Here is a 115343-nt window from a genome sequence, read left to right on the forward strand (position 1 = left end):
TTTTCTTTTAATTTATTATTGAAAATTTCAAGCATTTCATCCTGATTTTCCACGTGCTCGAAAACGTGCCAAAGGGTAATTGCATCTAAACTTTTGTCTTCAATAGTATTAATATTATCTAAAATAGTAGCTTTTGAAATCTTATTTTTCGCAGCTTTTCTGGCATCTGAATCTGGCTCAAACCCGAAAGTTTCAAAATCATTTTCTATATATTTTACAAATTCTCCAGCACCACATCCATAATCCAATACTCTTGAACCTTTCTGAATTCTATCTAAAAGTATTGTTTTTTTGTATTGTAAATTGAATGATTGCAAAAATTTATAAAGCTTTTCTTTTAAGCTTCCTGAATCCTGATGGTGGGAAATGTAATCTTCACTTTCATAATATTTGGAAATATTGGATGGGATAGGGGAGGTTTTAAATACTCCATTTGTTTCCGTTTCTTTAATTTCAAATATTTCTTGTGAAAGAAAATGATCTTTTATTTTCATTGAATTTGTTACTTTAAATAATAAAAATTAAGATATTCAGAGTTTAAAACAAGCTCATAAATACCTTAATTTTCGTTTTTATTTTATCTATGTTTCACGTGAAACATTTTGTATTTAACGTCCTAAATAGACCAGTAAAACGTTTATATCGGCAGGTGAAACACCACTGATTCTTCCTGCTTGTGCGATTGTTTTTGGTCTTACATTTGACATTTTTTGCTTCGCTTCTGCAGATAAACTTGAGATTTTTGTATAATCAAAATCTTCAGGAATCTTGATGTTTTCTAAACGATTTAGTTTAGCTACGTTCTCTTTTTCCTTTTCGATATAGCCTCTATATTTAATATTTACTTCAGCCTGTTCTCTTACTTCATCGTCAAATTGAGAAGAAAATTCTTTTATAACCTCAATATTCTCCAGTTTTTCCAGAGTAATATTAGGTCTTGTAAGAAACTGAGCAGCTCTGTAAGCCTGATCAACAGGGTTACTTTCAATACTTTCAAGAATAGGGTTTATAACTCCTGGCTTTAAAGAAGTTTCTCGAAGAAAGTTCTCAAGTTCTTCACTTTTAGTTACTTTTTCGTTGACTCTTTTTAATCTGTCTTCTTTCGCAAGACCTAAATCAAAAGCCTTTTGAGTAAGTCTGATATCTGCATTATCCTGTCTTAAAAGAAGTCTGTATTCAGCTCTTGAAGTGAACATTCTGTAAGGTTCTTCAGTACCTTTTGTGATCAAATCATCAATTAAAACTCCAATATAAGCTTCATCTCTATTCAGGATGAATTCATCTTTTTCTTTTACTTTATTGTGAGCATTAATACCAGCAATCAGACCTTGTCCGGCTGCTTCTTCATAACCTGTTGTACCATTAATTTGCCCTGCAAAGTATAAATTATCGATCAGTTTTGTCTCTAAAGTATGCTTCAATTGGGTAGGAGGGAAGTAATCATATTCAATAGCATAGCCTGGACGGAATACTTTTACGTTTTCAAATCCCGGAATATGTTTCATTGCCTTGATTTGAACATCCTCAGGTAATGAAGAACTGAATCCATTTACATAGATTTCTACTGTTTTCCAGCCTTCCGGCTCAACGAATAATTGGTGTCTGTTTCTCTCTGCAAAACGGTTGATTTTATCTTCAATACTTGGACAATATCTTGGTCCTAAACTCTGAATTGTACCATTGAACATTGGACTTCTATCGAATCCTTCACGTAAAATATCATGTACAATTTCGTTTGTATAAACGATATGACAACTTAATTGTTTGGTTAACTTAGGAGTATCTAAATAGCTGAATTTTTGAGGATTTTCATCTCCTTTTTGTTCTTCCATTTTAGAATAATCCAAGCTTCTCCCGTCTACTCTCGGGGGAGTACCCGTTTTCATTCTTCCGGCTTCAAAACCTAAAGAAACAAGTTGTTCAGTGATGCCAAAAGCTCTTGGTTCACCCATTCTTCCGCCTCCTAATTGTTTATCTCCAACATGGATCAGACCATTTAAGAAAGTACCGTTTGTAAGTACTACAGAACGTCCTTTTATCTCAATTCCTAATGAAGTAACAACTCCTACTACCTTGTTATTCTCTATGATAAGCTGTTTTACCATATCCTGAAAGAAATCAAGATTTGGAGTGTTTTCTAATGCTAATCGCCATTCTTCTGCGAAAAGCATTCTGTCGTTCTGTGTTCTTGGAGACCACATTGCAGGACCTTTGGAAAGGTTTAGCATTTTGAACTGGATAGCAGATTTGTCCGCTACAATTCCTGAATACCCTCCCATTGCATCGATTTCCCTTACAATTTGTCCTTTTGCGATTCCACCCATCGCAGGGTTACAGCTCATCTGTCCGATAGTCTGCATATTCATCGTAATAAGCAGAGTTTTCGAACCCAGATTAGCTGCTGCAGCTGCTGCTTCACATCCTGCGTGACCAGCACCAACTACGATTACATCATATATTTCTGAAATCATCTTTTTATTGCTTGTTTTAAGCCTTAAATTTTAATCTTTTCTACAAATGTTTCACGTGAAACATTGTTTAAAAATACGTGCTAAAATAGCTTGTATTGCGGTTTATTTAGCTTCTTATTTAATTATATTTTGCTAAATAATGATCTTCTTTTCCTCGCATTCCTTTTTCTTCTTCCTCGGTTTTATCCTTGTATCCGCACAAGTGAAGAATACCATGAGCTAAAACTCTTCTTAGTTCTTCTTCATAATCTTTGGATAGGGTAGAAGCGTTATCTGAAATGCGCTGCAAAGATACGAAAATCTCTCCGCTTATTGTTTTTCCTTTCACATAGTCGAAAGTGATGATGTCTGTATAGTAATCATGCTGCAAATAATCCTGATTTACTTTCAATAAGTATTCGTCGTCGCAGAAGATATAATTGATCTCGCCAAGTTTTTTTCCTTCTGAAAGAATAATGTCTTTCAGCCAAGCTGTGTAGTCTGTATTTACAGATTCGGGTAAGTTTTCGTAAAAGAATTGTATCATTGTTTTAAAACCAGTGCCCTAAAATAACACTGAATATGCCTTTTTGATTATTTTTAAGTGAGTGACTGAAATTGAGTTTTATTTGTCCGAAAGGGGATTTATAGCCTGCTGTAATTCCCAGCGAACTATAATTTAACTTTACTGCATCTTCAAAACTAATATCATCGGATAGGTTTGCAAAAGAGAAATTTCCGCTGACGAAATAGTTTTTATTAAACTTAAATTGAACATCGTTGGAAATCAGAATTACATTATTGGTATTCAGCTGAGCGAAATTAAATCCTGCAAAGCTTTTAAAGTTTACTACATTTTGTTCGAATATTCCTCCTAATCTGTATTGATAGAACTGAGGAAGGGTTTCACCAATCGTAATTCCACCATATAAGCTAAGACGATAACTAAAGTATTTTGTCAACGGAATATTAATTCTGATATCTGCTTTTACCTGAACCTGTCTTTTTTCAACTTCAGATTTTAATAGATCTATAACTTTTCCTTCGGCATTGATGTAAATTCCTCGGGTTGGAAAATCTTTATCGTTTTGAGTGTCGCTTTTTAAGAAGATATACGGATTCAGGAAACGATTGATTCTTTTATTCAAACCATTGGATTCTGCTTCAAAATAATCATGACTTAATCCTCCGCCAATTGCAAATTTATCTTTCCAGATGGATTGGATGTAAATTTCATTTCTAAGCCATTCCCATTTGTCTATGTCGTAGTTATTAATATCTCTTAGAGTGAAGCTCATTCCTGAGGAATAGATTCCTAATCCCGGAATATAGCCATTATCGATAAAATAATTGAGATAATATCTTGGCTGGTCGCCTACAACAACATCTAAGGACAGATTGGTGTTTTTAAACAAAAGGCGTTTTGCAGAATAATTTAAGAGCAATCCTGTTTTGAAAATTTCGTCATAATGTAATCCGAATTTCAAAAAATGACGGGTTTCATCTTCCGTTACATATAACTTGAGATAATTGGCGTCATTCTCAGGAACAATATCGTAGTTTATAAATCGATAATTATTAGTGGCAATTAATTTGTCAATTTTTTTATTGATGCTTCCATAGGTTTGAAGAGAGGGGAGGCGGAGTCCCATTTTACCCAGAACATAGTTTTTACCGTAAATTTTTCCTCCAATTACCGAAATACTGTCAATCTTATAGACGTTGGAATAAATAGGGTTTATTTGCTGTCTTAGACGGTCAAACGGACGCTTGGGTAATTGATCCAGAATATCGACATATTTTAAACCTTCCACAAATCCGCTATCAAGAATTTTTTTCTTATCATCATAGCTTGTTGCGGTCATCCCTTTTAGGTTGGGCTTAATATTGATGTCGGTGTATTTATACTGTCTTCGGGTATCTTTTTTAATGCCAAAATCAATAACCTGATTTAAAATCGCTATAATATTGTTTAGATCCTCTCTTTTTGACAAATCCTGGTTAAGATCCACACCAATCACAATATCGATTCCTTTGTCCTTTAATGGCTTTGAAGGGTAGTTAACCGTCATTGCTCCGTCAATGTAAATACTGTCACCAATTTTCACAGGATCCATTAAAGAAGGAAATGCTGAACTTGCCATAATAGATTGCACAAGATCTCCTTTTTCAAAAATCTCCATATTTCCGCTTTCAAGATTGGTGGCAACGCACATAAAAGGAATAGGAAGCTTTGAGAAATCATCAATATTTGAAACGTTTTTAAAGAGTTCTTTTAGCAAGTAAACATTTTTCTGTCCTGTGCTAATGGAAGAGGGGAGCGTAATTTTTCCGTTTTTTAAAGGAATAGATAAAAGGTATTTATCAACGGATTTATTATAGAAACTGGTTTCTTGGCGTTTTGCTTTAGGATCCATGATTAATGAATAAAAATCTGTATCCATTACAATCTTTTCAATCTCCTTTCCGGAATATCCTGAAGCGTATAATCCTCCTACAATGGCTCCCATACTGGTTCCGGCGATATAATCTACTTTTACTCCCAAGGAATCCAATACTTTAAGTACTCCTACATGAGAAAATCCTTTAGCTCCACCACCGGCAAGAGAAAGTCCTATTCTGGGATTCTTTGGAATTACCAAATCTTTCTTTACCTGAGACTGAATCAATAGCAGCTGAAATACAAATAAAATGATCAGGAGTTTTCTCATAGGCTTAATCTTTTATATAGATTCGTTTCACTCGGGGTGAAATTGAGGTTAATACTTCATAGGTTATTGTTTTGCAGTAAGCTGCGAATTCTTTAAGACTTGGATAAGCATTAAAAACAGTTACTGTATCGCCTTCTTTTACATTAGGAATGTGATTTATATTGATCATCATCATATCCATGCAAATACTTCCAACAATGGGTGCTAAAGTTTTATTTATGCCGACATTTCCTACCTGATTCCCAATTAACCTTGGAATTCCATCTGCATATCCTACAGGAATAGTAGCGATTTTTGTTCTTTGATCGGTTTTAAATCTTCTGCTATAACCCACAGATTCGCCACTTTCTACAGTAGATATTTGAGAAATAACTGTTTTAAAACTTACAACAGAGCGTAATTGTTTCTGTATTTCACTATTTGGTGATTCTCCTAGCATTCCAATCCCAATTCTTACCATATCATATTGATGATCGGTATAACTTGTTATTCCTGATGAATTTAAGATATGTCGAATAGGAGTGTAGCCCAATTTTTCAATTAAATGCCCTGAATTTTTTTCAAATGTTTCCAGCTGATGCAAAGTAAATTCTTTCTCATCCGGTATATCTGAAGACGAAAGATGGCTGAAAATACTTTGAACTTTTAAATTTTTATGATTTAAAGTTTCGCTTAGCTGATCTAACTCATTGTCTTTAAAACCAAGGCGATGCATTCCTGTTTCCAGTTTGATATGGATAGGATATTTTTTATCATAACCTGATTTCTGAACCGCTTCGTAAAATAATTCCAAAACCCTGAAACTATAGATTTCGGGTTCTAAATTATATTCTATTACTGTCTCATAGCTGTGTTGTTCAGGATTCATTACAACGATTGGAACGGTGATCCCTTTTTTACGAAGTTCTACCCCTTCATCTACGAAAGCAACTCCTAAGTAATCAATATGATGATGTTGCAAGAATTCTGAAATTTCATAACTTCCTAAACCATAGGAATTTGCTTTCACCATGGCCATCATTTTGGTTGTCGGCTTCAGCAGAGATTTATGATAATTGATGTTGTGTAAAATTGCATTCAGATTGATCTCTAAAACCGTATCATGCTTTCTCAGTTCAAGAACATCCTTAAGCTTTTCGATTTCAAATTTTCTGGCTCCTTTTAATAAGATAATCTGGTTTTCAATTTCTGTAAGATGTTTGCTTTCAATTAATTCTTTAGTATTGATGAAAGTAAAAGTTCTAGCTTTAAATAATTCACTGAAGTTTGATATTTCGTTACCTATTAAGAAAACGGAATCAAATTGTTGTTCATTCACCAGCTCCGAAACTTCCTCGTACAATTCTTTTGAATTTGAATTTACACCGACAATATCCGTTAATACCAAAGACTTCTTTGGCTTATTGTATTCGTTTAAAAATTGCAGGGCAGTTTTCAAAGAATCCAAATCGAGGTTAAAAGAATCATTAATGATAATATTGCTCTTAATTCCTTCAATGGCTTCAAGTCTCATTTCAACGGCTTTTAAAGCGTTGATTTTTTCAACGATCTTTTGATTTTCGACTCCTAACTCCTTCAATACGGTTACAAGCGCTAAAGCATTGGTTAACGTCGCTTCGTCTCTTTGGTGTACAGGAAAAGAAATTTCTTCATCGAAATATTGTACAACAACATGATCTTCTTTTGAAATATTATTTTTAAAGTAGATCTGATTATTGTCTTTAAAACCGTAAGAAATTAATTTTTTACTTGAATTTAAATCCTTTATTTTTTTGTCAACCAATGAATTATCACCATTGTAAATGATAACTTCAGAATGTCTGAAAAGTTTGATTTTTTCATCAATTAACTCCTCTTCCGATTTGAAATTGGCAAGGTGAGCAGTTCCGATATGAGTCAGTAAACCAATCTTTGGATGGAAAATGTTTTCAAGTTTATCCATTTCATCCGGTTTGGAAATTCCGACTTCAAAAATTCCCAGTTCATGAGAAGTATTGATTTGAAGCAAAGAGAGGGGAAGTCCGATCTGAGAATTGAAACTTTTCGGGCTTTTTACTGTAGGAAATTCGTTCCAAAGACATTGATACAACCATTCTTTTAAAATGGTTTTTCCGTTGCTTCCCGTAATTCCTATAGATTTTAAATGAGCATTTTCAAAATGAAATTTGGCTAATTTTTGAAGAAAGTCCACAGAATTTTCAACGATAATCCATGTTATCCCTTCAAACTGAGGATGCTGATGTTCGGAAATAATAATCGTAATTCCTTTATCAATGGCAGATTCAATGAATTTTTCACCCGAATTTTTATGGGTATTAATAGCAATAAATGCAGAGTTTCTGGCAGAATAAATAATTCTGCTGTCAAAAGCTATGTTTTTGATAATTAATTCTTTGTCTCCAATAACTTTAGCATTGGTGATTTCTGCAATTTGATTTACTGTATAGTTCATTGGTGCCCTTTCTGCTGCTATTTTGTGTGTGTTGTTTGTATTTGTCGATCACAGAGGCGCAAAGAATTTTACTTAAAAAAGTTTAATTGTAATTTAATTTGCGTCATTGTGTTTTATCCAATATTTCTTAATTAGATTTAAATTAATAATCTAATTTACTTATTTTTCTTCTTCAAAAGTACTTCATCAATAAAAACACGACGGCTTACTGCTTCGTAACTTTCTGTTTCGCCTAATTCAACTAAATTATCGCCCTGAGAAGTTCTCATGGAATAATTGGCCAGGTTACCCGTTCTCTTGCAAATAGCATGCACTTTTGTAACATATTCTGCGGTTGCCATTAGATTGGGCATTGGTCCGAAAGGACGTCCTAAAAAATCCATGTCTAAGCCAGCTATTACCACTCTTATTCCACTATTTGCGAGCTGATTGGCTACATCTACAATACCTTGATCGAAAAACTGTGCTTCATCGATTCCAATCACATCACAATTAGAAGCCAACAAAAGAATTTCGTTGGGATTTTCTACTGGTGTACTTCGAATTTTATTCTGATTGTGAGAAATGACATCTTCTTCAGAATAACGAGTGTCCAGTTTTGGTTTAAAAATTTCCACATTTTGCCCCGCCATTTCTGCTCTTCTAAGCCTTCTGATCAACTCTTCGGTTTTTCCGGAAAACATTGAGCCACAAATAACTTCCATCCAACCGCTTTGTTTGGAGTGATTAATTGTATTTTCTAAAAACATTTGTTAAATTAGCCGTATATTTTTAAGATCAAAAGTAAGCAATTTTAATAAGATTCTTAATATGCAGAACATCCAAGATTTAAAGGAAAAAATTTTTTTTGAATCCAAGAATATCATTGATATTTTGGATAAAATAAATAATGTAGATGAACTACTTTCTAAGCAGGATCTTGTGGATGAGCTTGCTAATAGAATTTCTTTTTTAAGATTGCTTGAAAAAAATATGGAGTATTTCATTACTGAAAATACCTCGCCTGTTTCAGAAAATAATGAGTTTAGCAACAGCGGAACGACTGAAGAAGAGGCAATTTTCAATAATGAACTGAATGAAATTGAGGAAAAAGAAGAAGATTTCATGGTAACTGCTGATGAAGAAGAAGTCATTTTTAATAATCAGCTTAATGAGATTACTGAAAACGATTATCACGAAAACATCGTAAGTTTTATAGATGGAAATCTTGAAAATAACTATTCTGATAATGAGTCATCTAATTCGGAGTACGATCAGAAAACATCGGAAGAAATTGTTTTTAATGAACAGTTGAAGGAAATAGAAGAAAACAGTGTCTCCGAATATCATGAGAGTACATTGGATTTCGTGGATGAAGAACGAATTCTTGCAGATGCGGTACCTGATAATAGCGAAGATATTTCAGAAGAAATGTTTGACCAGAACGTTACCGAAGAAGAAGCTATTTTTAATAATCAGCTGAATGAAATTGATGAATCTGATGATAAGGTAGAAGAGGAAAAAGCGGATCTGAATGAGGGAGAAAATACTATGAAAAATGAATCTTTCGAGATTACAGAGACCATTCCTAGTATTTTTGATACGGAAATCTTTGAAGAAGAAGGTATTTTGATCGAAGAGGATGAAGATCAGTATTTGGTTTCAAATATAGCAATGGAGCAGGGTGAAATGGCAACAGATACTTCCAATGTAGAAAATATCTTGGCTGAGATAAAGCATGATGATTCAAGATTGGAAGAACAAGAAGAATTGATCTTTGAAGAAGAGGAAAGAAGAGGAAAAATAGTGGATTTTGAAACTCCGGTTTCCCAAACAGAAAAAGAAAAACCGGCTTCTGATGAAAGTTTTGAAAATCTGGAAAAATATCATCAGGATAAGAAAATCAGACTGGCAAATATCAGAGGATTAAAAGCCGTTCAGACACTTTTTGATGATGACCACTTAGAAGTAGAAAATCTTCAGGAAAAACCTAAAGAGATACAGAAAGAAGATACAGGAAGTCTGTTGAAAACAAATATTTCAACAGATTATATGGAGAAAGAAAAAGAGAAGGCAAAGCCCGAATTTAAGTTGGATTTAAATGACAGAATTGCGTTTTCAAAAATGCTGTTCGGAGGAAGTCAGTCTGAGCTTAATGAGGTGATTGCAGATTTGAACAGCTTTAAAAACTTAGAGCAGGCAAAAGAATATCTGAGTGATCTGTATTACGATAAAAAATGGAGTAATGTCGATGAATATGCTCAGAGACTATGGATATTGGTAGAAAATAAATTTTTATAATTTTGAGCGGGATTCTTTATTTTGTTCCGACACCGGTCGGAAATTTAGAAGATATGACTTTCAGAGCAGTAAATGTACTGAAAGAAGTTGATTATATTTTATGTGAAGACACTAGAACTTCCGGAATTTTGTTAAAACATTTCGAAATTTCTAAGCCTTTAAAATCTTATCATTTGCATAATGAGCATCAGGCAACCGAAAAGGTGATTACAGACCTTAAAAACGGTCAGAATATCGCTATTATTACAGATGCAGGAACTCCCGGAATTTCAGATCCGGGATATTTATTGGCAAAAGCAGGATCAGATCATGATATTGAAATGATATGTCTTCCAGGAGCAACGGCTTTTGTACCGGCTTTAGTGGTTTCAGGACTTCCGAATAATGAATTTTTATTTGCAGGTTTTTTACCCCAAAAAAAAGGAAGACAGACTAAGCTTAAACAGCTTGCAGAAGAAAAAAAGACTATCGTTTTATATGAAAGTCCACATAAGATAAATACTACTTTGGAACAAATTAAAGAGTTTTTTGGTGAAGAGACCAAAGTAAGTTTAAGTCGTGAAATTTCGAAAAAATTCGAAGAAACTAAAAGAGGAACAATCAATGAGTTAATTGAATTCTCCAAAACAAAAACTTTAAAAGGAGAAATTGTTCTTATTGTAAATAATGCTATTTAATTTTAATTGAAAACACTAGTTTTTGTATTGCTATCTTCTATTTGTACAGCACAACAAACGGATCAATACACTCAGATACTTTTATCTAAAAAGCTTGGCAAAGAGGTAAAATTTTACTCAAACGGATATGGCGTTATCATCAACGCGGAATCAGCGGAATATGGTATTGTAGATTCCACGGGAGCGGTGACCTATACTGCGTCGGCTAAAAACGAAATATCACATCTTTATAAAAACCGGTTTATTGTAAAAATAAAAGACGGAGACCCGAAAGGTAAAATGGGATTAATTGACGAAAAAGGAAATCAGCTGATTCCTTTTGAGAGTCAAAAAATAAGTCCGTCGTGGAGTATCAACAAAAGACTTATCTCAACCAAAGAAGGAAAAGAAGGAATATACAGCTATGATGGTAAAGAGATCATTCCTTATTCTGATAAAATAAAATTTGCAGGAGAAAACAGGTTTTTTGTAAAAAAAGATAACAGTTGGCAGATTTATGATGCTGACGGAAAATTAAAAAGCAGCAGAGAATTTAAAGAAAACCTTCATTTTTATAAAAACAAGGTTTATTTTCCTACCGGAGAAAAACAGGGAGAAATAATAGATAATGATGGGGTAACTCTTAATACTATATCCAACAGTAATGTAGATAACATCGGAGGATATCCCTTTTTAGTAACCAAAGATCCTGTTACGAAGAAATACGGAATCATAGATACCCAGGAAAATCGTCTTGCTGATGAAATCTATGATGAAGTATTTTTAGGAACACGATATATTTATTTTATTAAAAATGAAAAAATAAACATCTTTTCAAAGGAGGCAAAAAAGGTGTATTCTACAGACTTCGATTATGTAAAATCCTTATTTAACGATTTATTCAGTACTCAAAAAAGTCTTAAAAACCCAAAAATGGCGGTGATCCGTATTAATGGAGAAATTGTAGTTCCAAAGGAATATGATAATATTGAAGGGGTAAAAATTGAAGGAAATGACTTTATATATCTGATAAAAGGAAATGAGCAGAGACTTTTAGATAAAGATTTAAAAGATGTTATAGAGCCTGGATATCAAATTGAAAAGATATTTCCTAATAGCCTGATATTGAAGAAAGAAGGAGTGTTTTATAAATTCTCGGCAAAGGATAAAAAATACGAAGAACTAAAAAATGTTGCCTCCCTAAAAGAAAACGGCGTTTTTTATTATCCGCAAAATATGTTTCCGGCGGTAGTTTGTAAAAATAAAGACAACTTCTACGGAATCATAGATGAAAACGGAAAAGAGATTGTTCCATTCATCTACGATGATATCAGTTCTTTCCTTCCGGATAATGAAATCATTGTCCAGAAAGAGAAAAAATACGGAGTTACCAATTACCAGAATGAGCCTTTGAAAGGGGTAGAATATGATAAGTTTTCGGTAGATAAGGATGGGATAAAACTTACGAAAGATAAAGGGACAGAATATGTGTACTTTACTGATTCCAGAAGTGATAATAAACTATAATAAAGCAGATATATCATAAAAAGACTTAAAATTTCTATAATTTGACGAGATAAAATGTATAGAATAACAAATTATAATATCTTTGCGGACGTTAAATTTTAATTTTATCTCTATAAAATAATTATAGATTAGTTTATATTCGAAAAAACTAATCAGTTATAAAAAGAAATAATTGTCAGAAAATATGAAACTATTAGAAGGAAAAGTAGCGCTAATTACAGGAGCTACACGAGGAATCGGAAGAGGAATCGCTGAAATGTTTGCTCAGCAGGGAGCAAAAGTTGCATTCACTTATGCCGGTTCTGTAGATAAAGCTAAAGAATTAGAAGAAACTTTAAGTTCTGTAACTCAAATTAAAGGATATCAGTCAGATGCATCAGATTTTGATGCTGCTCAGACATTAGTAGATGAAGTAATGGCTGAGTTCGGACAAATTGATATTCTGATCAACAATGCAGGTATCACAAGAGACAACTTATTATTGAGAATGTCTAAAGACGATTGGGATATCATTATGAAAGTAAACTTAGATTCTGTTTTCAATCTTACAAAAGCGGTTATCAAGCCAATGATGAAGGCAAAATCAGGATCTATCATTAATATGACTTCTGTTGTAGGAATCAGCGGAAATGCAGGACAGGCAAACTATGCGGCATCTAAAGCAGGAGTGATAGGATTTACAAAATCAGTTGCATTAGAATTAGGTTCAAGAAATATCCGTTGCAATGCGATTGCTCCTGGATTTATTGCTACAGAAATGACGGCAGCTTTAGATGAAAAAGCAACTCAGAAGTGGAATGAAGCTATTCCTATGAAAAAACTAGGAAAACCGGAAGATATTGCAAATGCTTGTGTTTTCTTGGGAAGTGAAATGTCTTCTTACATTACAGGACAAACATTAAATGTTGACGGCGGATTGTTGACATAAAGGAAAAATAACAAAAAAGACAAGTTTAATACCCTTTTTTACAAAAAAATACCTCATTTGAGGTATTTTTTTTATGCTTATTATAACGTTAACTTTGCTGTAAACTAAAACTGAAAAACCAAGGGCATGAGAATTTTTTTCTTTTATTATTGCGTGCTTCATGAGAGGACCCAATAAATAACTCTAATTTTTAAAATAGGAGTTAATATTGAAGAACTAACATCCATGAATTGACTATAAGTCAAAATCTCTAATGGCTTAATATTTTGTTTAAAAAAATATATTCCACTAGATTTTGATGAAAAATTATATAATTACTAAAGTGTTTGGTGTGAGTAATAGTATCCCTTTCAATGTGGATACTATTTTTATTCATAGAGGTTTGATAATAATCTTGTTGGTATAACTCTGAAAAAACCTTCCAAAGATGAAAAAATACTTATTGATTTTAATAATTCTTTCACAGACTACTATTTTGTTTGCACAAGATTGGGGTCCATGGAATAATGTATCATGTTTTAAAGGTATTCAATATAGTGTTAAGAATTTTGGATATGATAAAAATACCAAAAGTTATTGGTGGAGTATTAAATGGAAGAATAATTATAATGAGCCTGTAAGCTTTGATGGAGCGCTTATAATTGACGGAGAGAAGAGTATTAATGGAAGATTTGGAACAATTAAATCTGGAGGAACTGATGGATTACCTTCATTACCTTATAAATCTGGTTCGATACAATTTACTATAGAAATTGGGAGCGTTTGCTTTAGTAAAAGTTGGGGAGGTTGTAGCTCAACATTAGAAGGTTGGCCTAATTATGCAGATTGCGATAATGGGATCCCCAATTATAAAATCAATGAAAAAAGAATAAACAGTACATCTACAAATAATACTGTATCTAATAATCAAACTACAAATTCTTCCGTTATTCAATCTACTAATGATTTGTCAGGCGAGAATCGCGGGAAGATTGATCCTGAAAGACAAATAAAACAAAATCAACAAATTGATAATAGAAATGCGGAAGCACAACAGCAACAACTATTAAAGCAACAAAAAGAGTTACAACGGAAACAGGAACTTCAACAGGATATCAATCAGCTGACAATGGCAACAGTAGATTTGATCACTTATTTTAGCAATCGAAAAAATGCTTTACGAAACTCATTAAGCAAAGAAGATGGGGAAGCTTTATTAGCTATTGCAAACTCAGAAAATCCAACAGATTACACCCAAAATATAATAGATATTTTTTCAGATTTAGGGTATACTCTTAGAGAAACAGAACGAAAAGATAATTATGTAATTATTACATTAAACAATGATGTAAATAATATAAATGATTTTATGCTTATTCATATTTGGCCTGCCAGCTACGATCATTACAACCGAATAACCTTTAGCTACCATAGAAAGAAAAAATTACAGGAGCAACTAGCTATTTTAGGCGATAAGCTTAAAGATTTAACGATTGTTGGTATATCTCCAAATAACCAACAAAAAAAGATAAAACAAGACGAAGATAAGCTTAATGAAAAAACGAAAAGAGCTAAATCATTCATTGAAGTGTTTGAAAAAAATAATTATTGGAATAGTACAAAATCAATAGCTTTTACTTTAGCCAAAGACATAGCAGAAGCATATGAAGATACAGAAGCACTAAACAATAAGGAGGAAGCTATTCGATATTATAAGAAGGCAGGTTTAATTACTCTTGATGAATTATCTTCACAATGGAAAGGAGATAAGAATATGAGAGCATATCAGGAGAAACTGTTAGCTGAAGTATATTTTAAAATAGGATATTTAACCGATGCGAAAGACGGAAAAGAGGCTATCGAATGGTATCATAAAAGCGCAGGCATATTTAAAATTAATCCGTTTAAAAATATTGCGAGAATTTATCAGTTAGGTCTTGGTGGAGTAGAGAAAAACTGGAAATTAGCTGTAGAGAATTATGAGAAAGCTGCTAATGAAGGTGATGCAGCATCAATGAATATCATTGGAAAATTATACGCAAGTGGTGGATATAATCTTGAAAAAGATGAATCTAAATCAGAAAAATGGCTGACAAAAGCCTGTAAAAAAGATATAAACTATTGCAAATAAAAAACAATTATCAAATAACCAATGTTTTGTTGTTTTCAAAGAATAAAACAATGATTAGCCAATATAGAATTACTTTAATTACAATAGTTTATTTAAACTTGACGAATTTAAATCAATTAAAAACCTGATTTTCCTGTTCCTGAACCCGGATGAAAGTCGTTCTTTTTGATAATTCTTTTAAAGTTGAAGCTCCTACATACGTACAGGTAGAACGAACTCCTCCCAAAATATCTTTCACTGTTTCTGAAACAGGACCTTTATAAGCTACTTTTACCGTTTTACCTTCCGAAGCTCTGTATTCTGCTACACCACCTGAATGTTTATCCATAGCAGTTTTTGAGCTCATTCCGTAAAATAATCTGAATTTTTTACCGTTTTCTTCTACAATTTCACCGCCGCTTTCATCATGACCAGCAAACATTCCACCAAGCATTACAAAATCTGCTCCGCCGCCAAAGGCTTTGGCAACATCGCCGGGAACTTTACAGCCGCCGTCTGCAATGATATGACCTTTCAAACCATGCGCTGCATCTGCACACTCTATAATGGCAGAAAGCTGAGGATAACCGACTCCTGTTTTTACACGGGTAGTACACACAGAGCCGGGACCGATTCCAACTTTGATGATATCTGCACCTGCCAATAACAGCTCTTCAACCATTTCTCCGGTTACAACGTTTCCTGCCATAATAATCTTCTCAGGAAAATTGGCTCTTGCTTTCTTCACAAATTGAACGAAATGCTCAGAATAACCATTGGCTACATCTATGCAGAGAAACTCGATTTTTGGGTGCTTTTCGAGGATCGTTTTTATTTTTTCTTCATCTGCTTTTCCGGTTCCTGTGCTGAGCGCGATATATTGATAAATTTCTTCAGGCTGGTTATCCAAGAACTGAGTCCATTCTTCGGGAGTATAGTGTTTGTGAACGGCAGTAATGATTTTATCTTTTGCCAGTTCAACGGCCATTTCAAAAGTTCCTACCGTATCCATATTGGCGGCAATAACAGGAGTGCCTTTCCATTTCTTTTGGGTATGTCTGAAGGTAAATTCTCTTTCTAAATTAACCTCTGACCGGGATTTTAATGTAGAACGTTTCGGGCGGAACATTACGTCTTTAAAACCCAGTTTTATATCATATTCTATTCTCATAATTTGGAAAATTATTTTACTTAAAATTAGGAAAAAGATTGCTTGTAAATTTTAAAATAAAGGATTTTATCAATTATTTTTCACAATTGTTTTTTGAGAAATTTTTGAGCAGATATTTCTTTGGTAAACTTTTTAAACGCAAAAAATCATATTTTTGAATTCATGGATTTTCCTGTTACATTTCACATTTTCGGTAAAACGATTCTTGCACATCCTGTGTTTGAAACATTGGGTATTTTCATCGGAATGCGGTTTTATTTCTATTTAAAAAGAAAATCTAAAGAAAAGGTATCATTTAATATTTCTGCTGCGGTGCTTATTGGGGCAACAGCAGGAGCTTTATTCGGTTCAAAACTGATAGGAAACCTTGAAAATCCGTATAAACTTTTCGAACATTTTGATTTTAAAACATTCTGGACCAACAATACGATTGTAGGAGGGCTTGCTTTTGGTTTAATCGGAGTAGAGCTGGCTAAAAAGGTTGTCGGGCATAAAGAAAGTACAGGAGATTTAAATGTTTTTCCTTTGATGTTAGCTATGATTATCGGAAGAATTGGTTGTTTTCTGACAGGAGTTCATGAAGAAACTTATGGGTTACCCACAGATTCCGTTTTCGGAATGCATCTTGGTGATTCTTATCTGAGACATCCTGTTGCATTGTATGAAATTGCTTTTTTAGTTGTTCTCTGGATCGTTTTAAAAATAATTCAGAACAAAGGAAAATATCCTTCAGGTTTTATTTTTCAACTGTTTATGCTGAGTTATTTCACGTTCAGGTTGTTGCTGGATTTTATTAAACCGAGGTTAGAACTTATCGGAAATTTAGGAACTATTCAGCTGGTTTGCATTGGAGTAATTATTTATTATATTTATAAAATCAGAAAAACAAAAACCGTAATTTCACATTAAAATTTACAATATGAAAACTTTAACACTATTGGAAGTAGGAAGTTTGGCAGGAGTAGTCATTATGATTATTGGGGTCATAATTCTTGTTGCGCTTTTCATTTCGTTTATAATAACAATTTTTGTGAAGCTGATTTATGAATCAAAAGACGACAGAAAGTTTTCGAAAAAACAATTTTGGCAAACAATGCTGATTTGTTTACTTCTGTGTGGCTTGGTGAGTGGTGCAATTTGCGGTGGTGGACTTTAATTCAATATTATGCCTGTAAGAAACTATACATATTACGATTATACAATCAGTCTTTGTCCTGAATGCCTGAAAAGAGTCGGCGCAAAGATTATCATTGAAGATGAAGCAGTTTTCATGACAAAAAGATGTCCTGATCATGGGTTTTTCAAGACTAAAATTGCTTCGGATGTTCATTACTATAAAAACATTAGAAACTATAATAAAGCCTCTGAAATGCCGGTACATTTTGGAACGGATGTAGAATACGGATGTCCTTATGATTGCGGTTTGTGTGTCGATCACGAACAGCACAGCTGTCTTTCTATTGTGGAAGTTACGGATCGATGTAATCTCACCTGTCCGACCTGCTATGCAATGTCTTCTCCGCATTATGGAAGCCATAGAAGTTTGGAAGAGATTGAAGCGATGTTTGATATTATTGTGAAAAATGAAGGCGAACCGGATGTAGTACAGATCAGTGGTGGAGAACCGACAATTCACCCTGAGTTTTTCAAAATAATGGATATTGCCAAGTCGAAACCGATTAAACATCTAATGTTGAATACCAACGGAGTAAGAATTGCCAATGATCCTGGTTTTGCAGAAAAATTGGCTACGTATGCTCCTGAATTTGAAATTTATCTTCAGTTTGATTCATTTAAACCTGAAGTATTGCAGGATTTTAGAGGAAAGGATTTGACAGATGTGAGGATGAAAGCCTTAGAAAAATTAAATGCTTTAAATCTTTCCACAACACTTGTTATTGTTCTTCAAAAAGATAAGAATATTAACGAAATCGGAAAAATCATTGAATTTGCGTTAAAACAAAAATGCGTTCGTGGAATTACTTTTCAACCTGTAGAAATTGCGGGAAGAAACAGAGAAGATTCCGCTCACGAAAAAATTACGTTGACAGAAGTAAGACAGGAAATCCTGAACCAATTTCCATTGCTGAATTCAGATGATATTATTCCGGTTCCTTGTAATCCGGATGCTTTGGCGATGGGATATATTTTAAAGCTGGGAGATGAAACCATTCCTTTAACACGATATATTAATCCGGCTGATTTGCTGAATAATGAAACCCGAAATACAATTGTCTACGAACAAGATACCGGATTGCAAATGCAGCTTTTAGACATTTTCAGTACCGGAATTTCCGTAGATAAAGTCCAGCCTAAAGTAAATCAGTTATTGTGCTGTCTTCCTGAAGTTTCCGCTCCGAATCTGGATTATGACAATCTGTTTAGGATCATTATTATGAATTTTATGGATGCTCATGATTTTGATGTTCGTGCAGTGAAAAAATCATGCGTTCACATTGTAAATAAAGATTTGAAACTCATTCCTTTTGAAACCATGAATCTTTTTTATCGTGATGATAAAATTAAATATTTGGAGGAATTGAGAAAAGAGGATAAAGTATTGTTTTAAAATAAAAAGGGCATAAAATTACTTTTTTATGCCCCATAAGTTTATTTTTCCTCTGAGTTTGAAGCCCAGTTTTTCATAAAGTTGTTTAGCTCCGAAATTATTTTCGGCAACATGAAGAAAGGGAGTTTTATTGTCCTCAAAAATGTTACCAGAAACAAAAGCGACCAATTGTTTAGCATAGCCTTTGCCAAGATAATCCGTATCTGTGATTACAGCACTTATTTCAGTCATATCGTTCATCTGCATTCTTTCCCCGGTAACAGCAACGAGCTTACCTTCTTTAAAAATTCCAAAATAACGACCTAATTCGGATGTTCTTTTCTTGAAATAATAGGGATAAAACTTTTGAATAAATAAGAATAGTTCTTCCTTATGTTCTTCCTGAAGCTGAATAATTTCTTCGTTAAAATCCAACTCAATTTTATCTTCCAAAATATACTGATCACAGACAAGCCGGGATAATTCTGTTTTGGAATTACCTAGATCAGGTTTAGTTCCGAAAATCAGAAAATCATCACATATTTTTGCATATTCTGCGATTTCATTTTCTTTTGAAATGGTAGCAGAACCTCCAAAAGCAGCTACTTCTGGATTATAAAATTTGGTGTCTCCGAAGTCTAAGCAAAACTTTTGATGAAATTTATTAAGTGAATGATAAACAGGATTATCTAGTTTATCGTACATTAATCAAAATTCATTACTTCGCTCAACGTATTCATATACTCGTAAGCCGTTAAATCAAATTTTACAGGAACAATAGAAATATATCCGTTGGCTAAAGCCGTTTCATCAGCATCCGGAGATTCATCCATATTGTTGAAATATCCTGTTAACCAGTAATATTTTTTTCCGTGAGGATTTACTCTTTCGTCAAAGCTTTCTTCCCATTTTGCATGAGCCTGCTTGCAGACTTTTATCCCTTTAATTTCGTCTTTTAAAAGTTTCGGGATGTTTACATTTAAAACAATTCCTTTTGGCATTGGTCTTTCCAATGTTTTTCTGACGATATTTTGAATGTATTCTTTTGCCTGTGTAAAATCAGCTTCCCAACTGAAATCCAGTAAAGAGAATCCTATGGCAGGAAGGTTTTCAACACCGGCTTCAACTGCTGCAGACATCGTTCCTGAATAAATGACGTTAATTGAAGAATTGGCGCCATGATTAATTCCTGAAACGACAATATCCGGTCTTCTTGGTAAGATTTTATCAAGAGCCATTTTTACACAGTCTACAGGAGTTCCGCTGCAAGAAAAATCTCTTTGAGGACCGTCCAAATGTACTTCTTCGTAACTTAGGGTAGAATTGATGGTAATGGCATGACCTTTACCGCTTTGGGGAGAATTGGGAGCTACAACAACAACTTCTCCGATTTCGTTCATAAAGCTTACAAGATTTCTGATACCAGGAGCTGTAATTCCATCATCATTAGTAACCAGAATAAGTGGTTTTTCCATAAAAAATTTAAATTTTAACAAATATACGGTCTAATATACGTAATTCATGATAATTTTTAACGAGATCTTGAGAGGATTAATTTAAAAATAATTTTTTGTGAAGGATTTGAAAAGAGAAAAATATTTTACCTGTTTGAACGTTTAGTGTTGCAGTAATACTCGGTGAATCTGTATTTTGGGGCATTGTCTGATGAGAGAATATTCTCGGAGTATTGAATTATTCATGTAACAATCGTCACAAATTAAAAACTAATCAAAAAACGAGTACAAATATATACTCATTAAAAATAAACTAATGCAAATATCCTTTTTAAAGGCGGCTACTTCGGCGGCGGCAATTTGTTTTTGTACGGTTGCCTTTGCTCAGCAGCAGTATTCTGTAAGCGGAACGATAAAAGATAAGAAAAACGGAGAACTGCTTATTGGAGTGACCGTAAAAGTAGCGGAAGATCCCAGTATTGCTGTTGTTGCCAACGAATATGGTTTTTATTCTCTTTCTCTTCCCAAAGGCAGTTACCATTTAATTATTTCAAATCCCGGTTTTAAAGATTTTCAACAAAGTATTTCTGTAGAAGATAATATGAAACAGAATATTGAACTGATTTCCGGAGATGAAGAAAGAACAAAAACGATTGATGAAGTCGTTATTTCCGGAATTAAAAAAGATAAAAATCTGACTTCTGCTCAGATGGGAACTGAAACCTTAAGTATTAAAAATATTGAAAAGCTTCCGGTTTTATTTGGGGAAAAAGATGTGATGAAAACAATACAGCTTTTACCTGGTATTAAAAGTAATGGGGAAGGAAGTAGTGGATTCAGTGTGAGAGGCGGTGCTACCGACCAGAATCTTATTTTACTGGATGAAGCTGCAGTTTATAATGCTTCCCATTTACTAGGATTTTTCAGTACCTTCAACAGTGATGCACTGAAAGATGTGAGTATTATTAAAGGAAACAGCCCTGCTCAGTATGGAGGAAGATTGTCATCCGTTTTGGATGTCAAAATGAAAGACGGAAATAATAAAGATTACAATGTAAATGGAGGAATTGGACTGATTAGTAGCAGACTAAGCGTTGAAGGACCTATTCAAAAGGAAAAATCCTCTTTTATCGTTTCAGGACGAAGAACGTATGCCGATATATTTTTAAAAGCAACAGACGATTTCAAAGACAGTAAGCTCTATTTTTATGATTTGAACCTAAAAGCCAATTATCAGATCAATGAAAATAACAGATTGTATTTGTCGGGATATTTTGGAAGAGATGTGCTTGGTTTAGGCGATACTTTTTCTACAGACTGGGGAAATACAACGGCTACTTTGCGATGGAACAGCATTATCAGCAGTAAATTATTCTCTAATACTTCCTTGATTTACAGCAACTACAACTATAATGTAAGTCTAAGCAGCAACAATAATACATTTGGGCTGGATTCCCAAATCGAAGACTGGAACCTGAAACAGGATTTTTCATGGTTTGCCGGAAATAAACATTCAGTAAAGTTTGGTTTACAGTCTATTTATCATACCATTACTCCAAGCAGTGCTTCTGGAACAAGTGTGAGCAGCTTTCCGAGAAATCCAAGATATACCTGGGAAAATGCACTGTATATCAATGATGACTTTAAAGCAACAGAAAAACTAACCATCAATTATGGAGCCAGGCTATCAATGTTCAGTGTTTTAGGTGGCGATACTTTTAATACTTATGAAAATGGAGTTCTTACGGATTCTGAATTTTTGGAAAAAGGAAAGTTTGGAAAAACATACGTGAATCTTGAACCCAGAATTACTGCCAATTACAGAATTAACGAAGTCAGCAGTGTGAAAGGAGGATACTCCCGAAATACTCAAAACCTTCACTTACTAAGTAACAGCGGAAGCGGAAACCCTACCGATCAATGGATTGGAAGCAGCTATACCGTAAAACCGGAAATTGCAGATCAGGTCAGTGTAGGCTACAGCCGAAACTTCAACAATAATAATTATGAGGTGAATGCTGAGGTGTATTACAAATCAATGCAGAACCAAATCGACTATAAAAACGGAGCCCAAATTTCTTTTGATACGGCGGCAGATGTAGAAAGTGAGTTGCTATTTGGAAAAGGAAGAGCTTACGGACTAGAATTGATTGCTAAAAAGAAAAACGGAAAATTAACAGGTTGGATTTCCTATACTTTGTCTAAAACAGAAAGAAAAATTGACGGAATTAATGACAACCAATGGTACAACGCAAGAATGGATAAAACCCATGATCTTTCGGTGGTGGCGACCTATCAATTGAATCCGAAATGGTCTTTCTCTGGATTATTCCTTTACAGCACAGGAAATGCGGTAACTTTCCCGACCGGAAAATATGAACTGAACGGTCAAACCATCTTTCAATACAGCAGCAGAAACGCAGACCGAATGCCTGCTTATCACAGAATGGATCTAAGTGCAACGTATGAACCAAGTGTAGGATCTAACAAACGTTTCAAAGGTTCTTGGTCATTTGGAATTTATAATGTGTACGGTCGCGAAAATGCTTACACCATTAATTTTGAAGACAATCCGGATAAACCGGGAACAACTCGTGCTATGCAGACTTCATTGTTCCGATGGGTACCAAACATCACCTATAATTTCAAATTTTAATCTATGAAAAATATATTTTTAATCATATTATCCCTCTTTTTAGTAACCTCTTGTGAAAAAGAAATCGACCTTGATTTGGAGGATCAAAGCGGGCAAATCGTGATCGAAGGAAATGTAACCGATCAGGCAGGTCCATATTTCGTAAAAATTACAAAGTCTGTGATTTTCACAGAAGCGAATCAATATCCTGCTGTTGAAAATGCACAGGTTGTTTTAAGCGACAATACCGGACAAACCGAAATCTTGCAGTATGCAGGAAATGGAACCTATAAAACCTCTGCTTTTGTAGGACAGTCTGGAAGAACTTATACTTTAAAAATAAATGCTGAAGGACAGCAATATACTGCACAAAGTACAATGCCTGATACAGTTCCATTCGATGGTTTGGATCAAGATTCTTTTATGGTGGGAGGGGAAACGAGTTACACTCTGCTGCCGGTTTTTAACGATCCGTCACCGTTAGGAAATCGTTACCTTTTCGTTTATACGGTGAACAATAATCCTAAGAAATTCTTTTCGGAATTTTCTGATAATGTAAACAACGGGATGCCGAATCAGAGACCTCTTATTCTTCCCAATGATGAAGGTAATGCAGATGATATAAAAGTGGTTGTAGGAGATACCATTCATGTTGAAATGCAGTGTATCGATGATAAGGTATATACTTTTTATTCTGCACTTCTTCAGCTTTCGGGTGGTGGACCTGGAGGAGGAGTGACACCGGCTAACCCTCCAAGCAATATTACAAACGGTGCGCTAGGTTATTTTTCAGCGCATACAGTGAAAGTAAAAAGTATTGTGATTCAATAAAAATAACGAATATCTACCTTTATTATTTAATAGCACCGCTTCTAAAGGGGTGCTATTTCGTTGGTTTTATTGAAGAATAAGGCGTAAAGGGATAAGATAGCAAGTATTTTAACAAAAAATCGAAAAACTATTTATTATTTGTAAATAAGGTGTTAAATTTGATAGTTTGTAACAGAAATTTAATTGTTACTACTAATCGTTATATTATTTAAAAAAATTAATAAAAACAGACAGTTTATGTGGAAAAATTTTAAGCTGAATAAATTTTTACTCCTAATTCCATTAACAAGTCTAATGTTTTGCTTCAATTCGCCTAAAAATGATGATGAAAAAATGCAGACGATAATGGTGAGTGTAAAAAACACCCTTTCTTATTTACATTATAGCCCAAAACCTATTAATGATGCTTATTCTAAAGATGTTTACAAGCATTATTTTGAGACCATTGATCCTGCAAAAAGATATTTTCTGCAGTCGGATATGGACGAATTCAGTAAGCACGAAACAAAGCTAGATGATTATCTGAATGTCGGAGATTTAACGTTCTATAAGCTTACGATTGACAGATTGTACCAAAGAGTGGATGAGATCGATAAGATTACTCAGGATATTTTCAGCAAGCCCATTAATCTTGAAGAAGATGAAACGCTTACCCTAGAGCCAAAACTAAAAAAAGTACCTTCTAATAAGCAGGAACAGTATAATGAATGGAAAAAATTCATCAAATACAATATCCTTCAGGAAGTTGAGTCGATGAACAGCAAAGAAGAAGCTCAAAAAGAGAAGAAAGATTCTGTTCAGAAGTACAATTTAAAAGACACCATCAATTACAAGCCGATTTCTCCTGATCAGAAAATTAAAAAGGCGACTGATGAGGTGAAAGATCTTGTAAAAGAAACGTTTACGAGATTTAAAAAGAGAAAAAAGATGGACTGGTTCTCTGTATACATGAATGCATACACAGAAGTTTTCGATCCGCATACCAACTATTATTCTCCGAAAGATAAAGAAGATTTTGATACGAATTTCACCGGAAAAGTAATTGGTATTGGAGCGATTATTCAGGAGAAAAAAGGAAACCTTTACTTGGGTGCTCTTACGATCGGAGCTCCGGCTTGGAAATCGAAACAGCTGTCAGAGGGAGATAAAATCCTTAAAGTAAAATCGAAACCGAAAGAAGATGCGGTAAATGTAGTAGGAATGCTTTCTGATGAGGCAGTAAGATTAATCAGAGGTGAAAAAGGAACTCCGGTTACTTTAACGGTTCAGAAAAAAGACGGAACGACAAAAGATGTAACGATGATTCGTGAAGAAGTGGCTATAGAAGATACTTTTGCAAGAAGTATTGTAGTAAATTCTCCGAACGGCAAAAAGTATGGGTTCATTAACTTGCCAAGCTTTAATGCTGATTTTGAAAATGATAAAGGAAGAAATGCTTCTGATGATATTAAAAATGAAATTATCAAGCTTAAAGAGCAAAATATCGAAGGAATTGTTTTAGACTTAAGAAATAACGGAGGAGGATCTTTAACAGAAGTAGGAGATATTATGGGACTGTTCATGAATGCAGGTCCGTATGTTCAGGTAAAAGACGGAAACGGAAAGATTCAGACCCTAAAAAATAAAAATGAAACTCCGATTTGGACAGGATCTTTGGTGATTATGCAAAACGAACTTTCTGCTTCAGCTTCGGAAATTCTTGCAGGAGTAATGCAGGATAACGGAAGAGCTGTAGTAATAGGTTCTCCGCAATCATTTGGAAAAGGAACGGTTCAGACTTTTGTAGACTTAAACAGATTCTTAAATACAGAAGACGATTTTGGATCTTTAAAACTGACGATTCAGAAGTTTTATAGAATTACAGGTGAGTCTACGCAGAGAAAAGGAATTGTTTCTGATATTCAGATGAAAGATTTCTTTACCTATGCAGAAATAGGAGAGAGATATGATGATTATGCTTTAGCTTGGGATAAAATTCCTGCTACAAAGTTTGAAAAATTGAATTATTTCAACATTCAGGCATTAGAAAAAGCAAGTGCGGCAAGAATGGCGAAAAATTCAAACTATCAATTACTGATTGAATCTGCACAATGGAGAGAGCAGCTGGATAAAGAAGAAACCATTACTCTTAATATCAATAAGTTTAATGAATTGATGAAGCAGAGAAAATCTCAGATCGAGAAATTTAAAGTACTTACTAAATTCGACAACGGACTTAAATTTACAATGTTCCCTGGTGAAATTGAAAGAGAGAAAAAAGACGAAGCATTCAAGAAGAAATCTGAACTATGGGTGAAGAACCTTAGAAAAGATACTTACCTTCAGGAAGCGATGAACATTCTCGCAGACATGAATGTAAAACAATAAAAAAATAACCGCTAAGAAATTAGCGGTTATTTTTTTTATCATTGAATGTTATTTAATCTCTACACATCCCACTCTTCCTCCTGCATTTCCTGTAGGCTGAGTATGGAAATCATCGGCTGAAGCATGTATAATAAGACCTTTACCGATGATATTCTTAGACTCATCAGTACATCCTAAACACCATTTATCAGTTTTGAAAGTAAGGGTAGCTACACCGTCCTTACTAGCCGTCAAATTTCCGATATCTCCCATATGGAAATGTTCTGCTCCCCATTTACCGTGATCATTCTTTGAAGGGTTCCAATGTCCTCCTGTGGATGTTCCGTCAGCTGCAGAGCAGTCTCCTTTTTCATGAATATGTACAGCATGAATTCCCGGAGTAAGGTTTTTCACATCCAGTTTCATCGTCACTTCATCTTTTTTCTGAGTAAACTTTGCAGTTCCTTCCGTTTGTGTTCCACTTTTAGGGTTTATAGTGTACGTTTTTGTAGTACAGCACGACGCTGCCAAAAATGCACTCCCTATCAATAATGACATTGTTTGTATTTTCATTGTAAATGATTTTGTGATAAAATTAAAAAAGATTTCCCGAAACACTTTATGACTTCCATTCTTTTTTTACAACTAGCAATAAATGACAAATAATTTTCGCCTGATCTTGGTACCTTTGCCGGAAACGCTTTTGAAGTGGAAGAATACAAAAAAAGAATCGTAAAAACCATTCAATACATTGATAATAATCTTGATATGGAACTTTCCTTAGAAAAAGTTTCAGAGATTGCCGCTTATTCGCCGTTTCATTTTCACAGAATTTTCCGGCTGATCACAGACGAAACAGTTCAGAACTATATTACCCGGAAAAGAATTGAAAAAAGCGCCTTTTATTTGGCTTTAAGAAAGAATTTGAGTGTAAAAGATATTTATTATCAGTTCGGTTTTTCCAATCATTCGGCTTTTAATAAAACCTTCAAAAAATATTACGGAAAATCACCCTCGGAATTTCGTAAATCGGCACCGGAAAATTTTCATAAGGTCCAGAGTAAACAAAGCAAGAACGGACAAATTGATACGGTTTTCGACCAATACATTTGCAATATCGAAAACCTATTAAACTGGAGAAATATGAATTTAAAAATTAAAGTGACGGAACTTCAAGAAATGAATTTAGCAGCTGTAATGAGCCTCGGAATTGCCAATGTTGAGCCTTCTTACAATATTCTGATTGATTGGGCAAAGACAAAAAAACTATTTCCAAAAGAGAATGTAAAAATGCTCTCCGTTTACCACGATAGCTTTAAAGTGACACCGCCGGATAAAGTAAGAATTTATGCTTGCATGCTGTTGGATGAAGCTTTAAGGAAGCAAGAAGGGGAAGTCTTTCTGGAAACTATCGAAGCCGGAAAATTCATCATCGGAAGTGGTGAAGTTACTTTAAACGACTTCGAACAATGCTGGGTTTCTCTCTTTTTATGGATGAAAGAAAACAATTATACCGTTCGAAAAGCCTTTCCTTTCGAAATTTATCACAGCAATTTCAAAGAACATCCCGAAGGAAAAATGCTCGTAGATTTTTGTATTCCTATTCATTAAAAAATGAGTAAAACAGATAGTTGTAAAATTCCCCTCCTTTGGAGGGGTGTCGAAAATTCGAAAGTATTTTTGACGGGGTGGTTAAAAGTTAAGACATTAGATTTATCAAAACCAAAAATTACAACTCAGAATCAAAAACCAACCATTCAGCAACAAAAATTGATCGGCTTCAAAAATTCATCTTACTTTTGAATCGAAATAAACAACTATGAAAACAAAATTATCATTTCTCGTCATTTTTTTATCTTTTGCTTTAAGTTTTGCCCAGACTAGAATTTCAGGAAAAGTAAGCTTTAAAAATAAAGGAATCAATGAGGTGAATGTTACTTTAAAAGACACGTATGACGGTGCAACCACTGATAGTGAAGGTAATTTCTCTTTCGAAACTACAGAAAAAGGCAGTCATACTTTGAATTTTACTCACCCTAAATATATTGAAGTCAACAAAAACATTACAATCGGAGACCAGAATGTGGTGATGAATGCGGAATTAAAAGAACAGATCAACGAAATAGATGCTGTTGTTGTTTCTGCAGGATCAATCGAAGCGAGTGATAAAAAAAGAGCAACGGCGCTTTTAACGCCTATTGATATTTACACGACTGCAGGAGCAGACGGACAGATTTCTTCTGCCTTAAATTATCTTCCCGGAGTTCAGAAAGTTGGAGAAACAGAAGGACTGTTTATTCGTGGCGGAACAGGAACGGAGTCAAAAATTTTCATGGATGGAAGCTTGATCAATAATTATTTTTCCAATTCAGTTCCGGGAATTGCAGGAAGAGATAGATTCAATACATCCCTTTTTAAAGGAAACGTATTTTCAAGTGGAGGATATTCTGCATTATACGGACAGGCGCTTTCCGGAGCGTTACTATTGGAAAGTGTGGATCTTCCGGACCAAAGTTCTTATGACTTTGGAATTTCGCCGATCTTCTTAAGCGCAGGTTTTCAAAAATTAGACGATAAAAAAACATATTCATATGGAGCAAGTGCAAGTTATTCTTTATTAAGTCTGATGCAGAAGGTTTTTGATTTTAATACCGATTTTATAGATGCACCACAAGGTTTTAATGGAGATGCCAATTTCAGAATTAAAACAAAATCCGGAGGTTTTTTCAAATATTACGGAATGTACAGTACCGATAAAATGGGTGTGAAAACGGAAAGCCTTGAACCAACTTATGATTTTGCTCTGGTTCGTCTAAAGGGAAAAAACACCTATCATAATTTATCTTTTAAACAGAAATTTGGAAAATATCTTTTGAATGTTGGAACTTCCTATTCATTTAACCGATCAGACCTTAATTTCTCTACAGAAACGAACAATACAGAATCTGAAAAAACTCAACTTTTAAATGATGGAAATTATATCAACCTTAAAGCTGTTTTAGAAAGAAAAATTAATAAAATCAGTGCATTAAGAGGAGGTTTTGAACTGAATAACACCAGCGAACAATTAAATTTTCAGGATATTCAAAAAAATTACAAAGACCTGATCTCAGCGGCTTTTGTAGAAACAGATTTAGGATTTAGCAATCAACTTTCTGCAAAAATCGGAGTGAGAGGAGAGTATTCTTCTTTCCTAGGGAAATCCAATATTGCGCCTCGTTTTGCGATAGCTTATCGTTTAGCAAAAGATTGGACTACTTCTTTGGCCTATGGATTATTTTATCAGAATCCGGAAAGCAAATACATCAATTCCCCTTCGAATCTCGATTTTCAGCAATCCCAACATTATATTTTCCAGCTTCAGAGAACATCAGAAGGAAGAAGTCTGAGATTAGAAGCTTTTTATAAAAAATATGATGAACTGGTTAAAGTACAGAATATTGCTAATGGAAATGGAATGTCTCAACCTGTACAAACTGCTGTAAACAACAATGGATATGGTTTTGCAAAAGGACTTGAACTTTTCTGGAGAGATAAAAAAACGTTCAAAAATATAGATTATTGGGTAAGCTATTCTTATTTAGATTCAAAAAGAGATTTTATGAATTATCCGATGAGTTTAAAACCCAATTTTGCATCAGAACATACAATTTCTGTGGTGGCAAAAAGATTTTTCCCCGAGCTGAAATTCGGAACCAATCTTTCTTACAGCTACTCAAAAGGAAGACCGTATTACGATATTGCTACAAAAACAGTCAATAATGAAGAGGTTAATTTTATCCGAAATGAAGGAAGGCTGAAAGATTATAGTGCTTTAAATTTCAGCTTTAATTATCTTCCGAATCTGGGTAAAAAAGATGCAAAGTCTTTTGTGGTGCTGGTATTAAGTATTTCTAATGTTTTAGGAACGAAAAACATCTACGGATATAATTTTTCAGCATCAGATGATGGTGCAAGAAGATCTGCGGTAGTTCCTCCTGTGAATACATTTGTTTTTGTTGGGGCGTTTATTAGCTTTGGAGTAGACAGAACACAAGATGCTATTAACAATAATCTTTAAAAAAGAATTACATTTAAATATAAAAAACAATCTTTAAAATTCAGAAACTATGAAAAAATACATTTTAAGTGCTGCTTTAAGCTGTGTTAGTGTAATCACTTTTGCTCAGGCAGGTTATGAAAAAATTATGACTGAGAAAATTGCTAAAATAGAAACCTGTAAAACGGTTGACGATTTTCAAACATTGGCAAATGATTTTCAAAGAATCGGAGATAAGGAAAAAGGGAAGTGGCTTCCGAATTACTATGCTGCATTTTCTTACATTCAAAAAGGGAGAGTGTTAATGAGAGAGGGAAAAATGGAAAGCCTGGATGAAACGGCAGATCAGGCACAAAAATTTGTTGATGCGGCGGGAAGTATAGAAAAAGACAATTCTGAAATTCATTTGCTGCAAAAAATGATCTTCTCTCTGAAAATGATGGTGAATCCTCAACAAAGATATATGACGTACGGAATGCAGGCTGCTGAAGAATTGACAAAATCGGAGAGCTTTGATTCATCAAATCCGAGAGTCGCTTTAATAAAAGCAGAAGATGTATATTTTACTCCGGAACAATACGGCGGAAGCAAAACCAAAGGGCTTGAACTTTTTAAACTGGCTTTAGAAAAATTCAATGCTTATAAACCAAAAACGACGTTAGATCCTAATTGGGGGAAATCTGAAGCAGAATATTTTCTAAGCATGGGAGATAAAAAATAATACCCTGGTCTTCCTTTTTGGAAGGCCATTTTTAAAGGTTTTATTTTGAACCGAATATCTGCAGCTTGCAATTACATAAAACTGATTTAGACTCAGGAAAACTCTTATTATGAGACGTAAAAACTTTATAACATTATTTTGGATATCCTTGGCAACGTCGATGTTCTTCTTCTTTGTATTTACCGATGAGAAAAATATTGAAAACTTTGTGCTTACCATTCTTATTTCCTTTATGTATTCCTTTGTTTTGGGAGTGGGAAATGGGGTTATTAACGATTTTCTTAATAAAAAGTTTCCTTGGTCTGAAGCGACTACGAAAAGAGCGATTATAAGTATTATTTCGATTTTGATTGCCAATATCATTTTGGTGTATTTCTGTAATTATGTAAACTTTGTAATCATTCAGAAGGCGGCAACAGTAGAAGAATATTTTTCGGGAAAATATAATTTTATCAATTGGTTTACCATCAATGTTGCTCTTTTAATCTCGGCTTTTCTTCATGCGAAAAGTTTCATGGAAGAGCTGAAAAAAACGTCCAAAAAAGAAGTTGTAGAACAAAAACTGATTGCCAAATCTGCCAATGCCCAGTTTGAAAGCCTTAAAAATCAGTTAGACCCTCATTTTTTATTCAATTCTCTGAATGTTTTAAGCTCTTTAATAGATGAAAATCCGAAACAGGCACAGAAATTTACGGCTTCAATGTCAAAAATTTACAGATATGTTTTGGAGCAGAAAGACAAAGAATTAGTAACGGTAGAAGATGAAATTGAGTTTGCGAAAACCTATTGTCAACTTTTAAAAACAAGATTTGAGGACAGTGTAGACTTTGAATTTGATGTTAAAAATGAAGATTTGAAACGATTTGTGGTTCCACTTTCCTTACAGCTGCTTTTGGAAAACTGCATCAAACACAATTTTGCGACTTCCTCAAAACCGTTAATTATAAAAGTATTTTCAGAAAATGATACACTTTGCATTGAAAACAATTTGCAGATAAGAGAGCAAATGAAAGAAAGTGCAGGAATTGGATTGGCAAATATTGTTCAGCGGTATTCTTTACTTACAAAACGAAATGTTTTTATAGAAAAATCCGAAGATTATTTTAAAGTAAAACTTCCGATGTTATTGGATAAACCCAATACTATCAGTATTAAAAATGATTCTGAAAATAAAGCATACGAAAAAGCCCAAAAAAGGGTAAAAGAAATTAAAAGCTTTTACGCAAACCTCTTTTCGTATGCTATAATAATTACATTTTTAATGATTCTTAACCTCATTACTTCTCCAAAACATTTATGGTTTTACTGGCCGATGTTAGGTTGGGGAATTGGTGTTGCTGCACACGGAATAAGTGTTTTCTCCATCGGCAGAACCTGGGAAGAGAAAAAAATCCGGGAAATATTAGAAAAACAAGATCAACACAAAAACAGATAAAGATGATTAATATAGATGAAAGCGACATCCGCTACAAAGAAGCAGAGAAAAGGGTGAAAAAAATCAAAGGATTTTATATTCATTTGATGGTGTATATATTTACGAATATTCTTGTCATTGCCCTTCAGTTCTTCGATACCGACAATAAGGAACAATGGAGCTGGAAAATGTTTCAGTTGCCTTTGTTTTGGGGGATTGGTCTTGTCGCTCACGGATTAAGCGTTTTTTTACCACCTGTAATCCTTGGAAAACGTTGGGAGGAAAGAAAAATTAAAGAGCTCATGGATAAAGAAAAAAATTAACATGAAAGAGCTTACGATTGTATTTTATATTTCGATGGGAATTTGGTTTTTAAGTGAAATTTTATACAAAAAAATGCTTAAATCAGCTCAAAACGCCCAGAAAAAAGATAAATCAACTTTAAATATTTTATGGGTCGTTATTGTTCCGTCAATATTTTTTGCTGTTTTTATTTCGAATAGGCTCTATTTTCCGATCAGTAAAGAACAATGGATCTTTTTTCTGGGTGAAAGCTGCATAGTTATTGGAATTCTTTTCAGATGGATTATTATTCGATCTTTAGGCAAGTATTTTACAGTCGATGTGAGCATCAGAGAAGATCATAAAATTAAAAAAGAAGGTTTTTACAAATATTTGAGACACCCTTCATACGCTTTTGCAATGCTTACTTTTGTAGGATTAGGTTTATTTTTGAATAACTGGATTTCATTTGCCATCGCTTTTCTTCCTCCATTTCTGGCATTCAATTACAGAATTAAAGTAGAAGAAGAAGCCCTGATTGAGCAGTTTGGAGATGAATATATTCAATACAGAAAAGAAACAAAAAAGCTTATTCCCTTTATTTATTGAGATAAAATAACCGATAAACCGATAAAAATTAAAATCCCGATTCTCCATTGAGTCGGGATTTTTACAATTCGGGAATCATTTTCTACGGTTCAGTAATATAAAGTTGATGAGAGGCTATTTGCAGACCTACATTTGTGTCAACAAAAACAAACAATTCAACATCTTAAAAATTATAATTATGGAAAATTTATCTTACCAAAAAGAAGTTTTAGCTTATGAAAAAGCATCAAAAAGAGTAAAAGACCTTAAAGGTTTCTACGGTAATCTTACTTCTTACTGTCTTGTGATTCCTTTCTTATTTATTTTAAACCTGATCACTTCTCCTGATCATTTATGGTTTTACTGGCCTATGCTAGGTTGGGGAATCGGACTTTTAGCTCACGCCGTGAACACTTTTGGCATCGGAAAGGATTGGGAAGAAAGAAAAATTAAGCAATTAATGGAAGAAGAAAAAAGCAGAACAAAAACACTTTAATTAAAAAATAATAACCACTTAAAAATTAATACGATGAACTACAATCAAGCACAACAAAGAGTAAACGATCTGAAAAAATTCTACAAACACCTTTTATGGTTTGGAATTGTGGCAGCAATCATCTTTTTTAATGATATTTTTGAAAGCGAGAGGTTAGACTTTACTTTATTCAAAGGATCTGTGATTTTGACGATCTGGGGTATATTTTTAACGATAAAAGCGGTAAAGTTATTTCTTTTCAATGCTGATTGGGAAAGAGAAATAATGGAAAAAGAAATGAGAAAGTCAAAAGAACCGATTAAGTTTTAAAAACTAGTAAATTTTAATTAATTTTATTTCGAAATTGTAAACTAAAATCTGGAACTCGATGATCAAAACAGTCATTATCGAAGACGAAAAACCGGCTTCAAGGAAATTAGAAAGAATGCTTAATGAATTTCCTGAAATTGAAGTAGTTGGCAAAATAGAATCGGTAGAAGAAGGCGTGCAATGGTTTTCAGAAAATGAGCATCCTCAGCTGATATTTTCGGATATTGTTTTAGGAGACGGTTTATCATTCGATATTTTTGAAAAAGTTCCTACAAAAGGGTTTATCATCTACACCACAGCTTTTGATCAATATACCTTAAAGGCGTTTAAATTAAACAGTATTGACTACCTTTTGAAACCCATTCTGGATGAAGATTTAGCTGGAGCTATTGAAAAATATAAATCATTTATTCCTTCAGATAACTCTGTCAATTCACAAGAAATTAAGCAGTTAATAAAAAAAGAAAAAACAACGCTTTCCAGGATTTTAGTAAAAATCGGGTACAATCTGAAAATTGTACAAACCCATGAAATAAGCTGTTTTTTTAGTGAGAATAAAATTGTGTATCTGCAGACTCAGGAGAGAGCTTTTCCATCGGATTTTACATTGGATGAACTGGAAGATGTTCTTGACGAAAAAAAATTCTTTCGAACGAACCGACAGTTTATCATTAACTCTGATTACATAAAAAACATTCATACTTCGCCTAATTACAAAGTAGAATTAGAATATCAACCACAGGAAGAAATTACGGTCAGCCGGGATCGCGTAAAAGATTTTAAAGACTGGTTGGTAAGTTAACCAACTACTTATAATCTATACGGTTAGATTCAGTATCTTCAAGTTGTTTTACAATAGATTTCGGAATCTCATCACTGTCAATCGGAAAGCTTATGGAATCAGAAATAAAACTTCTTCTGTCGGCTTTCTGAAATATTTCGAACAGAGCAATAGGCTCTTGATTAAAACTAATACAGGTACTTATAAAATGCAACTCATGGAGCTTATATTCTGGATTCTTCAGCTTTTCATTGATGTCTTTTATCCTTGAAATAAAATGTCTTTGCCGGATAAAGGTGTTGCTGTTCATAATGATGAAAACATAATCTGAATAAGCAGTTACTTTTCCGAAATATTTATGACGGTCACCGCCGCTTCTTTCAATAAAATATTCACCGGAAGTTTCTGATTTGTAGATTTCTGTTGCAGAACGCCAGATTCGGTCTTCTTTAGCCTGTAATGGATTTTCCGGAAGATTTCTGTTATACGAATACCAACAACCGACAAGCCTGTCAAGCAACTCTGTATTTTGCTTTACATTATCCATATCGATTTTGAGATCATTAAAGTTAAATGATTCGGTATTCGAATTAATGAATTCAATATAATTTGAATAGCCTAAAACTTTGACAATCAGACTTAATTTTGCCAGATTGGGCTTGCTTAAAATAGCATTTTCATTCTGATGATATTTTTTTAATTTATTGATAATCAAATGTTCATATAAATAGTTAGAGCCTAATAATTCAGGTTCTTTTTTTATGCCTTTTTCAATATTGCTGTTGACCAGAAGGTCATTAAGTTCAGCAACGATATACGACCATTCGGTTTTTGAAACATCTTCCCAGTGATTTTTCTTTAAAAAATGAAGGCTTAAGAAATTCATTAATTTCTCCAGATGCAGAATATCTTCTTTTTTCATAAGACTAATTTAAGATTATTTTAAAACCAAAAAAGATTTTTGCAAGACTTTTATATTTTGAAATCGAAAGATATTTGAATAGAAACTAAAAGTTAAAACAATGGAAACAAAAATCTTATTAGAAAATGATCCGTTTTGGAACAGACTTCAGGGTTTTTCATTAGACAGTCCGAATATAGACTTTCCTTTTTCAAAAAAGTTGGCGAAAGAAGAAAACTGGACAATAGATTTCACAAAAAAAGCAATTGATGAGTATAAAAAGTTCGTTTACTTATGCTGTATTCTACCTAATGGAGCTTCTCCAAGCGAAATTGTAGATAAAGTTTGGCATATGCATCTCATCTACACTCAAAACTACTGGGAAGAGTTTTGTCCTACTATTTTACAGCAAAAACTGCATCATCATCCCTCAAAAGGTGGTTCAGATGAAAAGGAAAAACACGAAAACTGGTTTCAGTATACTTTGAAAAAGTATGAAGAAATTTTCCACGAAAAAGCACCGGAAGAAATTTGGATAAACAAAAAAGAAGCACCAAAACGAAGAAAACTCTGGCTGAATAGTTTCAAATTTCTTTCTGTTCTTTCAATGTTCTTTATGGTAAGTTCTTGTTCAGATAGTATAAGTAATTTGCTATCAGTTCTTTTTATATTAATTCCTGGCGGTTTTCTATTGATTTCTTTCCTGTCATGGGTTTTTAGTAAAAATAACGACCCTAAAAACCCGAACAAAAACAATGGGGGAGACTGTGGATCTGGCGGAAGCTGTGGTGGCTCTTCGAGTTGTAGCAGCTCTTGTGGAAGCAGCTGTGGCGGTGGTTGCGGAGGATGTGGTGGCAGTTAAAAAAGAAGAAACAATGAAAACAAATACCATTCATACCATTCCGATTCTGATAAGTCTTATATGGCTTGCCATAATCAACCACACCCTCAATCCGATTTCTTTGAAAGGACCTCATTTTCTCAAATTCTATTTAATCCTGGTCTTAGGATTTTATGTTTCAATTTTTGCTTTAAAATTATATAAAGAAGCTATTTCGGATGCTACATTCTACTTTATGATTTCCATTTTCTTTCTGGGAGTTGTTAAATTAACCAAAGGAATTCTGTTAGGCAAACCAGTGGGATTTTTAATTATGATATTGATTATGGAATGTATTGTAGGAATAGTGTTTATGAATCATTATTTCAAGAATAAAATGAATTGAATAAAAAATCCGAAACAAAATAGTTTCGGATCAATATTATAGAGAGGTTGAATTAAATATTTTTTTGTTTTTCTTCTTCGGTTTTGAGGCCGTATTTTCTTACAGTAGCAGCAGTAATTGCTACCAAAACTGCACAAAGAAAGAGGTCCGATTTTTCAGGATGATAGATTTCTTGATAAATATTATACCCTAAAAGCATTGAAACTAAAAAAATTAAAACACTGTTAGCAGCTACATATTGTTTTTTTGAGAATGGAGTTTTCATAATATTATTTTTAATGTTATTTACTCAGTAAGTAGGGAAACTCGAAATACGTTACAGAAAATTTTTCAAAAAAATAAAAAAGCCCGGAAATGAAATTTCCGGGCTTTTAAAATATATGATTTAGAATGTTTTATGAGATCACTCCACTTCCTAAAAGTTCTTCTCCAATATACCAAGACGCAAATTGTCCTTCAGCAATTGCAGACTGAGCTTCCTCAAATTCAATATAAAAAGCATCTTCAAACTGATATAAAGTAGCTTTCTGCAAAGACTGTCTATATCTGAATCTGGCCATGACTTCCATCGATTCTCCGTTTTTTAATCTTAGATCTTCACGTACCCAGTGCAGTTCGGCATTATCAACCTTCAAAGCCTTTTTGTATAATCCCGGAAAATGACTTCCTTCACCTACAAAAATGATATTGTTTTCCATATCTCTTGATACAATAAAACAGCTTTCTTTATGTCCGCCGATTCCTAATCCTCTGCTTTGTCCGATCGTGAAAAATTGGGCACCTTGATGCTTTCCGATTGCTTTGCCGTCAGATTTTTTATAGTTGATTTTTCGACTTAAAAATTCAAGTTCTTCCTGTTTTGAAGAAAATTCAGGTGTTTGTTGAGCAAAAAGCGGAGAATCTTTGAAAATCTCTACGATTTCACCTTCTTTAGGCACCAATTGCTGTTGCAAAAACTGAGGCAAACTCACCTTTCCGATAAAACACAATCCCTGAGAATCTTTTTTATCTGCTGTTACCAGTCCGATTTCCTTCGCAATTTCCCTTACTTGCGGCTTTGTAAGCTCTCCAATTGGAAACAACGCTTTAGATAATTGATCCTGGCTCAACTGACATAAGAAGTAGGATTGATCTTTATTGTTGTCTTTTCCTGCTAAAAGATGGAAAATTTCCTTACCGTTTTCATCAATCGTTGAATCTACTCTTGCATAATGTCCTGTTGCCACTTTATCTGCACCCAAAGACATCGCCGTTTTCAGAAAAACATCAAATTTTACTTCTCTGTTGCATAAAACATCAGGATTCGGAGTTCTTCCTTTCTGATATTCATCGAACATGTAATCAACGATTCTTTCCTTGTAAAGTTCACTCATATCGATCACCTGAAACGGAATTCCAAGCTTTTGAGCTACCATTAATGCGTCATTACTATCTTCGATCCACGGACATTCGTCTTCCAATGTTACCGAAGCATCATTCCAGTTTCTCATAAACAAAGCCACAACTTCATGACCTTGCTGTTGAAGCAAATATGCTGTTACACTGGAATCTACACCTCCTGAGAGGCCTACTACTACTTTCATGTTATTTCAATTTTACGAAACTCTTAACGGGAGTTCTTAGTTTGACCCGGCAAAAATACAACTAAAAAAATTCGTAAAAAAACCATAATTTTAAACATCGAAAAAAACAATTAATATGAAAAAACTTATTATTCCTTTATTTCTGATGATTTCAGGCTCAATGTTTTCGCAGGTTGCAATTGGTGCTTCACCAGAAAATAGTAATCGTTGGACTTTCGGTGGGGGAATCGGATTTGGTTTCGGAAGCAATAGTTATTTTAATCTTTCAGCATCTCCAAGGGTCGGATACAGGCTCACTGATGATCTCGAAGGCGGGCTTTTGGGGAGTGTTTCGTGGCAGAAATCAAATGCTTACAGTTCAACAATGCTTGGAGTCGGTCCTTTTCTGAATTATTATATTGCAAGAACATTTTTTATAAGTGCTAATTATCAGCATTATTTCATCAATTATAAAGATAAAATTTATGATTTTAAGGACAATGCAAATGAAGATGCATTGTATCTTGGAGGAGGGTATATGCAGAGAATAGGCACCAATTCTTATATGCAAATCGGGGCAATGTATAATGTACTTTGGAAAGAAAATGAAAGTGTTTTTTCGAGTGGATTTGTCCCGAGTGTTGGTTTTGTGGTAGGACTTTAGAATACAAAGGCAAATAAATTTGCTTCACAGAGCTTGAAAACAAAGCTTCATCAAATCAACTTGTTGATTCAATCTTTGCTCCTTAAATAATATCTAAATTTCAATAAACCTTTGCGTTAAAAACGTAAAGATTATACATTTAAAATAAAAAAGCATCGGAAATTTTCCCGATGCTTTTTCGTTATGATTAAATTATTTATTTACGATTGTGAAGACTTCTCAGCCGATTTTTTCGATTTTGATGTTTTCCCGATTAAACCGTCTTTTGCTTCGTTAACATCCAAAACAATAGTTTCTCCTTCGTTTAATTGTTTGTTTACCAGCATTTCTGCCAATAAATCTTCAATATACTTTTGGATAGCTCGTTTCAATGGTCTTGCACCGAAGTCTTTATCCCATCCTTTTTCAGATATAAAGTCTTTCGCTTCATCAGTTAACTCAACTTTATAACCTAATTTTTCTAATCTGCTATACAATTTACCAAGTTCAAGATCAATAATTTTCTTGATATCAGTCTGCTCAAGAGAGTTGAAGATCACAATGTCATCAATTCTGTTAAGGAATTCAGGAGCAAATGCTTTTTTAAGGGCATTTTCGATCGTGCTTCTTGCTCTTGTATCAGAACTTGTTTTTTTAGCAGAAGTTCCGAATCCTACACCGTCTCCGAAATCTTTAAGATCTCTTGTTCCGATGTTTGAAGTAAGGATGATGATGGTATTTCTAAAATCAATTTTTCTACCTAAACTATCTGTAACGTGACCTTCGTCTAAGATTTGTAACAAGATATTGAATACATCAGGGTGAGCTTTTTCAATCTCATCCAAAAGAACCACAGCATAAGGTTTTCTTCTTACGGCTTCCGTTAATTGTCCGCCTTCTTCGTATCCAACGTATCCCGGAGGAGCTCCAACCAATCTAGAAACTGCGAATTTTTCCATGTATTCACTCATATCGATTCTGATTAAAGATTCATCAGATTCGAAAAGTTCTCTTGCCATTACCTTAGCCAGTTCCGTTTTACCAACTCCGGTTGTTCCTAAGAAAATGAATGTACCGATTGGACGGTTCGGATCTTTAAGACCGGCTCTGTTTCTTTGAATTGCTTTCACAACTTTTTTCACAGCGTCTTCCTGACCGATTACTTTTCCGTTCAGTTTTTCATCCATATGAGCCAGCTTATCAAGCTCATTTTTGCCCACTTTCGTTACCGGAACACCACTCATCATAGAAACCACTTCCGCTACATTTTCTTCAGTTACGGTTTCTTTCTTTTCCTTAACGTCTTTGTCCCATTTGTCCTGGGCAGCATTCAGTTCCATCTGAAGTCTTTCTTCTTCATCTTTCAACTTTCTTGCCTCAAGATAATCCTGAGCTTTTACCGCTTTTTGTTTTAATTCCTTGATATCTTCGATTTTCTTTTCAAAATCAATAATCTCGGTAGGAACTTTCATGTTTTTGATATAAACACGAGATCCGGCTTCGTCCATCGCATCGATTGCTTTGTCCGGTAAGAAACGGTCTGTAATATATCTTGATGTCAAATTGACACACGCTAAAATCGCTTCCGGAGTATAAATTACATTGTGGTGTTCTTCATACTTATCTTTAATCTGATTCAAGATCTGAACGGTTTCATCAATAGAAGTCGGTTCCACCATTACTTTCTGGAATCTTCTTTCTAAAGCACCATCTTTTTCAATATATTGACGGTATTCATCTAAAGTGGTTGCTCCGATGCATTGAATTTCACCTCTAGCCAAAGCAGGTTTAAACATATTGGATGCATCTAAGCTTCCTGTTGAGCTTCCTGCACCAACAATAGTATGAAGCTCATCAATGAATAAGATGACATCTCTGTTTTTTTCCAGCTCGGTCATAATGGCCTTCATTCTTTCTTCAAACTGACCACGGTATTTGGTTCCGGCAACTAAACTTGCCAAATCCAAAGTAATCACACGTTTTCCGTAAAGAACTCTCGACACTTTTTTCTGTTGAATTCTTAAAGCCAGACCTTCCGCAATCGCAGATTTACCAACTCCCGGCTCTCCAATAAGAAGCGGATTGTTTTTCTTTCTACGGGATAAGATTTGAGAAACTCTCTCAATTTCTTTCTCACGACCAATTACAGGATCCAATTTTCCGTCTCTTGCCAAAGAAGTTAAGTCTCTACCAAAGTTATCCAACGTAGGAGTTTTACTTTTAGCAGAACCTAAATTTCCTGTAGGCTTTCTCATTTGCTCAAATTCCTCTCTTTCATCATCATCGTCATAAGCACTCATTTGTGGTGCCTGTCCTGAGTTTTTAAGCATTGTTTGATATTCTCTTGAAACGCCTTCATAGTCGATATCGTAAGCGCCTAAAATATTTGAAGTAGGATCTTCATATTTATAAAGAATGCCTAAAAGCAAATGAACGGTATTAATCTCATTGCTTTTGTATTGTCTGCATTCTAACTCCGCACGTTTAATAGCGTGATCCGCCATTTTGGTGAAAGAAATATTGGTAACCTCTTCAGAAATAGGATTAAGACTTGCTGTATTTAGAGTTTCAATTTTTCTTCTGATTTGTGTTAAATCCGCATTAAGGTTTTGAAGGATTTCTTTTGCAGAGTTTTCCGTTTTTATAATACCTAAAAGTAGATGTTCTGTATTAAGAAATTCACTTTTCAGCCTTTTAGCTTCGCTTTTGCTTTGTTTGAACACCTGGCTCAAACCTTGTGAAAACTTATAATCCATAATATATCTCATTAGAATAATGGCAGCGTTGCCAATTATTCATTATCTAAATTACAAATATTTTACCAAAAATCAATAAATGACTTTATGGCAGAAAAAATTTTATTATCTTATTGAAAATGATTAAGTTTATCTTCTTAAAAATTTTCTCATGATTCCCGAAATTGCTACTTATATCGGATATTCCGCTTCACTTTTTATCGTACTGAGTTTCATATTGAAAGATATAAGAAAAATCAGGATTGTGAATATGATTGGCTGTATCTGTTTTGTCATTTATGGGATCTTCAGCGGAATGCTTTGGCCGGTAATTATCCCCAACGGACTTATTTGTTTTATACAAATTTACCATCTTTTGACGGATAAAAAGAAGTGATGGGCAGAAAGAAAATAATTACTTCTGCATTTAGTAATTTATATACGGATCAGCGTATAGAAAAGGTTTGTAGAACGTTATATGAAAACAGTTATGATCTTGAATTGATCGGAAATGACTGGAATGGGGCTGAAAAAATGCAGCGACCATATCCTTTTTCGAGAATTAAATTACTTTCTAAGAGTTTAAAAACCGCTTATTTCGAATTCAACTGGAAATTATATCAGGAATTAAAACAAAAAGCAGATAAAAATACCATTCTTCATGCGAATGATCTGGATGCTTTGCTTCCGAATTATTTAATCGCAAAAAAACTGAATATTCCTTTGGTTTTTGACAGTCATGAAATTTTTTCAGAAATGCCGGCAATTCAGGGCAAAATGTCACAAAAATTGTGGCGTTATCTTGAAAAATCTGTCGTTCCGAACATAAAATTTATGATTACGGCGAGTTCCGGCTATGCCGATTGGTTTAAAACCCGATACGGAATTGAGGCTATTGTTGTTCAAAATGCACCTAGAAAAGTAGATTTCAATTTTCAAATCCCTGAAAATAACCCGAAAATTATTTTGTATCAAGGGGCAATTAATCCTTTTCGTGGAATTGATAAGGCAATTTTAGCCATGCATCATTTAAACCATGTTATTTTTAAAATTGCTGGAGACGGACCGAGAAAAGCTGAATATGAAGAATTGGTAATTAAACAAGGTCTTCAGCATAAAGTTCAGTTTTTAGGGAAATTACATCCTGATGATTTACGAAAAATTACTTTGACTGCAGATTGCGGAATGAGTATCGAAGAGAATGGGGGAGAAAGCTATTATTATTCCCTTCCGAATAAAGTTTTGGATTGTATTCAGGCTAGAGTTCCTTTAATTTTGTCGGGGCTCCCGGAAATGCAAAAAATTAAAAGCCAATTTGATATTGGAGAAATGATAAAAGATCATCAACCTGAAAATATTGCCAAAGCAATTCAGACGATTTTAAATAAAGGCAGAGAGAATTATCAACCGGAACTTGAAAGAGCAGCCGATATTCTTTGTTGGGAAAATGAGGAAGTAAAATTGCTAGATGTTTTTAAAAAGGCCTCTCAAAGTTTTTGACTTCATTAGAAAAAGGCTGAATTTACGCTCTTCTAAATTTAACATAAAATTAAAAAAAACTAAAATTTAGTATCTTTGCATAAAGAAAGTATAGAAATGACCATTAAGGAAAAACAGCAGGAAATTATCGACGAATTTGCGTTTCTTGACGATTGGGAGCAAAAATATGAGTACATCATCGATCTTGGGAAAGAGCTTAAGGGGCTTTCGGAAGGCAAGAAAGTTGATGAAAATCTGATCAAAGGTTGCCAAAGTAAAGTCTGGATCGATGCCGAATTTAAAGATGGAAAATTATTTTTTAATGCTGATTCCGACGGTATTTTACCAAAAGGAATTGTTTCTCTTTTGGTAAGCATTTACAGCGGTCATTCTACACAGGAAATTTTAGATTCTGATTTTGAATTTATTTCTGAAATCGGATTACAGGAGTTTCTATCTCCTTCCAGAGCTAACGGATTGATGGCTATGACAAAGCAGATTAAATTTTACGCGGTTGCCTATCAGTTGAAATCATAGTTGTGACAAGAATTTTAGCATATCGTTTTTCTGCTTTTGGTGATGTTGCGATGACAGCACCGGTTTTTCGTGAGTTTTTAGAACAGAATCCGGACGTGGAGATTGTGATGGTTTCGCGAAAGAATTTTGAAAGTTTATTTGCCGATATTCCGAATATTATATTCAAAGGAATTAATCTGGATGATTATAAAGGTTTTTTTGGGTTAAATAGACTGGCGAATGAATTAATTGAAGAATTTAAGCCGGATTTGGTGGCCAATCTTCATGATGTTATCAGAACGAAAATTCTGGATAAAATATACAGAAGAAAAGGCTTAAAAGTCTTTAAAATTGATAAAGGAAAAGAAGAAAAAGAACGTCTGACAGACATCTGGAACCTGAATAAAGTTCAGTTAAAAAAGACAGTCGAACGTTATGCCGATGTTTTCCGTGAAATGGGTTTTAAGGTAACCCTATCTCATCAGTTAAGACCCGGTTCAAACAATAAATCAGGTATTGGTTTTGCTCCTTTTGCTCAACATCAGGGTAAAATGCTTCCGCTGGAAAAATCTTACGAACTGGTAAGGATTTTAGCTCAAAAAAAGAAAGTTTACTTTTTTGGCGGAGGAAAAAAAGAAACCGAAACTTTAGAAAAATGGGAGCGGGAAATTCCAAATACCTATAGTTTATCAGGAAAGTTGAGCCTTGCAGAGGAATTAAATAAGATTTCTGAGCTGGAATTGATGATTTCTATGGACTCTGCGAATATGCATTTGGCAAGTTTAATGGGGACGCGATGTGTTTCTATTTGGGGAGCAACGCATCCTTATGCAGGATTTTTAGGATTTGGGCAGAGCGAAGATGATGTTGTTCAGATAGAGGATTTAACTTGCAGACCTTGTTCCGTTTTTGGAGATAAAGAATGCTATCGGGGAGATTGGGCGTGTCTGGAAGAGCTTGATGTTCAAAAAATCGTCGAAAAAATTTAATCTGATGAAGCTTTCTATCTGTATTCCTGTTTATAATTTTGATGTAAGAGAGCTTGTTTTTGATTTAAAGAACGAAATTGAAAAGAATAGGATAGAGGCAGAAATTATTCTTATTGATGACGCTTCAGATGAAAGTTTTAAAATCATGAATGCTGGGCTTCAAGATGAGGTACAAAAATTCGTTTTTCTTGAAAACAATATAGGCAGAACAAGGATCAGGAACTTGTTTTTAGATTTTGCTGAAGGTGATTATCTTCTGTTTTTGGATTGTGACGGGAAAGTGATTTCAAATACTTTTCTGCTAAAATATATTCAGTTTATAACGAATAATCCAAAGATAGGTGTGGTTTATGGAGGACGGAAAGTTGCTGATTCTTCACCAGATGATTCTCATTACCTTCGATGGAAATTTGCCGTAGAAAGAGAAAACCTAAATGTTAATCAACGACAGGAAAAGCCTTATTTATGTTTTCAAACCAATAATTTTATCATAAAAAGAAAAGTTCTTCAGGAGGTTCCTTTTAATTCTGAATTTCAAAAATATGGCTATGAAGATCTTCTTTTTGCAATGGAATTAAAGGAGAAAGGTATAATGGTTGATCATATTGATAATGCAATTTTCAATAATGATCTGGAGGAAAATTCAATATATGTAGGAAAAGTAGAGGAGTCAGTGGAAAGTCTGGCAAAGATGCTTAAAAACACGAAATTAAGATCAAAACTTGAAGAAGTAAAATTAGTAAGGGTATTTAACCAAATTGAAAAAACTCCCCTTAAAACAGTTTTTATGAAACTTTTTCAAATAAAAGAAGCAGGTCTTAAAAAAACGCTCTTAAAAGGCAATGTAAGCCTGAGGTATCTGGACCTCTATAAATTAGGGTTGTTATTAAAAAAAATGGGTTAACTCTAGCTAATTTATTCCTAAAAATTATTCGATTATCATTGATATCCAATTTAAAAAGTGAATTGGCATAATTTTTTTATATTTTAATTAAAAATAAAATAATGAAAACACTAAAAAAAATAGGAGTGATGGTTTTGTTGGCGTTGTTTTTTACCTCTTGTGTAGCAGTAAAATCTAATGGAAATCACGGTCTTCCTCCTGGACAGGTAAAAAAAGTAACAGGTTCTAAATCTGCTAAGCCTTATGCGCCTGGACAGAACAAATAATTGCTTTTTTCTTCTAAGGGAATAGAGAAGGTGTAATGTCTTATAAGATACTTCAAAATAAGCTTCCGTAATTGATTGAGATGAATTTTCTAGCTTTGAAGAAGTCTAAATAAAGAAAAATGTATGTAAAATAAAAAAATCTCCCAGAAATCTGAGAGATTTTTGTGGGTCCTGAGGGATTCGAACCCCCGACCCTCTGGGTGTAAACCAGATGCTCTGAACCAACTGAGCTAAGAACCCGAATTTTTTTGAAAGGTTTCGTTTCCTTTTCTGTGGGTCCTGAGGGATTCGAACCCCCGACCCTCTGGGTGTAAACCAGATGCTCTGAACCAACTGAGCTAAGAACCCTCTGTACTTGTTTCCTCGTTTAGAGTGGTGCAAATATACGACTTATTTAGAAATCTCCAAATTTTTTTCTAAAAATTCTCCCACTACAAAGTTACTTCCGCCGATAAAAATCATTTCTTCGTTTGTACATCGTTCTTTTGCAGAAAGATACGCTTCCTGTACAGAATTAAAAATTTTATAAGAAATTTTTGCCTCGATCAACAAATCTTCATAATCTTCGGGGTGTCTTCCTCGATGAATGGATGGTTTGGCAAAATAAAACTCAGAATTTTCCGGTAAAATTTTCATGACTTCATCAATTTTTTTGTCATTGACGAACCCCAAAACAATATGTTTATGCTTATCAATAGAATTTAACTGAGCAAAAACATACTCCAAACCGGCCTGATTGTGTCCTGTATCACAAATTGTCAGTGGTTTTTTTGAAAACTCAAACCAACGACCGATGAAACCTGTATTCTGATGAACACTTAGAAGTCCTTTTTCGATGTTTTCATCAGAAATGGTGAAATTTAATTTTCTTAATTCTTCAATTAAACCGATGACCACTTTAATGTTTTTTTCCTGATAACTTCCTTTTAAGTCAGATTTTAAATCTGTTTTTAATAGAGTGGCATCAATAAAAGGGGCATTTTCTTTCTCTGCTTTGCTTTTAATGATGTTTTTAACTGAGTCATTTTCGTCTCCGGAAATAATCGGAATATGAGTTTTTATAATTCCGGCTTTTTCACCCGCAATTTCTTCAATGGTATCTCCTAAAATATTTTGATGATCCAACTGAACATTGGTGATCGCAGAAACCAAAGGTTGAATAATATTTGTTGAATCCAGTCTTCCTCCCAAGCCCACTTCAATAATTGCAAAATCTACCTCCTGCTGAAAAAAATATTCAAAAGCCATGATGGTTGTAAACTCAAAAAACGAAGGACGGATATCTTCCGGAAGATTTTTTAATTTTTGAATAAATTGAAAGACAAATTCTTTGTTACAATTTTCACCATTTACCTTTATTCTTTCTGTAAAATCGATAAGATGTGGAGAGTTGTATAAACCCACTTTATAGCCTGATTCTTGTAAAACTGATGCCAACATATTGCTTGAAGATCCTTTTCCGTTCGTTCCACCAATATGAATGCATTTTATTTTTTCCTGAGGATTTCCAAAAAATTCGCAAAGTCTTATGATATTGTCCAGTCCGGGCTTGTATGCTTTTTGCCCATCGATCTGATAATTGGGAGCTTGTACGAAAAGCCACTCTACAGCCTCTTGGTATTGTTCATTTGTCATGATACAAAATTCTCAAAAGTTTTTTAAAAAGGGACATTAATTTTTTTTAATTGTAACTTTTTTTACATCTTCGCGTCTAATGTGAAAAAAAGCTGAATTATGAAAAAAGTTTTGGTAATTATCTTAGGATTGAGTTGTCTGGGACTAAAGTCTCAGAAAAGATGGTCATTGAGGGAGTGTGTAGATTATGCTGTAAAAAATAATCTGCAGGTAATACAAAATGAATACTCGAAACAAACTCAGGAAGCCAACCTAAAAATTGCCAAAAAAAATTATCTTCCTTCTGTTTCCGGAAGTATAGGAAATACGGTTAGTTTTGGACAGACTTCTTTCGGAACGGGAAGTTTAAGAAATGATGTCTTTCGAAACAGTGCAAACCTAGGAGCTGAGGTTTTGGTATACAACAACGGAAGGCTTGATAAAACAGTCAGAAAAAACCAGTATGATCTGGAAGCAAGCTTATATGATGTAGAAACCATTAAGAACGACATTTCATTACAAATTGCACAGCAGTATTTAACGACATTGCTAAATAAGGAAATTGTAAAAATATCTGAAAGCACAGTTGCGAATGCTAAAAAGCAATATGAGAAGGCGAAAATAACGACATCGGTAGGGACAACTGCGCAAACTGTTTTAGCGGAAGCTGAAGCAGCATTGGCAAGAGAAAAACAAAACCTTAAAACAGCTGAAATTAATGTAGGAAGAAGTCAATTCGCTTTGGCTCAGCTTTTACAATTGCCGGATTATAAAAACTTTGATGTTGAGGATGTAAGTGTTCCCGGTCAATTGACTCCGGAATTAAAATCAGTAAATGAGGTTTTGGCAACGGCTTATGAATCTCAGCCTCAGATAAAAGCAGCAGAAAGCAGAATAAAGTCTGCAGAGGCTCAGACTGAAGTTTCAAAAACGGCTTTCTGGCCTACAGTAACGGCAAGTGCAGGAATCGGATCTTTCTATAACAACCTTCTTAATACGGATATCACAGGAATAGATGAGTCAAGAAACATTGTTTACGAACGAGATTTTTTTGGCCAGTATAAAGACAACTTTGGCCAGCAAGCTAGTATTTCTGTTAATATTCCGATTTTTAATAAAGGGATTACAAAACTTCAGGTAGAGCAGTCAAAAATTAACGAAAGTGTTGCCAAGAACTCATTTGAGCAACAAAAACAAGCGGTAAGACAAAATGTTCAGAAAGCACAGTTTGATGCTGATGCGAATTACGAAGTTTATTTATCGGCGGTGGAAGCAGAGAAAAGCTCAAAACTTTCTATGGACTTTGCTGAAAAAAGCTATACTGCGGGAAGAACGACTATTTTTGAACTGAATGTTGCCAGAAATAATTATGCAAACGCACAAGGTTCTGTAGCACAGGCAAAATATAATTATCTTTTCAGCTTAAAATTATTGAATTTCTATGCGGGAATTCCATTAAGTTTGTAGAATGTCAATTCAGTCATTAGAAAAATATTTACCTCAAAATACACGTGCTTATTTGAAGAAATGGTTCTCGGATTATTATATTCATATAAAAATTACCAGAGAACGGAGTTCCAAGTTGGGAGACTACCGGAGATTACCGGATAGCTCCCATGAAATAACAATAAATTCAACATTATCTCCGCAGCTTTTTTTCTTTGTGCTTACTCATGAGTTGGCGCATCTTATTGCTTTTGAAAAGTTCGGAAGAAGGATTTCTCCTCATGGAAATGAATGGAAGGCTACTTTCAGAGAAATGCTTCTGGAAAGTATTGAGGTGTATGAAGATGAACTAAAACCTATTATTACTAAGTTTTCAAGGTCTCCAAAGGCTAATTTTATGGCGAGTCCGGATTTGGTGAAATTTTTTCATGCAGGAAATACGGAGGATAATGTTTGCTATATCGAAGAAATAGAAAAAGGAGATTTTTTTGTTTATCAAAATCAAAAATACCTTCAGGAAGGACTGATTAAAAAAAACTATCTTTGTAAGAATCTGGTTACCGGAAGGAAGTATTCTTTCAAACCTTTGGCCAGGGTAGAAAAATGTATGTAAACATGTTACAGTCAGATAAATACTGTGTGATAATGGCAGGAGGAATAGGAAGCAGATTCTGGCCATTGAGCACACAAAAATTCCCGAAGCAGTTTCAGGATATTTTAGGAACGGGAAGAACAATGATTCAGCAGACCTATGACAGAATCAGTAAGATGATTCCTGCAGAGAATATATTTGTAATCACTAATAAAGAATATGTAGGACTATCTCATCAGCAATTGCCTGAGATTCCGGAAGAAAATATTGTGGGAGAACCGTTAATGAAAAATACGGCGGCCTGTAATCTTTATATGGCCAATAAAATCTCTGAGAAAAATCCTGATGCCACAATGGTGGTTTTGCCTGCCGATCACTTAATTCTTAAAGAAGATGTTTTTTTACAGAAATTAGAATTAGCTTTTAATTTGGCGTCTGAAAATGAGTATTTGGTAACATTAGGAATTACCCCTACAAGACCAGATACCGGATACGGATATATTCAGTTTGTAGAAAAGAAAAATGCAGAGTATTTCAAGGTAAAAACATTTACGGAAAAACCTATTTTGGAAATTGCACAAAGCTTTTTGGAGAGTGGAGATTTCCTTTGGAATGCTGGGATTTTCATCTGGAATGTAAAAAGCATTCAGCATGCTTTCGAAATGTACCTTCCGGATATGACACAGCAGTTTATGGCGTGTGATTACAATGCAGGGAATGAGCAAAGTTGTATAGAGCTTATTTATCCAAAGGTTCAGAAAATATCTATTGATAACGGGATTTTGGAGAAAGCAAAGAATGTATATGTTATTCCGGCAGATCTGGGCTGGAGTGATTTAGGAACATGGACTTCGGTATATGAAAACACAGAGAAAGACAAAAATCAAAACTCTGTCAATCAAAAACATCTTTTAACGTATAATGCAGAAGGAAATATCATTCATGCTAAAAATAACAAGGTGGTGGTGATAGACGGATTAAAGGATTATATTGTTGTTGATACGGATAAAGTACTTCTTATTTGTCCCAGAGATCATGATCAGCTGATCAAAGATTACGTTTTAGATCTTAAAAATTTCAAAAAAGGAGAGCGGTTTATGTAACCAGAATGGCATAATTTGTGCCGGCTTATTTAGCTATGATAAAATTAATTTTAAAACTTGGAATAGTATCTTTTTTGTTTTTGGGGATAAGTATTTATTCTCAGGAGAAAAAGCATTTTACAGGCTATTCTAATATTTTACAAAGTATTATTCCCAATCAGCGAACAGATTTCTGGATTTTAGCGCATATTAATTATGGTAAAAATCAGGAGATCAGAATAGTAGGAGCGAAAAAAGATTATGTTCCACAGTCTTCAGGATTTAATTTATTTCCCGACGAAAACGGATTCTTTTATATTGTTTCTTCTTTGGGAGGGAAAATAGAATACATAACAGATCTTCCCGGTCTTAAAAAATTTATAGGCAAAATAGATAATGCCGAAGAAGCCGCAATTATGCTCACTGCCGAAGAATACTTTGTAGATGAAGAGTTTAATGATTTGGCGGGGAATTATGCAGAAGATGCTAAAAACTATTATCTGGAAGTGGGAAAACTTACCTCAAAAGAATGTCCTTACCAGAAAAAGCATTTTAATATAACGGTGAACAAAGCTACGGGTGAAGTTACCAACATAAAAGATGATGGAACTTATATAGAACTTTATAATAAAAAATGTAAAAATAATCCAAGGCTTTTAAAAATAGAAAAAAAAGAACCTCCAAAAGATGAGCCTAAAAAATCAAATTCATCCACAAAACGAAGATAATTTCTACGAAACAGAACGTTTACTTATTCGTCCAATGTCTTTGGAGGACGGAGAATTCATTTTTGACCTTTACAACAGACCCAAGTTCATTCAATTCATCGGAGATCGTCATATAAAAACGGTTGCTGATGCAGAAAACTATATCAAAGAGAAGTTTCTTCCACAGTTTGAAAGACTGGGTTATGGAAATTATTTAGTACTGACAAAAGAAGGAAATCACAAAATTGGGGGAGTAGGAGTTTTCGAAAGAGAAGGTTTGGATGTTGTAGATATTGGATTTTCTCTATTAGATGAATTTGAAGGGAAAGGGTACGCTTATGAAGCAGCTTTAAAAGTAAAATCCATAGCAATGGATGATTTTGGGCTAAAAAAGATCTCTGCAATTACGTCAAAAGACAATTTTTCTTCCCAAAAATTAATCGAAAAACTGGGTTTAACGTTCCGGAAACATGTAGTTCTTCCGGGGGAAGATGAGGAGTTGAGGTATTATGAGACAGAATAAAGAGCTTAACTTACTTCAATAATTCCTGCAAGGAATCATAATCCGCAAAATTCATTAATAATTCAGATTCGCTTTCTGATGTAAGGATTTGATTTGAATAACAGGATGTACAAATTTTAATTATTTTTAAGATTTTACCATTCTGATTTTTGTAAATTAAAATATCCCGGTAAGTTTGTAAACAAGCGGTTTCGTAGTTGTTTCTACCTTCTTTCAAAGAAGTGATTTTTTCAAAAATTTGTTGCTTTTTTTGATTATCAACTCTTATATAACCGAATTTTATTAAGTCTTTTTCAAAATTATTGTGGAGAATTTCGGATTTTGAATGACCATGAATCGTTTGATACTTTAGACTTTTCGTTTTCTTTAAATTTTTCTCAAATTTCAATTTGTAAACAAAAATCTCATCATTAAACTCTTGCGAACTTAAATAGCTGCAAAAGAAGATTGATAAAAAAATGATAAGATTTTTGATTAGCATACATAAAATTTTATTTAAACTATCCCTCTAAAATCTGATCAGCCGCAGTTTTTGAGGTCACTTTCTCAATGACTCTCGTACAAACACCCTGTTCATCAAAAATAAAGGTCGTTCTTACAATTCCCATATACGTTTTTCCAAAGGTTTTTTTCTCCTGCCAAACCCCGAATTTTTCAATGATATTGCGGTTTTCATCAGCAATAAGGTCATATGGGAAGGCAAATTTATTGTGAAAATTTTTCTGTTTTTTTACAGAATCTCCGCTTATACCTAATAATTGAAATCCGGCTTTTTCCAATTGTGAGTAATTATCACTCAAATTACAGGCTTCTACGGTACAGGTTGGAGTATTTGCCTGAGGATAAAAGAAAATAACTAATTTTTTTCCAATTAGTTTTTCCGATTGTACCGTTTCTCCGTCTTGATTTGTTCCTTCAAATTGTGGTAATTTATCTCCAACTTTCAGCATAATGATTTAATTTTGTTCAAATTTAATAGTTAAATGACAAAAAAGCAAAGAGCAGAGCTTGTTCAGCTAGAATTAGAAAAACTATATCCACAAGTTCCTATTCCGTTGGATCATACCGATGCTTATACACTGATGGTTGCGGTGGCATTGTCTGCACAAACGACCGATAAAAAAGTAAATCAGGTAACTCCTGATCTTTTTGCAGTGGCAGGAACCCCTCAAAGAATGGCAAAACTAGAAGTATTTGAAATTAAAGAACTGATCAAAGAAATCGGATTGGCCAATACAAAAGCCAAAAACCTGAAAAGAATGGCAGAACTTCTATTGGAAAGACATAATGGAGTAGTACCCCAAACTTACGAGGAATTAGAAGCTCTTCCGGGAGTTGGTCATAAAACAGCTTCGGTAGTGATGAGTCAGGGCTTCGGTTTTCCTGCTTTTCCTGTCGATACGCACATTCATAGATTGATGACACAATGGAAGCTCACATCCGGAAAAAACGTAGTAGAAACGGAAAAAGACGCTAAAAATATCTGGAAAGAAGAGGTTTGGAATAAATTGCACCTTCAGATCATTTTTTACGGAAGAGAATATTCTCCGGCAAGAGGAAAGGGAGATAAAGACTTTATTACCAAAATGATGTTTGAAGAAAAAGAAAAATAATTTGAACGCCGCAACATTCCCCTCCTCTGGAGGGGTGGCGAAAATTCAAAGAATTTTTGACGGGGTGGTTAATTCAGTATTAATTTAAAAACTATTCCACATCCAATAATCTTCTATGGTAATTGATCTGTCCCAGATGATAGCTCAAATGACCGAATAAATGAATCAGAAAATATTCCGTTGTCATTTTGTATCCCAATGCTTCAAGAGGATATTCCTTTTCCATATCTTCAGCGGATAGTTTATCAAGTGTTGAAGTCACCATCGCTAATGTTCCTTCAACTTTTTCAATAAGTTTAGCTCTTGGAACATCTTTTAATGAAAATTCAAGGTCGCGATTTCTGATGTATCCTGAATTCCCCAATTGTGCGCCAACAAAATGGTTAAGATTTCCAATCAAATGAAGGCATAAGTTTCCTGCTGAGTTCAAAATGTTTTTATCTGTTTTCCAAATCGAGTCTTCATTTTGATAAGATTCAATTTCCTGTTTTAACTTATTTAAATCTCTTGTGTAAAGTGATTGTAGACTTTTTGTGATCATTTTCTATTTATTAAATCTTTAAAATATCCTTTGAATTAATTTGTTTTCAGTTTTATAAATCTAACAAAAAAGCCACAAAAATTAATTTGTGACTTTCCTATTTTATTTCTGCTTTTTCGCCCAAAGCTCCATTTTTCTGTTCAGAACATCCAAAGGAAGACATCCTTGGCTTAGTACTTCATCGTGGAAGCTTGCCAAGTTGAATTTCGTACCCAGTTCTTTTTGGTATTTTTCTCTTAGTTCACGGATTCTTAAAGAACCGATTTTATATCCTAAAGCTTGTCCAGGCATTGCCATATATCTTTCTACTTCGGCTGTTGCGCCTGCTTCATCATAAGAGATGTTGCTAAGGAAATATTTAATCGCTTCCTCTCTTGTCATTTTCCCTGTATGTAAACCAGTGTCTACTACTAGTCTTACCGCTCTTAGCATCTGATCACTTAAATAGCCCATTTTTTGATAAGGATCTGTATACAACCCAAATTCAGGACCTAACGTTTCGCAATAATGAGCCCATCCTTCTCCATAAGCTCCAAACCATCCGAATCTCATGAATTTTGGAAGTTTTGTGTTTTCCTGTTGAAGAGAAACCTGATAATGGTGTCCCGGAATTGCTTCGTGTAAGAAAAGAGATTCCATTCCTGAAGTCACATTGAATTTCGAAGGATCAGGAAGCGGAACATAAAAAATACCCGGTCTTTTTCCATCCGGAGTTCCCTGAATGTATTCCGCACTTGCGCTTGCTTCTCTGAATTTTTCGGTCTGTCTGATCTCAAATCCTGTTTTAGGTGTTACGGAGAACATGGTTTTCAGTTTCGGGGTAATTTTTGACAGGATTCCGTTGAATGCTCCTAAAACTTCTTTTGAGGTTTTGTAAGGCATTGCTTTAGGATCTGTTTTTACGAAGTTGATAAACTCTTCCAACGTTCCGGTGAAGCCAACCTGTTGTTTTACTTTTTCCATTTCTGCACGAAGCATAGCCACCTGCTGAAGTCCTATTTTGTTGATCTCTTCAGGAGATTTATTGGTGGTTGTCCAGCTTTTTGCATAATACTGATAAATTTCTTTTCCGTTTGGAAGGCTGTTGTAGCCGTCTGTTTCCCTGGCTTTCGGCAAGTATTCTTTTTCTAAGAAATCACCCATTTTTGTATAGGCAGGAATAATTTTCTTTACAATAGTTTCCTTGTAAAGAACAGAAAATTTATCTTTTTGTTCTTTGGTAAAGTTTTTCGGGAAGTTTTTAATCGGTCCGTAGAAAATATTTTTCTCCAAGTCTGTTGTAATGATTTCTTCTGCTCTCATTTGAGGAATCATTTTAACAACCAATTTTTTAGGAAGTACCATTTTATTGTTGATTCCTTCTCGGAAATTGTCTGTAGCAGCACTCATCCAATCCGGGAATTTCTCCATTCTTTTTAACCAGTCGCTGTAATCTTTTTCTGTTTTGAAAGGTTGGCTTCCCTGTCCGCTTCCATACAAAGGAAAACTTAACGGCAATCCGCCAAACTGGGTAAACGGAATATACTCAGGATGATATGCATAGCCTTCAATTCTATCTTTCAGCATGAAATCCAGCACATCATATACTACTTTATCTTCATCAGAAAGACCTTTATAGTCAACATTTTCCAATTGTTTCTGGATCGAATTATAAAAAGAAATCTCGCCGGAAATAAAATCTTTATCTATGTTTATAGGTAACTGGTCATTATATCTGAGATCTCCCTGAGAAGTAGCTTCAAGAGGGTAAAGTTTAAGATATTGCTCATAATAATTCGACGTAATAGAGTCTAAATTACTCGGTGTTACTTTAGTTAAAGGAGAGTCCGACTTCTTACAAGAAGCAACACTCATCATTAATCCTAAACCGACGATGCCTTTTAATAGAATGTTTTTCATTTTCAGAATCTTTGAAGAACAAAAGTAATTAATAATAACAAAAACGGGTGTTTTGAAGAAGGATTTTACAAAAATATTTTTCAAAATATTTTTCACATTCAATCTATTTTTTATCTTTGCTGAAAACGTTTAACAATCATACTATTACAGTTCTTTTTTTAAGAAATAATGAAAGGGATTTTAAAAATTTACCATCCGGACGAAACGCTAAAATACAATATCAGAAACACTTATTGCAAAGCGGTCTATAGCAACCAGCAACATTTTTTAGAGGTTGAAATTATTACGGATGACAGTTTGGATCATGTTGATGATGATTCTTTACAGTACAATTTTCCACAACTTTCGCTTGAAGTCTTTGATTTCCCTATCGAATCTGGGGAAATAGAAGGAAAAACGATTCAAATTAATGATTCTGATGAAGACAACTACACAGAAGTAGATCTTTTTGACGATGAAGAAGCGTTTATTTACGATAATGAGCTTCAGTTTGAAAAAAATGAAGAGGGAGAGCTTCAGGTGATTTGGAAAGGAACAATTGACGATTTTTATACAGGTTCAGATGCTCCGATACCTTTCAGGCTTAAATGCGAATTTAAACAGGATGATATTGAGGTAGACGAAGACTAGTCTATTTTATTCAATACTTTTTAATAAAATTAATTCTTTTCAATTTTTTTGGAGAGAATTTTGCTGTTTGTAAAAAGCAACTTAATTTTAAGTTGTTTTTTAAGCATTTTTTAAGACATCAATTAATAATATTCTATTATTTTTGTCGTTTAAAACCATTATAAAACTACATATTAATGCTGTTAACGGAACTTACTCAGATTTTATTTGCACAAATTGCTACACCGGCAGTGAATACAGAAGACTTAGAATTTTCATTTTGGAAGATCATGTTTCATGGAGGTGCTTTCGCTAAAATAGTGATGGTAACCGTATTAGCACTTGGTGTGTTTTCGGTATATCTTTTTTTTGAACGTTTTTTCTTTATTAAAAGGCTGATTTCAAAAACGGATTCCAATTTTATGGATAATATTGAAGACTTCATTAAAGAAGGTAAAATAGAATCTGCTTCGGATTATTGTAAAAGACAGAATTCTCCGGAAGGAAGAATTTTAGAAAAAGGAATTTCAAGATTAGGACGTCCTGTTTCGGATATTGTAAGCGCAATGGAATCCCAGGCTCAGGTTGAGGTCGCGAATATGGAAAAAAACCTGAACCTTTTGGCGGTGGTTCCAAGTATTGCTCCTATGTTGGGACTTTTAGGAACGGTAATCGGGATGATTATCGCTTTCTTTAATCTTTCGCACGCAACAGGTTCTTTCTCGCCAAAAACACTTTCTGAAGGTATCTATACTGCTTTGGGACAAACTGCGGTAGGTCTTGCAGTGGCAATTCCGGCTAACTTTTTCTACAATATATTATTAACAAGAATCGATAAGTTTGTATTGAAAGCTCAGAATATGTCAGGAGAATTTTTAGATCTTATCAATAAACCTTTATAAATCTTTCCAGATGAAAATTCAGAGAAGAAATAAAGCGAATCCCGAATTCAGTTTGGCGGCAATGACAGATGTTATTTTGCTGATGCTGATCTTTTTTATGATCACCTCTTCTGCAGCCAATCAGAGTGCTATTGATGTTAAATTGCCGAAAGCGGGAGCGGTAGATGACAATATACCCAATCCTTTAACGGTAAGTATAAAACCTGACGGATCTTATTTTGTGGATGACAATCCTGCAAACAAAGATCAGTTGGAGCAAATCATTGTTGATAAACTGGCAAATCAAACCAATAAGTCTTTCACGATAAGAGCAGACGAAAATACAATGCATAAAGATGTGGTTTTTGTGATGGAAATTGCAGAAAAGAATAAATTTAATATTGCTATTGCAACAGTAAAGGATAAATAATCAGCAATTATCCGGAAAAAGATTATTTCAAACATGAAAAGCTACGTTATAAATAAACAAGAAGAAAACAGAGATAAAATAAAAAGCGCATTGCTTTCTGTTCTTATTTGGTCTGCGATTTTGCTGTTTGTTTTTTTATATAAATTAAAACCCACGTTGGATCCCGAACCGGAGGTTATTACAACAATGTTGGTTAATTTTGGGGATAACAGAAATGGAAATGGCGTAGAAGAACCCGCAGATCAGCCGGGAAGTTTGGCCGCTGCAACAGAAGAAGTTACCCCGGAACCTGTAGAAACAGCAGTTCCAGAAACTAAAACGATTATAAAACCGGAGCCACAACCTGAAACTAAAAAATCAGAAGCTAAGGAAAAGATCATTACAGGAAATAATTCTAAAGTGGCCGTTCCTAAAAAAGAAGAATCAAAAGCAGATAATAAAAAAGCAGCTACAAGTACAAGTGCTTCTAAAAACACTAAAAAATCGGGTGCAGTTACCGCCAATTCAAAGACCGGAAATGGAGACGGAAAAGGAACGGCAGCTATCGGAAATTTGATTAAAGGAAGAGGAACAAAAGCAGGAAGCCAGGGAGACGGAACAGGAATTGGAAATGCGGGGGATCCTTTAGGAGGCGACGGAAATGGTGACAGTAGAGTAGGAATCGACAGAAAATTGGTAGGCTATATTCCCGGAACCATGGGAAGAGGTGGTGCACAACCCTCTCATAATTGTACAGCAAGTGGCTCTATTACGATTGCTTATACCGTAGATAAAGCAGGAAATGTAGTTTCAGCCAGAAGATCAGGAGGGGTTTCAGACCCTTGTGTTGCTTCAACTTCAGTTGAATGGGTAAAAAGATATGTAAAAGCTGAAAAAGCGAATGTTTCTTCTACAGGAAGTTATAAGATCACATTCTAAGAAATAAATAATTTAATTTTCATAACCGTGTTAAAGTGTAACGACTTTAACACGGTTTTTATTTGAAAACAATTGATCGAGTAATCATTATTAAAAATGAATCACACAAAAGATTTATAAAAGAAAAACCTTTTATAAAAAATAAAAAAGCTGTCTAAAAAAGACAGCTCAAAACAAAAATATTCCCTCAACATTAATTTCCAATTCCAATCATCATATGAATTTATTTATTAATCTCTATTTTTCAATAAAATCCAGCCGGTGTATTTGATGGCTGCATTTTGCAGATTAGATTCCTTCCATGATATTTCGTACCAATACGTTCCTGTAAGCACTTTTTTGTTGCTGAATCTTCCATCCCAAGTATAGTTGTTGAAAGCAGTGCCTTTAAAAATATTGTTTCCGTATCGGTCATACACAGAGAAAGACAGATCCTTCTTGTATTTAAGCTCTGCATAAGAAATGGTATCATTAATGTCGTCTCCGTTTGGAGTAATGGCATTGATGATATTGATGACTGTCAATTCTACCTGCACAGGTTCACAGTTGTAAGCATCTTTTACATAAAATGTATTCTGTCCGTTCGGTAGATTATTAAATACATTAGAACTTTGCCAATTGATATTGTTCGTGGAATACAGATAAGGAGGTTTTCCTCCGGTTACGGTAAGAGTAGCTTTTTTATTCTCAATATCAATATTTTTGATCACCGGCTTTGGAGCTACTTTTACAGAAACTTCTTGTCTGTTGAAACATCCGTTATAGCCTAGAATCACCCAATAATTTCCGGGACCAACATTTGATATAGACTGTGTAGTTGCTCCCGTGCTCCATTCATAAGACTGATAGCCGGTTCCTGCATCTAAAGTTGTAGTGGCATCAATGCAAATCTCCTGAGCAGAAAGCAAAGAGGGAGGGATCGGAGGCATTACCACCTCAAAAACAGGAGTTGTTGCAGGAGGGCAGCTTCCTCCAACAGAAACGGTTACGGTATAATTACCCGCCTTTGTTGGAGAATACATATTTGTTGTAGCTCCCGGAATAGGATTTCCATTAAAGTTCCACTGATAAGAAGCGTAGCTGTCATCTACTTCCAGAATCATACCCGGAATACAGTTTCCGTTCTTTTTAGCAATTACAGGAATGGAAGAGAATCCGGCAAAATAGCCGCCATAGCCAACAACTCCTTCTCCTGCTGCTATCCCTGCAGTAACGGCTTTGGTTGAGGTTACTGTAATATTACCGGTTACATTTTCCAAGGAATACGTTTGCCAGTTCGGGTTTCCTGTTACAGGATACGGGCCTTGAATTCCTGATAAAGTGGTTCCATTTACAGACACGCTGGCTCCTGTTTCTGTAATGATATTCAACTTTACAAAAGGAGTAATTGTTGTATGATAAGGCAAAATATTAATCATGCCTATTTCATCTATTTTTTTTGGGAGAAAACAATTGAGTGGAGGAATATAATTAGCACCTACTGTAAGATCACTTTGGTTTGTAGTTCCTGCCATTAATTGATAAACATAGATTTTTTTGGTGGAGCTAATTCTCATATTAGAGTGTCCACTAAAGCCATAGGTCTTATAATAATTAGAATCTATTTTGTAAAATTGCCCTTCATTTAGCGTTACTACAGGGCTGTTGTTATCATTTAAATAAATCTGAGTGTTGTTTTCCGTAGCTACTATGAGGGCTCCTTCAATGTTTTCGGAAATAAGGCCCATACCTTTTACAAGGACAAAATCATTTCCCAGGCGTTCCACAGGTATAGACTGATCCATTAAAATATCACCTCCGTTAATTAATAAATTGTCTAATTGTCCGCGAAAATTACCATTCGTAATAGTTATAGGCTTGTTAGCTTCTATTTTTGCTCCAATAAAACCTGTCCGATTGGGGGCTAAGCTTCCGCTACCTTCTATAATGTAAGACTGCCCTTTATTTAAAATAAAAGTCATTGTGGGATTAGTGGTGCCTGATGTATTGTTAGAAAACTGCACAGAAGGGTCGTAATTAGATACCGTTACTGTTGTATTATCTTCCGTAGCTAAAACCCCACAGGTAAAATTATACTCGTTTAATGTAACACCAATAGGAGCATGAGCAACATAAAATTTATTTCCGGTGCCTGCTTTTCCTTTGGAGGTTAATATTTCTCCGTGTTTATTTGTGGAGAATCTGAAGGTGCAAAAAAATGGTTTTTCTCCTTTTACATAAAGACCGCGTCCGGTAACTTTAAAAGCTTCTGATGGAGTTCCGGAAATCATCATATCCAGAGGAATGTCAAAAGATTGTGGATTCCCTTTACTGATTGTTACTGTCCCGATAATGGTATTATCATTATAAATTGTAACGGAAAAAGGAACAGTGGAATCTGTTGATAAAAATAAAGCCTGTTTGTTAAGGCTGTTAAGTCTCGACATCATGGGTGCAAACCAGTGTTCGGTATCTCTTTGTGCTAATAAGTTACTTCCTTTTAAGATTAATATTAAAAGAATAAGTACATATTTTTTCATAATAAATTATAAAGATTCATTAAGATTAACAAAAAAGGGCTGCCCTGTCCTAAAAGACAGCCCAAAACAAAAATATTCCCTCAACATTAATCCCTAATCCTAATCATCATCACATACATTTATTTAATTTCTATTTTTTACTAATATCCAGTCGGTATAAGTCACCATTTTATTGGTGTCCGGATCGGTCCATTTTATTTCGTACCAATAAGTACCACTGCTTACAGGAGTTCCATTAATAGAACCATCCCAGTGGAAGTTATTATTTCTGTCAGAAGAATAAAGGAGTTGTCCGTATCTGTTATAGATAGAGATTTTTAAATCCTTCAGATAAGAGAGTTCAGAATAATCTAAAGTATCATTTCTGCCATCTCCATTAGGAGTAATTGCATTGACGAGATTAGCTATCGTTACCTGAATCTGAACCGGAGCACAATTGTTAGAGTCTTTTACATAAAAACTATTCTTACCACGAGGCAGATAGGTAAACAGATTAGAATCTTGCCATATTTGTCCGTCTCTGGAATACTGATAAGGAGGAACTCCGCCTTCTGCAAGTACAGTTGCAGTATTGTTTTTCACATTTACATTCTTAATTTTTGGAATTTCAAAAGGATGAACCTTCACAACTTGTTTCGTTTTACAACCGTCCGAAGAAAGTAGAACCCAATAATCTCCTACCGGAACATTTTGTATAGATTGTGTAGTTGCTCCTGTACTCCACAAGTAAGAAGTGTAGCCAGGACCAGCGTCTAAAGTAGTACGACCTTCCGGACATATTGTTTGATCTTTCAACATTGCAGATGGTTTCGGAGGAATAACTTTCAGGGTTATTTTAGCAAAATCGAAACATCCGTCGTTGGAAATTACCTTTACATAAACAATAGAATTCGCTGAAATGTAGTTTGCAGGCGATGTAATTTCATTGGTTCCGTTGGTAGCGTCGTTAAGTGTTGGATAGTATTTTTTTGTCACAGGATTGGTCGTTGTAACGGCAGCTGTGGTTAAATTAAATGTTCCGGTGCTAGGATCATTTTCATTGAAACATTCGGTTAAAGCAGCATCCTGTACGTTTACTCTCGGATAAAATTGCAACGTGATTTTAGCATTGGCAGTACAACCATCTACTGTGGTTACTTTTACATAAACACTAGCAGGAACTGTTGACGGATATGCATTGGCAGGTATAATTTCATTCGTATTTGCATTTAAATCTGCTAATGTTCGATAATATTTTTTAGTTGCAGAAGCAGGAGCTCCCACATTGGCTGTCGTTAAATCAAAAATACCGTTTCCTCCGACATTACAAGTGCTTACTGTAGTATCTGTTAGAACCAGAGGAACTACGGTAATATTTACTTTTACCTGTTCGCAATCAGTAAAATTAGGATCGTTTCCACAGAACTTATAGGTAAAGGTATCCGTTGTCGTTCCTGCATTAGCGGTATACGTCAAAATTCCTGTAGCAGGATTTAACGTTAATGTACCGTTTGCAGGGGGAGTAATGATTTGTACTGTACTGGGAACCGGGGTTTGAGTAGAGCTCGTAAAAGTAGGAGTAATGGTAACCGGAGTTCCCGTACTACAAATATTTAATGGTTTTACAGTATTTACCAGACAAGAATACACCTTGTAAGCATAAGTTGTATAGGAACAGTTCTCCTTAGTAATCGTCACGGTATAGTTTCCTCCTTGGGTAGGAGAATAGGTGTTGGAGGTAGCGCCAGGAATAGGATTTCCATTAAGATTCCATTGATAGCTACTAAAACCGCTTTCAACCTGTAAAACGATACCCGGAGCACACTCTCCTGTGGTTTTGCTGATAACAGGAATAGAGCTGAACCCGGCAAAATATCCTCCGTAACCCAAATTTCCACTACCTCCTGCAATCCCTGCAGTGACTGCTTTTGTTGAATTTACGGTAATATTACCAGCTATATTAGGAACGGTATAAGATACCCAATTCGTTGTTCCGGTAATGGGGAAAGGGCCATAAGCTGCAGCCAGAGGTATGTTGTTTACCATTACAGTAGCTCCTGCCTGTGTAAGGATATTTAATTTTACAAAAAGAGGCGGGCTAAAAGTAGTAGCATAAGGCATTTCGTCTATTTTCCCAATTTCATCAATAGTTTTGGGAAGCAAACAATTTAAGGGGGGCATGTAGTTAAATCCTTCTGTAGCATCGTTATCTGCAGTACCTGATAAAAGCTGGTAGGTATAGACATTCTTACTGGTTCTAATATACATATTAAAATGAGAAGGTCCATTCAATATATAATTAGTAGCTTTTACACGATAATAATCACCCTCATTTAATGTGGCAACAGGAGTAGGGTTATTATTCAGCCATACTTTAGTGTCATTTTCAGTGGCTACGATAATCGCGCCTTCAATTTCAGGAAGAAGGTTTCCCATTCCTTTGATGAGGGCAAATTCATTTCCTAAACGATCAACAGGAACCGACTGATCCATGATGATATCTTCACCGTTATATGGCGGGTTAAGACCGAATTGACCACGAAAATTTCCATTGGTTACAGATACCGGCTTGGTTGCTTCTATTTTAGCTCCTATAAATCCGTCCCTATTTCCTGGTTTGTTTGCTGCTCCTGTAAATATGTAAGACTGCCCTTTGTTTAGAGTAATGGTAATCGAAGGGTGGGTAAGACCATTGAAATTATTAATAAACCAGGTGGTCATATCATATCCTGAAACTTTAACTTGTGTATTGTCTTCTGTTGCCAAAATACCGCAAGTGAAATTTTGAACGCCGCCGACGGGAACACCACTAGCTGGTAAGGGACCATAAACAGCATAGAATTTTGTGCCGATTCCTGCTTTTCCTTTAGAGGTTAAAATCTCACCATGATTGATTTCCGAAAATCGATACGTTGCAAAAAAAGGAAAATCACCATGAAGATAAAGTCCTCTGGTTTTTACACTCATGGCATCAGAAGGATTCTGACCCAGCATGAAATTGAGTGGAACATCGAATGTTTGAGGACTTCCCTTGCTGATCGTTACGGTTCCTATTGCAATATTATTATTGTAAATGGTAACAGGAAAAGGTGTTGTGCTGTCCGTAGACAAAAACAAAGCTTGTTTAGGGCTCCCGTTGGTAAGACTTCCTGCCATAGGCGCAAACCAATGGTCTGTATCTCTTTGGGCATTCACGGCAAGAGATAAAAACAGTATAAAAATAAATAAAATCCTTTTCATAAATTATGAGGAAAATTTAAATTAAACAAACCATCACAGCTATTTAGTTCAGAAGCTTTTGTTGATGATATTGTGATTATTAATAAGTTGTAAACTTTAAAAAAGTCAGTCTCTGTTTTTCAATAAAATCCACCCTGTGTATTTAATTGTAGCGTTTTGCAGATTAGGTTCTTTCCAAGATATTTCGTACCAATAGGTTCCGGAAAGTACTTTTTTGTTGCTGAATCTTCCATCCCAAGTATAGTTGTTGAAAGCAGTGCCTTTAAAAACATTGTTTCCGTATCGGTCATATACAGAGAAAGACAAATCCTTCTTGTATTTAAGCTCTGCATAAGAAATGGTATCATTAATGTTGTCTCCGTTTGGAGTGATGGCATTGATGATATTGATGACTGTCAATTCTATCTGTACAGGTTCACAGTTGTAAGCATCTTTTACATAAAATGTATTCTGTCCGTTCGGAAGATTGTTAAATACATTAGAAGTTTGCCAGTTGATATTGTTGGTAGAATATAGGTAAGGCGACTTTCCTCCGGTTACGGTAATGGTAGCCTTTTTATTTTCAAGATCAATGTTTTTGATCACTGGTTTAGGAGCTGCTTTTACAGAAACTTCTTGTCTGTTGAAACATCCGTTATATCCTAAAATCACCCAATAATTTCCGGGACCAACATTTGATATAGACTGTGTAGTTGCTCCCGTGCTCCATTCATATGATTGATAGCCGGTTCCTGCATCTAAAGTTGTAGTGGCATCAATGCAAATCTCCTGAGCAGAAAGCAAAGAGGGAGGAATCGGAGGCATTACCACCTCAAAAACAGGAGTTGTTGCAGGAGGGCAGCTTCCTCCAACAGAAACGGTTACGGTATAATTACCCGCCTTTGTTGGAGAATACATATTTGTTGTAGCTCCCGGAATAGGATTTCCATTAAAGTTCCACTGATAAGAAGCGTAGCTGTCATCTACTTCCAGAATCATACCCGGAATACAGTTCCCATTCTTTTTAGCAATTACAGGAATGGAAGAAAATCCGGCGAAATAACCGCCATAGCCAACAGCTTCGTGACTTGCAGCTATTCCTGCGGTAATAGCTTTGGTTGAGGTTACTGTAATATTACCGGTAACATTTTCCAACGAATACGTTTGCCAGTTTGGATTTCCCGTCACGGGATATGGTCCCTGAACACCCGATAAGGTTGTTCCGTTTACAGACACACTTGCCCCTGTTTCAGTAATAATATTTAATCTTACTTTAGGATCGATAGTTGTGAAATAAGGTAATATGTTAATCATCCCAATTTCATCTATCTTTTTAGGAAGAAAACAGTTTATAGGTGGGATGTAATTAGCTCCACCCGTATTGTAATACGTTCCTGAAGTACCTCCTGACAAAAGCTGATAGACATATATTTTTTTGGTACTTCTAATCCGCATATTATAATGTCCGCTGGAATTCTGGCTGATGAAGCCTGTCGAAAGAATTCTGTAGAATTGTCCTTCATTCAAAGTAGTAATAGGAGTGGTTTCGTCATTCAGATAAACCTGAGTATTGTTTTCTGTAGCAACAACTACTGCTCCTTCAAGTTCATAGGCAAGCGGAGCCATTCCTTTCATTACTATATATTCGTCACCCAATCGCTCTACAGGAATAGACTGATCCATATAAATATCGTTTCCTCCTGCCCCGTTTCCAATTGCGGTATGTTGACCAGTAAAATTACCATTCGTTACAGAAATAGGCTTGTTGGAGACTATTTTGGTTCCGATAAAACCAGTTAGATTAGCTGTAAAGTTTCCATTTCCTTCAATAATGTAAGATTGTCCTTTGTTTAAAATAAAAGTTATAACAGGATTATTAGTGCCTGTAGTTCCATTAGAAAACTGAACAGCAGGATTATAGCCGGAAACAGTTACTGTAGTATTATCCTCTGTGGCTAAAATTCCGCAGGTAAAATTAAAACTGACATTTTTATCAGACAAAGGAGCATAGGCTGCAAAAAACTTTGTTCCTATTCCAGCTTTTCCCTTAGAGGTCAAAATTTCGCCATGTTTATCTACTGAAAATCTAAATGTGCAGAAAAAAGGTTTGTCTCCTTTTACATATAATCCTCTTGTTTTGATACTGAATATTTCAGATTGAGCATCTGTAATCATAACATCTTTAGGGATCACGAATGATTGAGGATTTCCTTTACTGATCGTTACCGTACCAATAATTACATTGTTGTTATAAATAGTAACAGGAAAAGGAACCGTAATGTCTGTTGATAAAAATAAAGCCTGTCTGTTAGTCGTATTAGTATATGCCTCTTTTATCGGAGCAAACCAATGTTCGGTATCTCTTTGTGAAAAAAGCTTATTGCTTGCAAAGAGCATCAATAAAAAACTAAACAAAAGCTTATTCGAAAAGCTAAGCCATTGTTTTGTATGATGAGAAGTATTTTTAGGACTCATTGAATATTTTTGTTTTGATAATAAAAAAAGGTAGAGTTTTATATCATTTTAAGTAGGTATTTTTAATCAAATAGGATAAGAAAAGGGAAAGAATAAATCTGCCATAAAAGCAGCGAGATGACCTCGCTACTTATTATGACAGAAACAACATATTTACTTTTTAACAGCTTTTATTGTTTTAGAAGAACCGTTTTTCAGGGTTAATTTGATCATATAGACACCTGAATTAAGTTCGTGTAATGAGATTGTTTTTTCTGAAGATTTTACTTCTTTCACCATTCTACCAGAAGCATCATAGATGGAAACAGACTGTAATTGTACATCTCCTGAAATATTGATCATATCCGTAAATGGATTAGGGTAAATAGTGATGTCATGTTTTGCTGCTACCTCACTGGTTCCCAATGCTACAGTAGGAGCCCAAGATATATTATCCCAATAGTATAGAACATTACCTCCTTCAGCATATGTTGTATATAGTACAAGTCTTGCTGTAGCAGGAACAGTACTCGGAATAACCACACTGTATTCACTTGCTCCTGTATAAGCAGTATTGGTGATATTTACATCCTGAATCAATACAAATGAATTGATATCTGTAAGATTTGTTATATAGCCAACTTTTATTTTACCCGTATTTACACTGCAGTATGCTCTGAACGTCAATGAATGTGTTCCAGCATTGATATTGCTTAATTCTGGTAAAATAGCCATAGATGTCCCCGTAAGAGGTCTTTGTAGAATATGTCTCGTTCCGGAATAGGCCCCCGTTGAGTTTATATTTACGCTTCCGGAATTGGTAACTAATTTTTTCCAACATGGTGCATTAGTGTCAATCAACCCGGCGTTATAAGCGTCGAAATTTTCAAAAAGAGATGTTTGTGGAGCACAAAGAGTTAAGACAGAACTAATATTTGTCCAAGCACTTTGGTCAGTTGTGCTACATCTTGATCTTACCCAAATGTAATACGTTGTTGCAGAGTTCAACCCCGGTAAAGTATAAGGATTTGCCGTTACCCCTGTTACGCTTGGTGCTGTAGAAGAAGTTGGAGGCGTATTGCTTGTACTGTAATAAATATCATACCCTAAAGCAGGAGCCGGTGTAGGTGCAGTCCATGCAATATCTACACTTGCACTGGTCGTATTAGATAAAATTACATTAGATGGTGTCATACAAGTTGGTTTAGGCTCCCAATAAACATTATCTATATAGAAAGAATTAGATGGCACACCTCCGTTTCTAATTGCCAGTCTTGCATTGGCAGGAACAGTATTGGGTATCACTACCGAATATTCATATCCATCAAATACATTACTAAGAATATTTACTGATTGAACATTTACAAAAGAAGATGCATCTGTATCATTAGTAACATAACCAATATCTAAAGGACTAACTGTAGAACCCGCATATCTGGCTTTGAATCTTAACCAATGGGTTCCTGCATTTACATTACTGAATGCCGGAAGAACTGCAATAGCTGCATTAGCAGCACCACTTGAACTTTGATATAATCCTTTTGAACTATTGACCCCCGAACCTGCAGAAACAGCTTGGTAGCCGGTGCCTAAAATGATTTTATCCCAGCAATCCACAGTATAAAGTGTTCCCGTTGTAACAACACTTTCAAAATCCTGAAACATAGAAGTCATCGGATCGCATTTAGTTTTGAAAGTTCCTCTTAAAGACCATGCGCTTTTATCAGATGTGCCACAAACCGATCTTACATAATAATAGTAAGTGGTAAAAGAAGCTAATCCGCTAAGAGGTTTAGACGTCGTGGTACTTGTTCCTGATGCCGGCGTAGAAGCGTCCGGAACGGTAGAAGAAGAAGTGTAATAATATTCATAGCCGTTTCCTGGAGCTGTAGCAGGAGCTGTCCAAGAAATTGTTGCGGTACTGGTTGTTATATTGCTGGAAGTAAGAGCCGAAGGCACGAAACAAGTTGGGGTAGGTACAATTTTCAGACTGAAGTCTACGAAATTACCATTGCCGTTAGTATTAGGTCCGCAAGGATTTGGGGTACCGTTAAGAGTTGTTCCTGTTTGTACTCTTATTCTATAAACTCCCGGAGCTTGAGCTGGCGGAACGAAAAATTGGTCATCAACAGTTGAATAGGCAGATGTTCCCAGTGGATTTTCATAGAAATCGTTAAAATCACCATTCGAGTTCCAGTCTACCCAGACAAGAGATTTAGTCCCTCCTCCGATAAATTCTAAATGGACTTTCACGGTTCCTCCCGGATAAGAGGTTACCATATGGCTTGCAGAATTATCTACATAAGCCTGATAACTTGTTGCATCATAATATAATGCACCCTGATCTGAAAAAATAGCATTTTTCAAATAATTCGCAGTAGATGTTCCTCCGACAGTTGGTGTACAGTAAGTCTGTGCATTCAACTTAAAAAAAGGAAGAAGTAAAAGCATCCATAACAGATAATGTTTTCTCATATATTTTTGTTTTATCGTTAGTAATTATTGTTTCGAAGAAAATTTCCCGGCTTATTTTTAAAATTTGAAAACCTGAATGATCATTTATTCATATCTCAAATTGTAATCAAGAAGCTTTCTTTTTTTGTAATTATTTTCGTTGAAAAAGCCAATATGTTTATTGTTTTTTTAACTTCTTTAGGCTTTGAACAATATTAGAGTTATATTTGTTTTTTATAAAGGACTGGGCTTGCATAATTCAATGAATTTGCAAGGGTTTAAAATTTAAAAACCTGTAAATCAATTTATTGCAAATTGGTTTGAAAAAGGTGAATGATGGAATTACCTGAAAAAAAAAGAAGAAAAACAGCCGGATTTTCAAAAAAAATAAGGAGAAATAATATCAGAATATTATTTTTTATACTGTTATGTCCAATTTTTATGAATGCCCAGTCTGTTCCGAACTTTGGAATTTTAACAGACAAGGCTTTTCAAAAATTATATCAAAATCCTGAAGATTGTATAAGTTATTCCCAAAGTCTTTTAATGAGCGATAAAGATATTGAGCATAAGATTATATTAAGGAAAATTATTTCTCAAGCTTATGCCCTGCAAGGAAATTATGTGCAAGCTGTGAACATTTCAAATCAAAAAGATGAGGATATTACCGATGAAAAGAGTTCTTCTTTTGCTCAATTATATGGAGATTATAATCTTGCAGACCAATATCAGAATTTAGGATTATACAGTCAGTCGAGAAAAATTATTACAGATATTCTTTCGAATCAGGAGTTATTAAAAAGCAAGCATGTTAAAGAAAGAGCTGTATTGGGTAAGATTTACCAGCTTCAGGCCATTAATTTAGGGATTACCAGAAGCTATGAAAGTGCTTTGCAAAACCTTGATAAAAGTGATGGGTATCTTGATGAAAAAAATGGAGAAAATAGGATTGTAAAGCAGGAAAATGCCATTTTTCGAGCCACTTTTTTAATGAGGTTGAATAAACTGGAAGAGTCAAAAAAACACTTAGATGATGGTATTAAAGACATTGATCGTCATGGAGGGAGTGTTTTTTTGTCAGCTTTTGCTTACGAAACAATGGCAAGATATTTTTTCCTGAAAGAAGATTATAATACAGCTATTATTTATTTAGAAAAAGGTCTTTTAAAAATTGATAATCTGCCGTATAATGATATGAAACTTATTTATTATGAGTTGCTTACAAAAAATTATTTGGCACTTCATAATGATGAAAAATATTATTACTACAATAATCTTTATACAGACCTGAAAACGAAACTGGATGGTAATAAAAAAGAAGGAATACAGTATATTGTAAAGTTGGTAGAGACGTATCAGAATAAAAATATTGAGTATCAGAAACAACATAAGTTTGGACAGCTAAAAAATGTTTCTATCATTGTTTTGTTTTTTGTCGCTGGAATTATTGTCTACTCTTTCTATGAATCCGGAAGAAGTAAGGATTTGAAAAAACAGCTTGGTTTCTTTGAAAAACAAAAAGAAAGAGAAGAATTAAGGTTGGCTCAGGCAAATAAGCAGAGAAATGATATAGGGAAAGAAAATAAAACCAGCGAAAAAGATTTACTGAAAGTTTCTAAAGAAAAAGAAGACGAAATTCTGAATAAATTAATAGAATGGGAAGAATCTGATCACTTTTTAAATAAAAACATGTCGATTTCCATGCTTTCTGCACAAACCGGAATCAACACAAAATATCTTTCAGAGGTCATTAACACCACCAAAGGGAAAAACTTTAATGGATATGTTAATGAATTGAGAATTAATCATATAGCTCATTTATTAAAAACAGATCCGGCTTATTTAAATTACAAAGTAAGCTATCTTGCTGAGTATTCGGGTTTTTCTTCGCATGGTGCATTTACCAATGTATTTAAATCGGTAACAGGAATGTCTCCCAATACCTATATTCAGGAAATTTTAAAAAATAAAAGAGAATGAAACAGATCGCTCATCTTATTTTGTGTATTGCTTTATGTTGGCAGTTTCCTGTTTTTGGGCAGAAAATTTCTGATGATTCTCTGATGAAGCAGGCCAACCTTGAAGTGTATAATAATCCTGATAAAGCCATCAGTATAGGGAAGAATTTGCTTCAAACGGAGAAAGACATCAATAAAACAATTAAAATTTATTTAATGATGTCGACTGCGGGAATTGCCAAACGAAATTTTGATGAATCTCTCAGTTATATTTTAAAAGCCAGGGAGTTAGCTCCTAAAACCAATGATCAGAAGCTGCAAATTACGGTCTTAATTTCTATTGCCTTCCAATTTCAACAAATGGAACTTATCAGCAAAAGTCTTGAATCTCTGGATGAGGCAGATGAGTATTTGGAAAAACTTCCGGAAGGACTGTCATTTAAATATTTTGAAACAGCAAGAAGTTATGCTTTGCGCGGAATGATCTACAAAAGCCAGTCTAATCCTGAAATTGCACTTCAGGAATTTTTGATTGCTGCTAAAAATTTTGAAAAAATAAAAGAAAAAGAGAAGACGTATTATAATCAAAGTATCATTTATTACAATATAGGAAATTGCTATCTTCTTCTTAATCAGTTAAAAGATGCGGAAACAGCTTTTATAAAATCTATGGAACTGGCCAGTTTAATCAAAGCGAAGAGTTTAGAAGCTTTTGCGTTGAAAGGTTTGGCAGAAATGAACAAACAAAAACATCAGAATCAGGCAGCTATAGACTTATTGGCAAAAGCAGAAGTTCTTTCCAAAGATGTAGCAGACCTTACCCTTTATGAAGGAATTTATAAAGAAATGGCGGATAATTATCTTGCCATGGGAAATCAGAATTTATATCAGATTTACAGCAAAAAATATTTTGAAACCCGCTTAAAAAGAGAACAAAGTGAGTTGAGCTCTGTCGATCGTGCGATTGATATTCACAATGGAGAAGCCCAGAAAAAAAGCAAAGAAATCGTGGCTCACTACAACTATTACATCGGAGCAGTTGTTCTGTCAGGATTGCTTGTTTTTGGACTGTTCTTGTGGAGGTTATTTACGATTAAAAACCGTAACAAAAAATATCAGAAAGAGATTCAAAGGCTGATCAGATCATAGAATCCCCCTCTTAGATTTTTAACTATTCTTCAGTTCATTAATTCTGTTGATAACGGGCAAAGCAAAAATTCCGCTGGTCTGAAGATATAATTCGTAAAATGTTTTTGCTTTATCCAAGAAATCTTTGTTTCCTGTAGTCTTTCCATTAAAATAGAAAAGGTTCCCCAGCATTTCATAATAATCTTTATGATCTCTTTCCTGTCTTTCGTTTACGATTTCAATAATTTCTTCTTTTGATTTTGATGAAAGTGTGGTAAAATCAAACTTGAAAATATCTCTCATCAAAGTCTCGAAATCCAGTTCTTTTTGCATTAAACTTTCTTCTGGTTTGTCTAAAATAAGTTTTTCCAACGCTTGAGATAACTGGCGTATTAATCTTAATGTGAATTCTTTATCTGTAATCATTTTTTTTGTTGTTTTTCTGTTGTTTCTTCAATTTCAGGAGTAGAACTTGTGCTGGAAATGAAGTGTATTGTACCTTCTTTACTTTTATAAATTCTTAAAGCCAATATTAATCCAATACAAATTCCTAAGATGACAATTGCAAGGGCAATGGCTAATGTTAAGTTATTAGGATTTGGAAAATAAACAAAAGCAGCAATCAAAATTCCAATCAAAAAAGGAGAAAGAAAGATTTGAAATCCGCCAATCACTTCCGTTGATTTTTCAAAAATATTGGGTTTGTTTTCTTCCATTATTAAGCAAAGAAAAGATAAGCAAGCGCAATAGAAGTAATAACACCTACCAAATCCGCCAAAAGCATGGCAATTACTGTGTATCTAGTATTCTTTACGGCTACTGCTCCAAAATAAACGGCAATCACGTAAAACGTCGTGTCTGAGCTTCCCTGAAGAACGGCTGCTAATTTCCCCTGGAAACTATCTGCTCCAAAAGTGGTCATCGTATCAACCATCATTCCTCTTGCTCCGGAACCGGACAAAGGTTTGATTAAAGCGGTAGGAAGTCCGTCTACAAAACGAGGATCAAAATGTGCAACGTTGGCTACCCATTTCATTCCGTCGATAATGACATCAAAAACACCCGAAGTTCTTAACAAAGAAATAGCGATCAGCATTCCGACTAAGTAAGGAATAATCTTCACACAGGTCGTAAAACCTTCTTTTGCGCCTTCAATAAATGCGTCAAAAACATTAATTTTTTTATAAACCGCTCCAAGAACGATCGCAAGGAAAATAAAGAGAATCAATCCATTGCTTAAAACCTTACTGAAATCATCCAATTGGTCTTTACTTAATTGAACCAGATATAAAACCAGCAAAGCAATTACAGCAGAAATCCCACCAACATAAGCAAGAACGATAGGTCTTAATAAATTGATTTTTTGATATAAAGAAACAATAATCATTGCCGCCAAAGTTGCTGCGAAGGTAGCAATCATACACGGAAGAAAAATATCCGTCGGTGTTTTCGAGCCCATCGAAGCCCGGATTGCAATAATCGAAACCGGAATCAGCGTCATTCCCCCAGCGTGAAGGCAAAGAAACATAATTTGAGAATTACTTGCCGTGTCTTTGTTCGGGTTTAAAGTCTGCAGGCTTTCCATGGCTTTCAAACCAAAAGGAGTTGCAGCATTATCCAAACCTAAAAGATTGGCACTGAAATTCATCAGCATATGTCCGAAAGCGGGATGGTTTTTAGGGATTTCAGGAAACAATTTTGAGAAAAAAGGTTGTATTAATCGGCTCAGCAGGTTGATTCCGCCTGCTTTTTCCGCAATACCCATGAATCCCATAAATAAAGTCATGATTCCGATTAAACCTAAACAGATTTTCACTGCCGTTTCAGAAGTTCCGATGACACCATCTGCTTCCTGAATACGATATACCTTTACATCCTGTTTCAGCGAATCGGTTTTATAATGAATTCTGCTGTCTGCAAAATCTGGCTTTTTCATCAAACTGTCTCGGACAATCGGAGAAAGCGTATTCATTTTCTGGGTTGCAATCTGTACCGTATCACCGCCTTTACCCACAACCATATCATTAAAAATGGTTGTGTAGTGGCTTGAGGAGATGTATTTTATACTTGCAATGGCAATGGCTACAATGATAAATGCCGACCAAATTCTGCTGAGAACCATCTTTATTTTTTGTTAAGTTGTTAATTCGTGAAGTCGTTTATTTCGTTCTATAAAAAACAAATGTACAGATTTACATCTTAAGAATTTAACATCTTTACGAATTAGCATCAGAAAGATAAACCAAAAATCCATCAAAATCGTCATCCAGATTTTTTAGAACTTTCGCGTCCTTCATTTTCTTTTCCAGCCCGTCAACAAAAAAGCTTTTTTCAAAGAACTGACGATGGATTCCTGGAAGCAATTCCATAAAATAATCCATCCCGATTTTGTTGTTATGAAGATCCATTTTTGTTTCCAAAGGCTGATTGGGGAATAATTCTTCGTGCATATCGGTCATTCTTTTACAAAAATCCAATGCTTTTTGAGGGGAAGAAACCTTACAGCAATACATCATAATAAAACACGACCATAATGCATGTCTGAAAGCATTTCCGATACCATTATTAGAAGCCGTTTTCGGAAATTTTTTCTGAGCAATGGTGAATGCTTTTACCGTGGCATGAAAACTTAATAAAGAAAAAAGAGGATGGGGCAGAACGAGCGACAAAAGGCGCATGATCTTTTTAAAGCTCATACTCCGAATCGTATCAAAGAATATTTTGAAAGTTCTCATAAATAAAAATCTCTCCCTAATTAGAGAGAGATGATTGTATTTTTGTTACAAATTTTAAGCACGTACTGCTAATAAATTTACTGTTTTTGCTACTGTATCCTGAATTTCAGTTCTTTTCACGATGAAATCCACAAATCCTTTTTCCTGCAAGAATTCAGAAGTCTGGAAACCTTCCGGAAGATCTCTACCGATTGTTTCACGAATAACTCTTGGTCCTGCGAAACCGATTAATGCTCCCGGTTCTGCCATGATAATATCTGCGGTCATTGCAAAAGAAGCTGTAATACCTCCAAAAGTAGGATCACAAAGGTAAGCGATGTATAAAAGTCCTGCTTCAGAAAGCTGAGCCAGTTTCGCCTGTACTTTTGCCAATTGCATCAAAGAGTAAGTTGCTTCCTGCATTCTTGCTCCTCCGGACTGACAGATGATCATATAAGGAAGTTTATGCTTGATACAATAATCTATTGCTCTTCTGATTTTTTCTCCCATTACAGAACCCAAAGATCCTCCAATAAAAGCAAAGTCCATACAAGAAACTACCATTTCAGTTCCTTTTACAGTTCCTACTGCATTTCTGATAGAGTCTGTAAGTTTTGTTTTAGCTTTTACTTCTTTTAGACGGTCTGCGTAAGGTTTTGTATCTTTAAAGTTAAGGATATCTATACTTTCAACGTTAGCATCTAACTCAGTGAATTTACCTTCATCAAAAAGGATCTCAAAAAATTCTGCACTTCCAATTCTTACATGAAATCCGTCTTCAGGAGAAACATAGTTGTTTCTTCTTAATTCCTCATGCTCAACTACTTTTCCTGAAGGAGTTTGATGCCAAAGACCTTTTGGAACATCTTTTTTCTCATCAGTAGAAGTCGTAATGTTTTTTGCTTTTCTTTTAAACCAGTCGAATGCTGCCATTTTGTAATGTATTAATGTACAATGTAAAAAGTAAAATGTATAAAAAAGAAAGTATTGAACCTTACTCCTTACACATTTTACTTCTTACAAATTTTTATTTTAAAGTATTTACGTTATTTAAATCTTCAAATGCCTGAACTAATCTTGTAGAGAAAGTTTCTTCACTTTTTCTCATCCAAACTCTTGGGTCATAGTACTTTTTGTTTGGTTTTTCTTCTCCTTCAGGGTTACCGATTTGAGTTTTTAAATACTCGATATTGTTAATCATATAATCTCTTGCTCCTTCTGTATAAGCAAACTGAAGGTCAGTATCAATATTCATCTTGATTACACCGTAGTCAATTGCTTCTCTGATTTCTTCCAAAGTCGAACCAGAACCTCCGTGGAATACAAAGTTGATTGGTTTTGCTGCAGTTCCGAATTTCTCCTGAACGAATTTCTGAGAATTGTCAAGAATTTTCGGAGTAAGAACTACGTTACCCGGCTTGTAAACTCCGTGTACGTTACCAAATGCTGCTGCAATAGTAAAGTTGTCAGAGATCGCTTTTAGTTTTTCGTATGTATAAGCGATATCTTCCGGTTGTGTATATAGTTTTGAGTTATCAACGTCTGAGTTGTCAACACCATCTTCTTCACCTCCTGTAACTCCGATTTCTACTTCAAGAGTCATTTGGATTTTAGCCATTCTTTCGAAATATTTAGCAGAGATCTCTAAGTTTTCTTCTAAAGATTCTTCAGAAAGGTCTAGCATGTGGGAAGAGTAAAGAGATTTTCCTGTTTGCTTGAAGAATTCTTCGTTAGCATCCATTAACCCGTCAATCCAAGGCAATAATTTCTTTGCAGCATGATCTGTGTGAAGAATTACAGTGGCTCCGTAAGCTTCTGCTAGCGTGTGGATATGTTTTGCTCCGGCAATAGCTCCTAAAATAGCAGCCTTCTGACCATCGTTGTTTAATCCTTTTCCTGCGTTGTAAGCAGCTCCACCATTTGAAAACTGAATAATAACAGGAGAGTTTAATTTCGCTGCAGTTTCCATAACTGCATTTACGTTGCTAGAACCAATTACGTTTACTGCCGGTAATGCAAATTTATTTTCTTTAGCATATTGAAAAATGTCGGTAACTAATTGACCTGTGGCAACTCCTGCCGGAAAAATTCTGCTCATGTTTTACTTTTTATATAAATTATTAGGATCTTTTTAAAATTCCTGTAAAGGTAATCATTTTTGCTCAATAACTAATTTCTTTTGTCTCGGCCCCAAAGTAGCTTTTGACGGATGGTTTCATAGAAACTTAAATTATTAGGCTGTACCAAAAGGAGCTGAAAAGAAGCCTTTTTTATAATGATTTCTTTATCGGTTTCTATATGAATCAATCTCGAGTCTAAAGAAAGGGAATACTGAGGAACCCTGCTTTCCACTTTAAATTTAATTTCTACCCTGTCATTCACTACCAAAGGCCTTACATTAAGATTGTGAGGAGCGATAGGAGTAATGACGAAATTTTCGTTATTGGGTGAGATGATAGGTCCGCCGCAACTTAATGAATAGGCGGTAGAGCCGGTAGGCGTGGAAACAATGACTCCGTCTCCCCAAAATACATTCAGAAATTCATCATTAATATATGAATCTACCGTAATCATTGATGTTGTTTCTTTTCTTGAAACGGTAACATCATTTAAAGCATAAGGGAAAAAACCTTCTTCTAAGCCAGGAGAAACCACTTCAATGACTGATCTTCGGCTTGTTTTGATATCGCCTTTTAGGATGGCATCTAATTCTCTGAAAGCTTCTTCTTTCGTAAAGCTTGCCAGGAAACCCAATCTTCCTGTATTTACCCCTACTACTGGGATTTCAAGATCTTCAATAAAGGTTAAAGAGTTTACAATCGTTCCGTCGCCTCCGAAAGTAAAAAAAAGATCTACTTCTTTTTCAAGAAGATCCTGCTTACAATTAAAGGTTTCGAAAATTTTTGAAAACTGAAGAGCTTCCGCCATTTCATCATAAAGAACAGATGTTACGCCTCTGCTTTCGAGCTCTGAAATAAATTTACTGAGATATAAAAAGGTGTCAAGATCTTTTTTCTGAGAATATATGGCTGCTTTCATGCTTAGATTTCTATGAATTTTTGGAAAAATCCGAATCGGTCTTTATACAAGTCTGATTTTTCGTCGGAATAATATTTCTCCACGATTCTGTAATCATATCGGTCGAATGTGGCATCTATCGAGGTAAGATTTTCATTGCTTATTTTTATGGTAACATGAATGACTTCATCAGACATGAAGCTAATAAATCCTCCATAAAATTTAGAATTATTACTCTCTACAATATTGGCAATTTCTGTCATAGAGTATTTTCTTGCAGGAGTTTCTATCGTAAGAATAGCCCCGGTTTCAGAAAACAGCGGATATTTTGATAAATCCTGAAAAATATCATCACAGATAATATATCCTAAATATTTTTCATTTTTATTGATAACAGGAATTACGTTCGTATTAAAAGTGTGGAATAACCGAATACTGTCCAGGATATTGTTGTCTTCCAATATAGCGAAACGCTCTATCTGGTGTTCCAGGTCTTTTAGTATTCCTTCCTCTTCATAAAGAAAGTCGATGGCGATAGCTCCGTAAAAATGATGGGATTTTTTGATGAAAATATGCGAATATCCAAAAGCTTCTAATAACTCCCTTGCTGCTTCTATCGAATCAGTCAGGCTAAAGCACGGAAAGTCTTTTGAGATATAGTCCTTGATAAACATGGTGCTAATTTATAAAAAATTAAACTAAATTTTTTCTGTGACCCGGTTTTTTTTAATGATTTTTTTTGAAAATTGATGTTAAAATTTGTTTGTGAAAGAAAAAGAAGTATCTTTGTCGCCTTTCATTTTTACTTTTTATTAGATTTATTTCAAACTGCACTGTCTTTTAGACACATGCAGTTTTTTTATTTTAGGGCCTTTGCAAACTCCCACATTACAATTCCTCCGCATACACTTACATTTAAAGAATGCTTTGTTCCCAATTGTGGAATTTCTAAGAAAGTATCGATGTTGGGAAGAGCTTCATCGCTGATTCCTTCCACTTCATTTCCTAAAATAACAGCATATTTCTTTGAGGGGTCAATGGTGAAATCGGTGATCATCTTGCTGTTTGTTGTTTGCTCAATACCTATAACTTCAAAACCCTGAGATTTTAAATCATTAATAGCCGTATTGATGTCACTTTCGTGGAGCCAGTCCACACTTTCCGTAGCACCTAATGCCGCTTTATGAATTTCACGATGAGGAGGTTGCGGAGTGATTCCGCAAAGAACAATCTTTTGAATTAAAAAAGCGTCTGCTGTTCTGAACGTAGCACCTACATTGTGCATGCTTCTGATGTTGTCCAAAACAACTACCAAAGGAATTTTTTCAATCGTTTTAAATGTTTCTACATCTATTCTGTTGAGTTCTTCCAGTTTTAATTTGTGTACCAATGTTTTATTTTAAAGAGATTAAAAAGTCAAAATTAATAGTTTTTTAGCAAACCCGATTTTGAAAACTATGGAAGTTTTTTCAGTCCCATAATCTGATGGACGTTTTTTTCTATGTTTTGTGCTAGTGCCTCCATCGGAATATCATTCTCATCATTGTTGAAAGGGTCTTCAATTTCCTCAGCAATGATTTCTAAACTCATCAACACATAATATACAAAAACAGTAAGAGGAATCATAAAAAGACCAATGCTGATGACATATGCAACTGGCAATGCCAATACATAAAGAATGATAAACTTTTTCACAAAAGAAGAATAGGAATAGGGAATCGGAGTGTTTTTAATCCTCTCACATCCGCCGCAAACTTCTAAAAAACCGCTAAGCTGTGTATCCAGATACAACATTTCTACATCAGATATTTTACCTTCTTTTTTTAACTGATTCAGTTTGTGAGTTAAAAGGAGGATAATTTCATTCGGGCCATGGTTTTTTATGGATTGTTCAATTTCCGAATAGTCTTCGTCTAATGCCAATCGTGTAGAATCTTTAGAAAGGTGTTTTGCTAAAAAGTGAGGAAAAAACTTAAGATATCTTGCAATTTGTTCGGCATCCTTTCTGTCGTTTTCGAGAATAGAATTGATTTTTATGGCAAAATTCCGGGAGTCATTTACTAGTTTTCCCCAGAGTTTTCTTCCTTCCCACCATCGGTCGTAAGCCGTATTGGTTCTGAATACCAATAACAAAGAAAGAACAAAACCGAGTAAAGAATGAATCATCCCCACATTACTGATTCCGGATTTTGAAGTAAGATGAAGATATTCAACTTCTAAATATTCAATTCCCCAAGAATAGAGCCCAACAATAATCATACTCGGAAAAAGAATTTTCAAAGTATCGCTTTTATGCAGACTGAAAAGGATTTTTAGAAAATGTTTAGTATTATAAGCTTTCATACACTTCGTTGGTCTTACAAAGATAAAATTTTTCGTTTTTATAATTCCTTACTTAAAATTTAAAAATCAATCAATTCATATAAAATGATAACTAATAGTAACATTAAAATTTTTCTGGATTTCAAAAAAAGACTATTTTTATTTCGCATTAAAAAATACCACACCAAATGATTCTCGAAAGTGTAGATGTTGTAACCGATATTAGTAAAGAAGATTTTCAAAAAAAATATTTCAAAAAGCATAAGCCTCTTTTGATTAAAAATTTTGCAAGTCGATGGGATGCTTTCGATAAATGGAATTTTGATTTTATCCGAGAGAAAGCAGGTGAACAAGAAGTTCCTTTGTATGATAATAAGCCTGCAGATGCTGCCAAAAGTTCGGATGCTCCTGTAACCCACATGAAAATGAAGGATTATATTGATACCATAAAAAGTAAGCCTTCAGATCTCAGAATTTTCTTTTACATCATTACAGATCGTCTTCCTGAGTTATTGAAAAACTTCACCTATCCTGATTTAGGGATGAAGTTTTTTAAAAGACTTCCGACTTTGTTTTTTGGAGGAAGTGAGGCGCATGTTTTGATGCATTATGATGTGGATTTGGGAGACTTTCTTCATATTCATTTTGAAGGCAAAAAAAGAATTTTACTATTTGATCAAAAGCAATCTGCGTTTCTTTATAAAGTTCCGTTGTCGGTTCACACAATCTATGATGTAGATTACGAAAATCCTGATTATGAAAAATTTCCTGCTTTGAAGCATGCGAAAGGTTTTGAAATATTTATGGAACATGGCGATGCACTTTTCATTCCGGGAGCATTTTGGCATTTCAACAGATACCTGGAACCCGGATTTTCAATGTCGCTTCGTGCGCTTCCGAATAAGCCAAATGTTTTTGCTAGTATGCTGTATCATGTATTTATCATGCGATACACAGATAAATTAATGCGAAAACTTTTTAAAGCGAAGTGGGTAAATTACAAACAAAAGTGGGCGTATAAGAAAAGCTCGAAAGCCTTAGCGAAAACTCAAAATTGATGAAATTTTTAACGCAAAGATTTATTTAAATCGCTTTACTTTTTAAGTGAGCAAAGAGGGAATCAACAAAGTTGATTTTAATGAAGCTTAAGCATGAGCTTCGCGAAACAAATTGCCTTCTTGCATTAAGATTTGTCAACAATAAATCTTTGCGTTTAAATTAAAATTATAAAACTCACATCTAGTTTTTCAAAAACTTTCCTTCTACTTTTTTATTTCTTACTTTTACCATCCTAATTTTTTAAGAACGATTTTAATGGCAAAGGCAGCGAAGAAAGAAACCCCGTTAATGACGCAGTACAACACCATCAAGGCGAAATATCCTGATGCGCTTTTACTATTCAGAGTGGGAGATTTTTACGAAACCTTCGGACAGGATGCGGTGAGAACGTCTCAGATTTTAGGAATCGTTTTAACGAAAAGAGCAAACGGAGAAGGGCACATCGAATTGGCTGGATTTCCGCATCATTCAGTAGATTCTTACTTGCCAAAATTGGTAAGAGCCGGGATGAGAGTCGCGATCTGCGACCAGTTGGAAGATCCGAAAATGGTCAAAGGAATTGTAAAAAGAGGAGTAACCGAATTGGTCACACCCGGAGTTACTTTCAATGATCAGGTTTTAAATTCAAAAAAGAACAACTTCTTACTATCTCTTCACAAGGAAAAGGAGAGATTCGGGATTGCGTTGGTAGATATTTCTACAGGAGAGTTTTTGGTGAGTGAAGGAAACCTGGAAAAGTTGCTTCATATCGTCAATACCTTTGATCCGAGTGAAATTATTTATCAGAGAAGTGTTCAGATTCCGGAGCAGATTAAAAATAAAAATGCTTTCAAGCTTGAAGATTGGGCTTATCAATATAATTTCGCTTACGAAAAACTGACCAGTCAATTTAAAACCAATTCATTAAAAGGTTTTGGTGTTGAGAATCAGCCGTTAGCAATTACGGCAGCAGGGGCAATTTTTGCTTATTTAGTTGAAGATACCCATCACAACTTATTGGCTCACATTACCAAAATTCAAGTAATTCCTCAGGAAGATTTTCTGATGATGGATAATTTTACGTTGAGAAACCTCGAAATTGTATATCCAAGCAATGCGCAGGGAAAATCTTTGTTGGATATTATCGATAAAACATCTACTCCGATGGGAGGAAGATTGCTGAGACGAAGAATTATTTTACCGCTAAAATCAGTCAGTGAAATCAACAGAAGACTTTCTTTAATTGATTTTCTAAATGAAAATGATCAGCTTAAATATGAAATTTCCCAACTCTTAAAATCGATTTCCGATTTAGACCGATTGATGGGAAAACTGGCGGCAGAAAAAATTTCACCGAAAGAATTGGGATATCTTCGTCAGAGCCTAATTAATATTCATAAAATTAAAGAATTGCTTCATCCCCATGCTGATATTTTGGCTTGGTTAGAACCTTTATACGATCAGGATGAATTGATAAAATGTCTTCAGAATCATTTGAATGAGGAGCTTCCTGTTAATTTGGCAAAAGGAAATGTGATTAAAGAAGGGATTTCAGAAGAATTAGACCGATTAAGAGGACTTCAATCTAAAGGTCGAGGTTTCCTGGATGAAATGTGTCAGAGAGAAATCGAAAGAACAGGAATTACAAGCCTTAAAATTGATTTTAATAACGTTTTCGGATATTATATTGAAGTCCGAAATACCCATAAAGATAAAGTTCCTGGTGACTGGTTGAGGAAACAAACGTTGGTGAATGCCGAACGTTATATCACTGAGGAATTAAAAGAATATGAAAATCAGATTCTTGGAGCGGAAGAAAAGATCGGAGTTTTAGAAAACGAACTGTACAGAAATGTTTGTGCTGAAACCATGATCTATATCGATCAGATTCAGGAGAATTCAAATATTATCGCCCAACTGGATGTTGCGGCTGGATTGTCTGAATTGGCGGTTTCGGAGAGCTATACAAAACCTGTTTTAACGGAAACTTTTGCGATTGATCTAAAAGAAGCGAGACACCCGATTATTGAAAACGCACTGCCATTAGGTGAAAAATATATCCCGAATGATATTTTCTTGGATAAAGATTCTCAGCAGATTATCATGGTTACCGGACCGAATATGGCAGGTAAATCGGCAATTCTTCGTCAGACTGCAATTGTTTGTCTGTTGGCTCAGATTGGAAGTTTTGTTCCTGCAAAACATGCTGAAATAGGTGTTTTAGACAAGATTTTCACCAGAGTAGGAGCAATGGATAATATTTCTGCCGGAGAATCGACGTTCATGGTTGAAATGAATGAAGCGGCAAATATCCTGAATAATATTTCCGAAAGAAGTTTAATCCTATTAGACGAAATCGGACGTGGAACTTCCACTTATGACGGGGTTTCCATTGCTTGGGCCATTGCAGAATACCTTCATCAGCATCCGACTCAGGCAAAGACATTGTTTGCAACGCATTACCATGAATTAAATGAAATGACAGTGAATTTCGAGCGTGTGAAAAACTTCCACGTTTCGATTCAGGAGAATAAAGGAAATATTATTTTCTTAAGAAAGTTAATTCCGGGCGGAAGTGAGCACAGTTTCGGTATTCACGTAGCGAAATTGGCGGGAATGCCTGCAAAAGTAGTGAACAGAGCCAATGAAATCCTGAAAACACTGGAAGCAAGCCGAACTCAGGGAAATTCTTCTGAAAGCATTAAAAGAGTAACTGAAGAAAATATGCAGCTTTCTTTCTTCCAGCTGGATGATCCTGTGTTGGAGAATATCCGGGAAGAACTTACGAAAATTGATATCAATACACTGACGCCAATAGAAGCTTTAATGAAGCTGAATTCGATAAAAAAAATGATTGGAGGTTAATTCTCCAATCATTTTTATAAATATTCTGATTAACTTAATACTTTTGCAAAGAAAGCGGGAAACTGTAAAGATAACGAACCGGTTTATCAGCTACTAGAGCTGGTTTCCAACGAACAAGCATTTTCTTTATGGCCATTTCTGCTGCTTTTGCATGATCTTTATTATTGCTTATTGCTGCGATATTGTTGATATAGCCGTTTTTCTCAACAATAAAGTAAATTTTTGTATCAATTTTTTTGCCTTTTGCATAAATTACCTCCATATTTTCAGCAAATTTTCTACGGAAAAGGGCCATTCCGCCGGGAAATTCAGGTTCTTTATCTGCGGTCATTACTACTCCTGTAAGATTGATTCTCTTTTTCAGTTCTCCATAATGAGGAAGTGATTCAACATTAATAATGGCTGCCGGAGCAGGAGCCGGAGTTGTTTTTGTTTCAGGAGTTTCCTGTGCAAAAGCAAAAGAAACCATAAACAAAGTCGTCATCAGCAATACCCTTTTTTTCATAATATAATTTTCCACAAAAATAAATATCCTTCCCGATATAGGGATTATTTTTAAAAGAAATTAAAATAGGATAAAGATTCTTAACAAAATTTAACAAGATCTCTCCGTAAAGTAATCGCTTGATTTTCTTAATTTTGAGTATGAATAAGATTATAGGTATTATTATTTTTCTATTGGGGATTGGTTGTTATTATGCACAAAATCAAGCTGATGTGAATTTGGTAAAGTATGAGGAACTGGAAAAGAAAATTCAGTCGGAAGGAGACAAATTATTAGTGGTCAACTTCTGGTCAACGACTTGTGCACCCTGTGTGAAGGAATTGCCTTACTTTATGGAAGTGAATAATAAACACAAAAATAATCCGAAATTTAAAATGATCTTGGTCTCCTTAGACAGAGGCGTAGATAAAGGAAGGGTTTTAAAATTTATAAAAAACAAAAACCTTACGGCAGAAGTTATTTTATTAGATGATATTAAAAGAATGAATACCTGGATTCCTCGTTTTGAAAAAGACTGGGACGGAAATATACCTGTAACGATCTTTTATAAAAATGGTGAAAAAGTTGATTTTAATGATGGAGAAATGAGCAAAGAAGAGCTGGAAAATACAATTACGAAATATTTAAACTAAACAAAGTAATATGAAAAATTTAAAAATCTTAATAATCGCTTTTGTTGTTGGATTGGGACTTCTGAGCTTTACCACAACGAATCATGATAAAAATGACCCGAAAAAAGAAAACAAATCTTTGGTAAAAGGGTACGAAGTAGGAGATGAAGCCACAGATTTTAAACTGAAAAATACTGACGGTAAAATGGTTTCCTTGGCAGATTTTAAAACAGCGAAAGGTTTCATCGTTGTTTTTACCTGTAATCATTGTCCTTATGCGAAAAAATATGAAGACAGAATTATTGCACTAGATAAAAAATACAAATCTCAAGGGTATCCTGTCATCGCGATTAATCCGAACGATCCATCCGTTCAGCCTGAAGATGGATATGCACAAATGGTTGAAAGAGCCAAGCAGAAAGGATTCACTTTTCCGTATTTAGTGGATGAAGGACAAAAGATCTTTCCTCAATATGGAGCTACAAAAACACCACATGTTTTTCTTTTGCAGAAAGAAGGCGGTAAAAATATCGTAAAATATATTGGTGCCATTGATAACAATTATGAAAATCCGAATGATGTTTCAGAATATTATGTGCAGGATGCAGTAAATGCTTTAATTAAAAATGAGCCGATAAAAATGACAAAAACTGTTGCTATCGGATGTACAGTGAAAGTGAAGAAGTAATATATTTGTAAAAAAATGCTTGATCGGTGTTCATTGGGATGCCGATTTTTTATGCTCAAAATATAAAATGATGAAATTAGAATTCAACCTAAAATTTTTATTACTTTCAATTGCGATTTTCCTAGTTGAGGTACTCATCGCGACCCGATTAAAAGATATCTTTTTTGTGAGAGCCTATCTCGGAGACGTTATTGTTGTGATGCTGATCTATACATTGATCAAAAGTTTTTTCAAAATTGAGAATAATGAAAAACTGATTTGGGGAATCCTGGCTTTTTCTTTTTTAGTGGAGTTTGCGCAATACTTTACTATTGCAGAAAAACTAGGCTTCCGGGAAGGAAGCCTAATGTATATCATTGTCGGAAATTCATTCTCTTGGATTGATATTCTGTGTTATGCAGCAGGTTGTATGGTGATGTTCTTTGTAATAAAAATTAAAGACTCAAGGCTAGGATTGTTTTCATAGGCTTATCTTCCAAACTGATCATATTTATCTTCTGCATATTTTATGAAACGGTTGAGTAAAGCCACATTATCTTTTTCCATTTTTGAAAGCTGATCATCTACATTATTTGAAACAGGAATATACCAATCTGTCTGCTCAAAAAAGTTTCTGTATGTTTGTTTTTTAAACGCATATCCGTGTCTTGCGAAAACCGAATTTTTTATGATTTCCATATCCAGTTTTCTAAGATTTTTAAGGTCTTTTTCGGTTAGTTTCTGTTTAGATGCATTGATTTTGAAAACAGCATCAGAAGCAAATCTGTTTTTTGAAGAGGTATACGTTTCTGTCTTTCCTGTTTCTTCGTCAGTATATTTTTCAATAAAATCTTTCGGATTTTCCCAGTCGATTAGCTCCGAGTTTTCATCCAGCATAAAGTTGGGATTATAAACAAATTCTTTTTTGATCAGTTTCAACGTTTTTGAAGGTGCTTTCACTGCAGCTTTGTTGAAAGCACTCCAGTTTCCGGTAAGACTGTCATTGTTTAATTTCACCTCAAACCTTCCGTCAGTTTTATCATTTCCCGGTTCATCCAGGACAAAAGATTTCGTTTCGTCGTTAAAAACACCCCGGAAAGGACGCTGATTTCCATTGACAATACTTTGTCCGTATACACTGTCCTTCGTAATTCTGTTAATTTTCAGGGATATTTTTTTATAATCGGTACCTTCATATTCTTCGCCATCCTCAGAAACTAGTGTTCCTTTTCCTGCAAAATCGCCCATATAAATTCCATAATATTCTTTGTGGACTTCAGGAACAACTATAGAATCTTTCTTGGCAGTAAGACTGTCTTTTGAAGAATCTGTTGCTTTTGCCTCTTTTTTACAGCTTACTAGGCTTATCGCAAACAAGGAAATAAAAGTTAATTTTAAAATTTTCATATGTGATTTTTTAATGGTTTTTTAAAGGGGGGGATATGCAGTCGCAGAATAGAATATTGCCTTTACGACAAAAGATAAAGCGATTTCATAAGTGTTTTTTTGTGATTAAATATTCAATTAAAATCATGTTAGGAATCCATCCCATCCAAGCGATGATTTGGTAAACATCCATCGGATTTGGGTGAAATAAATATACAATAATTACTTTCCACATTCTTAGGGTGATCGCAGAAATTGTCAATGCAAAACTACGCCACATCCATTGCTTATGCTCTTTGAATTTTTTTTGTTTGGCTAACTGAAAGGCTTTAAAAGTGAAAAACCACCATAGGCAGCCTAAGATGACAAATGAAATTTTAGAATAAATTCCGCCATTTGCGAAAACTCCCATATAAATTCCTGACGGAGCAGCGAGGAATAAAATCAGGAAAATATAGATCTTTCCTGCGTTTTTATGAAAATTTTTGACACCAAAATCTTTTCTTATAATCGCTAAGAAACCACTCAGTAATACAAAAATACTTGTGTACACATGCGTGTAGAAAAAGTAAAGATATTCTTGCCTTTCCCCAACTTCTGTTTGCTTAATCATTAAAAAGCTCACATCAGTTTTTAGTGGAATATATTCTAATGTTATTTTCAGCATCAGCCAAAAGAAATACCCGAACCCTATGATTAAAAGGATTTTTACTAAAATTAGGATATTTCTTTTGAGAGAAAGCATTTTAAAATTTATTTCTATTCATCGAAATTCATTGTAATGGGTAGTTTAAATCTAAATTTTACTGGTTTCCCATCAATTTTAGCAGGAATCCATTTTGTTTTTGACATAAGCTTAGCTACACGCTCCATTTCTTTATTCAAAGACTTATTATCTCCTACGATATTTATATCTGTAACACTACCATCTTCGGAAATTATTAATTGAGCTTCGGATTTAACCCTACCTTTAGCATTTACCTTATCCCAATCAATCAATTTAGCAAAATTTGTTTTGAAAACATTAATCCCTCCTGGATATATTGGAAACTCTTTGGATTTTTCTACATTGCCAAATTGTTCAGTTTCAAATATTTCGTTAGATGATGCATTTTGTTCTTGTGAGAGAGCTAAATGATATCCCAATATTAAAATGAAAATTAGAGTCTTATTCATTGTTTATTAATTTCTATTATTCAAATCCTGAGCAATCAGCCACGATTCGCTCCAACACGCCTGAAAATTAAATCCTCCTGTCACCGCATCAATATTTAAAACCTCTCCGGCAACATAAAAATTAGGCAAAATTTTCGAAGACATATTTTTAAAATTGATTTCTTTCAAATCAACTCCTCCTGCCGTTACAAATTCATCTTTAAAGGTTGATTTTCCGGTCACATTGAATTTCTTTTCGCATAAATTTTCAATGATTTTCTGCATTTCTTTTCCTGAAATATTGGCAACTTGTTTGTTCAGATCAACATTTGAAACCTCAAGAATTCTCTGCCAAAATCTGTTTGTGACTTCAAAAATCTTAGACTGTCCAATCGTTTTCTTCGGATTCGATTGTCTGAAATTCTGAAACAATTCTTCAGCATCCTCAATATCTTTAGAAATAAAATTGACTTCAATCTCAAAATTATATTTCACTTTGGCTAAATTAATCGCTTCCCAAGCCGATATTTTCAAAATTGCAGGTCCTGAAAGTCCCCAATGCGTAATCAGCAACGGTCCGCTTTCCTCGGTTTTTAATTTAGGAATGGATGTTTCTGCCATTTCAAAACTTGTTCCGGCCAAATCTTTCAATAAAGGATCCTTAATATTAAAAGTAAAAAGCGACGGAACAAGGTCAATGATCTTATGACCTAAATTTTCAATCATTTTCAACGATTTTGGTGAGCTTCCTGTAGTGTAGATGATAAAATCAGCTTCAAAGTCACCTAAACTGGTTTTAACGATATATTTTTCGTCCTGCTTTTCAATTTCTTTGACGGAACATTTTGTCTTTACTTCAACATTTTTCTTCTGAATTTCATTCAAAAAAGTATTGATAATCGTTTGTGAAGAATTACTTTCCGGGAAAATTCTATTGTCATTTTCTATTTTCAACGAAATGTTTCGGTTCTCAAACCATTCCATGGTGTCGCCCGGTTGAAACTTTGTGAAAACACTTAAGAGTTCCTTGTTTCCTCGAGGATAAAACTGAACCAGTTCTCTTGGATCAAAACAAGCATGGGTAACATTGCAACGTCCTCCTCCTGAAACTTTAACTTTCTGAAGGACATCTGAATTTTGTTCGAGAATGGTAATTTTATATTGTGTTTCGTCAAGATTTGCTGCACAGAAAAATCCTGCTGCACCGCCTCCGATAATGATAATTCGTTTCATAGTTTTATTAATCTTATGCTCAAGATTATTTTTACAAAACTACAATTTTTATAAACCATCTTATTTGAGTAATTTTGAAGAATATAATTTAATTATTTTAAAACTGATTTTTAAATGATTTTTTACCATAAATTCGAAGTGCGTTGGAGCGATCTTGATGCCAACAAACATTTAGCAAATTCATCTTACGTTCAATATTGTGCTCAAACCAGAATGGCTTTTATGAAGCTTGAAAAGATGGGAGTTACACAAATGAGCCGTTGGGGAATAGGTCCGGTTATCATGCATGAAAGATTTTCTTTTTTTAAGGAAATATTTGCTGATCAGACTGTTATTGTCAGCCTGGAAGTTGATGCTTGTGCAGAAGATTGTTCTATTTACCGTTTTGTACATAAATTTTATACTCCAGAAGGAGAGCACTGTGCAACTTCTGAAGCAACTGGTGTTTGGATCGATACGATGTTGAGAAAAATGACAACTCCTCCGGATGATGTAGTGGAAGCGATCAATAAATATAAAAGCCCGAATACAATAGTTTTGACGAGAGAAGATTTTAAAAAATTACCTTTCCGTCCAGAAAATATTGATCCGTCGGCTTTCAACTAAAATGGTTTTTAGTTTAATGTTTTGAGTTTAGAGTTCAGACATTATTCATTACCAATTACTCATTATTTATAATTAAAAATATGTTTGAAGATAAATCACAGGAACTAACACCGATTTCCAAATTAGGAGAATTTGGGTTAATAAAACACCTGACAGAGCATTTTCCTTTATCCAACGAATCTTCGGAGCTTGGAGTGGGAGATGATGCGGCAGTTATTAATCCTGAAAATAAAAAAGTTGTTCTTACAACAGATGTTTTGGCAGAAGGAGTACACTTCAATTTAGGTTATGTTCCATTGAAGCATTTGGGGTATAAAGCGGTTGTTGTGAATTTGAGTGATATTGCAGCAATGAATGCAACACCAACTCAAATCTTAGTTTCATTGGCTGTTTCCAATCGTTTCCCGGTAGAAGCGTTAGAAGAATTGTATTCCGGAATTCAGGCGGCTTGCAGTCGATATAAAGTGGATTTGATAGGAGGTGATACCACAAGTTCTAATGCTGGTCTTGTGATGAGCATCACAGCAATTGGATTGGAAAATGAAGAAAATATTGTAAAAAGAAGCGGTGCGCAACCTAATGATTTGCTTGTGGTAACGGGAGATTTAGGAGGTGCTTATATGGGACTTCAGATTTTAGAAAGAGAACACGCGGTTTTCTTAGCAGATCCAAATATGCAACCTGAAATGGAGGGTTATGATTATATTCTGGAAAGACAATTAAAGCCGGAAGCAAGAACAGATGTAAAAGGGATTTTAGAAGAACTGGATATTAAACCAACTTCTATGATTGATATTTCAGATGGTTTGGCTTCAGAAATCCTGCATCTTTCAGACCAATCGAAAGTAGGTTTTAGATTGTATGAAGAGAAAGTTCCGATGGATAATTTGACAATTGCAACTGCGGATGATTTTAATTTAAATCCAGTCATGACTGCATTGAGCGGAGGTGAAGATTATGAATTGTTGTTTACGATTTCTCCGAATGATTTTGATAAGATTAAAAATCATCCTGATTTTACCATTATTGGCCATGCTGTAGAGAAAGAAGAAGGTAATTTTATGGTAGCAAGAGGTTCCAATCAATTGGTTGCTTTAACGGCACAAGGTTGGGATGCTTTTCTAGGAAATCAACAAAACGATTAAATTTTATTTAATTTTAAATATTGTGAGACCACTGCTTTTTGTAGTGGTTTTTGTTTAAAAATAAAAATTTGTATGAAATTATATAACTATTTGGCGTTTTCGATCTATCAAATTTTTCATAAAACGATAAAAAGGGAAGATCATTTTACATTAATTATTAAAACGTCATTTGTTTTAACTTTAATGATATTGCTAATATTTTATTCTATCCTATTTTATTTAGATTTAAAAGGATATCATCATAATTTAATACCTAAACTGTATTTGTTTCTTATGATGTTAATAATCTGGCTACCAAATTATTTCTATCTGAAGAAAGAAAAATTTTTAAACAGTGATTTTTTGTTTAGTTACAAAAATGTACTTTCTTTTTTATTAGTAATTTTTGGTTTGGGGAGTGTTTTTATATCTGTGGCAAATAAGAATCGAGAAAAAATTTTTAAGGAAAGAGGATATTCGCAGGAAGTAATTGACAATGGAGGAGTCGAGCCTTTTGATCCTACTAAAAAACCAGAATCTCTTGAAGGAGACCTAAGACTTTGGTATTATAATACTTTTGAGAAATAAATGATCAAAATAGAAAACCAGCTCAAAACTGAGCTGGTTTATAATTTATTCAGATGAAAACCTTACGCTTTCACAATATTCAAAATAACCTCCATTGCTTTTTGCATACTTTCCAAAGCAACATATTCGTAAGGTCCGTGGAAATTGATTCCTCCTGCGAAAATATTCGGACAAGGCAATCCCATATAAGACAATTGAGCTCCGTCTGTTCCTCCTCTGATCGCTTTAATTTTAGGCTCTATTCCTGCTTCTTTCATTGCTGCTGCTGCAAGATCGATGATGTGCATTTTTCCCTCAAATTGCTGCTTCATGTTTCTGTATTGTTCTTTAATCTCTACTTCAGCAGTTCCTTCACCATGTTTTTGATTAAATTCAGCTACTTTTTCTTCCATGAACTTCTTTCTTGCTTCAAATTTATCAGCATCGTGGTCACGGATGATATATTGAAGTTTAGCCTCAGAAATGTCAGCATTTAAGTCCATTAAATGATAGAAACCGTCAAAACCTTTAGTGGTAGCCGGAGTTTCATTAGCCGGAAGCGTTTGAGCAAATTCAGAAGCCAACAAAGCGGCATTGATCATTTTTCCGTAGGCATAACCTGGGTGAACACTTAATCCGTGGATTTTTACCACAGCACCTGCAGCATTGAAGTTTTCATATTCCAGTTCTCCAACTTCTCCGCCGTCCATTGTGTAAGCGAATTCAGCTCCGAATTTAGCTACATCGAATTTATGCGCTCCTCTTCCGATTTCTTCGTCAGGAGTAAATCCTACAGCAATTCTTCCGTGTTTGATTTCAGGATGAGCCATTAAATACTCAGCAGCAGTAACGATTTCTGCACAACCTGCTTTATCATCGGCTCCAAGAAGAGTTGTTCCGTCAGTAGTAATCAAAGTCTGACCGATATATTTTTTTAAACTTTCAAATTTTGATGAGGATAAAGTAAATCCTGTTGTTTGGTTTAATACTAAATCATTCCCGTCATAATTTTCCCAAACCTGAGGTTTTACGTTTTCTCCGCTGAAATCCGGTGAAGTATCGTAATGAGAAATAAATCCAATTGTTGGTTGGTTATCATTTTCAAGATTTGAAGGAACATATCCCATGATATAACCATTGTCATCAATCGATACCTCTTCAAGACCGATCGTTTTCAACTCTTCAGTAATGAATTTTGCGATATCCCACTGTCTCTCCGTAGAAGGGGTTGTTTCGCTTTCTGCGTCACTTGTTGAGTATATTTTTACATAATTAAGAAAACGGTTCAGTAACTTTTCTTTCCACACCTGGTTGAATTCTATTGCACTCATTATTAGTATAAATTTCCGGCAAAGTTAGCAATTTTGATGCTCAGAATAATTTATTTGGGAATGAATATCAACTATCGAAATTTTAAATCGGATATAAATATTTGAGAATCAAAATAATGTTAACTTTATACAAGCTATTTATGAACTTATTTAGTTTTATTATATTTGAGAAAATCTAAACGTAAAAATGTTTCTTACTGAATGTCCGCGCGATGCAATGCAGGGTTGGGGAGAATTTATCCCTACCGATAAAAAAATAGATTATATCAACTCTTTAATGGATGTTGGTTTCGATGTATTGGATTGTCTGAGCTTTGTATCTCCAAAAGCAATTCCTCAAATGGCTGATTCCGATGAGGTTGCTGAAAATATCGATAAATCCCGCTCCAATACAAAAGTTTCTGCAATTGTAGCCAATTACAGAGGTGCTGAAAAGGCATTAAAACATCAGGCGGTAGATATTATCGGGTTTCCGTTTTCTATTTCTGAAACTTTTCAGCATAGAAATACGAATAAAAATCAAGAGGAAGCTTTCGAAGAAATTATCAAAATGTTGGAACTTGTAAAAAGTGAGAACAGACAATTAAATATCTATTTTTCAATGGCTTTTGGAAATCCTTATGGTGAAATGTGGAAATGGGAAGATGTTGATTTCTGGGCACAACGATTTTCAGAAATTGGGGTAAAAGATATTCTACTTTCTGATACAACAGGAGTGGCAACACCGGAAACCATTGCTCTTTTATTCGAAAAAATACCGTCTAAATATCCTGAAATTAACTTTGGAGGACATTTTCATAACCGATATGAAGATTCTTATTCAAAATTAAAAGCGGCTTATGATAAAGGCTGTACACGATTCGACAGTGCCATCAAAGGAATTGGCGGTTGTCCTATGGCGAAAGATGATTTAGTGGGAAATATGCCTACTGAACAAGTCATCAACTTTATGAGTGTAGAAAAAGTAGACCATAAATTAAATTTATTAAACTTCGAAAGTTCTTATAATAAAGCGAAGGATATTTTTCATTTTTAATAAATATCTTTAAACGATACAATATAAAGCGGGCTTTGGTCCGCTTTGTTATTCAGAAACCAATTTTATAATCCCAAAAATCAACAAAATGTCACCAATAATCACTCCTTTAGAATTAAAGAATCTTCCAACTGAAAATCTCATCATTTTAGATGCAAGAGTAGGAAAAGATGTATATCAAAACTATCTGAACAACCACATTAAAGGAGCAAGATTCATTGATTTGGATAAAGACTTGGCGGAAATTGGTGAAGATGCTGCTTTTGGAGGAAGGCATCCTCTTCCAAGTGTTGAAAAATTTGCAGAAACACTTTCCAATCTTGGAATATCAGAAGATGCCCATCTTATTGTTTATGATGATAAAAATGGTTCAAATGCTGCTGCAAGAGCTTGGTGGATGCTGAAATCTTTTGGATTTGAAAATGTTCAGGTCCTGGATGGAGGATTCCAAAATGCAGAAAAAGAAGGATTGGAATTTTCTTCAGGCGAAGAAGTTTTTGAAAAAGCAGAAGTAATCAAAAAAGAGGATTGGGATCTTCCGACTTCAACGTTAGAAATTGTTGAAAATGAATTAACAAACCATTCTTCTACGGTAATTGATGTAAGAGATGCTTATCGTTACAAAGGAGAATCTGAACCGATTGATTTGGTTGCCGGTCATATTCCAGGAGCGATTAATATTCCTTTTTCTGAAAATCTTGATGAAAATGGAAATTTCCTGAAACCTGAGATTTTAAAAGAAAAATATTCAAAATTGTTGGAGGATAAACCTGAAAATTTAATCATTCATTGTGGTTCCGGAGTGACGGCTTGCCATACCATTTTAGCATTGGATTATGCGGGTCTTAAAATCCCGAATTTATATGTCGGCTCTTGGAGCGAGTGGAGCAGAAGAGAAGGAAAAGAGATTGCAAAAGAAGTTTAAACAATAAATTGTGTTCTGTGTGTCATTCTGACGAAGGAAGAATCTCATGTTATTTTATAGATTCTTCACTCCATTTCATTACGGTCAGAATGACAGTGGGATTTAATATACTTAAGACAAAATAAAGGGCTGTCAATTTTGACAGCCTTTTTTATTGTAATCCGAATTTAAAGCATTCCCAGCTCAAATTTCGCTTCTTCACTCATCATGTCCTTGTTCCAGCTTGGCTCGAAAGTAAGCTCTAAGTCGACACTTTTTACATTTTCTACTTCCGCTACTTTGTCTTTTACTTCCTGAGGAAGCGTTTCTGCAACAGGACAGTTCGGAGTAGTAAGTGTCATAATGATTTTAACATCTGCATCATCAGAAATCTGCACGTCATAAACTAAGCCCAATTCGTAGATATCTACCGGAATTTCAGGATCATATACAGTTTTTAAAACGTTGATAATTTCTTCACCGATGTCAGCAATCTGATCGTCTGTAAATTTCATTTTTTAATCTAAATTGATATACCTTTTCAACAAATCTTCCTGACGCATACGTCGGAAAATATTTGCCAAAGTTAAGACATCTTTTTCACAATAGTCAACTATTCTTTGCAAGTCTTTTTCTATGTAGTAAATTGATGAAACCATTGAGCCGTCAATATCGTCTTTTGGAGTAGGAATTCCGAAAAGATGTGCCAATAATTCCAGGGAAACAAAACTTTTATAATCTCCGAATTTCCATAACTCCATCGTGTCTATATGAGGAATTTCCCAAGGCTTTTTTCCAAACATCTGAAATGGAGTAGGAGGCTGCATTCCGTTGATCAGGAATCTTCTGGCAATCCACGGGAAATCAAATTCTTTTCCGTTGTGAGCACAAAGGATAACGTCTCGAAGTCTCGGACTGTTAAAAATTTCCCCAAATTCGATCAGCATTTTCTTTTCATCATGATCTGCAAAACTTTTGATTTTCAAGGTGTCGTTTTTTTCCAACATTCCGATGGTGATGCAGACAATTTTTCCAAATTCTGCCATAATTCCGGCTCTTTCTGGATAAAATTCTGCTGCCGAAATTTCGTCCTTCCTTTGGAATCTTGTTTTTTTATCCCAAAGCATTTGTTCGGTTTCGGACATGTTTTCCCATGAATCAAATCCGGGAACGGTTTCAATATCAATAAATAAAATTTTTTCCAGAGGGATATTCTGTATCATTTTCTTGTTTTTAAACTGAAAGATAAGATATAATAAATGAATTATCAAAAACGTTTTAATAGAACAAAATATTATTTTATGAAATGGTTATTTATAATAGGAAGCAGTATAGGATTGCTTTTCTTAGCTTCATGCAATGATTCTGAGGGAAGTGATACTGCTACAGTCAATGTGAGACTTACTGATGGTCCCGCTGCGTATGATGCTGTTAATATTGACATCCAGAGAATAGAAATCAATAATAACGGTGAATGGATAGCACTTAATTTTCCTAGTCCAGGTGTTTATAATCTTCTTAATTTTAAAAATGGAACTGATGTTGTTTTAGGACAGGCGGTTTTACCTACTGGAGAAGTTTCTCAAATGAGAATGATCTTAGGAACAAATAATACGTTGGTTGTGAATGGAGTTAGTTATCCGTTACAAACTCCTTCAGCTCAGCAAAGTGGATTGAAGTTCAACTGGCATCAGACATTAACAGCCAATGGTGCTTATACTGTATGGATAGATTTTGATGCAGGAAGATCTATTGTAAAAACGGGAAATGGATCCTATATTTTAAAACCGATTATCAGAACGTTTTCAGAATTAACAAACGGACAGATAAAAGGCTATGTACAACCTCTGGCCGCTGATGCTGTCGTGCATGCTATTGTGGCTTCGGATACGATAGCAACAGCAATACCAAATCCTGACGGATTTTTTATGTTTTCCGGACTGCAGCAAGGAACATATACCGTTTCTTATGATGCGGACAATACAACAGGATATGTAGATGAAAATACCGGCAATGTATCTGTTGTGTTTGGACAAATTACTAATTTAGGAACAAAAACATTACATCAATAGATATTAACCTACTTGAGAACCATTTTTAGTCGGAAGTGATGTTGTGAGCAGTGTTACTTCCGATTTATTTTCACCGTATACTCCCAAAACCAGACATTCACTGAAAAAGTTGGCAATTTGCTTTTTGGGAAAGTTTACAACAGCTAATATCTGTTTTCCGATCAGTTCTTCTTTTTTGTACAAAGTCGTGATTTGTGCGGAAGATTTTTTAATGCCTAATATTCCAAAGTCTATTTCTAGCTGATAGGAAGGATTTCTGGCTTTTTCGAAATCATTTACAGAGATGATTGTTCCGCTTCTTATATCTATTTTTTCAAAATCTGTCCAGGAAATTTCGGGTTTTATGATCATGGTAATGCACTGATTAATTGTTCTATTTCTGCTTTTTGTGTGGCATATTTTTGTTGCAGTTCCGAGCCTTCTCCCATTCTTTTGTAATATTCAAATGCTTTTTCTCCGAAAATCTTTTTATGAAAATCTGAAGCGTCCGGAATCTTCGGAAAATTTTTGTGAAAAAGCATCTCGTAATAGGCCTGAAATTCTCTTTCATTTTTATCTTCAACGGTTTTTCCGGGAGCTTTTTGCCTTACATGAAGCATTTCGTGGGCAATGACATTCAGAACAAGATTCAGATCAAAATCGAATAAATTAGGAGGAATTATTACTGTTTGCGGATCTCCCAATTCGCCCTCTGTGGTTAAAAGAACTAAGTTGGGACTGGGTTCACGAAAACCAAATCCTGCGAAGTTTTCATGTTCCAGATCAAAAGAATAGAGTACATACTTTGCCGCATCAATAATCTGATCGTTTTCTTTATAGGCGTTCAAATGTAATTTGATCTGTTCAAAATTCATCTCAAAAAATATGTTTTAACAAATGTATTAAAATAATGAAACTTAGAAATGATCAAAAGGTAAATTAAAGTGATTGAAAATCAAGTGATTGCTGTTTTTAAGACTTTTTTTAATTAATTCTTATGCAAGATTCCTTAAAAACCGGATTTATATAGATGAGTACTCAAACGAATAATATATAATGCTAAAAAATTAAGAATAATGAAGAAATTAACAGTACTTACCTCTTTAATGGTTGCCATCGTTGCATTTTTAGGATTTTCTTTAACGTCGTGTAATGATGATCGATATGAGCCGATTCCGGTAAAGCTGAGTGATGTGAACGGCAACTATAAAGCGAGATTGGTGACTTCACAAGGAGGGAAATACAATGAAAAAATTATTGAATTTACAGCGAAAGATACTCTCATTACTTTCAAAGATTTTCCGGTGAGAGAAATTGTAAAATCGGTTGTGAAAGACCCGGTAAAAGCTGATACTGCCATTGCACATTTAGGGAAAATTGAATATAAACTGAATTATATTTCAAAATTAAATACGGATCAGAATGTGGTGGAATTGACTTTTGAACCTAAAGCTCTGACCTTGCAGATTCCTGTAGATGGGGCGATTAAAAAGACTATAGTAAAATTGGTAACCAAGCAAAAAGGTTTCTTTGTAGGGTATGATTGGTCTATGAGATTTGGTTTGGAAGCTGAAAAAATAACGGTAGACGGAACTGACTTAGCTCCTTATGAAGCCATAAAGTATGAAATTCCGATTAGTATTAAGAACTAATAAAATATGATAGGTAGAAATAGGTAATGTCTCAAATTGAGGATACCTATTTTTGCCTACTGAAAATCAATAACTAAACTGAGTGCTATTGTAGTTAGTAAATGAAAGAAAATAAGGAGCAGATTTTGGTAAACCGCCTTTTGCAGAAGGAAGAAGCGGCTTGGAAAGAACTTTTCGGAGTTTATTCAGGCAGTCTTACCTATGTCTGTTCCCGATATATTATTGATAAGGAAGATGTTCATGATGTTTTGCAGAATAGTTTTATTCAGATGTTTCGTGCAATCGATTCTTTTGAATATAGAGGAAATGGATCTTTGAAAGCCTGGATTACCAGAATTGTGGTAAATGAATCTTTGAAACATATTAAGAAAAATTCTGATTTAAAAATGGTTTCAGAAGATTTTGAAATTGCGGATGTACAAAATGATGAAGAACCGGATTTGGAAGAAATTTCGCAACATACAATCATGATCATGATTCGTTCTCTTCCGAAAGGATATAGAATGGTTTTCAACCTTTTTGTTTTTGAGAAGAAAAACCATAAAGAAATTGCGGAGATGTTGGGAATTGCAGAAAATTCTTCCGCCTCACAGTTTCACAGAGCAAAAACAATGCTTGCCCAGAAAATAAAAGAATATAAAATGTCTAAAACAGCGCAGTATGAATAATAATGAATGGCTAAATGATTTGCGCAGAAAAATGGAGGATCATACAGAAGATGTTCCGGATGGATTGTGGGATAATATTAGAAACGAATTGTTTGTGGAAGATAAGACGGACAATAGTATTCCCCTTGTAATGAGCGATGATTTGAAAGCGCAGAATAGGTCCTTTTCAATAATAAATCATAAACCTCTATTATATCGTATCTGTGGTGTTGCAGCAGCTATTACCTTATTCTTTATTGTGGGCAGGCTATTTGTTTTTAATGGTAAACATGAATTTGTAAATCATCAAACAAAGGAAAATTCTTCGGAAAAGATGTCTTATCATCAGAAATCTGATAAAAATGAAAATCCTTTAAAAATAGAGACTATCCTGCAAAAGACTAATTCAGGTAGTTTGAGCTATGATTCCTCTGAAAAGACTGTAAATACAACAAAAATTATAGACGTAAATTCTTGGAAAAATATAGATTTTAAAAGGGAGAAATATAATCAGGAAGGGATTGAAAGTCGTTATGAACAAAACATTGCCCAACAGCAAAATGGAAGCATTGAAAGTCCACGAGTAGAGGAGGCAACAGAAACTTACGAGCTTCTTACAAAAGAGGAAAGAGAATGGAAGAAGAAATTAGAAGAATCCGAAAAAATAAAACTGGCTAAAAATAAAAGTAAAAAATCCTGGGTGGTGGGATTGCTTGCAGGAAATACATCCTCAAACTCAACGGAACAATTTCCTGGATATGCTACTTTGAACGGAACTGTATTAAGCGTACCTGAAATATGGAGTTCAGAATATGGAGAAAATCCTTTAATGGCGATTTTGCTGGCCAATCAGAATAAAAAAGTAGATGCGAAAATAAAACATAAAACTCCGGTAACTTTTGGCGCTTCTGTTTCTAAAAGAATTGGAAAAAAATGGTCTGTCGGTACGGGAGTGAACTATACTCAGCTTTCTTCCGAACTTACCTCAGGAAGCGATTCGAACTTTATAAGCAGTGAGCAGAATGTTCGTTATGTAGGAGTTCCTGTTCAGGTAAGTTATAATGTAATTCAGAAAGGAGCATTTACGGGATACCTTACAGGAGGAGGTATGATAGAAAAAGCGGTTTCAGGAGATATTAAAACTAAATATATCGTTGATGGGACTGTGAAAGAGGAATTCAAAGAGGGGATAAGTGAAAAACCAGTTCAGGTATCAGTAAATACTGCCGCAGGATTGCAATTGAAAGTGGTGAAAAACATTGGAATTTATGCTGAACCGGGAGTAAGCTATCATTTTAAGGATAACAGTTCATTACAAACCATTTATAAGGAGAAACCTCTGAATTTCAACTTAAAGTTCGGAGTCAGGCTAATCATAGATTAAATAACATCTTCATCATATCATGAAACAGAAGAGCTGTAAAAGTATAGCTCCTAAAGTTCTATGCATGATTTATAGGAAACACCACTACAACACCTTAAATATTATCAATATGAAATTAAAATTAATTTTTTTAACGGTTCTGTTTTCTTGCTTTTTCAACGTAAAATCACAGCAATGCACACCCACGATTACCAGTCCGAGGCTGGGAGTAATGTTTCCGGATAAAGTCGTTTTTTGTACCACAGAGACAGAAACATTATCTACCACTCAGACGTATGGAAGTTATCAATGGTATAAGCAGGTATGGGATTGGCAAACGCCTAATCTGAATCCTTGGGTGGCGATTCCCGGAGCAACCTCACAATCTTTAGTGATTAATGGTGCTACAGATATGCTGTATTATTTTAAAGTAGCAGTTACAGGAAATGATTGTACAGCAGAAAGCAGTCCTGTTCTGGCGGATGGATATGCTTATGGTCTTCCATTTTTGATGGCCAATTTTACGCCCGGAACTTATGACGAAGTGGCGCCGGGAGTATATAATGTTTGCTCTGGAGCTTCTGTCGTTTTTGAGAACGGATTTCCCGTTGTGTATGGACTGCATACCTGGTTCAAATGTGTTCCCGGAAGCAATCCCCCGTCGTCTACAGATCCTTGTATTATTAATGGAGCAACAGGAGATTCTTATACGGCAACTACATCAGGAAAATACGGATTTTATGCCTGTACGGAATATTGCCCCAATATGTGTGAAATGTTAAGCGATATGGCATTCATTCAACTGAATTTCGGAAACTGGAGCTTTTGTAATTTAGGAACAGGAGAGGTAAAAACCAAAGAGAATAATTTAAAGATCTATCCTAATCCGGCTGCTCAGTTTTTATATATCGGAAAAGAATCAGAAAAATATACTGAAGTTTCCATCCTAGATATGTCCGGAAGATTAGTATTACAAAAAAAGGATCATACCTATACTAAAGCTATTGATGTGAATTCTTTATCAGCAGGTACTTATCTTGTGGTTTCTAAAAGTACGGAAGGAAAAACATATAAAAATAAATTTATTAAAAAGTAAATTCCTTGATTGATCAATAGTTTTTTTCAAATGGTTAGTTAGAAACGGTGCAATGTATTGTGCCGTTCTTTTTTGAGTTTGAAAATAAACTTTTTATATAATTTGATCTAGTCAAAAAATAATCAACATTCATATATTTAAATCTGACAATATTTCTCAGAAAACACAAATATGCTGGTTAAAATTTATGGAAGTGCAATTCATGGAGTTGCGGCACAAACGATTACTATTGAAGTCAATATAGATACAGGAGGGGTTGGCTATCACTTGGTAGGGCTTCCCGATAATGCCATTAAAGAAAGCAGCTACAGAATCTCGGCTGCATTAAAGAATGTGGGGTACAAAATTCCCGGAAAAAAGATTACTATTAATATGGCTCCAGCTGATCTCCGTAAAGAAGGCTCTGCTTATGATCTTAGTATTGCTATCGGAATTTTAGCCGCGTCCGATCAGATCCTTGCACAAAATATTCAGGATTATATTATCATGGGAGAACTTTCTTTAGATGGCAGTCTGCAGCCGATAAAAGGAGTGTTACCAATAGCGATTCAGGCGAGAGAAGAAGGGTTTAAAGGAATAATACTTCCCAAACAAAATACCCGGGAAGCAGCCATTGTAAATAATCTGGATGTTTACGGAGTAGAAAATATTAAAGAGGTCATTGATTTTTTTAATGAAGGAAAAGTTTTAGAAAAGACAGTTTTAGATACCCGAAAAGAATTTCAGGAGAAGATCAATCAATTTCCGTTTGATTTCTCTGAGGTTAAAGGTCAGGAAGGAGCCAAAAGAGCAATGGAAGTTGCGGCGGCGGGAGGACACAATATTATTTTAATTGGACCACCCGGAAGTGGTAAAACCATGCTGGCAAAAAGAGGTCCTAGCATTTTACCACCTTTAACGTTGAAAGAGGCATTAGAAACGACTAAAATTCATTCTGTTGCGGGGAAAATGGGTGCAGAAACTTCATTAATGACAGTTCGGCCATTTCGATCACCCCATCATACAATTTCAGATGTCGCTTTAGTAGGAGGGGGAAGTTATCCGCAGCCGGGAGAAATTTCATTGGCTCATAACGGCGTTTTGTTTTTAGATGAAATGCCGGAATTTAAACGAACGGTTCTGGAAGTGATGAGACAACCGCTGGAAGATCGTGAAGTTACCATTTCAAGAGCCAGGTTTACAGTAAACTATCCTTCGAGTTTTATGCTTGTTGCTTCGATGAATCCAAGTCCGAGTGGTTTTTTTCCGGATGATCCGAATAATACTTCTTCTGTTTTTGAAATGCAGCGGTATATGAATAAACTTTCAGGACCATTGTTAGATAGAATTGATATTCATATTGAAGTACAGAAAGTAGAATTTGAACAATTGGCTGAAAAAAGAAAAGGAGAAAAAAGTGAAGTGATCAGAAAGCGAGTACTCAGAGCGCGAGAAATCCAAAATGAAAGATATCAGGATTTGAAAATAAGCTATAATGCTCAAATGAGTTCAAAAGAACTGGAACAATTTTGCGAATTGGATGAGGTTTCATTTAGTTTAATAAAAATGGCCATGGAAAAGCTGAACCTCTCAGCAAGAGCTTATGATAGAATTTTAAAAGTTGCCAGAACGATTTCTGATCTTGAGGTTTCAGAAAATATTATGTCACATCATATTTCTGAAGCCATCCAATATAGAAGTCTAGATCGGGATTTTTGGAATGTTTAAATACCCTTTTTTCCATCTAAAATCATTTGAATCATTTTTACTTTCCTATTTTCTCGGGTTTCAGGTTTTTTAGCTTCTTCAATCCAGCGGATGTATTCTTTTCTGTGGGTATAGCTCATTTTGTCAAATAATTTTCTTGCTTCAGGATTTTCATTAAAAGCCGAGGTAATATCATCTGCGATTTCTACCGTTCTTTCTTCTTTATCTTCAACAAGGCTTACCGAAACCTCATCTCCGAAATTTTTCCCAAGCTTTCGTCTTATTTCCTGGGTTAAACCTAAAATATGACAATCCGATTTCATTTTGGCAAGGCTTCCACGATATTCAACACTACCATCAAATAATGCTTTGATCTTTATCTGCCCTTTTTTGCCGAATACTTCTTCGGTGGAAAACGGGAATTCTACGAATGTTGCATTTAGATTTCCGTTTTGTTTGATAATGGCTGAAAATTGGATGGTTTCAGATTTCATAAGATCAGAGTTAACTTTTCAAAAATAAAAAAAACCGTGAAATAGAACATTTCACGGTTTATAAATTATCATCTCAGGGAAGATTATTTCTTCGTTTTTTTAGGAAGAGTTGTTGTTCCTGAGTTTTTTGTTTTAGTATCTGCAGGAGTATTTTCGTCTCTTACAAGTTTTAACTCATCTACAAGTCTTCTTGCACCTGCATATTTGTCGATTGTCCAAAGAACAAAACGAACGTCTACGTTGATTGTTTTTTGCCATTCTTCTTCAAAAACAATATCTCCGCTTAATGCTTCGCTGTTTCCGTCAAAAGCAATACCGATCAAGTTTCCGTCTCCGTCAATTACAGGAGAACCAGAGTTACCACCTGTGATATCATTGTTTGAAAGGAAGTTTACAGGCATATATCCTTTAGCATCTGCATATTGTCCGAAATCTTTTAAGTTATAAAGGTCGATCACTCTCTGTGGAAGATCAAACTCTTCATCTCCTTTTTTGTATTTTCCTACTAATCCTGTCATATCAGTGTAGTAGTTATCGGTTACTCCGAAATAGTTTCTGTCTGTTCTGATTGGTAATTTATCTACGGTTCCGTAAGTTAATCTCATAGTAGAGTTAGCGTCCGGATAGAATTTTTTTCCAGGTAGAGCTTTCATAAGACCTGCTAAGAATAGACGATTATTTTTTGCGAAATTATCATCTACTTTAGAATAGCTTTCAGCTACCAATTTCTGGTCAGCGATTACACCGTTAGCAATTTTCCAAAGTTGATCAGCATCAAGCTTTAAAGCATCCGGGTTCAACAAGAAGTTTGTTGCTGATGTTTTGTTAGCGAAAACAGAAGAATAAGCTACATTAGAAAGAGTTTTTGCATCCAATCCTAAGATGGTAGCAGAAGCAATACTTTTATTAGTTACCCTTGCTTGGTAAAGAGCTACCATAGAGCTTAGCATTTCTCCTTCTAAAGAAGGGTTGAAGTTTTCATATGCCGCTTTAATAGCCGCTTCTGTTTTTGCTTTCATAGCAAGTCTTCCTGCCATATCCTGAGCTGCGTATGCTTTAAGTACATTTCCTACTTGTAAAGCTAAGCTGATGTATTTTGCATTTCTTGTAAGCTGAGAAGCATAGTTTCTTTCAACGTTTCTGTCAGAAACCTGCTTGTAGTAAGTGTCGATATCTTCTAAAACACCATCATACTCTTCATTTCCAGCCTGCATAGACCAAGTTCTGTAAGTTTTTTCGATGTTTTGTTTTTCAGTGATTGTTCCGTTTTTTTCAACAGCATCTATTGTTCCTTGTCTGTTTTTCCAGTAGTTAGCTACAGAAGCATATTGAGAAGCATAGTTTAACTGAGTTGCTTTGTCTTTATCCATATACTTCTTCATAACATCCATTGCTAATTTAGAAGCTTCTACCCAAGCCGGATAATCTTTATTTACCATCTGCTGGATACCAAAAGATGTTAAATAACGGTTGGTTCTTCCAGGGTATCCTAAAATCATAGAGAAATCACCAGGTTTTACTCCTTTAAGAGAAACAGGTAAGAAATGCTTAGGTTTCAAAGGAACGTTGCTTGGAGAAAACTCAGCAGGGTTTCCTGCTGCATCTGCATATACTCTGAAAACTGTGAAGTCAGCAGTGTGTCTTGGCCATTCCCAGTTATCAGTATCTCCACCAAATTTTCCTAATGATGAAGGAGGTGCACCTACTAATCTGATATCTTTGTAATCTTGATATACGAAATAGTAGAATTCATTTCCGTTGAAGAAATCTCTTACAACTACAGTATATTTTCCGTTTTCAGAGTTTTCAGCCTGAATTGCTTTAGTTTCAGCATCAATAATCGCTTTTCTCTCTGCTCCGGTCATTTTATTATTTAGTTTAGAAGTGATTCTTTGTGTAGCATCATCCATTCTAACTAAAAATCTAACATAAAGATCTTTTGCATTAAATTCGTCTTTCTGTTTCATTGCCCAGAAACCATTTTTTAAATAGTCTTTTTCCGGAGTAGAAGCAGCAGCAACAGCACCATAACCACAGTGGTGGTTAGTGAAAATAAGTCCTTTATCAGAAACAATTTCTCCTGTACAGAAACCACCAAAACTTACGATAGCATCTTTTAAACTAGAGTTGTTAACTGAATAAATTTCTTCTGGAGTCAAATGCAAACCTTCTTTTTGCATATCAACACCATTAAGTCTTTTGATGAGCATTAAGAGCCACATCCCCTCATCTGCCCTCATTTGAGCAAAACCCAATAAGAAAGTGAATAGTAAAAATATTCTTTTCATTTTATAAAATAATTTTTGTGTCGCTAATTTACTAATTTTTACGATATTCTGTCCGGGATTGGTATGAAAATGGAATGAGTCTTCTCATGAAAAAAATATTAGTTTCGGTTTTGCCTGTTTTGCTTTTAGGAATATTATTTAATTGTACTTCTGCAACAAAACAAAACATACCAATAGATACTTCTAAATATCATATTCAAAGAGAGTGGATGTTAGTTTCTTTAGGGAGTTTTACGAAAGCTGATTTGATGAAGAACAATGCTAAAATTGATTTAACCGGAAAACAGGAAGAAGGCAAAATTCGAGGTGGAGCTTACATGGGTTGTAACAATATGTCCTTCACTGCCGAATTTAAAAATAACGGGAATGTCAAAATTTTAGGAGTATTATCTACAATGAAAGCTTGTCAGAATATGGAACTGGAGAATGAGTTTCAGAAGAAATTCGATACCATGACAAAATATACCATAGAAGGACATTTTCTAACGTTATCTGATGGTAAAGGAAATTCTATGAAGTTTGTGGCGTCCGACTGGGATTAATTCACTTTAAAATATAAAAAAGAAAGTCCGTCAATAGGCGGGCTTTCTTCTTGTTGCTGAAAAATCTATTTAGGTCATTAGTTTTTAGGAATAGTTTTTTTGATGTCTTCTAAAGTTAAATCCGGACTGCTTACCAATCCTTTTATGTTATTATTTGTGTTCTTAGGAATGGCAGTTTTACGAGCTTGTCGTCCCGGAATAGTTGCCAAAATTTCTTCAAAACTGGCGGTATTGGGAAGAAGCCTTCCGGAGTTGTTGGCTGTTTCTTGTTTAGTAGGTTGCTTTTTTACTTCAAGACCTTGCTCAGATGCGAGTGTTACTGAAGAAGGTTTTTGAAGCGCTTTTTCCTGAGCCTCTTTCATCATTTTAGCTTCAATTTCTTTTGACTCTTTGTAGTAGGGAGCTTCCTGTATTTCTGAAACGGTTTTTTCTTGCTGAGCGTAAATATTTATACTTAGCGCTAGAAAAGAGATGATATATACTGATTTCATGATCGTTTTATTTAATGTTTACCAATACTTTGATTTTTTCGATGCCGTTTTGGTCATAATCCTGAAGAGCTTTACCAATAACCTGTCCGATTTTTACCTTTTTAAGGTTGGCTTTCATCGCAACTCCGGATTTTGAAGAAGTTACCAAAAGATCTCCTCTTTTAATTTTTCCTCCTTCAAGACATACTTTTGTAGGAATTACTCCAATGACTCCCATTGGTACTTTTCCGAATAGATCTGCATCTATATTTTCTTCAGTTAAAAGTACTCCCGGTTTTGTAGCGTAAACTCCTGCCACAAGATTTGAATAGGGTTTTGAAGATTTTTCTACAGTTCTGTCAGAATCTGTAGCAATTACTAAAATATCACCGGGTTCATACTCAGAAGAATTTCCTACTACATCAAATACTTCGGCAACGTCGGCACCACTGCTTTGAGTTCCTCCGTTAAAATAGCCTCTTCCGTCATTACCGATTCTGGCAACATTTACAGCTCCGGGGTTTCCGGATCTGAATATAGCAATTGAACCAGTACTATGAGTTTCTACAGTAAGCGCAGCATTTGTATTCGCTGTGTTGTAGTTGACGAATCTTGCAGCACGACCTGTACCAAAATTAGGAATCCATGCATAAATAGCGCTTCCTGTTCCGTCAGCCGTTGCTTCCACTCCGTCTCCTGTGTTTGATGCATTAGCAGTAATACCGTTCCCGTTTCCGTCTGCAATTGCGATCAAAGCAGGTCCGTTTCCGGCAGGATTACTTGCGTGGAATAATCCGGCAAAGCCTCCTGTTCCGGATGATATTCCATAAATACCAGCTGTTCCGAAATTGGCAAATTGAGAATTTACTTCTCCTTTTACCGCTGGAGATGTACCGGTTACCCTATCCACTTTAAAGCTTCCTGCAGTTCCGTTTCCGACGGTAGTAACAGTAATTACATCACTTGTATTGGAGGTATTGAAAATATTGAATTTTCCGGCTCGTCCGGTAGCAAAACTAGGAACCCAGGCGTAAAGAGCATTTCCTGCTCCGTCGATATTTGTTTCTACACCATTCCCATCTTTACTTGCATTGGCTGTGATGGCATTTCCATTTCCATCTGTAATAGCAACTAAGGCAGGTCCGTTTCCTGAAGCATTAGAGGCATGAAATAACCCGGCAAAACCTCCCGTTCCGGAAGATTTACCAAAAATCCCCGCAGCTCCGAAGTTTCCGAAAATAGTTTTAACCTCACCTCTTACTGCTGCTCCTACACTATTGGTGTTATTAACCAAAAAAGATGCGGCATTCCCTTGAGTATTGTCAGGAATATTTCCGTTTCCATTTGTTTCTACTTCAAAAGCATTATTAATAGTATTGGTCGCATTGAAATTTTCAAAACGCCCTGCACGTCCTGTGCTGTTATTTAATCCAACTTGCCCGTAAACTCCGATACCCGTACCCGTAGTATTCGTAGCAACAAAACCTCTTACACCGTACCCTCCGCCATCATTTCTACCTACAACGGCTCCGGCAATGTCACTGGTAGTTCTTCCGACTACTGCTTCACCTGCTGCACTATTATCTCCGATAATACCGGCAGAAGATTGAGACGAAGTGAGTCCATGTACAGCAAACCCAGATCCTGTAGAACTTCTTACTCCGGCTCCGGTTCCTGTGGTGGTAACGTTTACTACTGTTCCGTTTCCAACAGTGTTGGCAACGATAACATTATTAGTATTGGCATTATTAAAAATTGAGAAATTGGCAGCAATACCGGTGTTACTGGTTGCATTTAAACCTGTTCCGGTACTACTGTTTGCATAAACACCATATCCGTTGGCACTTGAATTTCCGTAAACGCCTAATCCATTAGGAGTCACCCCATAAACACCCCATCCACTTCCTGCCTGACTTCCGTAAACACCAACTCCTAATCCACCTGTTCCATTATTGATCCCGCGAATCCCTGAAGAGAATCCTCCGGGAGCAACATTGCTTACAATACCTCTTACAGCAGCAATATTTGAAGTTACTGTATTATTAACTCCTTCAATTGAAGTTCCGTCACCGTCGTTGGTTAGTGAGAAAAGGTTTCCGGCATTATTAAAGGTGTTTACATAAGGAATGACAAAGCTTCCTGTATTTACACTTCCCGCAGATTTAGCAAACATTGCATAGGGAACACTTAATAACTGGCTTGTTCCTATGATTGTATAATTTGTTCCGCCCGCTAAATCGGTTTCGGTTTTTAGGTAATAGCTTCCTGTTGACCAGTTTATGGTATTGAAAGTTCCTGTAAGTACAGTCCCTGATCCTATTTCTAAGGTAATCAGTCCATTAGTATTTGTATTTCCGGTAAGTCTTTCAGAGTAAACGGCTGCTCCTGCAGGAGAACCTTGTAAGATACTCGCTTTGATAGCAATGCTTTGATTGGGCAGAACCTGTCCTCCGGCGTTTCTAATAATAGCTTGATAGCTCATTTTTTCCGGAACTTGTGCAAAAGCCATATAGAAGCCCAACACAATTCCCATCACAAGTAATATTTTTTTCATGATTGTTATTTTTTTATGATTTTGAATGTTTTTAAATTCTCTCCGTTTTGGTTAATCCTGATGATATACATTGCAGATGGGAGAAAAGAAAAGTCGAACTCAGATTTAGATTGTATGATTTTATCCCTTTTAATAAGTTTTCCTTGGGCATCAAAAAGCTGGTATTCCGAATCTTTGAAATTACGTGTAGTAAAATCCAGATACAGATAATCTTTGAAAGGATTGGGATAAAGTAAAATATCTTTTTCGGTTGATATTGAGGTTTCATTAGTGGAGAGCGTAGTGATTTCATAAACCTGTTGTACGCCTTCAGAAATGTCTCTGTTGCTTCCTTTGATGAGGTAGGCAACTTGTCCTACGCTGTAAGAAACCGAGCCGTTGCCTCCTGTTGCATCTGCTCCTGTGGCCAAAACTGCTGACTGTGCTTTTAGCAGAGAAATGGGAATGAGAAGTAGCATGAAAAAGAAGCATGGAATAGATGTTCTTTTCATATAAAATGGTTTTGTGGTTGTTAATAAAGTTTTAGAAAATTTGGGAAGACTAAATTACCATATATCAAAACCGGATATTTAAAAAATAGACCAACGACAAGAATAATCGACCAACGACAAAAAGTGAAAATAGAAAATTAAGGATGGAAAAAAGAAAGGTTTTCTTTGTAAGATCTGCCAATAGGAAGTTTTATTTGATGGGTAAGCTCTACTTCATGAGCATTTTTACTTCTGATTAAATGTCGCGGAACAGCATAACTTCTGTGAATTCTGATAAAAGAATCAAAAGTGGTTTTATGCAATAGATTTCCGAGGGAATCCAGAATGCAGTGTCTTTTTTCCGAAGTGATAATTCGGGTATAATCTTTTAAGGCTTCCAGATAAAGAATATCTGTAATATTCACCTGATAAATATTGGAGCCTTCTTTTATTTTAATACTATTTTCACCCACTAAAGCATCAAAACATTCACATTTTTCTTTCATTTTAATAAAATCAAACAGTTTCTGTATTGAATAATGAAAGCGTTCTGTTTTCAGAGGTTTGGAAATAAAATCTAAGGTGTCCAGTTCAAAAGCATCAATCGCAAGTTCCGAGTTTGAACTGATGAAAATGCAGGCCGGAATTTTGTGAGCTAGTTTTCTGAATTCCAATCCATTCATGCCTTTAAGATTGGCTTCAATGATGAGAAGGTCGATAGGGAGTTCAAGATAAGGAATAGCTTTTTCTGCCGAATTAAAAGAGACTACGATTTCAATATTTTCATATTGTTTCAGATGATGAAACAGAAACAGCCTGTCCAGTTCATTATCATCAATAATCATACATTTAATATTGGTAATCATGATACTTGGTATTAGTTTTTATAGGATTTTAAATTCTGTAACAAAAACTTAAAATCATAGTATAAAGGTAGTAATTTTCTATAAATCAACACTATCCTTATTTTAAATTAATATGAAGGAGGGATGACTCAAAGATTCATTTTGTTTTTTTTCTTAAAAAATGGTAACTTGTAAATCTTATAAACATAGATAGAATTTAATGCTAGAAAAGAAAGAACATAATTACGAAAAAGCGGTTTTAGTTGGCGTGGTGACTCAGCATCAGGACGAAGAAAAGCTACAGGAATATATGGACGAGCTGGAATTTTTGGCCTATACAGCTGGAGGAACGGTAGACAGACGCTTTACTCAAAAACTGACACAGCCGGATTCCAAAACTTTTATAGGAAGCGGAAAAGCTCAGGAAATAAAAGAATACGTAAAAGAAAATGAAATAGGAACGGTTATTTTTGATGATGAATTGTCTCCTTCACAGCTCAAAAACCTGGAAAGAGAAATTGAAGTTAAAATTCTCGATAGAACCAATCTTATTCTCGATATTTTTGCTCAGAGAGCGCAGACTTCTTATGCAAGAACGCAGGTGGAACTGGCACAATATCAATATCTTTTGCCTCGATTGACAAGAATGTGGACTCACTTGGAGCGTCAAAAAGGGGGAATTGGGATGAGAGGTCCCGGTGAAACGGAAATTGAAACCGACAGACGTATCATTCGTGACAGGATCTCCTTGTTAAAAGATAAACTGAAAACGATCGATAAGCAGATGGCAACTCAGCGAAATAATCGTGGAAAAGTTGTACGTGCTGCCTTGGTAGGATATACGAATGTCGGAAAATCTACTTTGATGAATGCTTTATCTAAATCTGAGGTTTTTGCAGAAAATAAACTATTTGCAACGCTTGACACAACGGTAAGAAAAGTAGTTATCGGAAACTTACCGTTTTTATTAACCGATACCGTAGGGTTTATCAGAAAATTACCGACACAATTGGTAGAATCATTCAAATCTACATTGGATGAGGTAAGAGAAGCTGATTTGTTGATTCATGTAGTAGATATTTCTCACGAAAGTTTTGAAGATCATATAGAATCTGTTAATCAGACCTTAATGGAAATCAATGCGCATCAAAAACCGATGATCATGGTTTTCAATAAAATTGATGATTTCAGCTATGAGAAAAAAGATGAAGATGATTTAACACCTTCTACCAAAAAGAATATTTCTTTGGATGAGTGGAAGAATACCTGGATGGCAAAATCAAAATATCCGACGGTGTTTATTTCGGCATTAACGAAAGAAAATTTCCCGGAAATGAAAAAGATGATCTATGATGAGGTTATGAAAATTCACATCTCGAGGTTCCCATACAACGATTTCCTTTTTGAGTATTTTGATAATGATGAGGAATAATGTAAAACTGTATGAGAACAGAATTATTCAGGAATAAAATATTCTTTTACATTTTTCTTTTCATTGTAGGAGTTGATGTAGCGGCTTCATTAATTCAGATTTCAAGACCTGCGGAAAGTACTGGAGTGGTCATTTTTAAAATTTTAAAACTGCTGGTTTGCTTATTGGCGTTTGTCATGTTTTTTATTAAAACGAAGCTGAACCATTCTGTTTTCAAAATTTATATTTATTTCGTAGGGTTATTATTCCCGATCTTTTTGCTCCTCTATGGTCTGAAAGAATTTATCATGTACAGGATAAACGTATTGCCTGTCGAAACCTATTTTGAAAGTGGCTTTGCTGTACTTTTTGCCTTCGTTTTATTGATGTTGTATAATAAATTTAAAACAGAGGTGAGTTAACAAAACAATCTTAATGAAATATATTTTTCTTCTTTATTGCTTACTGATTTCGGTTTCTGGTTTTGGTCAGAAATTCAAAATCGATTTTAAAAGGATTGAGAAAAATCTTCAGGATACTAAATCTCCTTACCATTACGAAAAACTTATTTTCAAATTCAAAGGGTTGCCGAAATCGATAGATACCACAGAAGCTCAGCACCTTTACTATGGAAGGAATTTTAGAGCGGTTGTTTCGACAGAAGATGCCGATTTTAAAAACTTGGCTGAAGCTTTCAAAAATAAAGATTGGGAAAACAGCATCAAAGGGGGAAAAATGCTTTATTATAAAGACCCGACCAATTTAGACGTTCTGCTGATTTTGCTTCGTACCTACGATGCCCAACAAGATGCAAGCAATTTTGTTTATCATTTGAGCCAGTTTAGAGTATTGGCGGATGCCATAAAGAGCTCGGGAGATGGAAAAACAGAGAAAACGGCATATCAGGTAAACACTGTAGGCGACGAATATATTCTGCTCAATATGTTGAATGTAGGGCAAGATTATACAAGAGGTTCGAAGGCGGTAAAAGACGGAATGCTCGATATCTGGGAGAAAGAAGACAATAAAATATATATCAAGGTTCTGTATTTGGACTATTAATTAAAAAAAATAAAAAACAGCTTAGTGGAGTTATACTATTCATTTTCAGCTTTAATCGTTTTAGCATCAATATTTGCCTATCTTAATTACAGATTTTTAAAATTACCAAGCACCATAGGAATTATGGTGATTGCCATTGTGGTGTCTATCATTCTGGTGTTTTTTGGTGAAAATTTTCTTCCGAGAACTTTCGGACACCTTAATGATCTGATGAACAGTATTGATTTCACAGAAGTTTTGATGGGAGCAATGCTTAATTTTCTTCTTTTTGCAGGAGGAATTCATATCAATATCAATGATTTGAAAGAACAGCTGCGCCCCGTTGTGATATTCTCTACGGCAGGAGTGGTGATTTCTACATTTATTGTTGGTTTCGGAATGTTTTACCTGTTGCCTTTAGTAGGACTACAGATGCCGTTCATTTATTGTCTGGTTTTTGGAGCCCTGATTTCTCCTACCGATCCTGTAGCGGTTTTGAGTGTTTTAAAACAGGCAAATGTTTCAAAATCGTTAGAAACTAAAGTAGCAGGAGAATCTCTTTTTAATGATGGTATGGCGGTGGTTGTTTTTACTGTTGTGTTGCAATTGGCAGTAGGAAAAGAAGTTGATTTAGGAATTGAAAATATCGGACTTTTATTAATGAAAGAAGCAGGAGGAGGCTTGCTGTTAGGAGTTTTACTGGGATGGGTAACTTCCAGGTTGATGAGGGAAGTTGATGATTATATTATTTCTGTTCTGGTTACACTTTCTGTGGTAATGGGAGGCTATCTTATTGCAAGACAGATGCATATTTCAGGGCCTTTAACGATGGTTGCAGCCGGATTGTTTATGGGTAATTTTAACGTAAGATTTAAAATGAAATCCATCACACAGGATTATCTAATTAAATTCTGGGAACTGATTGATGAGATCCTGAATGCCGTATTGTTCTTATTCATAGGTTTTGAACTGCTTATGATAAAAGATCTGAAACATTTTATGATTCCGGGATTGTTGGCTATTGTAGTGGTTCTGTTGGCGAGATTTATTTCCATTTGGGGACCTACGAAATTTATGTCTTTAAGAACCCGATTCAATCCACAGACCGTAAAAGTCTTGGTTTGGGGTGGAATTCGTGGAGGAGTTTCCATTGCTT

General features: G+C 34.8%; 111 protein-coding genes and 2 tRNA genes (2 of these 113 cut by a window edge). 62 read left to right on the forward strand and 51 right to left on the reverse strand.

Annotated features, from left to right (window positions below; genetic code table 11):
* The 6 genes from LV842_RS05030 to LV842_RS05055 all read right to left on the reverse strand — a co-directional run.
* Nucleotides 1-494 carry the 5' portion of a class I SAM-dependent methyltransferase gene (locus tag LV842_RS05030; protein ID WP_233110365.1) on the reverse strand. The gene continues 328 nt to the left of window position 1, outside the view, so 494 of the gene's 822 nt are visible here — the first part of the coding sequence; the start codon lies at nucleotides 492-494; its stop codon lies off the left edge, out of view.
* A gap of 114 nt (nucleotides 495-608) precedes the next feature.
* On the reverse strand, nucleotides 609-2471 hold the full coding sequence (gene mnmG, locus LV842_RS05035) for a tRNA uridine-5-carboxymethylaminomethyl(34) synthesis enzyme MnmG (RefSeq protein WP_233110366.1): 1863 nt from the start codon (nucleotides 2469-2471) through the stop codon (nucleotides 609-611).
* 118 nt (nucleotides 2472-2589) lie between these two features.
* Nucleotides 2590-2997, reverse strand: coding sequence for an rRNA maturation RNase YbeY (ybeY, locus tag LV842_RS05040; protein ID WP_233110367.1), 408 nt, complete (start codon nucleotides 2995-2997; stop codon nucleotides 2590-2592).
* 4 nt (nucleotides 2998-3001) lie between these two features.
* A complete protein-coding gene (locus LV842_RS05045; RefSeq protein ID WP_233110368.1) occupies nucleotides 3002-5161 on the reverse strand; it encodes a patatin-like phospholipase family protein in 2160 nt (719 codons plus the stop codon).
* A 4-nt stretch (nucleotides 5162-5165) separates the two neighbouring features.
* Nucleotides 5166-7613, reverse strand: coding sequence for a bifunctional UDP-N-acetylmuramoyl-tripeptide:D-alanyl-D-alanine ligase/alanine racemase (locus LV842_RS05050; protein ID WP_233110369.1), 2448 nt, complete (start codon nucleotides 7611-7613; stop codon nucleotides 5166-5168).
* Nucleotides 7614-7768: 155 nt separating this feature from the next.
* Nucleotides 7769-8362, reverse strand: coding sequence for a thymidine kinase (locus tag LV842_RS05055; RefSeq protein WP_233110370.1), 594 nt, complete (start codon nucleotides 8360-8362; stop codon nucleotides 7769-7771).
* 61 nt (nucleotides 8363-8423) lie between these two features.
* Between LV842_RS05055 and LV842_RS05060 the strand changes: the two genes are divergently transcribed.
* From LV842_RS05060 to LV842_RS05080, 5 genes are all read left to right on the forward strand, one after another.
* Nucleotides 8424-9893, forward strand: a complete 1470-nt coding sequence (locus LV842_RS05060) for a hypothetical protein (protein ID WP_233110371.1) — start codon at nucleotides 8424-8426, stop codon at nucleotides 9891-9893.
* A gap of 2 nt (nucleotides 9894-9895) precedes the next feature.
* Complete coding sequence (gene rsmI / locus LV842_RS05065; protein WP_233110372.1) at nucleotides 9896-10570, forward strand: 16S rRNA (cytidine(1402)-2'-O)-methyltransferase; 675 nt, start codon at nucleotides 9896-9898, stop codon at nucleotides 10568-10570.
* Between the two features lie 6 nt (nucleotides 10571-10576).
* Nucleotides 10577-12076, forward strand: coding sequence for a WG repeat-containing protein (locus tag LV842_RS05070; RefSeq protein WP_233110373.1), 1500 nt, complete (start codon nucleotides 10577-10579; stop codon nucleotides 12074-12076).
* A gap of 184 nt (nucleotides 12077-12260) precedes the next feature.
* Nucleotides 12261-13004 (forward strand): 3-oxoacyl-[acyl-carrier-protein] reductase, encoded by a 744-nt coding sequence (fabG, locus tag LV842_RS05075; RefSeq protein ID WP_233110374.1) that lies wholly within the window; start codon nucleotides 12261-12263, stop codon nucleotides 13002-13004.
* 427 nt (nucleotides 13005-13431) lie between these two features.
* Nucleotides 13432-15114, forward strand: coding sequence for a tetratricopeptide repeat protein (locus LV842_RS05080; RefSeq protein ID WP_233110375.1), 1683 nt, complete (start codon nucleotides 13432-13434; stop codon nucleotides 15112-15114).
* A 112-nt stretch (nucleotides 15115-15226) separates the two neighbouring features.
* Here the strand turns inward: LV842_RS05080 and LV842_RS05085 are convergent, their stop codons facing one another.
* Nucleotides 15227-16264, reverse strand: a complete 1038-nt coding sequence (locus tag LV842_RS05085; protein ID WP_233110376.1) for a GMP reductase — start codon at nucleotides 16262-16264, stop codon at nucleotides 15227-15229.
* A 162-nt stretch (nucleotides 16265-16426) separates the two neighbouring features.
* On the opposite strand from LV842_RS05085, the gene LV842_RS05090 reads away from it, so the two are divergent.
* Genes LV842_RS05090 through LV842_RS05100 form a run of 3 tightly spaced genes read left to right on the forward strand, consistent with a single transcriptional unit; the run spans nucleotide 16427 to nucleotide 18833 of the window.
* Nucleotides 16427-17173, forward strand: a complete 747-nt coding sequence (locus LV842_RS05090) for a prolipoprotein diacylglyceryl transferase (protein WP_233110377.1) — start codon at nucleotides 16427-16429, stop codon at nucleotides 17171-17173.
* Nucleotides 17174-17183: 10 nt separating this feature from the next.
* Nucleotides 17184-17420: a hypothetical protein gene (locus tag LV842_RS05095; RefSeq protein WP_233110378.1), complete on the forward strand. Its 237-nt coding sequence runs from the start codon at nucleotides 17184-17186 to the stop codon at nucleotides 17418-17420.
* Nucleotides 17421-17429: 9 nt separating this feature from the next.
* Nucleotides 17430-18833 carry a radical SAM protein gene (locus LV842_RS05100; protein WP_233110379.1) on the forward strand — a complete coding sequence of 468 codons (1404 nt, stop codon included), beginning with the start codon at nucleotides 17430-17432 and terminating at the stop codon, nucleotides 18831-18833.
* Between the two features lie 18 nt (nucleotides 18834-18851).
* Here LV842_RS05100 and LV842_RS05105 read toward each other — a convergent pair whose 3' ends face one another.
* Together LV842_RS05105 and surE are read right to left on the reverse strand one after the other, a co-directional pair.
* On the reverse strand, nucleotides 18852-19517 hold the full coding sequence (locus tag LV842_RS05105) for a GNAT family N-acetyltransferase (protein ID WP_233110380.1): 666 nt from the start codon (nucleotides 19515-19517) through the stop codon (nucleotides 18852-18854).
* On the reverse strand, nucleotides 19517-20287 hold the full coding sequence (surE, locus tag LV842_RS05110) for a 5'/3'-nucleotidase SurE (RefSeq protein WP_233110381.1): 771 nt from the start codon (nucleotides 20285-20287) through the stop codon (nucleotides 19517-19519). The genes LV842_RS05105 and surE overlap by 1 nt, the downstream gene beginning before the upstream one ends.
* A gap of 295 nt (nucleotides 20288-20582) precedes the next feature.
* On the opposite strand from surE, the gene LV842_RS05115 reads away from it, so the two are divergent.
* The 3 genes from LV842_RS05115 (at nucleotide 20583) to LV842_RS05125 (ending at nucleotide 26099) form a co-directional block, all read left to right on the forward strand.
* Nucleotides 20583-22922 (forward strand): TonB-dependent receptor, encoded by a 2340-nt coding sequence (locus LV842_RS05115; protein WP_233110382.1) that lies wholly within the window; start codon nucleotides 20583-20585, stop codon nucleotides 22920-22922.
* Nucleotides 22923-22925: 3 nt separating this feature from the next.
* Nucleotides 22926-23732 carry a DUF4249 domain-containing protein gene (locus LV842_RS05120; protein ID WP_233110383.1) on the forward strand — a complete coding sequence of 269 codons (807 nt, stop codon included), beginning with the start codon at nucleotides 22926-22928 and terminating at the stop codon, nucleotides 23730-23732.
* A 237-nt stretch (nucleotides 23733-23969) separates the two neighbouring features.
* Nucleotides 23970-26099 (forward strand): carboxy terminal-processing peptidase, encoded by a 2130-nt coding sequence (locus tag LV842_RS05125; RefSeq protein WP_233110384.1) that lies wholly within the window; start codon nucleotides 23970-23972, stop codon nucleotides 26097-26099.
* A gap of 48 nt (nucleotides 26100-26147) precedes the next feature.
* On the opposite strand, the gene LV842_RS05130 is transcribed toward LV842_RS05125, so the two are convergent.
* On the reverse strand, nucleotides 26148-26651 hold the full coding sequence (locus LV842_RS05130; RefSeq protein ID WP_233110385.1) for a superoxide dismutase family protein: 504 nt from the start codon (nucleotides 26649-26651) through the stop codon (nucleotides 26148-26150).
* Between the two features lie 135 nt (nucleotides 26652-26786).
* On the opposite strand from LV842_RS05130, the gene LV842_RS16110 reads away from it, so the two are divergent.
* From LV842_RS16110 to LV842_RS05175, 9 genes are all read left to right on the forward strand, one after another.
* Nucleotides 26787-27689: an AraC family transcriptional regulator gene (locus tag LV842_RS16110; protein WP_233110386.1), complete on the forward strand. Its 903-nt coding sequence runs from the start codon at nucleotides 26787-26789 to the stop codon at nucleotides 27687-27689.
* Between the two features lie 208 nt (nucleotides 27690-27897).
* A complete protein-coding gene (locus LV842_RS05140) occupies nucleotides 27898-30138 on the forward strand; it encodes a TonB-dependent receptor (RefSeq protein WP_233110387.1) in 2241 nt (746 codons plus the stop codon).
* 49 nt (nucleotides 30139-30187) lie between these two features.
* The gene (locus LV842_RS05145) at nucleotides 30188-30838 is read left to right on the forward strand and encodes a hypothetical protein (RefSeq protein WP_233110388.1); all 651 of its coding nucleotides are present in this window, start codon (nucleotides 30188-30190) and stop codon (nucleotides 30836-30838) included.
* A gap of 109 nt (nucleotides 30839-30947) precedes the next feature.
* Nucleotides 30948-32273 (forward strand): 2TM domain-containing protein, encoded by a 1326-nt coding sequence (locus tag LV842_RS05150; RefSeq protein WP_233110389.1) that lies wholly within the window; start codon nucleotides 30948-30950, stop codon nucleotides 32271-32273.
* A gap of 2 nt (nucleotides 32274-32275) precedes the next feature.
* On the forward strand, nucleotides 32276-32575 hold the full coding sequence (locus LV842_RS05155) for a 2TM domain-containing protein (RefSeq protein WP_233110390.1): 300 nt from the start codon (nucleotides 32276-32278) through the stop codon (nucleotides 32573-32575).
* Between the two features lies 1 nt (nucleotide 32576).
* Nucleotides 32577-33143, forward strand: coding sequence for a methyltransferase family protein (locus LV842_RS05160; RefSeq protein WP_233110391.1), 567 nt, complete (start codon nucleotides 32577-32579; stop codon nucleotides 33141-33143).
* Between the two features lie 178 nt (nucleotides 33144-33321).
* Nucleotides 33322-33618, forward strand: coding sequence for a 2TM domain-containing protein (locus LV842_RS05165; RefSeq protein WP_233110392.1), 297 nt, complete (start codon nucleotides 33322-33324; stop codon nucleotides 33616-33618).
* Nucleotides 33619-33651: 33 nt separating this feature from the next.
* Nucleotides 33652-33927 carry a 2TM domain-containing protein gene (locus LV842_RS05170; RefSeq protein ID WP_233110393.1) on the forward strand — a complete coding sequence of 92 codons (276 nt, stop codon included), beginning with the start codon at nucleotides 33652-33654 and terminating at the stop codon, nucleotides 33925-33927.
* Between the two features lie 58 nt (nucleotides 33928-33985).
* Entirely contained in the window at nucleotides 33986-34729 is a 744-nt protein-coding gene (locus LV842_RS05175) for a LytR/AlgR family response regulator transcription factor (RefSeq protein ID WP_233110394.1), read from the forward strand.
* 4 nt (nucleotides 34730-34733) lie between these two features.
* Here the strand turns inward: LV842_RS05175 and LV842_RS05180 are convergent, their stop codons facing one another.
* Nucleotides 34734-35630: a hypothetical protein gene (locus LV842_RS05180; RefSeq protein ID WP_233110395.1), complete on the reverse strand. Its 897-nt coding sequence runs from the start codon at nucleotides 35628-35630 to the stop codon at nucleotides 34734-34736.
* 100 nt (nucleotides 35631-35730) lie between these two features.
* Between LV842_RS05180 and LV842_RS05185 the strand changes: the two genes are divergently transcribed.
* Together LV842_RS05185 and LV842_RS05190 are read left to right on the forward strand one after the other, a co-directional pair.
* The gene (locus LV842_RS05185) at nucleotides 35731-36471 is read left to right on the forward strand and encodes a glycine-rich domain-containing protein (RefSeq protein WP_233110396.1); all 741 of its coding nucleotides are present in this window, start codon (nucleotides 35731-35733) and stop codon (nucleotides 36469-36471) included.
* Between the two features lie 13 nt (nucleotides 36472-36484).
* Nucleotides 36485-36835 (forward strand): hypothetical protein, encoded by a 351-nt coding sequence (locus LV842_RS05190; protein WP_233110397.1) that lies wholly within the window; start codon nucleotides 36485-36487, stop codon nucleotides 36833-36835.
* Nucleotides 36836-36887: 52 nt separating this feature from the next.
* Here LV842_RS05190 and LV842_RS05195 read toward each other — a convergent pair whose 3' ends face one another.
* Both LV842_RS05195 and mnmA read right to left on the reverse strand, forming a co-directional pair.
* Entirely contained in the window at nucleotides 36888-37100 is a 213-nt protein-coding gene (locus LV842_RS05195) for a hypothetical protein (protein WP_233110398.1), read from the reverse strand.
* Nucleotides 37101-37230: 130 nt separating this feature from the next.
* Nucleotides 37231-38418: a tRNA 2-thiouridine(34) synthase MnmA gene (gene mnmA / locus LV842_RS05200; RefSeq protein ID WP_233110399.1), complete on the reverse strand. Its 1188-nt coding sequence runs from the start codon at nucleotides 38416-38418 to the stop codon at nucleotides 37231-37233.
* 115 nt (nucleotides 38419-38533) lie between these two features.
* Between mnmA and LV842_RS05205 the strand changes: the two genes are divergently transcribed.
* Nucleotides 38534-39061: a hypothetical protein gene (locus tag LV842_RS05205; RefSeq protein ID WP_233110400.1), complete on the forward strand. Its 528-nt coding sequence runs from the start codon at nucleotides 38534-38536 to the stop codon at nucleotides 39059-39061.
* 200 nt (nucleotides 39062-39261) lie between these two features.
* On the opposite strand, the gene LV842_RS05210 is transcribed toward LV842_RS05205, so the two are convergent.
* On the reverse strand, nucleotides 39262-41796 hold the full coding sequence (locus LV842_RS05210; RefSeq protein WP_233110401.1) for an ATP-dependent Clp protease ATP-binding subunit: 2535 nt from the start codon (nucleotides 41794-41796) through the stop codon (nucleotides 39262-39264).
* 151 nt (nucleotides 41797-41947) lie between these two features.
* Between LV842_RS05210 and LV842_RS05215 the strand changes: the two genes are divergently transcribed.
* The 6 genes from LV842_RS05215 to LV842_RS05240 all read left to right on the forward strand — a co-directional run bounded on the left by LV842_RS05215 (nucleotide 41948) and on the right by LV842_RS05240 (nucleotide 45929).
* The gene (locus LV842_RS05215; RefSeq protein WP_100377502.1) at nucleotides 41948-42172 is read left to right on the forward strand and encodes a uroporphyrinogen decarboxylase; all 225 of its coding nucleotides are present in this window, start codon (nucleotides 41948-41950) and stop codon (nucleotides 42170-42172) included.
* Nucleotides 42172-43275 carry a glycosyltransferase gene (locus tag LV842_RS05220; protein WP_233110402.1) on the forward strand — a complete coding sequence of 368 codons (1104 nt, stop codon included), beginning with the start codon at nucleotides 42172-42174 and terminating at the stop codon, nucleotides 43273-43275. Before LV842_RS05215 ends, LV842_RS05220 begins: the two co-directional genes overlap by 1 nt.
* 96 nt (nucleotides 43276-43371) lie before the next feature.
* Nucleotides 43372-43791 (forward strand): SufE family protein, encoded by a 420-nt coding sequence (locus tag LV842_RS05225; protein WP_233110403.1) that lies wholly within the window; start codon nucleotides 43372-43374, stop codon nucleotides 43789-43791.
* Between the two features lie 2 nt (nucleotides 43792-43793).
* Entirely contained in the window at nucleotides 43794-44759 is a 966-nt protein-coding gene (locus LV842_RS05230) for a glycosyltransferase family 9 protein (protein WP_233110404.1), read from the forward strand.
* A gap of 4 nt (nucleotides 44760-44763) precedes the next feature.
* Nucleotides 44764-45663 carry a glycosyltransferase family 2 protein gene (locus tag LV842_RS05235; protein ID WP_233110405.1) on the forward strand — a complete coding sequence of 300 codons (900 nt, stop codon included), beginning with the start codon at nucleotides 44764-44766 and terminating at the stop codon, nucleotides 45661-45663.
* A 101-nt stretch (nucleotides 45664-45764) separates the two neighbouring features.
* Entirely contained in the window at nucleotides 45765-45929 is a 165-nt protein-coding gene (locus LV842_RS05240) for a hypothetical protein (RefSeq protein ID WP_233110406.1), read from the forward strand.
* Between the two features lie 165 nt (nucleotides 45930-46094).
* Here the strand turns inward: LV842_RS05240 and LV842_RS05245 are convergent.
* The 3 genes from LV842_RS05245 to LV842_RS05255 all read right to left on the reverse strand — a co-directional run bounded on the left by LV842_RS05245 (nucleotide 46095) and on the right by LV842_RS05255 (nucleotide 47564).
* Nucleotides 46095-46169, reverse strand: a tRNA-Val gene (locus LV842_RS05245).
* Nucleotides 46170-46202: 33 nt separating this feature from the next.
* A tRNA-Val gene (locus LV842_RS05250) sits at nucleotides 46203-46277 on the reverse strand.
* A gap of 42 nt (nucleotides 46278-46319) precedes the next feature.
* Nucleotides 46320-47564, reverse strand: coding sequence for a bifunctional folylpolyglutamate synthase/dihydrofolate synthase (locus tag LV842_RS05255; protein ID WP_233110407.1), 1245 nt, complete (start codon nucleotides 47562-47564; stop codon nucleotides 46320-46322).
* A gap of 99 nt (nucleotides 47565-47663) precedes the next feature.
* Between LV842_RS05255 and LV842_RS05260 the strand changes: the two genes are divergently transcribed.
* The 5 genes from LV842_RS05260 to LV842_RS05280 are packed head-to-tail and all read left to right on the forward strand — an operon-like array spanning nucleotide 47664 to nucleotide 51893.
* A complete protein-coding gene (locus tag LV842_RS05260; protein ID WP_233110408.1) occupies nucleotides 47664-49010 on the forward strand; it encodes a TolC family protein in 1347 nt (448 codons plus the stop codon).
* Nucleotide 49011: 1 nt separating this feature from the next.
* Nucleotides 49012-49602, forward strand: coding sequence for a SprT-like domain-containing protein (locus LV842_RS05265; RefSeq protein WP_233110409.1), 591 nt, complete (start codon nucleotides 49012-49014; stop codon nucleotides 49600-49602).
* A 2-nt stretch (nucleotides 49603-49604) separates the two neighbouring features.
* Complete coding sequence (locus tag LV842_RS05270; protein ID WP_233110410.1) at nucleotides 49605-50684, forward strand: mannose-1-phosphate guanylyltransferase; 1080 nt, start codon at nucleotides 49605-49607, stop codon at nucleotides 50682-50684.
* Between the two features lie 35 nt (nucleotides 50685-50719).
* Nucleotides 50720-51391, forward strand: coding sequence for a hypothetical protein (locus tag LV842_RS05275; protein WP_233110411.1), 672 nt, complete (start codon nucleotides 50720-50722; stop codon nucleotides 51389-51391).
* Entirely contained in the window at nucleotides 51351-51893 is a 543-nt protein-coding gene (locus tag LV842_RS05280) for a GNAT family N-acetyltransferase (protein WP_233110412.1), read from the forward strand. The genes LV842_RS05275 and LV842_RS05280 overlap by 41 nt, the downstream gene beginning before the upstream one ends.
* A 10-nt stretch (nucleotides 51894-51903) precedes the next feature.
* On the opposite strand, the gene LV842_RS05285 is transcribed toward LV842_RS05280, so the two are convergent.
* Nucleotides 51904-52281: a hypothetical protein gene (locus tag LV842_RS05285; RefSeq protein ID WP_233110413.1), complete on the reverse strand. Its 378-nt coding sequence runs from the start codon at nucleotides 52279-52281 to the stop codon at nucleotides 51904-51906.
* Between the two features lie 112 nt (nucleotides 52282-52393).
* Nucleotides 52394-52843 (reverse strand): thioredoxin-dependent thiol peroxidase, encoded by a 450-nt coding sequence (gene bcp / locus LV842_RS05290; RefSeq protein WP_233110414.1) that lies wholly within the window; start codon nucleotides 52841-52843, stop codon nucleotides 52394-52396.
* Nucleotides 52844-52876: 33 nt separating this feature from the next.
* Here bcp and LV842_RS05295 point away from each other — a divergent pair, with 33 nt between their 5' ends.
* Nucleotides 52877-53506: an endonuclease III domain-containing protein gene (locus LV842_RS05295; protein ID WP_233110415.1), complete on the forward strand. Its 630-nt coding sequence runs from the start codon at nucleotides 52877-52879 to the stop codon at nucleotides 53504-53506.
* A 91-nt stretch (nucleotides 53507-53597) separates the two neighbouring features.
* On the opposite strand, the gene LV842_RS05300 is transcribed toward LV842_RS05295, so the two are convergent.
* Complete coding sequence (locus LV842_RS05300) at nucleotides 53598-54047, reverse strand: DinB family protein (RefSeq protein ID WP_233110416.1); 450 nt, start codon at nucleotides 54045-54047, stop codon at nucleotides 53598-53600.
* 102 nt (nucleotides 54048-54149) lie between these two features.
* Nucleotides 54150-55946, reverse strand: coding sequence for a DUF885 domain-containing protein (locus tag LV842_RS05305; RefSeq protein ID WP_233110417.1), 1797 nt, complete (start codon nucleotides 55944-55946; stop codon nucleotides 54150-54152).
* 168 nt (nucleotides 55947-56114) lie between these two features.
* Between LV842_RS05305 and LV842_RS05310 the strand changes: the two genes are divergently transcribed.
* The 4 genes from LV842_RS05310 to LV842_RS05325 all read left to right on the forward strand — a co-directional run bounded on the left by LV842_RS05310 (nucleotide 56115) and on the right by LV842_RS05325 (nucleotide 58784).
* The gene (locus LV842_RS05310; protein WP_233110418.1) at nucleotides 56115-56576 is read left to right on the forward strand and encodes a hypothetical protein; all 462 of its coding nucleotides are present in this window, start codon (nucleotides 56115-56117) and stop codon (nucleotides 56574-56576) included.
* A gap of 176 nt (nucleotides 56577-56752) precedes the next feature.
* The gene (locus tag LV842_RS05315) at nucleotides 56753-57457 is read left to right on the forward strand and encodes a MotA/TolQ/ExbB proton channel family protein (protein ID WP_233110419.1); all 705 of its coding nucleotides are present in this window, start codon (nucleotides 56753-56755) and stop codon (nucleotides 57455-57457) included.
* 10 nt (nucleotides 57458-57467) lie between these two features.
* Nucleotides 57468-57866, forward strand: coding sequence for an ExbD/TolR family protein (locus LV842_RS05320; RefSeq protein ID WP_233110420.1), 399 nt, complete (start codon nucleotides 57468-57470; stop codon nucleotides 57864-57866).
* Between the two features lie 33 nt (nucleotides 57867-57899).
* Nucleotides 57900-58784 (forward strand): ferric siderophore ABC transporter substrate-binding protein, encoded by an 885-nt coding sequence (locus LV842_RS05325; protein WP_233110421.1) that lies wholly within the window; start codon nucleotides 57900-57902, stop codon nucleotides 58782-58784.
* A gap of 230 nt (nucleotides 58785-59014) precedes the next feature.
* On the opposite strand, the gene LV842_RS05330 is transcribed toward LV842_RS05325, so the two are convergent.
* From LV842_RS05330 to LV842_RS05345, 4 genes are all read right to left on the reverse strand, one after another.
* Nucleotides 59015-61303 (reverse strand): T9SS type B sorting domain-containing protein, encoded by a 2289-nt coding sequence (locus LV842_RS05330; RefSeq protein ID WP_233110422.1) that lies wholly within the window; start codon nucleotides 61301-61303, stop codon nucleotides 59015-59017.
* Between the two features lie 123 nt (nucleotides 61304-61426).
* On the reverse strand, nucleotides 61427-64522 hold the full coding sequence (locus tag LV842_RS05335) for a T9SS type B sorting domain-containing protein (RefSeq protein WP_233110423.1): 3096 nt from the start codon (nucleotides 64520-64522) through the stop codon (nucleotides 61427-61429).
* A gap of 105 nt (nucleotides 64523-64627) precedes the next feature.
* Nucleotides 64628-66976: a T9SS type B sorting domain-containing protein gene (locus LV842_RS05340; protein ID WP_233110424.1), complete on the reverse strand. Its 2349-nt coding sequence runs from the start codon at nucleotides 66974-66976 to the stop codon at nucleotides 64628-64630.
* A 153-nt stretch (nucleotides 66977-67129) separates the two neighbouring features.
* Entirely contained in the window at nucleotides 67130-69430 is a 2301-nt protein-coding gene (locus LV842_RS05345; RefSeq protein ID WP_233110425.1) for a T9SS type A sorting domain-containing protein, read from the reverse strand.
* A 420-nt stretch (nucleotides 69431-69850) separates the two neighbouring features.
* Here LV842_RS05345 and LV842_RS05350 point away from each other — a divergent pair, with 420 nt between their 5' ends.
* Both LV842_RS05350 and LV842_RS05355 read left to right on the forward strand, forming a co-directional pair.
* Nucleotides 69851-71389, forward strand: coding sequence for a helix-turn-helix domain-containing protein (locus tag LV842_RS05350; protein ID WP_233110426.1), 1539 nt, complete (start codon nucleotides 69851-69853; stop codon nucleotides 71387-71389).
* Nucleotides 71386-72516, forward strand: coding sequence for a tetratricopeptide repeat protein (locus tag LV842_RS05355; RefSeq protein ID WP_233110427.1), 1131 nt, complete (start codon nucleotides 71386-71388; stop codon nucleotides 72514-72516). The genes LV842_RS05350 and LV842_RS05355 overlap by 4 nt, the downstream gene beginning before the upstream one ends.
* A gap of 18 nt (nucleotides 72517-72534) precedes the next feature.
* On the opposite strand, the gene LV842_RS05360 is transcribed toward LV842_RS05355, so the two are convergent.
* The 10 genes from LV842_RS05360 to LV842_RS05405 all read right to left on the reverse strand — a co-directional run bounded on the left by LV842_RS05360 (nucleotide 72535) and on the right by LV842_RS05405 (nucleotide 80507).
* Complete coding sequence (locus LV842_RS05360; RefSeq protein WP_233110428.1) at nucleotides 72535-72921, reverse strand: hypothetical protein; 387 nt, start codon at nucleotides 72919-72921, stop codon at nucleotides 72535-72537.
* The gene (locus LV842_RS05365; protein ID WP_233110429.1) at nucleotides 72918-73211 is read right to left on the reverse strand and encodes a hypothetical protein; all 294 of its coding nucleotides are present in this window, start codon (nucleotides 73209-73211) and stop codon (nucleotides 72918-72920) included. The genes LV842_RS05360 and LV842_RS05365 overlap by 4 nt, the downstream gene beginning before the upstream one ends.
* 2 nt (nucleotides 73212-73213) lie before the next feature.
* Nucleotides 73214-74617 (reverse strand): nucleoside recognition domain-containing protein, encoded by a 1404-nt coding sequence (locus LV842_RS05370; RefSeq protein WP_233110430.1) that lies wholly within the window; start codon nucleotides 74615-74617, stop codon nucleotides 73214-73216.
* Between the two features lie 94 nt (nucleotides 74618-74711).
* A complete protein-coding gene (locus tag LV842_RS05375) occupies nucleotides 74712-75230 on the reverse strand; it encodes a DUF6973 domain-containing protein (protein WP_233110431.1) in 519 nt (172 codons plus the stop codon).
* Nucleotides 75231-75284: 54 nt separating this feature from the next.
* Complete coding sequence (gene accD, locus LV842_RS05380; protein ID WP_233110432.1) at nucleotides 75285-76142, reverse strand: acetyl-CoA carboxylase, carboxyltransferase subunit beta; 858 nt, start codon at nucleotides 76140-76142, stop codon at nucleotides 75285-75287.
* Between the two features lie 94 nt (nucleotides 76143-76236).
* The gene (gene fbaA / locus LV842_RS05385; protein WP_233110433.1) at nucleotides 76237-77307 is read right to left on the reverse strand and encodes a class II fructose-bisphosphate aldolase; all 1071 of its coding nucleotides are present in this window, start codon (nucleotides 77305-77307) and stop codon (nucleotides 76237-76239) included.
* Between the two features lie 71 nt (nucleotides 77308-77378).
* Nucleotides 77379-78248: an NAD kinase gene (locus tag LV842_RS05390; protein ID WP_233110434.1), complete on the reverse strand. Its 870-nt coding sequence runs from the start codon at nucleotides 78246-78248 to the stop codon at nucleotides 77379-77381.
* A 2-nt stretch (nucleotides 78249-78250) separates the two neighbouring features.
* Entirely contained in the window at nucleotides 78251-78901 is a 651-nt protein-coding gene (locus LV842_RS05395) for a CBS domain-containing protein (RefSeq protein WP_233110435.1), read from the reverse strand.
* 185 nt (nucleotides 78902-79086) lie between these two features.
* The gene (locus tag LV842_RS05400; protein ID WP_233110436.1) at nucleotides 79087-79617 is read right to left on the reverse strand and encodes an RNA methyltransferase; all 531 of its coding nucleotides are present in this window, start codon (nucleotides 79615-79617) and stop codon (nucleotides 79087-79089) included.
* A 65-nt stretch (nucleotides 79618-79682) separates the two neighbouring features.
* On the reverse strand, nucleotides 79683-80507 hold the full coding sequence (locus LV842_RS05405; RefSeq protein WP_233110437.1) for a bestrophin family protein: 825 nt from the start codon (nucleotides 80505-80507) through the stop codon (nucleotides 79683-79685).
* A gap of 230 nt (nucleotides 80508-80737) precedes the next feature.
* On the opposite strand from LV842_RS05405, the gene LV842_RS05410 reads away from it, so the two are divergent.
* Together LV842_RS05410 and mutS are read left to right on the forward strand one after the other, a co-directional pair.
* Nucleotides 80738-81607 (forward strand): cupin-like domain-containing protein, encoded by an 870-nt coding sequence (locus tag LV842_RS05410; RefSeq protein ID WP_233110438.1) that lies wholly within the window; start codon nucleotides 80738-80740, stop codon nucleotides 81605-81607.
* Nucleotides 81608-81863: 256 nt separating this feature from the next.
* Nucleotides 81864-84452, forward strand: a complete 2589-nt coding sequence (mutS, locus tag LV842_RS05415) for a DNA mismatch repair protein MutS (RefSeq protein ID WP_233110439.1) — start codon at nucleotides 81864-81866, stop codon at nucleotides 84450-84452.
* 34 nt (nucleotides 84453-84486) lie between these two features.
* Here the strand turns inward: mutS and LV842_RS05420 are convergent, their stop codons facing one another.
* A complete protein-coding gene (locus LV842_RS05420) occupies nucleotides 84487-84957 on the reverse strand; it encodes an energy transducer TonB (protein ID WP_233110440.1) in 471 nt (156 codons plus the stop codon).
* Nucleotides 84958-85097: 140 nt separating this feature from the next.
* On the opposite strand from LV842_RS05420, the gene LV842_RS05425 reads away from it, so the two are divergent.
* From LV842_RS05425 to LV842_RS05435, 3 genes are all read left to right on the forward strand, one after another.
* Entirely contained in the window at nucleotides 85098-85589 is a 492-nt protein-coding gene (locus LV842_RS05425; protein ID WP_233110441.1) for a TlpA family protein disulfide reductase, read from the forward strand.
* A 10-nt stretch (nucleotides 85590-85599) separates the two neighbouring features.
* Complete coding sequence (locus tag LV842_RS05430) at nucleotides 85600-86256, forward strand: thioredoxin family protein (RefSeq protein WP_233110442.1); 657 nt, start codon at nucleotides 85600-85602, stop codon at nucleotides 86254-86256.
* Between the two features lie 70 nt (nucleotides 86257-86326).
* Complete coding sequence (locus tag LV842_RS05435; RefSeq protein WP_233110443.1) at nucleotides 86327-86722, forward strand: ribosomal maturation YjgA family protein; 396 nt, start codon at nucleotides 86327-86329, stop codon at nucleotides 86720-86722.
* A gap of 2 nt (nucleotides 86723-86724) precedes the next feature.
* Here LV842_RS05435 and LV842_RS05440 read toward each other — a convergent pair whose 3' ends face one another.
* From LV842_RS05440 to LV842_RS05455, 4 genes are all read right to left on the reverse strand, one after another.
* Entirely contained in the window at nucleotides 86725-87642 is a 918-nt protein-coding gene (locus LV842_RS05440) for a YARHG domain-containing protein (RefSeq protein ID WP_233110444.1), read from the reverse strand.
* Nucleotides 87643-87727: 85 nt separating this feature from the next.
* Nucleotides 87728-88366 (reverse strand): DUF2306 domain-containing protein, encoded by a 639-nt coding sequence (locus LV842_RS05445; protein ID WP_233110445.1) that lies wholly within the window; start codon nucleotides 88364-88366, stop codon nucleotides 87728-87730.
* Between the two features lie 14 nt (nucleotides 88367-88380).
* A complete protein-coding gene (locus LV842_RS05450; protein ID WP_233110446.1) occupies nucleotides 88381-88797 on the reverse strand; it encodes an energy transducer TonB in 417 nt (138 codons plus the stop codon).
* Between the two features lie 6 nt (nucleotides 88798-88803).
* Nucleotides 88804-90009: a BaiN/RdsA family NAD(P)/FAD-dependent oxidoreductase gene (locus LV842_RS05455; protein WP_233110447.1), complete on the reverse strand. Its 1206-nt coding sequence runs from the start codon at nucleotides 90007-90009 to the stop codon at nucleotides 88804-88806.
* A gap of 114 nt (nucleotides 90010-90123) precedes the next feature.
* Here LV842_RS05455 and LV842_RS05460 point away from each other — a divergent pair, with 114 nt between their 5' ends.
* The 3 genes from LV842_RS05460 (at nucleotide 90124) to LV842_RS05470 (ending at nucleotide 92327) form a co-directional block, all read left to right on the forward strand.
* Nucleotides 90124-90615: an acyl-CoA thioesterase gene (locus tag LV842_RS05460; RefSeq protein WP_233110448.1), complete on the forward strand. Its 492-nt coding sequence runs from the start codon at nucleotides 90124-90126 to the stop codon at nucleotides 90613-90615.
* Between the two features lie 80 nt (nucleotides 90616-90695).
* On the forward strand, nucleotides 90696-91760 hold the full coding sequence (gene thiL, locus LV842_RS05465; RefSeq protein WP_233110449.1) for a thiamine-phosphate kinase: 1065 nt from the start codon (nucleotides 90696-90698) through the stop codon (nucleotides 91758-91760).
* Nucleotides 91761-92033: 273 nt separating this feature from the next.
* Nucleotides 92034-92327 carry a hypothetical protein gene (locus LV842_RS05470; RefSeq protein ID WP_233110450.1) on the forward strand — a complete coding sequence of 98 codons (294 nt, stop codon included), beginning with the start codon at nucleotides 92034-92036 and terminating at the stop codon, nucleotides 92325-92327.
* A 62-nt stretch (nucleotides 92328-92389) separates the two neighbouring features.
* On the opposite strand, the gene pepT is transcribed toward LV842_RS05470, so the two are convergent.
* Nucleotides 92390-93637, reverse strand: a complete 1248-nt coding sequence (gene pepT / locus LV842_RS05475) for a peptidase T (protein WP_233110451.1) — start codon at nucleotides 93635-93637, stop codon at nucleotides 92390-92392.
* A gap of 187 nt (nucleotides 93638-93824) precedes the next feature.
* Here pepT and LV842_RS05480 point away from each other — a divergent pair, with 187 nt between their 5' ends.
* Nucleotides 93825-94673, forward strand: a complete 849-nt coding sequence (locus tag LV842_RS05480) for a hydroxymethylglutaryl-CoA lyase (protein ID WP_233110452.1) — start codon at nucleotides 93825-93827, stop codon at nucleotides 94671-94673.
* An 88-nt stretch (nucleotides 94674-94761) separates the two neighbouring features.
* A complete protein-coding gene (locus tag LV842_RS05485; RefSeq protein WP_233110453.1) occupies nucleotides 94762-95598 on the forward strand; it encodes a sulfurtransferase in 837 nt (278 codons plus the stop codon).
* A 167-nt stretch (nucleotides 95599-95765) separates the two neighbouring features.
* Here LV842_RS05485 and LV842_RS05490 read toward each other — a convergent pair whose 3' ends face one another.
* Both LV842_RS05490 and LV842_RS05495 read right to left on the reverse strand, forming a co-directional pair.
* Nucleotides 95766-96092 carry an SUF system Fe-S cluster assembly protein gene (locus LV842_RS05490; RefSeq protein ID WP_029296148.1) on the reverse strand — a complete coding sequence of 109 codons (327 nt, stop codon included), beginning with the start codon at nucleotides 96090-96092 and terminating at the stop codon, nucleotides 95766-95768.
* A 3-nt stretch (nucleotides 96093-96095) separates the two neighbouring features.
* The gene (locus LV842_RS05495) at nucleotides 96096-96800 is read right to left on the reverse strand and encodes a 3'-5' exonuclease (protein ID WP_233110454.1); all 705 of its coding nucleotides are present in this window, start codon (nucleotides 96798-96800) and stop codon (nucleotides 96096-96098) included.
* Between the two features lie 78 nt (nucleotides 96801-96878).
* On the opposite strand from LV842_RS05495, the gene LV842_RS05500 reads away from it, so the two are divergent.
* Nucleotides 96879-97649 carry a DUF4382 domain-containing protein gene (locus LV842_RS05500; protein WP_233110455.1) on the forward strand — a complete coding sequence of 257 codons (771 nt, stop codon included), beginning with the start codon at nucleotides 96879-96881 and terminating at the stop codon, nucleotides 97647-97649.
* 3 nt (nucleotides 97650-97652) lie between these two features.
* Here the strand turns inward: LV842_RS05500 and LV842_RS05505 are convergent, their stop codons facing one another.
* Nucleotides 97653-98000 (reverse strand): tRNA-binding protein, encoded by a 348-nt coding sequence (locus tag LV842_RS05505; protein WP_233110456.1) that lies wholly within the window; start codon nucleotides 97998-98000, stop codon nucleotides 97653-97655.
* Nucleotides 97997-98503 (reverse strand): hypothetical protein, encoded by a 507-nt coding sequence (locus tag LV842_RS05510; protein WP_233110457.1) that lies wholly within the window; start codon nucleotides 98501-98503, stop codon nucleotides 97997-97999. The genes LV842_RS05505 and LV842_RS05510 overlap by 4 nt, the downstream gene beginning before the upstream one ends.
* Nucleotides 98504-98704: 201 nt before the next feature.
* Here LV842_RS05510 and LV842_RS05515 point away from each other — a divergent pair, with 201 nt between their 5' ends.
* From LV842_RS05515 to LV842_RS05535, 5 genes are all read left to right on the forward strand, one after another.
* On the forward strand, nucleotides 98705-99280 hold the full coding sequence (locus tag LV842_RS05515; RefSeq protein WP_233110458.1) for a DUF4840 domain-containing protein: 576 nt from the start codon (nucleotides 98705-98707) through the stop codon (nucleotides 99278-99280).
* Nucleotides 99281-99381: 101 nt separating this feature from the next.
* Nucleotides 99382-99948 (forward strand): RNA polymerase sigma factor, encoded by a 567-nt coding sequence (locus LV842_RS05520; RefSeq protein WP_233110459.1) that lies wholly within the window; start codon nucleotides 99382-99384, stop codon nucleotides 99946-99948.
* Complete coding sequence (locus LV842_RS05525; protein WP_233110460.1) at nucleotides 99941-101311, forward strand: PorT family protein; 1371 nt, start codon at nucleotides 99941-99943, stop codon at nucleotides 101309-101311. Before LV842_RS05520 ends, LV842_RS05525 begins: the two co-directional genes overlap by 8 nt.
* Before the next feature lie 109 nt (nucleotides 101312-101420).
* Nucleotides 101421-102386, forward strand: a complete 966-nt coding sequence (locus LV842_RS05530) for a T9SS type A sorting domain-containing protein (RefSeq protein WP_233110461.1) — start codon at nucleotides 101421-101423, stop codon at nucleotides 102384-102386.
* A gap of 171 nt (nucleotides 102387-102557) precedes the next feature.
* A complete protein-coding gene (locus LV842_RS05535; protein ID WP_233110462.1) occupies nucleotides 102558-104093 on the forward strand; it encodes a YifB family Mg chelatase-like AAA ATPase in 1536 nt (511 codons plus the stop codon).
* Here the strand turns inward: LV842_RS05535 and LV842_RS05540 are convergent.
* Nucleotides 104090-104566, reverse strand: a complete 477-nt coding sequence (locus tag LV842_RS05540; protein WP_233110463.1) for a YdeI/OmpD-associated family protein — start codon at nucleotides 104564-104566, stop codon at nucleotides 104090-104092. The genes LV842_RS05535 and LV842_RS05540 overlap by 4 nt on opposite strands.
* Nucleotides 104567-104649: 83 nt before the next feature.
* Complete coding sequence (locus LV842_RS05545) at nucleotides 104650-106854, reverse strand: S46 family peptidase (protein WP_233110464.1); 2205 nt, start codon at nucleotides 106852-106854, stop codon at nucleotides 104650-104652.
* A gap of 86 nt (nucleotides 106855-106940) precedes the next feature.
* Between LV842_RS05545 and LV842_RS05550 the strand changes: the two genes are divergently transcribed.
* Nucleotides 106941-107396, forward strand: a complete 456-nt coding sequence (locus LV842_RS05550) for an META domain-containing protein (protein ID WP_233110465.1) — start codon at nucleotides 106941-106943, stop codon at nucleotides 107394-107396.
* A gap of 77 nt (nucleotides 107397-107473) precedes the next feature.
* Here LV842_RS05550 and LV842_RS05555 read toward each other — a convergent pair whose 3' ends face one another.
* The 4 genes from LV842_RS05555 to LV842_RS05570 all read right to left on the reverse strand — a co-directional run bounded on the left by LV842_RS05555 (nucleotide 107474) and on the right by LV842_RS05570 (nucleotide 111756).
* Nucleotides 107474-107887, reverse strand: coding sequence for a hypothetical protein (locus LV842_RS05555; protein WP_233110466.1), 414 nt, complete (start codon nucleotides 107885-107887; stop codon nucleotides 107474-107476).
* A 7-nt stretch (nucleotides 107888-107894) separates the two neighbouring features.
* Nucleotides 107895-110420: a beta strand repeat-containing protein gene (locus LV842_RS05560; RefSeq protein ID WP_233110467.1), complete on the reverse strand. Its 2526-nt coding sequence runs from the start codon at nucleotides 110418-110420 to the stop codon at nucleotides 107895-107897.
* Between the two features lie 5 nt (nucleotides 110421-110425).
* The gene (locus tag LV842_RS05565; protein WP_233110468.1) at nucleotides 110426-110911 is read right to left on the reverse strand and encodes a T9SS type A sorting domain-containing protein; all 486 of its coding nucleotides are present in this window, start codon (nucleotides 110909-110911) and stop codon (nucleotides 110426-110428) included.
* A 137-nt stretch (nucleotides 110912-111048) separates the two neighbouring features.
* Entirely contained in the window at nucleotides 111049-111756 is a 708-nt protein-coding gene (locus tag LV842_RS05570; protein WP_233110469.1) for a LytR/AlgR family response regulator transcription factor, read from the reverse strand.
* A 199-nt stretch (nucleotides 111757-111955) separates the two neighbouring features.
* On the opposite strand from LV842_RS05570, the gene hflX reads away from it, so the two are divergent.
* The 4 genes in view from hflX to LV842_RS05590 are tightly spaced (at most 24 nt apart) and all read left to right on the forward strand, a layout consistent with a single transcriptional unit that may run on beyond the window.
* A complete protein-coding gene (gene hflX, locus LV842_RS05575; protein WP_233110470.1) occupies nucleotides 111956-113167 on the forward strand; it encodes a GTPase HflX in 1212 nt (403 codons plus the stop codon).
* An 11-nt stretch (nucleotides 113168-113178) separates the two neighbouring features.
* Nucleotides 113179-113568 carry a hypothetical protein gene (locus tag LV842_RS05580; RefSeq protein ID WP_233110471.1) on the forward strand — a complete coding sequence of 130 codons (390 nt, stop codon included), beginning with the start codon at nucleotides 113179-113181 and terminating at the stop codon, nucleotides 113566-113568.
* Between the two features lie 13 nt (nucleotides 113569-113581).
* A complete protein-coding gene (locus LV842_RS05585; protein WP_233110472.1) occupies nucleotides 113582-114208 on the forward strand; it encodes a DUF4919 domain-containing protein in 627 nt (208 codons plus the stop codon).
* A 24-nt stretch (nucleotides 114209-114232) separates the two neighbouring features.
* Nucleotides 114233-115343: the 5' portion of a cation:proton antiporter gene (locus tag LV842_RS05590; protein ID WP_233110473.1), read on the forward strand. Its footprint extends 176 nt past the window's final position; 1111 of the gene's 1287 nt are visible here — the first part of the coding sequence; its start codon is at nucleotides 114233-114235; its stop codon lies off the right edge, out of view.

It is taken from the genome of Chryseobacterium gwangjuense (genome assembly GCF_021311115.1).
GTDB lineage: Bacteria > Bacteroidota > Bacteroidia > Flavobacteriales > Weeksellaceae > Chryseobacterium > Chryseobacterium gwangjuense.

What these genes read in the sequence shown, in the direction of transcription:
- LV842_RS05085 (WP_233110376.1), bottom strand. Translation starts at nt 16,264, where the DNA reads ATGAGAATAGAATATGATATAAAACTGGGTTTTAAAGACGTAATGTTC.
- LV842_RS05520 (WP_233110459.1), top strand. Translation starts at nt 99,382, where the DNA reads ATGAAAGAAAATAAGGAGCAGATTTTGGTAAACCGCCTTTTGCAGAAG.
- LV842_RS05260 (WP_233110408.1), top strand. Translation starts at nt 47,664, where the DNA reads ATGAAAAAAGTTTTGGTAATTATCTTAGGATTGAGTTGTCTGGGACTA.
- LV842_RS05170 (WP_233110393.1), top strand. Translation starts at nt 33,652, where the DNA reads ATGAACTACAATCAAGCACAACAAAGAGTAAACGATCTGAAAAAATTC.
- LV842_RS05160 (WP_233110391.1), top strand. Translation starts at nt 32,577, where the DNA reads ATGAAAGAGCTTACGATTGTATTTTATATTTCGATGGGAATTTGGTTT.
- LV842_RS05155 (WP_233110390.1), top strand. Translation starts at nt 32,276, where the DNA reads ATGATTAATATAGATGAAAGCGACATCCGCTACAAAGAAGCAGAGAAA.
- LV842_RS05215 (WP_100377502.1), top strand. Translation starts at nt 41,948, where the DNA reads ATGATTCCCGAAATTGCTACTTATATCGGATATTCCGCTTCACTTTTT.
- LV842_RS05220 (WP_233110402.1), top strand. Translation starts at nt 42,172, where the DNA reads ATGGGCAGAAAGAAAATAATTACTTCTGCATTTAGTAATTTATATACG.
- LV842_RS05280 (WP_233110412.1), top strand. Translation starts at nt 51,351, where the DNA reads ATGAGCCTAAAAAATCAAATTCATCCACAAAACGAAGATAATTTCTAC.
- LV842_RS05390 (WP_233110434.1), bottom strand. Translation starts at nt 78,248, where the DNA reads ATGAAAGCAGCCATATATTCTCAGAAAAAAGATCTTGACACCTTTTTA.
- LV842_RS05495 (WP_233110454.1), bottom strand. Translation starts at nt 96,800, where the DNA reads ATGATACAGAATATCCCTCTGGAAAAAATTTTATTTATTGATATTGAA.
- LV842_RS05205 (WP_233110400.1), top strand. Translation starts at nt 38,534, where the DNA reads ATGAAAAAACTTATTATTCCTTTATTTCTGATGATTTCAGGCTCAATG.
- fabG (WP_233110374.1), top strand. Translation starts at nt 12,261, where the DNA reads ATGAAACTATTAGAAGGAAAAGTAGCGCTAATTACAGGAGCTACACGA.
- LV842_RS05225 (WP_233110403.1), top strand. Translation starts at nt 43,372, where the DNA reads ATGACCATTAAGGAAAAACAGCAGGAAATTATCGACGAATTTGCGTTT.
- mnmG (WP_233110366.1), bottom strand. Translation starts at nt 2,471, where the DNA reads ATGATTTCAGAAATATATGATGTAATCGTAGTTGGTGCTGGTCACGCA.
- fbaA (WP_233110433.1), bottom strand. Translation starts at nt 77,307, where the DNA reads ATGAGCAGAATTTTTCCGGCAGGAGTTGCCACAGGTCAATTAGTTACC.
- pepT (WP_233110451.1), bottom strand. Translation starts at nt 93,637, where the DNA reads ATGAGTGCAATAGAATTCAACCAGGTGTGGAAAGAAAAGTTACTGAAC.
- LV842_RS05515 (WP_233110458.1), top strand. Translation starts at nt 98,705, where the DNA reads ATGAAGAAATTAACAGTACTTACCTCTTTAATGGTTGCCATCGTTGCA.
- LV842_RS05090 (WP_233110377.1), top strand. Translation starts at nt 16,427, where the DNA reads ATGGATTTTCCTGTTACATTTCACATTTTCGGTAAAACGATTCTTGCA.
- LV842_RS05265 (WP_233110409.1), top strand. Translation starts at nt 49,012, where the DNA reads ATGTCAATTCAGTCATTAGAAAAATATTTACCTCAAAATACACGTGCT.
- LV842_RS05130 (WP_233110385.1), bottom strand. Translation starts at nt 26,651, where the DNA reads ATGAAAATACAAACAATGTCATTATTGATAGGGAGTGCATTTTTGGCA.
- LV842_RS05345 (WP_233110425.1), bottom strand. Translation starts at nt 69,430, where the DNA reads ATGAGAAAACATTATCTGTTATGGATGCTTTTACTTCTTCCTTTTTTT.
- LV842_RS05105 (WP_233110380.1), bottom strand. Translation starts at nt 19,517, where the DNA reads ATGTACGATAAACTAGATAATCCTGTTTATCATTCACTTAATAAATTT.
- LV842_RS05435 (WP_233110443.1), top strand. Translation starts at nt 86,327, where the DNA reads ATGAAATTAGAATTCAACCTAAAATTTTTATTACTTTCAATTGCGATT.
- LV842_RS05525 (WP_233110460.1), top strand. Translation starts at nt 99,941, where the DNA reads ATGAATAATAATGAATGGCTAAATGATTTGCGCAGAAAAATGGAGGAT.
- LV842_RS05485 (WP_233110453.1), top strand. Translation starts at nt 94,762, where the DNA reads ATGTCACCAATAATCACTCCTTTAGAATTAAAGAATCTTCCAACTGAA.
- LV842_RS05150 (WP_233110389.1), top strand. Translation starts at nt 30,948, where the DNA reads ATGAGACGTAAAAACTTTATAACATTATTTTGGATATCCTTGGCAACG.
- LV842_RS05100 (WP_233110379.1), top strand. Translation starts at nt 17,430, where the DNA reads ATGCCTGTAAGAAACTATACATATTACGATTATACAATCAGTCTTTGT.
- LV842_RS05050 (WP_233110369.1), bottom strand. Translation starts at nt 7,613, where the DNA reads ATGAACTATACAGTAAATCAAATTGCAGAAATCACCAATGCTAAAGTT.
- LV842_RS05320 (WP_233110420.1), top strand. Translation starts at nt 57,468, where the DNA reads ATGAAAATTCAGAGAAGAAATAAAGCGAATCCCGAATTCAGTTTGGCG.
- LV842_RS05505 (WP_233110456.1), bottom strand. Translation starts at nt 98,000, where the DNA reads ATGATCATAAAACCCGAAATTTCCTGGACAGATTTTGAAAAAATAGAT.
- LV842_RS05490 (WP_029296148.1), bottom strand. Translation starts at nt 96,092, where the DNA reads ATGAAATTTACAGACGATCAGATTGCTGACATCGGTGAAGAAATTATC.
- LV842_RS05420 (WP_233110440.1), bottom strand. Translation starts at nt 84,957, where the DNA reads ATGAAAAAAAGGGTATTGCTGATGACGACTTTGTTTATGGTTTCTTTT.
- surE (WP_233110381.1), bottom strand. Translation starts at nt 20,287, where the DNA reads ATGGAAAAACCACTTATTCTGGTTACTAATGATGATGGAATTACAGCT.
- LV842_RS05060 (WP_233110371.1), top strand. Translation starts at nt 8,424, where the DNA reads ATGCAGAACATCCAAGATTTAAAGGAAAAAATTTTTTTTGAATCCAAG.
- LV842_RS05145 (WP_233110388.1), top strand. Translation starts at nt 30,188, where the DNA reads ATGAAAAAATACATTTTAAGTGCTGCTTTAAGCTGTGTTAGTGTAATC.
- LV842_RS05195 (WP_233110398.1), bottom strand. Translation starts at nt 37,100, where the DNA reads ATGAAAACTCCATTCTCAAAAAAACAATATGTAGCTGCTAACAGTGTT.
- LV842_RS05455 (WP_233110447.1), bottom strand. Translation starts at nt 90,009, where the DNA reads ATGAAACGAATTATCATTATCGGAGGCGGTGCAGCAGGATTTTTCTGT.
- LV842_RS05470 (WP_233110450.1), top strand. Translation starts at nt 92,034, where the DNA reads ATGATGTTAATAATCTGGCTACCAAATTATTTCTATCTGAAGAAAGAA.
- LV842_RS05555 (WP_233110466.1), bottom strand. Translation starts at nt 107,887, where the DNA reads ATGAAATCAGTATATATCATCTCTTTTCTAGCGCTAAGTATAAATATT.
- LV842_RS05055 (WP_233110370.1), bottom strand. Translation starts at nt 8,362, where the DNA reads ATGTTTTTAGAAAATACAATTAATCACTCCAAACAAAGCGGTTGGATG.
- LV842_RS05360 (WP_233110428.1), bottom strand. Translation starts at nt 72,921, where the DNA reads ATGATTACAGATAAAGAATTCACATTAAGATTAATACGCCAGTTATCT.
- LV842_RS05235 (WP_233110405.1), top strand. Translation starts at nt 44,764, where the DNA reads ATGAAGCTTTCTATCTGTATTCCTGTTTATAATTTTGATGTAAGAGAG.
- bcp (WP_233110414.1), bottom strand. Translation starts at nt 52,843, where the DNA reads ATGCTGAAAGTTGGAGATAAATTACCACAATTTGAAGGAACAAATCAA.
- LV842_RS05095 (WP_233110378.1), top strand. Translation starts at nt 17,184, where the DNA reads ATGAAAACTTTAACACTATTGGAAGTAGGAAGTTTGGCAGGAGTAGTC.
- LV842_RS05255 (WP_233110407.1), bottom strand. Translation starts at nt 47,564, where the DNA reads ATGACAAATGAACAATACCAAGAGGCTGTAGAGTGGCTTTTCGTACAA.
- LV842_RS05560 (WP_233110467.1), bottom strand. Translation starts at nt 110,420, where the DNA reads ATGAAAAAAATATTACTTGTGATGGGAATTGTGTTGGGCTTCTATATG.
- LV842_RS05585 (WP_233110472.1), top strand. Translation starts at nt 113,582, where the DNA reads ATGAAATATATTTTTCTTCTTTATTGCTTACTGATTTCGGTTTCTGGT.
- LV842_RS05530 (WP_233110461.1), top strand. Translation starts at nt 101,421, where the DNA reads ATGAAATTAAAATTAATTTTTTTAACGGTTCTGTTTTCTTGCTTTTTC.
- LV842_RS05540 (WP_233110463.1), bottom strand. Translation starts at nt 104,566, where the DNA reads ATGAAATCTGAAACCATCCAATTTTCAGCCATTATCAAACAAAACGGA.
- LV842_RS05315 (WP_233110419.1), top strand. Translation starts at nt 56,753, where the DNA reads ATGCTGTTAACGGAACTTACTCAGATTTTATTTGCACAAATTGCTACA.
- LV842_RS05165 (WP_233110392.1), top strand. Translation starts at nt 33,322, where the DNA reads ATGGAAAATTTATCTTACCAAAAAGAAGTTTTAGCTTATGAAAAAGCA.
- LV842_RS05185 (WP_233110396.1), top strand. Translation starts at nt 35,731, where the DNA reads ATGGAAACAAAAATCTTATTAGAAAATGATCCGTTTTGGAACAGACTT.
- LV842_RS05330 (WP_233110422.1), bottom strand. Translation starts at nt 61,303, where the DNA reads ATGAAAAAATATGTACTTATTCTTTTAATATTAATCTTAAAAGGAAGT.
- mutS (WP_233110439.1), top strand. Translation starts at nt 81,864, where the DNA reads ATGGCAAAGGCAGCGAAGAAAGAAACCCCGTTAATGACGCAGTACAAC.
- LV842_RS05210 (WP_233110401.1), bottom strand. Translation starts at nt 41,796, where the DNA reads ATGGATTATAAGTTTTCACAAGGTTTGAGCCAGGTGTTCAAACAAAGC.
- LV842_RS05080 (WP_233110375.1), top strand. Translation starts at nt 13,432, where the DNA reads ATGAAAAAATACTTATTGATTTTAATAATTCTTTCACAGACTACTATT.
- LV842_RS05240 (WP_233110406.1), top strand. Translation starts at nt 45,765, where the DNA reads ATGAAAACACTAAAAAAAATAGGAGTGATGGTTTTGTTGGCGTTGTTT.
- LV842_RS05410 (WP_233110438.1), top strand. Translation starts at nt 80,738, where the DNA reads ATGATTCTCGAAAGTGTAGATGTTGTAACCGATATTAGTAAAGAAGAT.
- LV842_RS05190 (WP_233110397.1), top strand. Translation starts at nt 36,485, where the DNA reads ATGAAAACAAATACCATTCATACCATTCCGATTCTGATAAGTCTTATA.
- LV842_RS05425 (WP_233110441.1), top strand. Translation starts at nt 85,098, where the DNA reads ATGAATAAGATTATAGGTATTATTATTTTTCTATTGGGGATTGGTTGT.
- LV842_RS05460 (WP_233110448.1), top strand. Translation starts at nt 90,124, where the DNA reads ATGATTTTTTACCATAAATTCGAAGTGCGTTGGAGCGATCTTGATGCC.
- LV842_RS05335 (WP_233110423.1), bottom strand. Translation starts at nt 64,522, where the DNA reads ATGAAAAGGATTTTATTTATTTTTATACTGTTTTTATCTCTTGCCGTG.
- thiL (WP_233110449.1), top strand. Translation starts at nt 90,696, where the DNA reads ATGTTTGAAGATAAATCACAGGAACTAACACCGATTTCCAAATTAGGA.
- LV842_RS05270 (WP_233110410.1), top strand. Translation starts at nt 49,605, where the DNA reads ATGTTACAGTCAGATAAATACTGTGTGATAATGGCAGGAGGAATAGGA.
- mnmA (WP_233110399.1), bottom strand. Translation starts at nt 38,418, where the DNA reads ATGAAAGTAGTAGTAGGCCTCTCAGGAGGTGTAGATTCCAGTGTAACA.
- LV842_RS05375 (WP_233110431.1), bottom strand. Translation starts at nt 75,230, where the DNA reads ATGAGAACTTTCAAAATATTCTTTGATACGATTCGGAGTATGAGCTTT.
- LV842_RS05115 (WP_233110382.1), top strand. Translation starts at nt 20,583, where the DNA reads ATGCAAATATCCTTTTTAAAGGCGGCTACTTCGGCGGCGGCAATTTGT.
- LV842_RS05175 (WP_233110394.1), top strand. Translation starts at nt 33,986, where the DNA reads ATGATCAAAACAGTCATTATCGAAGACGAAAAACCGGCTTCAAGGAAA.
- LV842_RS05550 (WP_233110465.1), top strand. Translation starts at nt 106,941, where the DNA reads ATGAAAAAAATATTAGTTTCGGTTTTGCCTGTTTTGCTTTTAGGAATA.
- LV842_RS05275 (WP_233110411.1), top strand. Translation starts at nt 50,720, where the DNA reads ATGATAAAATTAATTTTAAAACTTGGAATAGTATCTTTTTTGTTTTTG.
- LV842_RS05445 (WP_233110445.1), bottom strand. Translation starts at nt 88,366, where the DNA reads ATGCTTTCTCTCAAAAGAAATATCCTAATTTTAGTAAAAATCCTTTTA.
- accD (WP_233110432.1), bottom strand. Translation starts at nt 76,142, where the DNA reads ATGGCAGCATTCGACTGGTTTAAAAGAAAAGCAAAAAACATTACGACT.
- LV842_RS05295 (WP_233110415.1), top strand. Translation starts at nt 52,877, where the DNA reads ATGACAAAAAAGCAAAGAGCAGAGCTTGTTCAGCTAGAATTAGAAAAA.
- LV842_RS05535 (WP_233110462.1), top strand. Translation starts at nt 102,558, where the DNA reads ATGCTGGTTAAAATTTATGGAAGTGCAATTCATGGAGTTGCGGCACAA.
- LV842_RS05430 (WP_233110442.1), top strand. Translation starts at nt 85,600, where the DNA reads ATGAAAAATTTAAAAATCTTAATAATCGCTTTTGTTGTTGGATTGGGA.
- LV842_RS05310 (WP_233110418.1), top strand. Translation starts at nt 56,115, where the DNA reads ATGAAAGGGATTTTAAAAATTTACCATCCGGACGAAACGCTAAAATAC.
- LV842_RS05450 (WP_233110446.1), bottom strand. Translation starts at nt 88,797, where the DNA reads ATGAATAAGACTCTAATTTTCATTTTAATATTGGGATATCATTTAGCT.
- LV842_RS05355 (WP_233110427.1), top strand. Translation starts at nt 71,386, where the DNA reads ATGAAACAGATCGCTCATCTTATTTTGTGTATTGCTTTATGTTGGCAG.
- LV842_RS05350 (WP_233110426.1), top strand. Translation starts at nt 69,851, where the DNA reads ATGAATGCCCAGTCTGTTCCGAACTTTGGAATTTTAACAGACAAGGCT.
- LV842_RS05370 (WP_233110430.1), bottom strand. Translation starts at nt 74,617, where the DNA reads ATGGTTCTCAGCAGAATTTGGTCGGCATTTATCATTGTAGCCATTGCC.
- LV842_RS05545 (WP_233110464.1), bottom strand. Translation starts at nt 106,854, where the DNA reads ATGAAAAGAATATTTTTACTATTCACTTTCTTATTGGGTTTTGCTCAA.
- LV842_RS05120 (WP_233110383.1), top strand. Translation starts at nt 22,926, where the DNA reads ATGAAAAATATATTTTTAATCATATTATCCCTCTTTTTAGTAACCTCT.
- hflX (WP_233110470.1), top strand. Translation starts at nt 111,956, where the DNA reads ATGCTAGAAAAGAAAGAACATAATTACGAAAAAGCGGTTTTAGTTGGC.
- LV842_RS05125 (WP_233110384.1), top strand. Translation starts at nt 23,970, where the DNA reads ATGTGGAAAAATTTTAAGCTGAATAAATTTTTACTCCTAATTCCATTA.
- LV842_RS05570 (WP_233110469.1), bottom strand. Translation starts at nt 111,756, where the DNA reads ATGATTACCAATATTAAATGTATGATTATTGATGATAATGAACTGGAC.
- LV842_RS05565 (WP_233110468.1), bottom strand. Translation starts at nt 110,911, where the DNA reads ATGAAAAGAACATCTATTCCATGCTTCTTTTTCATGCTACTTCTCATT.
- LV842_RS05500 (WP_233110455.1), top strand. Translation starts at nt 96,879, where the DNA reads ATGAAATGGTTATTTATAATAGGAAGCAGTATAGGATTGCTTTTCTTA.
- LV842_RS05180 (WP_233110395.1), bottom strand. Translation starts at nt 35,630, where the DNA reads ATGAAAAAAGAAGATATTCTGCATCTGGAGAAATTAATGAATTTCTTA.
- LV842_RS05510 (WP_233110457.1), bottom strand. Translation starts at nt 98,503, where the DNA reads ATGAATTTTGAACAGATCAAATTACATTTGAACGCCTATAAAGAAAAC.
- LV842_RS05580 (WP_233110471.1), top strand. Translation starts at nt 113,179, where the DNA reads ATGAGAACAGAATTATTCAGGAATAAAATATTCTTTTACATTTTTCTT.
- LV842_RS05395 (WP_233110435.1), bottom strand. Translation starts at nt 78,901, where the DNA reads ATGTTTATCAAGGACTATATCTCAAAAGACTTTCCGTGCTTTAGCCTG.
- LV842_RS05305 (WP_233110417.1), bottom strand. Translation starts at nt 55,946, where the DNA reads ATGAAAAACATTCTATTAAAAGGCATCGTCGGTTTAGGATTAATGATG.
- LV842_RS05440 (WP_233110444.1), bottom strand. Translation starts at nt 87,642, where the DNA reads ATGAAAATTTTAAAATTAACTTTTATTTCCTTGTTTGCGATAAGCCTA.
- LV842_RS05480 (WP_233110452.1), top strand. Translation starts at nt 93,825, where the DNA reads ATGTTTCTTACTGAATGTCCGCGCGATGCAATGCAGGGTTGGGGAGAA.
- LV842_RS05325 (WP_233110421.1), top strand. Translation starts at nt 57,900, where the DNA reads ATGAAAAGCTACGTTATAAATAAACAAGAAGAAAACAGAGATAAAATA.
- LV842_RS05340 (WP_233110424.1), bottom strand. Translation starts at nt 66,976, where the DNA reads ATGAGTCCTAAAAATACTTCTCATCATACAAAACAATGGCTTAGCTTT.
- LV842_RS05045 (WP_233110368.1), bottom strand. Translation starts at nt 5,161, where the DNA reads ATGAGAAAACTCCTGATCATTTTATTTGTATTTCAGCTGCTATTGATT.
- LV842_RS05300 (WP_233110416.1), bottom strand. Translation starts at nt 54,047, where the DNA reads ATGATCACAAAAAGTCTACAATCACTTTACACAAGAGATTTAAATAAG.
- ybeY (WP_233110367.1), bottom strand. Translation starts at nt 2,997, where the DNA reads ATGATACAATTCTTTTACGAAAACTTACCCGAATCTGTAAATACAGAC.
- LV842_RS05140 (WP_233110387.1), top strand. Translation starts at nt 27,898, where the DNA reads ATGAAAACAAAATTATCATTTCTCGTCATTTTTTTATCTTTTGCTTTA.
- LV842_RS05365 (WP_233110429.1), bottom strand. Translation starts at nt 73,211, where the DNA reads ATGGAAGAAAACAAACCCAATATTTTTGAAAAATCAACGGAAGTGATT.